The 113,672-nt window shown below is 54.6% G+C and carries 111 protein-coding genes, 1 tRNA gene and 2 pseudogenes (2 of these 114 only partly in view); 63 read left to right on the forward strand and 51 right to left on the reverse strand.

What is annotated here, in order from left to right; all coding sequences use genetic code 11:
- Positions 1–62 carry the end of an ABC transporter substrate-binding protein gene (locus tag WH279_RS07850; RefSeq protein ID WP_339455637.1) on the forward strand. Its footprint begins 1,066 nt before the window's first position, so 62 of the gene's 1,128 nt are visible here — the last part of the coding sequence; the start codon falls outside the window, past its left edge; the stop codon is at positions 60–62.
- Between the two features lie 84 nt (positions 63–146).
- On the opposite strand, the gene ftnA is transcribed toward WH279_RS07850, so the two are convergent.
- Together ftnA and WH279_RS07860 are read right to left on the reverse strand one after the other, a co-directional pair.
- A complete protein-coding gene (ftnA, locus tag WH279_RS07855; RefSeq protein WP_133843710.1) occupies positions 147–656 on the reverse strand; it encodes a non-heme ferritin in 510 nt (169 codons plus the stop codon).
- Between the two features lie 393 nt (positions 657–1,049).
- On the reverse strand, positions 1,050–2,027 hold the full coding sequence (locus WH279_RS07860) for a sugar-binding transcriptional regulator (protein WP_234472201.1): 978 nt from the start codon (positions 2,025–2,027) through the stop codon (positions 1,050–1,052).
- A 198-nt stretch (positions 2,028–2,225) separates the two neighbouring features.
- Here WH279_RS07860 and WH279_RS07865 point away from each other — a divergent pair, with 198 nt between their 5' ends.
- The 6 genes from WH279_RS07865 to WH279_RS07890 all read left to right on the forward strand — a co-directional run bounded on the left by WH279_RS07865 (position 2,226) and on the right by WH279_RS07890 (position 6,525).
- On the forward strand, positions 2,226–3,155 hold the full coding sequence (locus WH279_RS07865) for a tagatose-bisphosphate aldolase (protein ID WP_339455641.1): 930 nt from the start codon (positions 2,226–2,228) through the stop codon (positions 3,153–3,155).
- Positions 3,148–3,729 carry an AAA family ATPase gene (locus WH279_RS07870; RefSeq protein ID WP_339455643.1) on the forward strand — a complete coding sequence of 194 codons (582 nt, stop codon included), beginning with the start codon at positions 3,148–3,150 and terminating at the stop codon, positions 3,727–3,729. The genes WH279_RS07865 and WH279_RS07870 overlap by 8 nt, the downstream gene beginning before the upstream one ends.
- Before the next feature lie 232 nt (positions 3,730–3,961).
- Positions 3,962–4,405 (forward strand): PTS sugar transporter subunit IIA, encoded by a 444-nt coding sequence (locus WH279_RS07875; RefSeq protein WP_339455645.1) that lies wholly within the window; start codon positions 3,962–3,964, stop codon positions 4,403–4,405.
- Positions 4,406–4,488: 83 nt separating this feature from the next.
- Positions 4,489–4,788, forward strand: coding sequence for a PTS sugar transporter subunit IIB (locus WH279_RS07880; RefSeq protein WP_133843702.1), 300 nt, complete (start codon positions 4,489–4,491; stop codon positions 4,786–4,788).
- A gap of 152 nt (positions 4,789–4,940) precedes the next feature.
- Positions 4,941–6,206: a PTS sugar transporter subunit IIC gene (locus tag WH279_RS07885; RefSeq protein WP_339455648.1), complete on the forward strand. Its 1,266-nt coding sequence runs from the start codon at positions 4,941–4,943 to the stop codon at positions 6,204–6,206.
- A gap of 16 nt (positions 6,207–6,222) precedes the next feature.
- The gene (locus tag WH279_RS07890) at positions 6,223–6,525 is read left to right on the forward strand and encodes a hypothetical protein (RefSeq protein ID WP_339455650.1); all 303 of its coding nucleotides are present in this window, start codon (positions 6,223–6,225) and stop codon (positions 6,523–6,525) included.
- A gap of 162 nt (positions 6,526–6,687) precedes the next feature.
- Here WH279_RS07890 and WH279_RS07895 read toward each other — a convergent pair whose 3' ends face one another.
- On the reverse strand, positions 6,688–8,874 hold the full coding sequence (locus WH279_RS07895; RefSeq protein ID WP_339455651.1) for a TonB-dependent siderophore receptor: 2,187 nt from the start codon (positions 8,872–8,874) through the stop codon (positions 6,688–6,690).
- A 454-nt stretch (positions 8,875–9,328) separates the two neighbouring features.
- Between WH279_RS07895 and WH279_RS07900 the strand changes: the two genes are divergently transcribed.
- The 5 genes from WH279_RS07900 to WH279_RS07920 are packed head-to-tail and all read left to right on the forward strand — an operon-like array spanning position 9,329 to position 14,132.
- Positions 9,329–10,174, forward strand: a complete 846-nt coding sequence (locus tag WH279_RS07900; protein ID WP_339455653.1) for an ABC transporter ATP-binding protein — start codon at positions 9,329–9,331, stop codon at positions 10,172–10,174.
- The gene (locus WH279_RS07905) at positions 10,171–11,196 is read left to right on the forward strand and encodes a FecCD family ABC transporter permease (RefSeq protein WP_339455655.1); all 1,026 of its coding nucleotides are present in this window, start codon (positions 10,171–10,173) and stop codon (positions 11,194–11,196) included. Before WH279_RS07900 ends, WH279_RS07905 begins: the two co-directional genes overlap by 4 nt.
- Complete coding sequence (locus WH279_RS07910; RefSeq protein ID WP_339455657.1) at positions 11,193–12,245, forward strand: FecCD family ABC transporter permease; 1,053 nt, start codon at positions 11,193–11,195, stop codon at positions 12,243–12,245. The genes WH279_RS07905 and WH279_RS07910 overlap by 4 nt, the downstream gene beginning before the upstream one ends.
- A gap of 40 nt (positions 12,246–12,285) precedes the next feature.
- Positions 12,286–13,242 (forward strand): ABC transporter substrate-binding protein, encoded by a 957-nt coding sequence (locus tag WH279_RS07915; protein ID WP_339455659.1) that lies wholly within the window; start codon positions 12,286–12,288, stop codon positions 13,240–13,242.
- Positions 13,239–14,132, forward strand: a complete 894-nt coding sequence (locus tag WH279_RS07920) for a MurR/RpiR family transcriptional regulator (RefSeq protein ID WP_133843687.1) — start codon at positions 13,239–13,241, stop codon at positions 14,130–14,132. The genes WH279_RS07915 and WH279_RS07920 overlap by 4 nt, the downstream gene beginning before the upstream one ends.
- Before the next feature lie 326 nt (positions 14,133–14,458).
- Here the strand turns inward: WH279_RS07920 and WH279_RS07925 are convergent, their stop codons facing one another.
- From WH279_RS07925 to WH279_RS07945, 5 genes are all read right to left on the reverse strand, one after another.
- Positions 14,459–15,901, reverse strand: coding sequence for a 6-phospho-beta-glucosidase (locus WH279_RS07925; protein ID WP_133843686.1), 1,443 nt, complete (start codon positions 15,899–15,901; stop codon positions 14,459–14,461).
- Positions 15,902–15,993: 92 nt separating this feature from the next.
- Positions 15,994–17,421 carry a glycoside hydrolase family 1 protein gene (locus WH279_RS07930; protein ID WP_339455663.1) on the reverse strand — a complete coding sequence of 476 codons (1,428 nt, stop codon included), beginning with the start codon at positions 17,419–17,421 and terminating at the stop codon, positions 15,994–15,996.
- A 192-nt stretch (positions 17,422–17,613) separates the two neighbouring features.
- Positions 17,614–17,937, reverse strand: coding sequence for a PTS lactose/cellobiose transporter subunit IIA (locus WH279_RS07935; protein WP_200641137.1), 324 nt, complete (start codon positions 17,935–17,937; stop codon positions 17,614–17,616).
- Positions 17,938–17,939: 2 nt separating this feature from the next.
- A complete protein-coding gene (locus WH279_RS07940; RefSeq protein ID WP_200641139.1) occupies positions 17,940–19,259 on the reverse strand; it encodes a PTS sugar transporter subunit IIC in 1,320 nt (439 codons plus the stop codon).
- Positions 19,256–19,579, reverse strand: a complete 324-nt coding sequence (locus WH279_RS07945) for a PTS sugar transporter subunit IIB (protein ID WP_339455667.1) — start codon at positions 19,577–19,579, stop codon at positions 19,256–19,258. The genes WH279_RS07940 and WH279_RS07945 overlap by 4 nt, the downstream gene beginning before the upstream one ends.
- Positions 19,580–19,915: 336 nt before the next feature.
- On the opposite strand from WH279_RS07945, the gene WH279_RS07950 reads away from it, so the two are divergent.
- Positions 19,916–20,941 (forward strand): LacI family DNA-binding transcriptional regulator, encoded by a 1,026-nt coding sequence (locus WH279_RS07950; protein ID WP_339455668.1) that lies wholly within the window; start codon positions 19,916–19,918, stop codon positions 20,939–20,941.
- 237 nt (positions 20,942–21,178) lie between these two features.
- Positions 21,179–22,300 carry an LPS O-antigen length regulator Wzz(fepE) gene (wzz(fepE), locus tag WH279_RS07955; RefSeq protein ID WP_339455669.1) on the forward strand — a complete coding sequence of 374 codons (1,122 nt, stop codon included), beginning with the start codon at positions 21,179–21,181 and terminating at the stop codon, positions 22,298–22,300.
- Positions 22,301–22,373: 73 nt separating this feature from the next.
- On the opposite strand, the gene WH279_RS07960 is transcribed toward wzz(fepE), so the two are convergent.
- From WH279_RS07960 to WH279_RS07970, 3 genes are read right to left on the reverse strand one after another with little or no spacing between them, the layout of a single operon-like run.
- Positions 22,374–23,669, reverse strand: coding sequence for a cytosine permease (locus WH279_RS07960; protein WP_339455671.1), 1,296 nt, complete (start codon positions 23,667–23,669; stop codon positions 22,374–22,376).
- A 19-nt stretch (positions 23,670–23,688) separates the two neighbouring features.
- A complete protein-coding gene (locus WH279_RS07965; RefSeq protein WP_339455673.1) occupies positions 23,689–24,378 on the reverse strand; it encodes a helix-turn-helix transcriptional regulator in 690 nt (229 codons plus the stop codon).
- Between the two features lie 20 nt (positions 24,379–24,398).
- The gene (locus WH279_RS07970) at positions 24,399–24,809 is read right to left on the reverse strand and encodes a GNAT family N-acetyltransferase (RefSeq protein ID WP_339455675.1); all 411 of its coding nucleotides are present in this window, start codon (positions 24,807–24,809) and stop codon (positions 24,399–24,401) included.
- Positions 24,810–25,326: 517 nt separating this feature from the next.
- Here WH279_RS07970 and WH279_RS07975 point away from each other — a divergent pair.
- Positions 25,327–26,778, forward strand: a complete 1,452-nt coding sequence (locus WH279_RS07975; RefSeq protein ID WP_339455677.1) for a methyl-accepting chemotaxis protein — start codon at positions 25,327–25,329, stop codon at positions 26,776–26,778.
- A 6-nt stretch (positions 26,779–26,784) separates the two neighbouring features.
- On the opposite strand, the gene WH279_RS07980 is transcribed toward WH279_RS07975, so the two are convergent.
- The 4 genes from WH279_RS07980 to WH279_RS07995 form a co-directional block, all read right to left on the reverse strand.
- Positions 26,785–27,123, reverse strand: coding sequence for a hypothetical protein (locus WH279_RS07980; RefSeq protein WP_339455679.1), 339 nt, complete (start codon positions 27,121–27,123; stop codon positions 26,785–26,787).
- A gap of 94 nt (positions 27,124–27,217) precedes the next feature.
- Positions 27,218–29,350, reverse strand: a complete 2,133-nt coding sequence (locus tag WH279_RS07985; RefSeq protein WP_339455681.1) for a putative bifunctional diguanylate cyclase/phosphodiesterase — start codon at positions 29,348–29,350, stop codon at positions 27,218–27,220.
- Between the two features lie 246 nt (positions 29,351–29,596).
- Positions 29,597–30,346, reverse strand: a complete 750-nt coding sequence (locus tag WH279_RS07990; protein ID WP_339455683.1) for an NAD-dependent epimerase/dehydratase family protein — start codon at positions 30,344–30,346, stop codon at positions 29,597–29,599.
- Between the two features lie 137 nt (positions 30,347–30,483).
- Positions 30,484–30,948: an Lrp/AsnC family transcriptional regulator gene (locus WH279_RS07995; protein WP_339455685.1), complete on the reverse strand. Its 465-nt coding sequence runs from the start codon at positions 30,946–30,948 to the stop codon at positions 30,484–30,486.
- Positions 30,949–31,093: 145 nt separating this feature from the next.
- Between WH279_RS07995 and WH279_RS08000 the strand changes: the two genes are divergently transcribed.
- The 4 genes from WH279_RS08000 (at position 31,094) to WH279_RS08015 (ending at position 33,819) form a co-directional block, all read left to right on the forward strand.
- The gene (locus WH279_RS08000) at positions 31,094–31,516 is read left to right on the forward strand and encodes a DUF2000 domain-containing protein (RefSeq protein ID WP_339455687.1); all 423 of its coding nucleotides are present in this window, start codon (positions 31,094–31,096) and stop codon (positions 31,514–31,516) included.
- 8 nt (positions 31,517–31,524) lie between these two features.
- The gene (locus WH279_RS08005; protein ID WP_339455689.1) at positions 31,525–31,977 is read left to right on the forward strand and encodes an acyltransferase; all 453 of its coding nucleotides are present in this window, start codon (positions 31,525–31,527) and stop codon (positions 31,975–31,977) included.
- Between the two features lie 444 nt (positions 31,978–32,421).
- A complete protein-coding gene (locus WH279_RS08010) occupies positions 32,422–32,844 on the forward strand; it encodes a hypothetical protein (protein WP_339455691.1) in 423 nt (140 codons plus the stop codon).
- Positions 32,845–33,246: 402 nt separating this feature from the next.
- Positions 33,247–33,819 (forward strand): MepB family protein, encoded by a 573-nt coding sequence (locus WH279_RS08015; RefSeq protein ID WP_339455693.1) that lies wholly within the window; start codon positions 33,247–33,249, stop codon positions 33,817–33,819.
- A gap of 89 nt (positions 33,820–33,908) precedes the next feature.
- Here the strand turns inward: WH279_RS08015 and WH279_RS08020 are convergent, their stop codons facing one another.
- Positions 33,909–34,235 carry a helix-turn-helix domain-containing protein gene (locus WH279_RS08020; protein ID WP_339455695.1) on the reverse strand — a complete coding sequence of 109 codons (327 nt, stop codon included), beginning with the start codon at positions 34,233–34,235 and terminating at the stop codon, positions 33,909–33,911.
- Positions 34,222–34,314, reverse strand: a pseudogene (locus WH279_RS22725) (type II toxin-antitoxin system RelE/ParE family toxin); the annotation flags it as partial. The gene WH279_RS08020 and the pseudogene WH279_RS22725, both read right to left, overlap by 14 nt.
- A 405-nt stretch (positions 34,315–34,719) precedes the next feature.
- On the opposite strand from WH279_RS22725, the gene WH279_RS08025 reads away from it, so the two are divergent.
- From WH279_RS08025 to WH279_RS08050, 6 genes are all read left to right on the forward strand, one after another.
- Complete coding sequence (locus tag WH279_RS08025; RefSeq protein WP_339455697.1) at positions 34,720–35,958, forward strand: urea ABC transporter substrate-binding protein; 1,239 nt, start codon at positions 34,720–34,722, stop codon at positions 35,956–35,958.
- Between the two features lie 9 nt (positions 35,959–35,967).
- Positions 35,968–36,837, forward strand: a complete 870-nt coding sequence (locus WH279_RS08030) for a branched-chain amino acid ABC transporter permease (protein WP_133843641.1) — start codon at positions 35,968–35,970, stop codon at positions 36,835–36,837.
- On the forward strand, positions 36,837–37,859 hold the full coding sequence (locus tag WH279_RS08035; RefSeq protein ID WP_339455700.1) for a branched-chain amino acid ABC transporter permease: 1,023 nt from the start codon (positions 36,837–36,839) through the stop codon (positions 37,857–37,859). The genes WH279_RS08030 and WH279_RS08035 overlap by 1 nt, the downstream gene beginning before the upstream one ends.
- The gene (locus WH279_RS08040; RefSeq protein ID WP_339455702.1) at positions 37,856–38,587 is read left to right on the forward strand and encodes an ATP-binding cassette domain-containing protein; all 732 of its coding nucleotides are present in this window, start codon (positions 37,856–37,858) and stop codon (positions 38,585–38,587) included. Before WH279_RS08035 ends, WH279_RS08040 begins: the two co-directional genes overlap by 4 nt.
- Positions 38,580–39,287, forward strand: coding sequence for an ABC transporter ATP-binding protein (locus tag WH279_RS08045; RefSeq protein ID WP_339455704.1), 708 nt, complete (start codon positions 38,580–38,582; stop codon positions 39,285–39,287). The genes WH279_RS08040 and WH279_RS08045 overlap by 8 nt, the downstream gene beginning before the upstream one ends.
- A 151-nt stretch (positions 39,288–39,438) precedes the next feature.
- Entirely contained in the window at positions 39,439–40,041 is a 603-nt protein-coding gene (locus WH279_RS08050) for an ANTAR domain-containing response regulator (RefSeq protein WP_159337392.1), read from the forward strand.
- Here WH279_RS08050 and WH279_RS08055 read toward each other — a convergent pair.
- From WH279_RS08055 to WH279_RS08085, 7 genes are all read right to left on the reverse strand, one after another.
- Positions 40,022–40,972, reverse strand: a complete 951-nt coding sequence (locus WH279_RS08055; protein ID WP_133843633.1) for a helix-turn-helix domain-containing protein — start codon at positions 40,970–40,972, stop codon at positions 40,022–40,024. The genes WH279_RS08050 and WH279_RS08055 overlap by 20 nt on opposite strands.
- Positions 40,973–41,181: 209 nt before the next feature.
- Positions 41,182–42,576, reverse strand: a complete 1,395-nt coding sequence (locus tag WH279_RS08060) for an amidase (RefSeq protein ID WP_339455706.1) — start codon at positions 42,574–42,576, stop codon at positions 41,182–41,184.
- Positions 42,577–43,045: 469 nt separating this feature from the next.
- A complete protein-coding gene (lldD, locus tag WH279_RS08065; protein WP_159337394.1) occupies positions 43,046–44,191 on the reverse strand; it encodes an FMN-dependent L-lactate dehydrogenase LldD in 1,146 nt (381 codons plus the stop codon).
- Complete coding sequence (gene lldR, locus WH279_RS08070; protein WP_339455709.1) at positions 44,188–44,958, reverse strand: transcriptional regulator LldR; 771 nt, start codon at positions 44,956–44,958, stop codon at positions 44,188–44,190. The genes lldD and lldR overlap by 4 nt, the downstream gene beginning before the upstream one ends.
- A complete protein-coding gene (gene lldP / locus WH279_RS08075; protein WP_133843623.1) occupies positions 44,955–46,607 on the reverse strand; it encodes an L-lactate permease in 1,653 nt (550 codons plus the stop codon). The genes lldR and lldP overlap by 4 nt, the downstream gene beginning before the upstream one ends.
- A 254-nt stretch (positions 46,608–46,861) precedes the next feature.
- A complete protein-coding gene (locus WH279_RS08080; protein ID WP_339456249.1) occupies positions 46,862–47,296 on the reverse strand; it encodes a DoxX family protein in 435 nt (144 codons plus the stop codon).
- 209 nt (positions 47,297–47,505) lie between these two features.
- Positions 47,506–49,704, reverse strand: coding sequence for a TonB-dependent siderophore receptor (locus tag WH279_RS08085; RefSeq protein ID WP_339455711.1), 2,199 nt, complete (start codon positions 49,702–49,704; stop codon positions 47,506–47,508).
- Between the two features lie 346 nt (positions 49,705–50,050).
- On the opposite strand from WH279_RS08085, the gene WH279_RS08090 reads away from it, so the two are divergent.
- The 4 genes from WH279_RS08090 to WH279_RS08105 are packed head-to-tail and all read left to right on the forward strand — an operon-like array spanning position 50,051 to position 53,659.
- Positions 50,051–50,992: a siderophore ABC transporter substrate-binding protein gene (locus tag WH279_RS08090; protein WP_445235209.1), complete on the forward strand. Its 942-nt coding sequence runs from the start codon at positions 50,051–50,053 to the stop codon at positions 50,990–50,992.
- Entirely contained in the window at positions 50,993–51,952 is a 960-nt protein-coding gene (locus WH279_RS08095) for an ABC transporter permease (RefSeq protein ID WP_339455713.1), read from the forward strand. It begins immediately after the preceding gene.
- Positions 51,942–52,904, forward strand: a complete 963-nt coding sequence (locus WH279_RS08100; RefSeq protein ID WP_234472203.1) for an iron chelate uptake ABC transporter family permease subunit — start codon at positions 51,942–51,944, stop codon at positions 52,902–52,904. Before WH279_RS08095 ends, WH279_RS08100 begins: the two co-directional genes overlap by 11 nt.
- On the forward strand, positions 52,901–53,659 hold the full coding sequence (locus WH279_RS08105; RefSeq protein ID WP_339455717.1) for an iron ABC transporter ATP-binding protein: 759 nt from the start codon (positions 52,901–52,903) through the stop codon (positions 53,657–53,659). The genes WH279_RS08100 and WH279_RS08105 overlap by 4 nt, the downstream gene beginning before the upstream one ends.
- 22 nt (positions 53,660–53,681) lie before the next feature.
- On the opposite strand, the gene yddG is transcribed toward WH279_RS08105, so the two are convergent.
- The 6 genes from yddG to mdtJ form a co-directional block, all read right to left on the reverse strand.
- A complete protein-coding gene (yddG, locus tag WH279_RS08110; protein ID WP_339455719.1) occupies positions 53,682–54,593 on the reverse strand; it encodes an aromatic amino acid DMT transporter YddG in 912 nt (303 codons plus the stop codon).
- A gap of 77 nt (positions 54,594–54,670) precedes the next feature.
- Positions 54,671–55,504: a PRD domain-containing protein gene (locus WH279_RS08115; RefSeq protein WP_339455721.1), complete on the reverse strand. Its 834-nt coding sequence runs from the start codon at positions 55,502–55,504 to the stop codon at positions 54,671–54,673.
- A gap of 19 nt (positions 55,505–55,523) precedes the next feature.
- Positions 55,524–56,990, reverse strand: a complete 1,467-nt coding sequence (locus WH279_RS08120; protein WP_339455723.1) for a glycoside hydrolase family 1 protein — start codon at positions 56,988–56,990, stop codon at positions 55,524–55,526.
- The gene (locus WH279_RS08125; RefSeq protein ID WP_339455725.1) at positions 56,987–58,819 is read right to left on the reverse strand and encodes a beta-glucoside-specific PTS transporter subunit IIABC; all 1,833 of its coding nucleotides are present in this window, start codon (positions 58,817–58,819) and stop codon (positions 56,987–56,989) included. Before WH279_RS08125 ends, WH279_RS08120 begins: the two co-directional genes overlap by 4 nt.
- Positions 58,820–58,999: 180 nt before the next feature.
- The gene (mdtI, locus tag WH279_RS08130; protein WP_339455727.1) at positions 59,000–59,329 is read right to left on the reverse strand and encodes a multidrug/spermidine efflux SMR transporter subunit MdtI; all 330 of its coding nucleotides are present in this window, start codon (positions 59,327–59,329) and stop codon (positions 59,000–59,002) included.
- The gene (gene mdtJ, locus WH279_RS08135; protein ID WP_133843594.1) at positions 59,316–59,660 is read right to left on the reverse strand and encodes a multidrug/spermidine efflux SMR transporter subunit MdtJ; all 345 of its coding nucleotides are present in this window, start codon (positions 59,658–59,660) and stop codon (positions 59,316–59,318) included. The genes mdtI and mdtJ overlap by 14 nt, the downstream gene beginning before the upstream one ends.
- On the opposite strand from mdtJ, the gene WH279_RS08140 reads away from it, so the two are divergent.
- The 6 genes from WH279_RS08140 (at position 59,659) to btsR (ending at position 65,761) form a co-directional block, all read left to right on the forward strand.
- Positions 59,659–59,994, forward strand: a complete 336-nt coding sequence (locus WH279_RS08140) for a hypothetical protein (protein WP_339455729.1) — start codon at positions 59,659–59,661, stop codon at positions 59,992–59,994. The two genes, mdtJ and WH279_RS08140, sit on opposite strands and share 2 nt — an antisense overlap.
- 185 nt (positions 59,995–60,179) lie before the next feature.
- Complete coding sequence (locus WH279_RS08145) at positions 60,180–61,298, forward strand: ABC transporter substrate-binding protein (protein WP_339455731.1); 1,119 nt, start codon at positions 60,180–60,182, stop codon at positions 61,296–61,298.
- A 66-nt stretch (positions 61,299–61,364) separates the two neighbouring features.
- On the forward strand, positions 61,365–62,417 hold the full coding sequence (locus tag WH279_RS08150; RefSeq protein ID WP_200641230.1) for a FecCD family ABC transporter permease: 1,053 nt from the start codon (positions 61,365–61,367) through the stop codon (positions 62,415–62,417).
- Positions 62,414–63,202 carry an ABC transporter ATP-binding protein gene (locus WH279_RS08155; RefSeq protein ID WP_339455735.1) on the forward strand — a complete coding sequence of 263 codons (789 nt, stop codon included), beginning with the start codon at positions 62,414–62,416 and terminating at the stop codon, positions 63,200–63,202. The genes WH279_RS08150 and WH279_RS08155 overlap by 4 nt, the downstream gene beginning before the upstream one ends.
- Positions 63,203–63,359: 157 nt before the next feature.
- On the forward strand, positions 63,360–65,045 hold the full coding sequence (locus tag WH279_RS08160; RefSeq protein ID WP_339455737.1) for a sensor histidine kinase: 1,686 nt from the start codon (positions 63,360–63,362) through the stop codon (positions 65,043–65,045).
- Positions 65,042–65,761: a two-component system response regulator BtsR gene (gene btsR / locus WH279_RS08165; RefSeq protein WP_200641233.1), complete on the forward strand. Its 720-nt coding sequence runs from the start codon at positions 65,042–65,044 to the stop codon at positions 65,759–65,761. Before WH279_RS08160 ends, btsR begins: the two co-directional genes overlap by 4 nt.
- Position 65,762: 1 nt before the next feature.
- Here btsR and yjiA read toward each other — a convergent pair whose 3' ends face one another.
- The 4 genes from yjiA to WH279_RS08185 form a co-directional block, all read right to left on the reverse strand.
- Entirely contained in the window at positions 65,763–66,722 is a 960-nt protein-coding gene (gene yjiA / locus WH279_RS08170) for a GTPase (RefSeq protein ID WP_200641234.1), read from the reverse strand.
- Between the two features lie 29 nt (positions 66,723–66,751).
- The gene (locus WH279_RS08175; protein WP_133843580.1) at positions 66,752–66,955 is read right to left on the reverse strand and encodes a YbdD/YjiX family protein; all 204 of its coding nucleotides are present in this window, start codon (positions 66,953–66,955) and stop codon (positions 66,752–66,754) included.
- Between the two features lie 65 nt (positions 66,956–67,020).
- Positions 67,021–69,174 carry a carbon starvation CstA family protein gene (locus WH279_RS08180; protein ID WP_339455742.1) on the reverse strand — a complete coding sequence of 718 codons (2,154 nt, stop codon included), beginning with the start codon at positions 69,172–69,174 and terminating at the stop codon, positions 67,021–67,023.
- A 324-nt stretch (positions 69,175–69,498) separates the two neighbouring features.
- Positions 69,499–69,801 carry a chorismate mutase gene (locus WH279_RS08185; protein ID WP_339455744.1) on the reverse strand — a complete coding sequence of 101 codons (303 nt, stop codon included), beginning with the start codon at positions 69,799–69,801 and terminating at the stop codon, positions 69,499–69,501.
- A 228-nt stretch (positions 69,802–70,029) separates the two neighbouring features.
- Between WH279_RS08185 and WH279_RS08190 the strand changes: the two genes are divergently transcribed.
- A complete protein-coding gene (locus WH279_RS08190; protein WP_339455746.1) occupies positions 70,030–72,135 on the forward strand; it encodes a DUF4034 domain-containing protein in 2,106 nt (701 codons plus the stop codon).
- A gap of 179 nt (positions 72,136–72,314) precedes the next feature.
- The gene (locus tag WH279_RS08195) at positions 72,315–73,124 is read left to right on the forward strand and encodes a DUF4225 domain-containing protein (RefSeq protein WP_133843572.1); all 810 of its coding nucleotides are present in this window, start codon (positions 72,315–72,317) and stop codon (positions 73,122–73,124) included.
- Between the two features lie 39 nt (positions 73,125–73,163).
- On the opposite strand, the gene WH279_RS08200 is transcribed toward WH279_RS08195, so the two are convergent.
- A complete protein-coding gene (locus tag WH279_RS08200; protein ID WP_133843570.1) occupies positions 73,164–73,526 on the reverse strand; it encodes a hypothetical protein in 363 nt (120 codons plus the stop codon).
- Between the two features lie 295 nt (positions 73,527–73,821).
- On the opposite strand from WH279_RS08200, the gene WH279_RS08205 reads away from it, so the two are divergent.
- A complete protein-coding gene (locus WH279_RS08205; RefSeq protein WP_339455749.1) occupies positions 73,822–74,619 on the forward strand; it encodes a DUF4225 domain-containing protein in 798 nt (265 codons plus the stop codon).
- Between the two features lie 47 nt (positions 74,620–74,666).
- Here the strand turns inward: WH279_RS08205 and WH279_RS08210 are convergent, their stop codons facing one another.
- Positions 74,667–75,044: a hypothetical protein gene (locus WH279_RS08210; RefSeq protein WP_339455751.1), complete on the reverse strand. Its 378-nt coding sequence runs from the start codon at positions 75,042–75,044 to the stop codon at positions 74,667–74,669.
- 284 nt (positions 75,045–75,328) lie between these two features.
- Here WH279_RS08210 and WH279_RS08215 point away from each other — a divergent pair, with 284 nt between their 5' ends.
- Positions 75,329–76,132 carry a DUF4225 domain-containing protein gene (locus WH279_RS08215; protein WP_339455753.1) on the forward strand — a complete coding sequence of 268 codons (804 nt, stop codon included), beginning with the start codon at positions 75,329–75,331 and terminating at the stop codon, positions 76,130–76,132.
- A 53-nt stretch (positions 76,133–76,185) separates the two neighbouring features.
- Here WH279_RS08215 and WH279_RS08220 read toward each other — a convergent pair whose 3' ends face one another.
- The gene (locus tag WH279_RS08220; protein ID WP_339455755.1) at positions 76,186–76,557 is read right to left on the reverse strand and encodes a hypothetical protein; all 372 of its coding nucleotides are present in this window, start codon (positions 76,555–76,557) and stop codon (positions 76,186–76,188) included.
- Between the two features lie 470 nt (positions 76,558–77,027).
- Between WH279_RS08220 and WH279_RS08225 the strand changes: the two genes are divergently transcribed.
- The 3 genes from WH279_RS08225 (at position 77,028) to WH279_RS08235 (ending at position 81,558) form a co-directional block, all read left to right on the forward strand.
- Positions 77,028–78,305: a lysozyme inhibitor LprI family protein gene (locus WH279_RS08225; RefSeq protein WP_339455757.1), complete on the forward strand. Its 1,278-nt coding sequence runs from the start codon at positions 77,028–77,030 to the stop codon at positions 78,303–78,305.
- A 296-nt stretch (positions 78,306–78,601) separates the two neighbouring features.
- A complete protein-coding gene (locus WH279_RS08230; RefSeq protein ID WP_339455759.1) occupies positions 78,602–79,876 on the forward strand; it encodes a putative bifunctional diguanylate cyclase/phosphodiesterase in 1,275 nt (424 codons plus the stop codon).
- 95 nt (positions 79,877–79,971) lie between these two features.
- A complete protein-coding gene (locus WH279_RS08235) occupies positions 79,972–81,558 on the forward strand; it encodes a methyl-accepting chemotaxis protein (protein WP_133843554.1) in 1,587 nt (528 codons plus the stop codon).
- Between the two features lie 56 nt (positions 81,559–81,614).
- On the opposite strand, the gene WH279_RS08240 is transcribed toward WH279_RS08235, so the two are convergent.
- Positions 81,615–82,415: an isocitrate lyase/PEP mutase family protein gene (locus tag WH279_RS08240; protein WP_339455761.1), complete on the reverse strand. Its 801-nt coding sequence runs from the start codon at positions 82,413–82,415 to the stop codon at positions 81,615–81,617.
- Between the two features lie 91 nt (positions 82,416–82,506).
- Here WH279_RS08240 and WH279_RS08245 point away from each other — a divergent pair, with 91 nt between their 5' ends.
- Positions 82,507–83,397, forward strand: coding sequence for a LysR family transcriptional regulator (locus tag WH279_RS08245; protein WP_339455763.1), 891 nt, complete (start codon positions 82,507–82,509; stop codon positions 83,395–83,397).
- Positions 83,398–83,435: 38 nt separating this feature from the next.
- Here WH279_RS08245 and WH279_RS08250 read toward each other — a convergent pair whose 3' ends face one another.
- The 6 genes and pseudogenes from WH279_RS08250 to WH279_RS08275 form a co-directional block, all read right to left on the reverse strand.
- The gene (locus tag WH279_RS08250; protein ID WP_339455765.1) at positions 83,436–83,693 is read right to left on the reverse strand and encodes an immunity protein; all 258 of its coding nucleotides are present in this window, start codon (positions 83,691–83,693) and stop codon (positions 83,436–83,438) included.
- 140 nt (positions 83,694–83,833) lie between these two features.
- Positions 83,834–84,096 (reverse strand): annotated as a pseudogene (locus tag WH279_RS08255) (immunity protein).
- A 131-nt stretch (positions 84,097–84,227) separates the two neighbouring features.
- On the reverse strand, positions 84,228–84,491 hold the full coding sequence (locus WH279_RS08260; RefSeq protein ID WP_339455767.1) for an immunity protein: 264 nt from the start codon (positions 84,489–84,491) through the stop codon (positions 84,228–84,230).
- Entirely contained in the window at positions 84,491–85,183 is a 693-nt protein-coding gene (locus WH279_RS08265; RefSeq protein WP_339456252.1) for an S-type pyocin domain-containing protein, read from the reverse strand. The genes WH279_RS08260 and WH279_RS08265 overlap by 1 nt, the downstream gene beginning before the upstream one ends.
- 205 nt (positions 85,184–85,388) lie before the next feature.
- A complete protein-coding gene (locus WH279_RS08270; RefSeq protein ID WP_339455768.1) occupies positions 85,389–86,276 on the reverse strand; it encodes a hypothetical protein in 888 nt (295 codons plus the stop codon).
- 129 nt (positions 86,277–86,405) lie between these two features.
- Positions 86,406–87,584 (reverse strand): aminotransferase class I/II-fold pyridoxal phosphate-dependent enzyme, encoded by a 1,179-nt coding sequence (locus WH279_RS08275; protein ID WP_339455770.1) that lies wholly within the window; start codon positions 87,582–87,584, stop codon positions 86,406–86,408.
- Between the two features lie 216 nt (positions 87,585–87,800).
- Here WH279_RS08275 and WH279_RS08280 point away from each other — a divergent pair, with 216 nt between their 5' ends.
- From WH279_RS08280 to WH279_RS08315, 8 genes are all read left to right on the forward strand, one after another.
- Positions 87,801–88,607: a MetQ/NlpA family ABC transporter substrate-binding protein gene (locus WH279_RS08280; protein WP_339455772.1), complete on the forward strand. Its 807-nt coding sequence runs from the start codon at positions 87,801–87,803 to the stop codon at positions 88,605–88,607.
- Between the two features lie 8 nt (positions 88,608–88,615).
- Entirely contained in the window at positions 88,616–89,629 is a 1,014-nt protein-coding gene (locus tag WH279_RS08285) for a methionine ABC transporter ATP-binding protein (RefSeq protein WP_171148839.1), read from the forward strand.
- Complete coding sequence (locus tag WH279_RS08290; protein WP_133843536.1) at positions 89,622–90,290, forward strand: methionine ABC transporter permease; 669 nt, start codon at positions 89,622–89,624, stop codon at positions 90,288–90,290. The genes WH279_RS08285 and WH279_RS08290 overlap by 8 nt, the downstream gene beginning before the upstream one ends.
- Positions 90,291–90,324: 34 nt before the next feature.
- Positions 90,325–90,780, forward strand: a complete 456-nt coding sequence (locus WH279_RS08295) for an S-ribosylhomocysteine lyase (RefSeq protein WP_339455776.1) — start codon at positions 90,325–90,327, stop codon at positions 90,778–90,780.
- A 6-nt stretch (positions 90,781–90,786) separates the two neighbouring features.
- On the forward strand, positions 90,787–91,548 hold the full coding sequence (locus WH279_RS08300; RefSeq protein WP_200641245.1) for an SDR family NAD(P)-dependent oxidoreductase: 762 nt from the start codon (positions 90,787–90,789) through the stop codon (positions 91,546–91,548).
- Positions 91,548–93,881, forward strand: a complete 2,334-nt coding sequence (locus tag WH279_RS08305) for a molybdopterin-dependent oxidoreductase (RefSeq protein WP_339455777.1) — start codon at positions 91,548–91,550, stop codon at positions 93,879–93,881. Before WH279_RS08300 ends, WH279_RS08305 begins: the two co-directional genes overlap by 1 nt.
- Before the next feature lie 24 nt (positions 93,882–93,905).
- Positions 93,906–94,976, forward strand: a complete 1,071-nt coding sequence (locus WH279_RS08310) for an iron-containing alcohol dehydrogenase family protein (RefSeq protein WP_339456254.1) — start codon at positions 93,906–93,908, stop codon at positions 94,974–94,976.
- Positions 94,977–95,075: 99 nt separating this feature from the next.
- Positions 95,076–95,417 carry a TonB family protein gene (locus WH279_RS08315; RefSeq protein ID WP_339455778.1) on the forward strand — a complete coding sequence of 114 codons (342 nt, stop codon included), beginning with the start codon at positions 95,076–95,078 and terminating at the stop codon, positions 95,415–95,417.
- Positions 95,418–95,461: 44 nt separating this feature from the next.
- Here the strand turns inward: WH279_RS08315 and WH279_RS08320 are convergent, their stop codons facing one another.
- The 3 genes from WH279_RS08320 to WH279_RS08330 form a co-directional block, all read right to left on the reverse strand.
- Positions 95,462–96,610: a glycosyltransferase family 9 protein gene (locus WH279_RS08320; RefSeq protein WP_339455779.1), complete on the reverse strand. Its 1,149-nt coding sequence runs from the start codon at positions 96,608–96,610 to the stop codon at positions 95,462–95,464.
- A gap of 324 nt (positions 96,611–96,934) precedes the next feature.
- A complete protein-coding gene (locus WH279_RS08325) occupies positions 96,935–99,316 on the reverse strand; it encodes a beta-glucosidase family protein (RefSeq protein ID WP_339455780.1) in 2,382 nt (793 codons plus the stop codon).
- A gap of 417 nt (positions 99,317–99,733) precedes the next feature.
- A tRNA-Phe gene (locus WH279_RS08330) sits at positions 99,734–99,809 on the reverse strand.
- 275 nt (positions 99,810–100,084) lie between these two features.
- Here WH279_RS08330 and WH279_RS08335 point away from each other — a divergent pair.
- The 5 genes from WH279_RS08335 (at position 100,085) to WH279_RS08355 (ending at position 105,620) form a co-directional block, all read left to right on the forward strand.
- Positions 100,085–101,317: a SpoIIE family protein phosphatase gene (locus WH279_RS08335; RefSeq protein WP_133846140.1), complete on the forward strand. Its 1,233-nt coding sequence runs from the start codon at positions 100,085–100,087 to the stop codon at positions 101,315–101,317.
- 29 nt (positions 101,318–101,346) lie between these two features.
- Positions 101,347–101,901 (forward strand): SiaB family protein kinase, encoded by a 555-nt coding sequence (locus WH279_RS08340; protein ID WP_133846141.1) that lies wholly within the window; start codon positions 101,347–101,349, stop codon positions 101,899–101,901.
- Positions 101,902–101,918: 17 nt separating this feature from the next.
- Positions 101,919–102,317, forward strand: a complete 399-nt coding sequence (locus WH279_RS08345; RefSeq protein ID WP_212813747.1) for a DUF1987 domain-containing protein — start codon at positions 101,919–101,921, stop codon at positions 102,315–102,317.
- A complete protein-coding gene (locus WH279_RS08350) occupies positions 102,314–103,045 on the forward strand; it encodes a GGDEF domain-containing protein (protein WP_133846143.1) in 732 nt (243 codons plus the stop codon). Before WH279_RS08345 ends, WH279_RS08350 begins: the two co-directional genes overlap by 4 nt.
- 433 nt (positions 103,046–103,478) lie before the next feature.
- On the forward strand, positions 103,479–105,620 hold the full coding sequence (locus WH279_RS08355; protein ID WP_339455786.1) for an ornithine decarboxylase: 2,142 nt from the start codon (positions 103,479–103,481) through the stop codon (positions 105,618–105,620).
- Between the two features lie 102 nt (positions 105,621–105,722).
- On the opposite strand, the gene WH279_RS08360 is transcribed toward WH279_RS08355, so the two are convergent.
- Positions 105,723–106,355, reverse strand: coding sequence for a TetR/AcrR family transcriptional regulator (locus WH279_RS08360; RefSeq protein WP_200641251.1), 633 nt, complete (start codon positions 106,353–106,355; stop codon positions 105,723–105,725).
- A gap of 284 nt (positions 106,356–106,639) precedes the next feature.
- Between WH279_RS08360 and WH279_RS08365 the strand changes: the two genes are divergently transcribed.
- From WH279_RS08365 to WH279_RS08380, 4 genes are all read left to right on the forward strand, one after another.
- Complete coding sequence (locus tag WH279_RS08365; RefSeq protein WP_339455788.1) at positions 106,640–107,860, forward strand: Tm-1-like ATP-binding domain-containing protein; 1,221 nt, start codon at positions 106,640–106,642, stop codon at positions 107,858–107,860.
- A gap of 2 nt (positions 107,861–107,862) precedes the next feature.
- On the forward strand, positions 107,863–108,693 hold the full coding sequence (locus tag WH279_RS08370; protein ID WP_339455790.1) for a phosphoenolpyruvate hydrolase family protein: 831 nt from the start codon (positions 107,863–107,865) through the stop codon (positions 108,691–108,693).
- A gap of 138 nt (positions 108,694–108,831) precedes the next feature.
- A complete protein-coding gene (locus tag WH279_RS08375) occupies positions 108,832–109,107 on the forward strand; it encodes a type II toxin-antitoxin system HicA family toxin (protein WP_339455792.1) in 276 nt (91 codons plus the stop codon).
- Positions 109,104–109,466 (forward strand): type II toxin-antitoxin system HicB family antitoxin, encoded by a 363-nt coding sequence (locus WH279_RS08380; protein ID WP_339455794.1) that lies wholly within the window; start codon positions 109,104–109,106, stop codon positions 109,464–109,466. Before WH279_RS08375 ends, WH279_RS08380 begins: the two co-directional genes overlap by 4 nt.
- A gap of 47 nt (positions 109,467–109,513) precedes the next feature.
- On the opposite strand, the gene mltC is transcribed toward WH279_RS08380, so the two are convergent.
- The 3 genes from mltC to mutY are packed head-to-tail and all read right to left on the reverse strand — an operon-like array spanning position 109,514 to position 112,005.
- Positions 109,514–110,593, reverse strand: coding sequence for a membrane-bound lytic murein transglycosylase MltC (mltC, locus tag WH279_RS08385; protein ID WP_339455796.1), 1,080 nt, complete (start codon positions 110,591–110,593; stop codon positions 109,514–109,516).
- A 54-nt stretch (positions 110,594–110,647) separates the two neighbouring features.
- Positions 110,648–110,920: an oxidative damage protection protein gene (locus WH279_RS08390; RefSeq protein ID WP_133846151.1), complete on the reverse strand. Its 273-nt coding sequence runs from the start codon at positions 110,918–110,920 to the stop codon at positions 110,648–110,650.
- A complete protein-coding gene (mutY, locus tag WH279_RS08395) occupies positions 110,920–112,005 on the reverse strand; it encodes an A/G-specific adenine glycosylase (RefSeq protein ID WP_339455797.1) in 1,086 nt (361 codons plus the stop codon). Before mutY ends, WH279_RS08390 begins: the two co-directional genes overlap by 1 nt.
- Before the next feature lie 321 nt (positions 112,006–112,326).
- On the opposite strand from mutY, the gene trmB reads away from it, so the two are divergent.
- The 3 genes from trmB to WH279_RS08410 all read left to right on the forward strand — a co-directional run.
- Positions 112,327–113,046: a tRNA (guanosine(46)-N7)-methyltransferase TrmB gene (gene trmB / locus WH279_RS08400; RefSeq protein WP_133846153.1), complete on the forward strand. Its 720-nt coding sequence runs from the start codon at positions 112,327–112,329 to the stop codon at positions 113,044–113,046.
- On the forward strand, positions 113,046–113,372 hold the full coding sequence (locus tag WH279_RS08405; RefSeq protein WP_133846154.1) for a YggL family protein: 327 nt from the start codon (positions 113,046–113,048) through the stop codon (positions 113,370–113,372). Before trmB ends, WH279_RS08405 begins: the two co-directional genes overlap by 1 nt.
- 153 nt (positions 113,373–113,525) lie before the next feature.
- Positions 113,526–113,672, forward strand: partial view of a YggN family protein gene (locus WH279_RS08410; protein WP_200641256.1) — the beginning only. It continues 570 nt past the right edge of the window; the window shows 147 of its 717 coding nt (coding positions 1–147); its start codon is at positions 113,526–113,528; its stop codon lies off the right edge, out of view.

Genomic DNA, 113,672 nt, shown 5'->3' on the forward strand with positions numbered 1-113,672 from the left:
AGCGGTTCCTGCCGATTGATTATCAGCCAGGTTACTGGGTGACGTTGAAACCGACGCCGTAAAGCAAAAAAAAGCGGACCGCAAAACGGTCCGCTTTTTTTAATAGCCAACCGCTGGCGGCCGGCGACTCATCAAGAGCGTCATCATTACGCCTGGTGTGCGCCAGGTTCGCTCAGTTTCTGCAAATCTTTATCCACGAAGAACAGTGCCTGACCGCTGTTACCCACCAGTGCCAGTTTATCCAGTACAGATTTGAACAGCTTCTCTTCTTCGTGCTGCTCAGACACATACCACTGCAGGAAGTTAAAGGTGGAGTAGTCCTGGGTGGTCATGGCTGCGTGCGCCAGTTCGTTGATTTTAGCGGTGATCAGCTGCTCGTGCTGATAAGCCTGCTCCAGCACTTCGTGCAGGGAGTTGAAGGTGACCGGCGGGGCTTCAATGGTGCCCAGTACCGGCATCGCGCCCGTATCGCTCAGGTAGTTGAACAGACGCTGCATGTGCTGCATCTCTTCTGTGGAGTGCTCACGCATAAACGCAGCAGCACCCTCGAAGCCTTTGTCGTTGCACCATGCGCTCATCTGCAGGTACAGGTTGGCAGAATAGAATTCCAGATTCAGTTGATCGTTCAACTGAGCGGTCATTTCATTAGTCAGCATGGTGACTCCTTTAACATTATATTTTGCGATTTATTACTCTGAATAATTCATGTTACAGGGACAGAGTGAATGTTTCTGTAACGTGAAGTATAACGAGTAAAACAGGTGATTTCTGCGCATTATGCACGCAGACTGGTAAAATAAAAACCGTTTTATATAGCATAGGCTAATTTAAATTTATCGCCTAAGAGTATGATTGGTAAGTGATAATCATTCCACGATGAATATAAACAGTTCAGCTTTTTAAATGATTATGATAACTATTCCTATTAGGTTATAAATCAGGTCAATATGGCGGAATGAGAATTAATCCGTAATGGGTTATTTCTTATAAGGTGTTATTTTTACAGAGAATGAATTGCCTTTATCCGCCAGGGATAAAGGCAATATGGTTTACTGCGGGTCGGTGACCAGACGGTCGAGGATGGCCTGAGCGGTTTTAATATCGGTCACCAGCGCGTTGATCATGCCGGAACGCACGGCACCAATAATCCCGGCGGCTTTCTCTGCTGTGGCCGCCACGCCGATGCACAATGGTGTCTGACGAAGCTGGTCTGGTGACGCCGCAATCATCCGCTGTTCACCCTCCCAGTGCAGCACTTCCCCCTGTTCGGTCACGTAGTGACGCAGAACATCGCCCGCTGCATGGCTGAGCGCCTGCTCATCGGGGGTGGCAGTGCTGGTTTCGCTGGGGTGGGGCGCATGATGCGTCAGGCCGACGCCCACGATGGCCACGTCCAGCTTGTCCCACAGCGAGGTAATTTGTTGCACGCCCGGATCGCAGAGAAACGCATCACGCAGCACCGACGATGAGATATAGGGCGCGTGCAGGAAATGCGGCGTTCCTTCCATCTGTTCTGCGGCCTGGCGCACAAATTCGTTAATCTGAAAATGCGCTGCCGCCTGCTGCATCCCGCCATTGAGCGCCACCGTCATCACTCCCGGCAGGCGTGGCAGGCCGGATAGCGTCACTTCACGTACCGCCCGTCCCCAACCGATGCCCACCACCGAACCACTGACCAGATCGGCCTGCTGAAGCAGCGAAGCCAGCGGCGCATTCAGAGCGCTGAGGACATTGCCGGGCGGGGATTCCACCACGGCGGCGGTTTTTAATCCCAATCGGGCAATCAAATCCGCGGTGATCTCCTCAGGAGACGTCAACTCAATCACCTCTATTCGCACAATCCCCGCTGCGCGCGCTTTAGTCAGCAGACGCGAGATCGTGGCGGTGGACACGCCCAGTTTTTTAGCGATATCGACCTGCGACATATCGGACTGATAGTGCAGCTTCGCCACCATATGCATCATGGCCCGTGTGGTGGCGGGATCTTGTAAAAGTGGCTCTTTCAGGGTTGTAATTCCTTTCTGCAATGTATTACACTCCATTCATCGGTTGGAGAATTATTGCTCAACACCAGCAAAATTGCAACGTGCACAGGTGGCTGAAACCCCTGACAGGACTGGAGATTCACCGGCAACAGCCCGGCGTCGTGCACACAGGCTAAAGGTAACTTTCGGGTCGTCTACGACGGCTTTTTTACCCTGTAATCTGTATAGGAGTTCACCCTAATGTCACACATGTCCACTTCTGAACTGCGCGGTTATCAGCAAATTTGCGGCAGCAACGGCGCGATGCTGGTCATTGCCTGCGACCAGCGCGGTGCGATGCGAACGCTGTTAAGCGCCGATCCCGACCAGCAAAAAGCCATTTCCGAGCAGCAGCTCGGCGCTATCAAGGCGGATATCACCCGCTATCTCGCCAGCCAGGCTTCCTGCGTGCTGGTGGATGCCGTCTGTGCCGTACCGGATCTGGTGGATAACGGGATTATCAATCGTGATACCGCTCTGCTGATTGGCCTGGATGCGTCGGGTTTCGATACTACCCCGGAAGGCTACCGCAATTCACGTCTGGTGGAGGGCATCAGCGCTCGCCGCGTGCGTGAACTGGGCGCTAACGGCGGTAAAATTATGGTCTATTTACGCGCCGACCGCCCGGATGCGAATCAACATAACCTCGATATTTTGCGCCACTGCATCGAAGACTTCGCCCGTGAAGATCTGCTGCTGGTGGTGGAGTTTCTTACCTATCCCCTGCCGGAAGAGTCAGAGGACGCGTATAAAAGCCGTGTGCCGTCACTGATCTATGAAGGAACCAAACTGTCACTGGAACTGGGTGCCAAAGTGCTGAAAATTCCGTATCCTGGGTCCGCTAAAGCCTGTGCCGATATCACCGAGCTTGCCGGGGATGTGCCCTGGGCCGTACTCTCGGCAGGGGTGGATCATACAACTTTCCTGACCCAGGTGGCGGATGCGATGAGCAACGGCGCTTCCGGTGTGATTGCCGGGCGTGCATTGTGGAAAGACTGCATCTCGCTGGATCGCCGTATCACCCGTGAAAATCTGGAAACGCTGGCCATCCCACGTCTGCGTGAAATCCAGGCGGTGATCGGCAAGTATTTCCATGCCCGTAGCACAGAGGAAAAAACCCGCCATGCCTGAGCAGCCCGTTTTGCAGCACTCTGCCCCCCGGACTCACGGTAAACGCCTGGTGATGGTGAACGGCGTACCCGCATCGGGAAAAAGCCATATCGCCACCCGTCTGTCGACGGCGACCGGTTGGCCGCTGCTGACGCTGGATCAGATTAAAGAGCCGTTTATGCGTCAGATTGACGGCATTGACCGCCCGATGAACCGTAAGCTGGGCATTGCCGCTTATCAGGTGATCTGGTCGATTATTGCCGCTGCCCCGGCAGGTAACACCTTTATTGTTGATGCGTGGTTTGGCTTCCAGCCAAAAGCGGATCTGTCAGGGTTTATCAACGCGGCGGGCATTGATCGCATCGCTGAGATCTGGTGCCAGATCCCGGGTGAGATGGCAGCGCAGCGTTACAGCAGCAGGCTGGGTGCAAGATTACCGGGACATCCGGGAGCGGAATACGTGGCAGAACTGCAACAACTGGCTGACCGCGCCGAACCGATGCAACTCGGGCCGGTATGGGTTGCCGATCAACGCAACGAGATCGACTTCAATCGGTTAATTCACTGGACGCAGGAGATCGTGAATCAGGCTTAGTTAATTTATTCGCCTCTGCCAAAAATAAACAGGATTAATCCTGAATATTAACGGTGTATTAAATAAAGAGTGTGACCACTGGTGTAATTAACCAGGGCGAAGCTATGGTTATTAATCTAATTAACTGATGTTTAATAATTTATTATTAAATAAGTCATATTGATCACGTTTTTATCATTCTGCGGAAAGTATAGTGAATTAACTTGCTGAATAATGAACAGGGCGACGATGTATGTTAACCGACTGGATTAATGACAGTAACCTGAAACTGTTAACGCATACTGATAACTGGCGTAAAGCCGTTGAGATTGCATTGCAACCGATGATCGATAATGGTGCAGTACAACCCCAATACCTTAATGCTATTTATGATATGCATGAACAGATTGGTCCCTATTATGTTCTGGGTGAAGGTATTGCGATGCCCCATGCCCGGCCAGAAGAAGGGGTGAATCATACGGCACTCTCCTTATTAATTATTTCTGAGGGTGTGAATTTTGGCAGTGAAGATAATGATCCGGTGTATGTAATATTTGCACTGGCCGCTATCGATAGCCACTCGCATATTGAAATGATCGCCAGCCTGTCGCAGCTTTTTTGCCAGGACGGCGTGGTCGAACAGTTTAGGCAGGCACGGGATAAGTCAGCGGTACTGAACATTCTGCAGCAGTTCTGAGCCGCCGTCAGGGCTGGGATGCCCGTCATCATACCCGCAGTCAGAGGTCGCGGACTTACAGACACTTAATTAAGGTATGCCTGATGAAAAAATTATCTATTCTGGCCGTATGCGGTGCCGGGCTGGGCAGTAGTTTTGCCTGTGAAATGAGTATTGAAGCGGCACTGAAAGATCTGGGCGTGGATGCCGACTTATCTCACTGTGATATTTCCAGCGCGACCTCATCGCGTGCAGATATTATCATGACTGGTGAAAATTTCCGTTCGCAGTTCCAGCATTACACCATCAATTCCACCATTATTTATCTTAAACGTCTGGTGGATAAAAACGAAATAAAACTAAAACTAGAGCCGATCCTTAAAGAGAAAGGCTACCTTATTTGATTTGTGTTTTTTAAAATCCGATTAAATCCAAAATGGTTTACGTCGCCTTCGGCATCTTAAATCATAAATAATATCTACCCAAAATAATTCGAGCCAACACATCTGTAGCTTGAAGTATGAAGGGTATATGTGAAAGTAAACAGGGGAGTTCTATGTCTTTCCTTACCTTTATTGTCCATGATGTTCTGGGGCAGGCGTCTATCCTGATCTCATTAATTTCCATGATTGGCCTGATTGCTTTGAGAAAAAGCCCGGGCCAGGTGATCACCGGAACATTAAAAACGTTACTGGGTTTCTTAGTGCTGCTGTCCGGCGCCAGTATTATTGTTGCCACGTTAACCTTCCTCGGCGATATCTTCCAGAAAGGGTTTAATATGCGCGGTGTGGTGACCGATGTGGGTTCCATCGCCGGTATCGCCCAGCAAACCCTCGGGCGTGAAACAGCCCTGATTATGGTGGTCGCCTTTGTGGTGAATATCCTGATCGCCCGTCTGACGCGCTACAAATATATCTTCCTCACCGGGCAGGCATCGCTGTGGATGGCGACCGTCTGCTCGGTGATTGGTTATATGGGTGGACTGCGTGGTGTGGAGCTGATCCTGCTTGGCGGGGGCATTGCCGGGGTGATGGCGGTATTGATGCCCGCGATTGCCCAGCCGATTGTGCGTAAGATCACCGGCGGTGATGATATTGCCCTCGGCCACTTCTGTACTATCGGCTATATGGTGCAGGCGGGTGTGGCAAAAGTGACCGGCGATGTCAGCAAAAGCACTGAAGATGTCGAGCTGCCGCAGGCGCTGTCCTTCCTGCAAGACACCTATCTGTCGATGATGGTGGTGATGATCCCGATCTACCTGATCCCGGCGATCGCGGCAGGTCCGGAAGTGGTGGCCGCCTCCTCTAATGGTGTGAACTATCTGGTCTATGCCTTCCTGCAATCTATCCAGTTTGTCGTCGGTGTGTACGTGCTGCTGGCGGGTGTGCGCCTGCTGCTGGCTGAAATTGTTCCGGCGTTTCGCGGTATTGCGCTGCGCATCGTGCCGGATGCGGTTCCGGCACTCGACTGCCCGGTGCTGTTCCCCTATGCGCCTAACGCGGTGATCATCGGCTTTATTTCGACCACCATTGGTGCAGTGATCGGCATGTTCCTGTTCCCGTGGGTGGGGCTGGCGATGATCCTGCCGGGCATGCTGACCAACTTCTTTGCCGGGGGTACCGCCGGGATCTTTGCTAACGCCGTGGGTGGACGGCGCGGTGCGGTGATTGGTGGCGTATTCCACGGACTGTTTATCACGCTGCTGCCCGCGCTGTTACTGCCGCTGCTCGGCCAGTATGGCTTCCAGAACGTGACCTTTAGCGACTCGGATGTGATCGGTGTCGGGCTGGTGTTCGGCCATATCCTTAACTTCTTCCACTAATTAATCAGGAGGTTTTATGGACGCGATTGAGAAGATCTTACAGCAGGAACTGCCGGCGAAAGCCTGTGCTGACGCGCTGAATGAGCTGGGTAAACAGTTTATGGCGCAGCAGGACACCGACAGTGCCATCCAGTGCTGGGAGCAGAGCATGGCCCGCTACGGGAAACCGGGTTTTGCCCAGGCCCAGCTGATGAAGGCCTGGAATGCGAAGCGCCGCGCCTGTTCACTGGCGGGTGACGGCAAGGGCGTGGAGCTTTACTCAGAGAAAATAGACGGGTTGATGCAGCAGAGTAAGGATGCGATCCGCTACGGTTTTTGAACACGGATTCTGTTGGGCCATCAGGGGCGGGGCATGCCCGGCCCCTACGGTTATGGTGCGGTTTTGCCGCGCGGGGCATGGTGGTCCCGATTTTCGTAGGGGTCAGGCATGCCTGACCCGTATTTCAACTGACCCGTATTTCACCTGACGCAAATTTGACGATCAGAAATCCATCTTGACGGTGAACTGCACTTCACGCGGATCGCCAATCTGGTTGGACAGATTGTTGGTGGCGATCGACGAGGTGTAGTACGTTTTGTCGAACAGGTTCTTCACGTTAACCTGCAAGGTCACCGGGTTCTGCGTTTTGATTTTATAAGACGCAAACGCATCCGCCACCGCGTAGCCCTGTAACGAGTAGTCCTCGCCATTGTCACCGGAACGACGGCTGACCGCATGACCGCCGCCACCAACGGTCAGCGTATTGCCGCCCATCACGTTGTGGAAGTCATAAGTCAGGAACAGTGAACCGGTGTGACGCGGCACGTTAGGCAACATCTTGCCCTGATAATCCGGGTCTTCCATCACTTTGGCATCGGTATAGCCGTAGCTGGCAATCACATTGACGTTCTGCGTCAGCGCACCCGCCACATCCACTTCTACCCCACGCGAACGCACTTTTCCGGCGGTTTTCGCCACGCTCTCGCCGTTCACCGTGTCGGTGTACAGCACGTGGCTCTTATCAATATTGAACATCGTCACGTTGGCGGTCACACCGCTGAACAGGTCAAACTTGGCACCCACTTCATAGGCGGTCGCGGTTTCCGGCGGCAGCTCACCGATGTAGCTGGCAATCGAATACTGCGGCATAAACGAACGCGAAACGTTACCGAAGAACGAGATATTCGGCGTGGCTTTATACACCAGACCAAATTTCGGCACCCACGCGCTGTCGCGGCTGTCGGTGTTGACGTTGAACGGGCGGCCTTTACCGGCATATTCGGTAAAGGTGGTGTAGCGCATGGCGCTGACCGCAATCCACTTATCGGTCAGGTAGAGCGAGTCCTGCACGTAACCGGAGTAACTGACCTGCTGGATGCGCTGATCGCTGTCGGCGGCCGATACCGTGGTGCATTTCCCGGTAGTGCCGTAGGACGGGGTGTAAATATTGAAATCTTTCACGTTCTTACAGCGGATCATATCGGTGCGCAGCAGATCGTAGTTCTCATACGACAGCCCGGTCAGGATCTCGTTATAGAAACCCCCGATCACGACATCACCCTGCAAATCGAAGCGCGCGGAGTGCTGGCGCTGGGTCGATCCCTGGGTGGCATCGACACGACGCGTCAGGTTGCCGGTGGCGGAATCATAGGCCATCACGCGCGCCTGGTTATCGCTGTATTTGTCCTGGCTGAAGCTGTAATCGAACTTCGCCGTCCACTGATTATTGATGCGGTACTCGGTATTCAACTGGGCCAGATCCGACTCACCGTCGGTGATGTTATAGGCTTCATCGAAACGGGTTTCGCGATTCACATCCACCGCATGGCCGGTATCCAAATCGAAAATGGTGCCACGGTCGAACGGGGTGCTGTAGTTACGGTGTGAGTAAGCAACGGTCACCGTGGCATCATCGCCAAACCAGGTCAGAGACGGGGCAATAAAGCTGCTGCGCTCTTTGCCGAAATTACGCCAGTAATCTTCATGCTGATAAGAACCGATCAGGCGGTAAGCAAGGTTGGTGCCTTCAATCGGGCCGGTAACATCCACGCTGCCGGTGCCGCCGCCAAAGCTGGTGGAGGTGGCCTGAATCGAGCCACCGAAGGTTTTCTCCGGGCGTTTAGTTATCACATTGATCAGGCCGCCGGGATCGAGAATACCGTACAGCGTTGAGGCCGGGCCTTTCAGCACTTCAACGCGATCGGTCGCGGCGTTAAAGCTGCGCGGCAGCACGGTTTTCAGGCCGTTGGTCATCACCGAACCATCGCGGTTGCTGCCAAAGCCACGGCGCACGAACGCATCCTGCGTGCCACCGAGCGTGTTGGTCTGAACCACGTTGCTGACGTTGTTCAGCACTTCGTCCAGCGTGGTGGCGTGCTGATCCTCAATCACCCGGTCGCTGACGGTGTTCACCACCTGCGGAATATACAGCAGCGGCGTATTGGTCAGCGTGGCGCTGGAAGAATTCAGCGGCTGATAGCCGGAGGTCATTGGCTGGTCGGCATCGGCTACGTTGGCTTCGACCGTCAGCGTGCCACTATCATTGCTGCTGTCGGCATCGCTTTTGTTCGCGTTGCTGGCTGGCGTGCCTGCTGCCATCGCCACCGGCGTTGTCAGTACCCCGATAAAGAGCATTGAAAACAGTACGCGCCCTTTTTTCCCCAGAAAAGAAGGTGATAATTCAGTCATTTATTGTCATTTCCGCAAGCTTTCTCATTCACTGTTGAATGAGAAGAGGTGTGTTGTTTTCATTGCCCGATGGGTTGCGTCACGCGCAGTTCTATCCGTTAAACCTCGTTTTCGTGGCTCGGATATGTAATTGAGAATCATTCAACCATGCCGTTATGTAGTAGTAAACGCAAAAATCATCAAAAAAACAGACAAGCCTGTTACCGCAAAATGATCACCTTCGCATTGCGGGTATTATTTTTTAATATTTTGATAAGTAGAGTAAATTATTTTATACCCAGCGTCTTTTTATGGCTTTTATAACCGGGTTTAGCTCTGTCGGTAAGCGCTCTTTTAATTCTTGACTACTACAGACATTCTACGCATGATCGGAAAACGAATGAGAGTTATTTTTATTTAAGACGTACACGCGCGCTGGCCTGGCTGCCACGCCGTTGCGGTGCAGGAGCGCCAGATGTCACAGCGGGTGGAAAAGACAGCAGGTGCACACCAGGCGCCCGCAGAACAGGGTATTGTCCTCGACCAGCTCTCTGCCGGTTATGGCAAAAAAATCATTGTTGACGGTATCAGCCTGACCATTGAACACGGAAAAATGACCGTGCTGGTGGGCGCGAACGGCTCCGGTAAATCCACGCTGCTGACGACGATTGCCCGTATGCTGGCCCCCCTCGACGGCTGCGTTCGCCTTGACGGTAAAATCATCCACGATCAGCCCACCAAAGCGGTGGCGCGCCAGCTGGGTATGCTGCCGCAATCGCCGCTGTTGCCGGACGGATTAACCGTGTTTGAACTGGTGTCACGCGGGCGCTATCCCTGGCAGAACTTTATGCGTCAGTGGTCTGGCGAAGATGAAGAGGCGGTGCACGATGCCCTGCGGATGACTGGCACGCTGGAGTTTGCCCATTTACCCGTCGACAGCCTGTCCGGCGGCCAGCGTCAGCGCTGCTGGATTGCGATGGCGCTGGCACAACAAACCGCCACTATCCTGCTGGACGAACCGACCACGTTCCTCGACCTGCGCTATCAGGTCGATATTCTTGAACTGCTGCATGATCTGACGCGGCTGCATGGCCGTACCGTTGTCGTCGTGCTGCACGACCTGAACTTTGCCGTGAACTATGCCGATACCGTGGTATTCCTGCGACAGGGGCGCCTGGAGGGGGTGATCCGCGAAGGAGAGCACTGTACACCTGCGTTGATCAAAGCGGTGTTTGATGTTGACGTTCAGATGTCGGTAAACCCGCTGACCGGCAAACCCTTCTTTATGCCGTTCCGTGCGCCCGGTGACCGCACCGGATGAGTGATTTTGCTGCGGTGGTACGCCGTCGTCGCGCCCGTTCGGGCGTGGCACTGATCATCCTGCTGCTGACCCTGCTCGGCTGCGCGCTGATCCACCTCGGGCTGGGGGCGCGTTATATCGGCCCCGGTACGGTATTGCAGGCGCTGCTGGAATTTAACCCACGTAACTTTGACCACAGGGTGATCGTTGATCTGCGGTTACTGCGACTGGTTGCTGCACTGCTGACCGGTGCGGTGCTGGGCGTGGCCGGAGTGCTGCTCCAGGCGGTGATCCGCAACCCGCTGGGCGAACCCCATATCCTCGGGCTGAATGCCGGGGCGGCACTGGCAGTCGTCATTACGTCGGCGCTGGGCAGCCAGTGGGGCGGACTGCTGTTGGGTCGCCCGCTGATTGCTGCCGGAGGCGCTGCCGCGTTGTTTGCGCTGGTGATGCTGCTGGCATCCGCCGGGCGCAGCGGTCTGACGCCACTGAAGGTGACCCTCTGTGGCGTGGCGGTCTCCTCTTTTGCCTCGTCAGTCACGGCGGCTATCCTGATCCTCGATGAACAAACGCTGATGGAAATACGCACCTGGCTGGCGGGCGATCTCGCCGGGCTAAGCTGGGCGGTGACGCGCGCCGCTGCGCTGCCGGGGGCGGTGGGGATGGTTCTGGCACTGTGGATTGCCCCGCGTCTGAATGTGCTGGCACTGGGCGATGTGATTGCCAGCGGGCTGGGGGTGAATATTGGCCGTACCCGGCTGCTGGGGCTGCTCGCTACCGCGCTGCTGTGCGGTGCGGCGGTGTCGGTGGCAGGCCCGATCGGGTTTATTGGTCTGGTGGTGCCGCATATCGTGCGGCGGCTGATCACCGATGATATTCGCCTGGCAATCCCGCTGTCGGCCTTGTGCGGCGCACTGTTGCTGCTGCTGGCGGATATTGCCGCCCGCACGCTGATTGCCCCTCAGGAGCTGGCAACGGGCGTGATGACGGCGCTGGTCGGTGCGCCGGTGTTTATCTTTATCGCGTCGAGATTTTTTAAATGAAAATGTCGCTTCAACGGGTGGGCTATCGGCGCTGGCAGTGGGGTGCCTTTAGCCTGCTGCTGCGCCCGCGTGCACTGGCCTGCGCTGCGTTACTGGCGGTGCTGGTGCTGGCGCTGGTGATTTTTGGCGTTACCCAGGGGTCGCTGCCCGTCCCGGCATCAGCCATTGGCCGGGCGCTGTTCTACCCGCAACCGCTGCCGTCACAGCAGGACTACATTGTCTGGGATATTCGTCTGCCGCGCCTGCTGATGGCCGCCCTGAGTGGGGCGATGCTGGGGATGGCGGGCGCTGCGATGCAATCCATTACCCGTAACGGGCTGGCCGATCCGGGGCTGATCGGGGTGAAAGAAGGCACCAGCGCGGTGGTGTTGGCGCTGATCCTGTTGTTCCCGTCGCTCGGTCTGCTGTGGCGGCCGCTGGCGGGGATGGCGGGCGGGCTGCTGGTGGCATTGCTGGTGGCGGCACTGGCGCGGGATTTCACGCGTCCCCGTTTTATTCTGATCGGCATCGGCGTTTCCTGGGCATTCTCGGCCGGGATCGGGGTGTTTATGACCACCGCAGACGTGCGCGATGTGCAGACGGCGCTGGTGTGGATGGCGGGCAGCCTGCATGCCGCGACCTGGTCGCTGGTCGCCGTTGCCGCCTGCTGGGCGCTGCCGGGCGCGCTGATCCTGTTTCTTACTGCCCGTGCCTCTGATGTGGCGCTGCTCGGTAATCAGGCGGCCAGTGGGCTGGGCGTGCGGCTACAGCATCTGGCGTTGATCCGCTTTGCCGCGCCAGTCCTGCTGACGGCGGCCAGCGTCTCGTGCGTGGGTAGCCTGGGGTTTGTCGGGCTGATCGCCCCGCATATGGCGCGTTTTCTGCTGCGCGGCGGGCAAGTTGCGCTGCTCAGCGGCAGCGCGCTGATTGGGGCGTTGCTGGTGCTGGTCACGGACACCATCGGGCGGCTGGCCTTTGCCCCGCTGCAAATTCCGGCGGGCATTGTGATTGCCCTGGTGGGCGGGCCGTTTTTCCTGCTGTTGCTCTGGCGCCGTCGTGATGCGCTGTAATCCGGACGAGGCATGCCTCGCCCCTACGAAAGGAACTGCTATGCGTTTTCTCTTTTCTCTGCTGCTGCTAATCGGGGCTACCGCTGCTGCTGCGGTGCCCACGCAGTCGTTTACCGACGATCTGGGTCGCACGGTGGTAGTGCCGCTGCACCCTATTCGTATCGTCTCGCTACACGATCTGGATATCACCATTCCCCTGATTGAACTGGGTGTACCGCCTGTTGCCAGCCACGGACGCACGCGCCCGGACGGCAGCCATTTTCTGCGTTCGAGCGGTCTGCTCACCGGGGTGGATTTCGATAACTCGTCCATTCAGTTTATCGGCACTGCCGATATGGATATTGAAGCAATTGCTGCGGCCAAACCGGACCTGATCATCACTGAGCCAGCCCGCAATGTGGCGGTTGAACAGCTGGAGAAAATTGCCCCGACGGTCAGTATTGACCACCTCAAAGGGGGCGCTCCGCGTATCTACAGCAAGCTGGCGCAACTGACGGGCAGCCAGGCACAGCTCGCGATTCTGGAACGCCGCTACCAGGAACAGATCAAACAGCTTAAGCACGTGGTGGATACGCAGCACATTACCGTCTCGGTGTTGCAGGCCAACAATGGCAAGCTGACCGTGCATCACAGCTACCATTCACTTGGACGGGTGCTGCGCGATGCCGGTTTTCGTTTTCCTCCGTTGGTGGACGCGATCCCAGAGGGAGGAAGAGTCGATGTCAGCGCAGAAAGGCTCCCCGAATTGGATGCCGATTATATTTTTGATACCTGGCGGGCAGATACCGGAGGTCAACCTGCCGATGAGATCGCCGATATGAATCGGGTCATGCCGGGATTCTGTGATTTCTTACGCGCCTGTCGCGAAGGGCATTATATTTTATTGTCACGCGACGAAGTGATCTCGAACTCTTATGCCTCGCTGGGGCTGCTGGTGGCGCAGGTTCAGTCACATCTTTCCGGGCGAACCTTGCCTGAAAAAGCGGGGCAGCCATGAGTTTGTCTACCGGGCGCAGGCGTGTGGATCTGTACGGCGAGCGTTTTCGCGCACGTGCGCATCAACTCTCCCCACGGTTATATGCGGTGGCCAGCTATATCAACGAGCATCGTCATGTGGTGCTGGAGAATACGGCGATGGAGATCGCCGCAGCAACGCAGAGTTCAGATGCGACGGTAATCCGCGCCATGCAGGCGCTGGGTTTCGCCGGGTTACGTGATTTAAAGCTGACTATCGAGCGTTTCCTGGGGCCAGGGATCAACTCAGCGGAGAAGATGAATACCACGGTCAGCGCGCTGTCCTGCGATATTAATGCCAGCATTGATTTTGTGGTGGAAGGGCATCAGCGTGCTTGTGAAGCGCTAAGTGAACCGCAGAATCGTCGGGCGATGGCACAAGCCGTCGCTCTGCTGGCTGAGGCGCGACAGGTGGCGATTTTTGGGATTGGGGCTTCCGGTATTCTGGCTGACTACACGGCGCGATTATTAACGCGTATCGGTACGCCTGCGTATGCGCTGAATCGCACCGGAATTTTGCTGGCGGAACAGTTGTTAGATCTCCAACGCGGCGATGTACTGATCATGATGGGGCAGAAATCGGCGCATCGCGAAGGGCTCACCACGCTGGCCGAAGCGCGACGGCTGGGGATCCCTGCCATCTTACTGACCAATGCGCCGGACTCCCGTTTTAGCCGGGAAGCGCATACGGTGATCACCGTGCCGCGCGGTGGGGAAAACGGCAAAGTCCCTCTGCACGGTTCCGTCCTGCTATGCCTGGAGATGCTGGTCATGTCGCTGGCGTCTACTGCCCCGCAGAAAACCATGAAGTCGATGAAGCGCATTCAGGATCTGCATCGGTCGATTGGTAAATCGGGGGGGAAGAAGGGCTAAAATACCGGGCTGTAGGTTCAGGAGATCGGTGCGCGTTATGGGCAGAACGTCGGGACGCCGTAAACCCCTCCCAGGGGGCTCCAGCTGCCGCATCCATGCGGCAGAGGCCCGACTAACCTGTCCCATAACGCTCACCTGTACCAACATTGGCGTCGCGGTTGACATTCTTAACAGCAACACCGGAACGTCAATGCCACCGGGGGTATCCGGGTTAGCGGACCGTTGAGCGCAGGGATGCGCGAACACGAGCCCCCAGGGAGGGGTTCACGGCGAGTCCGCGTTCCGGATATCCCCGGTAAGGCTGTCATCAGCCTTACCGCAACACGTTACAGATCCGCACCGTTGCTGGCGATCACCTGCTTATACCAGTCGAAGCTTTTCTTCTTCGAACGCGCCATGGTGCCGGTACCGTCATCGTTTTTATCCACATGGATAAAGCCATAACGTTTGTTGTACTGGCCGGTGGTGAATGACACGCAGTCGAGGCAGCCCCATGGGGTGTAACCCATCAGATCAACGCCATCTTCCAGTACCGCAATTTTCATCTGCTCGATATGTGCCTGCAAATAAGCAATACGGTAGTCATCGTTGATCTGACCATCGGCTTCAACGGTATCGTAGGCACCAAAGCCGTTCTCAACGATAAACATCGGCTTCTGATAGCGTTCCCAGAAGGCGTTCAGCGTGTAGCGCAGGCCGACCGGGTCAATCTGCCAGCCCCAGTCGGAGGCTTTTACATGCGGGTTCGGACGGCTGCCCGGGAAACCTTCAATATGACGACCGTCGTCGCTGTCTTTCGCAGAGAACTGCACCGCATTACTCATGTAGTAGCTGAAGCCCAGATAATCAGCGCAGCCATCACGCAGCGCCTGCTCATCGCCCGGCTGCATCTCAATCTGGTAACCCTTACGCTCCCACTCTTTCAGAATGTACGATGGGTAGTAACCGCGCAGGTGCACATCACCGAACAGATAGCGCTCACGCATCGATTCCTGCGCGAACATCACATCATCCGGGTGGCATGACCACGGGTAGAGCGGCACAATCGCCAGCATACAGCCGATCTGCAAGTTCGGGTTGATCTCGTGACCCAGTTTTACCACCTGCGCACTGGCAACAAACTGGTGATGCAGAACCTGATACATCGCCTGCTCTGGTTTTTCGTGGTCGTTAAAAATCACCCCGGAGTTACAGTAACCGAACAGCGGATAACGCCAGTTACGCTGGTTATTGATCTCATTAAAGGTCATCCAGTATTTCACTTTATGCTGATAGCGCTTCAGTACCACTTCGCTATAACGCACAAAGAAATCCACCACTTTACGGTTCAGCCAGCCGCCGTACTCTTTCACCAGATGCTCAGGCATCTCGAAGTGGGAGAGGGTGATCACCGGTTCAATATTGTATTTCAGCAGTTCGTCAAACAGGTCGTCGTAGAACTGTAAGCCCGCTTCGTTTGGCTCCAGCTCGTCGCCTTTCGGGAAAATGCGCGTCCAGGCAATCGAGGTACGGAAGCATTTAAAGCCCATCTCGGCAAACAGCGCGATATCTTCTTTGTAGCGATGGTAGAAATCCACCGCCAGGTGATTCGGGTAGTGATGCGCCGGGTCAATGCCATCGGTGATCACGCGGTCCACACCGTGCGCGCCGCCGGATAAGACATCCACAATACTTGGACCTTTACCGCCCTGGTCCCAACCGCCTTCAACCTGGTGTGCCGCAACCGCGCCGCCCCATAAAAAATCTTTTGGTAATTGCTGCTCTGACATAATCCATCCTTTCTGGTGAGATTAACAACGTCTTAATAATGTGGGCGAGGTGTGCCTCGCCCCTACAAACCCCCAACGATTGATGCCGGGATTTAATACTCGATATCTTTATTTAACTTCGCCCCGTTGGTCTGGATCACGCGCTGATACCAGCTGAAGCTTTTCTTGCGGTAGCGTGCCAGATCCTTCAGATCGTGCTCATCACGGTTGACGTAGATAAAGCCGTAACGCTTGCTGATCCCCTGATGTGTACTGACCAGATCGATAGCCGACCACGGGCAGTAACCGAAGAGGTCGACGCCATCGCTGATCGCTAACTGGAGTTGCTCAAGATGGTCACTGAGATAAGCAATACGGTAGTCGTCATACACTTTATTCCCGGCGGCCAGCTCGTCAAAGGCACCGAGACCATTCTCAGTGACAATCAGCGGCAGGTGGTAACGATCGTAGATCTCGCGGGCAGTGATGCGGAAGCCAACCGGGTCAACATACCAGTTAAACTGATTTTTCTTCAGGTGCGGGTTATTGGTGCCGACGTAAACGCTTTTATCGATACCGGCCATCTGCTGGTCAACTTTCTGGCTACCTTCCCCCTCGTCGCTCAGCTCGGCGGCAACGGTCGCGGAGGCATAATAGTTAAAGGCGATAAAATCAGGTTTCGCCTGCTTCAGCAACGCCATCTCGGCATCGGTAATCGTTGGCAGCCAGCCTTTCTCCTGCATAAAGCGCCAGGCAATGGTGTTGTATCGGCCATAGCAGGCGAGGTCGAGGTACAGCCAGTTGCGAATGGAGGTGAAGTTATTCGCCGCCAGCACGTCTTCGGGTTTGGAACTGGCCGGATAGACGCAGGAGATATTCGGCGCCGGGCCGATTTTTGCCGCAGGCAACATCTCGTGGCAGGCGATCATCGCCCGCGCCTGTGCCAGCATCATATGGTGATTCTGTTGATACAGGGTTTTATGCGGATCCGGTGTGCCGGCGGGCAGCGTACCAATGACATCCCCTTTGAGGATCATCATGTTCTGCTCGTTGATCGTCAGCCAGTATTTCACTCGATCGCCGTACAACTCAAAGCAGGTGCGGGCAAAGTGCTCAAACGCCGCGATGGTGGCGGGATCGGACCAGCCGCCTTTCTCCTGTAACGCCCAGGGCAGATCGAAATGGTACAGCGTGACCAGCGGCTCAATCCCTTTGTCGGTGAGTGCGGTGATCAGCTTCTGATAGAACTCAACGCCTTTGGCATTGATCTCACCGGTTCCCTGCGGGAACAGGCGGCTCCAGGAAATAGAAAGACGGTAGGTTTTCAGGCCCAGTTCAGCGAACAGTGCCACATCCTCGGCAAAGCGGTGGTAGTGATCGCTGGTCACGGTGAAGTCTGTCAGGCGCGGATCGAAATGGGCTTTATCAATGACCGAAGGTCCTTTACCGTCCTGGTTCGACGCCCCCTCTACCTGATAGGCCGAGGTGGAAGCTCCCCATAAAAAACCGTCAGGGAAGGGCGATAGCTTGCGGTATTGCATCCTGTTCTCCTTGCGTTTTTGGCGGGTCAGGCATGCCTGACCCCTACGAAATATGTGCAGGGGCGAGGCATGCCTGACCCTACGAAATACGTGCAGGGCGAGGCATGCCTGACTCCTGCGAAATACGTGCAGGGCGAGGCATGCCTTATCCCCGCGAAATACGTGTAGGGGCGAGGCATGCCTCGCCCGAAACTACCTGGCCTGTTTCAACGCCTGCACTTCACGATGCAGGATGATGATCTCTTCCGCTAGCTCGCGGCAGAGCATGGCGTTCATCAGGTGATCCTGCGCATGGACCAGAATCAGGTTTACCGGCACCTTGCCGACGCCTTCGTCAGCGCCAATCAGTGCCGTCTGAATCTTATGCGCGGCTCTGGCAGCGGCTGTCGCGGCGGTCAGCTGTGCGTCCGCTTCCTGCCAGTCATAAGTCCGTGCTGCACGTAGCGCCTGCATTGAGCAGGAGCGGGCTTCGCCGGCGTGAATGATGAGTTCCATTACGGTGGTTTCCATATCCATGATCAGTTCTCCACGGCTTTCAGTTCAGTATCCGACGGGGTTGGCTTCTCCTGCTTCAACAGCTCGCGCTCATACATTTTGAAGAAGGGATAGTAAATCAGCGTTGAGACCACAATCAGCACGCCCACCAGAATCACGGCACGGAAGTCCCAGCCCGTAGACCAGGCGGCACCAATCGGGCCGGGTGTGGTCCAGGGGGCCAGCGAAACCACGTGATTCACCAGGTCAGTACGCGTGGCCACCCAGGCAATAATGGCATTGACCAGGGGAGCGGTAATAAACGGGATAAACAGCAGCGGGTTCATCACCACCGGGGAACCGAAGATAATCGGCTCATTGATATTGAACATACTCGGCACCAGGCCCAGCTTACCGATGGATCGCAGGTGTGCTGAACGGCTCCGCAGATAGAGGAACACCAGGCCCATGGTGGAACCAGAACCGCCTACCACGATAAAGAACTGCCAGAATGGCTCAATAAAGATCTGTGTGATCGGCTGGCCCGCGTTCAGTTCCTGCTGGTTAATGCCGAGGTTGGTCAGCCAGAAGGCCTGCAAAATCCCACCGACGATCACCGCACCGTGGATACCGGCAAACCACAACAGATGGCACAGCAGCACGGCAATCAGTACCGCTGGCAGTGAGTCAGACGCGGAGATGATGGGCTTGAAGATCGCCATAATCGCCTGCGGCAGTAGCATACCGAACTGATCCTGCACCAGCAGACTGAGGGGGAACAGTGTCAGGAAGATGGCAAGGATCGGGATCAGCAGATCGAACGACTGGCGAATTTTCGGCGGAACCTGCTCCGGCAGCTTAAAACCGATATGGTGTTTTTGCAGGAAGTGCATCAGCTCAGTGGAGTAGAGGCTGACGATAATCGCCGTAAAGATCCCTTCTCCTCCCAGCGATCCCACCGGAAGTGCGCCATTGCTCTGCGGCGCGGCGACCAGCAGAAACGACATCAGCGACAGACAGGCGGCCATAAAACCGTTCATCTTGTAGCTGATGGCAAGGTTATAGGAGATGGCGGCGGCGATATAGACCGCCATAATGCCCATCGTCATGTTGTACGGCATCATGATTTGCGCGGAGTGACGCTCCACCATACCCAGCCACCACTGCGCAAAAGCCCACTGGCTGTCGGCACCGAACGGTGGATGAGCGAACAACAGCATAAACGAACCCACAATCAGGAACGGCATCGAGGAGATAAAGCCATCTTTGATCGCCACCACGTGGCGCTGGCTGGAGAGCCTTGCCGCGATCGGGCTGATGCGATTCTCGATCACGCCGAACAGGGACTCGCTGAAGCGACTCATTTGGCAGTCCCGCCGTTCTGGATCATCAAGAGGGCGTCTGCGAGGATTTTTTCGCCGTTCATCATGCCGTAATCCATGGTGTTGATCACCGCGATCGGCTTATTGAGTTCATCGGCCAGCGGCTTGAAATCCACCAGCTTGTATTTGATTTGCGGGCCGAGCAGGCAGCAGTCGTAATCGGCGATCTGCTCAACAAACTCGTCCAGCCCTACCGCATTAATCTCCACGGCAATATTTTTTTCTTTAGCGGCTTTTTCCATACGCTGCACCACCATGCTGGTGGACATACCTGCGGCACAACAGAGTAAGATTTTATTCATGGTTGTTCTCCGGTCTAGGTTTCTTTAATAAATAGCTGAAACCGACCTGTTTCTGCAACCGGTTTCATATTCAATAATTTGTTCTGTGAGCGGGATCGCATCGGTCAGAGACAACGCAGGTGAAACAGCAAAATTGTGCGGGTAATGGATATATCACCAATAACGTTACAGGCAGGTTTAAACGGATTTTTTCCGTAGTAAAAGGCGAGAGTCAGATGAGGTGAGAAGGTTGCCTAAAGACACTAAAGCTAATAATTTCATTGTGTTATCATATGGGCTGTGGGTGCACGATAAAACAGGTTATTATTACAAGCAGAACTTAGCTTTCAGGAAGCCATGATGATTACCATGCTGGATGTCGCAAAAAAAGCCGGTGTTTCAAAAGCCACGGTTTCACGGGTGCTGGCAGGAAATAGTTACGTCAGTAAAACCACGCAGGATCGGGTATTTAAAGCGATTGAAGAAACGGGCTATCGGCCTAATTTGCTGGCACGTAATCTGGCGACCAATAAATCACAAAATATCGGGCTGGTGGTCACCAATACCTTATATAACGGCCCCTATTTTAGTGAGCTGTTATTCCAGGCGGCAACATTAACCGAGCAACATGGCCGCCAGCTGTTACTGGCCGACGGTAAGCATGATGCTCGCCAGGAGCGCCAGGCGATTGAGTTCCTGCTGGATTTGCGCTGTGATGCGATCATCATCTATCCCCGTTTTCTCAATACCGCCGAACTGGATGAGATTATTGAGCAAACCCGCAAGCCGATTATTGTGGTGAACCGTCAGCTGGAAAAACATCCGCAGCACTGCGTCTTTGCCGCCCATGAACAGAACACCCTGGACGCCGTCAATTATCTGGTTTCTCAGGGGCATCGCGATATTGCCTTTATTTCCGGCTCCGACGGTTCACCTACGGGCATCAGCCGCCTGAACGGTTACCGTGAAGCGCTTCAGTCGCACCATATCGCATATAACCCGCAGCGGGTGGCACAGGGAAGCTGGTCGTTACAGAGCGGCTATGAAGCCGGTCTGGAACTGCTGGCGCGTGGCGCTGAGTTTACCGCGTTGGTTGCGAGTAACGATGATATGGCTATCGGTGCCGCCCGGGCGCTGTATGCTGCCGGAAAACGCATTCCGCAGGACGTGTCTCTGCTGAGTTTCGATGATATTCCGATGGCATCATTTTTTGTTCCACCGCTCACCACGGTTCATGTACCCGTTGGAGAGATGATTCGGCACACGCTGGAAAAGCTGGTACTGATGCTCGATGGGCAGCCCGGTGAGCCGTTACCGGCATTTAACGGCCAGCTTATCGTGCGTGAATCAGTGGTGGCGGGGCCTTATCTGGGGCGAACCTGACGTTTCCGTTGTTGCAGCGTTATTGGCCCGAAAAAAATCAGTAATTTTACTGATTTTTTTTGGCGCCCATTTGCGCTATTATTCAGAGCGATTTTATCTAAGCCAATATTGTTAAGAGAACATTGTGACGTAACGATAATTTAATTATCGTTTTTATAAGTATTATCTTATCGCTAAATACTACACTGGACTTTGTTGAGAATATTCCTACCTTACTGGCTCTACAGGAGTTATGCCATGAACCCCCCCAGAATAATAGACCCAGTGCGTTCTACGCACGTTGGCGGATTGTCTCAACCGGATCATTCCGATGGTGAAATAAATTTAATTGAACTGCTGAGTATTCTGGTAAGAAGAAAATTCACCATTATGTTCTTTTGCGTTATTGCCGTGTCCGGTGGGGGGGCGGTGAGCTACCTGTTGCCGCAGCGTTGGACCAGTTCAGCGGAGCTGATCATACCGCAAGCGACGCAGCTGCAAGGCATGGATAAGATGCTCGCCGCGCTGGAGGTGCTGGATATTCAGTCGGATATCTCGCCGGGTTCCTTGTTATCCGAATTTATGCGTAATTTTGATGCCTATAATCTGCGTGAAAAATATCTGATCAGTACGGATTATTTTAAACAACTCTCTAAAAATAAAGCGAATACGCCGGAAATACGCCATCGCTTAATCAATTCCATTCTGCAAGGGAATATTTCATCGCGCAGCTCTTTGCAGGATAAAGCCGCGAATCAGAAAGAATATCTTTACTACGATGTGACCTTTAGTGCTGAAAATCCGGTTGTCGCGCGTGACCTGCTGCAGGGCTATATTAACTATGTGACAACCGTGGTTGAAAATGATGTATATCATCGTCTTCGCTATCAGGTTGAAATGCGTAAAAGCCAGGCCATTGGGAAATATAATTTCGACAGAGCGCGCGCGGAAACGGCCTATCGCATCAATCTCGAACGCCTGCAATATGCCCTTGAGATTGCGAAGGCCGCGGGGTTGCAGAAACCGTCATGGAGCAATGGTTCTTCGAATCAGGATGACCCGGATTTTCCGGTGACGCTGGGGGCAGATGGCCTTGATCGTAAACTGAAAATCGTCGAGTCTCTTAAAAACCCGATCATGCTGAATGCCGATTTGCAGAATCGTCATCTGTATATTGAAAAAATCAATGAGCTGAAAATCAACAGGCTGCATTTCCAGCCATTTAAATATATGCGCGCTCCCATGGTGCCGCTTCAACGTGATGCACCAAAACGCTCGCTGATTGTCCTGTTATCAGCAGTGGCGGGCTTGATTGCGGGCTGTGGCTATGTGCTGTTAAATGCAGCGATTAAGCAGCATCGTCTGACAACGGACAGGTGATCATAGTGGTTGAATGGTGCGATCAAACCGGGCAGAGGCGAAGCGCGTTCTGCCCGGTTTTTTTAATGGCTTCTTAACGCGACGGAACCACCGCCCGGTTACGCAACGCCAGCGATAACACGTAATAAATCACGCATGACACCAGCAGCGAGTTTATTGTTGGCACACCCCACTCGGTCATCAGGCCAATCACACTGCCGATAAGCGTCGCGATAATCGCTGTCCAGCCAATGGTTGGTGTTTCGCTGTCCCCAGGCAGTTTTCCTTCTGCACGGCTTTTATCCAGCGCGGCACGGTGTGTGCGCAGCAGCAGATAGTCAACCAGCATAATGCCGAGGATCGGAGGGAACACCACGCCCAGCACGGTGAGGAAGTCAACGAAGCGGTCAAGGATACCCAGCACCGAGAGCAGGGTGCCCAGCACGCCAATCACCAGCGTGGTATTCCGGTACTGTAACTTCTTACCGGAAATGCCTTCGACGGCATTAATCACCCCGAGGGAAGAGGAGTAGAGGTTTAAATCGTTCACACGCAGTGTGGACAGGATAACCACCAGTAACCCGACGCCGCCTGCTACCTGCGACATAATCGTCACGACATCAGCCGTTTGCAGCGTGCGGGCAATCATAATGGCCAGCCCGTTCACGATAAACTCTCCGGCGATAATCGTCAGCAGGGTAACGCCCGCCACATGCCTGGATGAGCGTGAATAACGGGTCAGATCCGGCGTCATCAGGCTGGCAACAATCGCCCCGCCAACGACCATGGTGATGGCCGCGCTGATGGTCAGCGGGCTACCGGTGGGCGGCAGGTCAATAATTTGCTGAAGAGTGTGGCCGGACAACGTCTGGAAGGAGATAAACGCCACCAGACAAATAAACAGCGGTACGGCGATACGGGCGGTTACACGCAGCGCTTTAAACCCAAAGGTCACCAGCACGGTCAGCAGCAGACCGGAAAGACTGGCCGCCAGCGGGAACCCCAGGGCGCCACCGAGGGCAAAATTCAACGACTTGGCGAAGATGGCATTTTGAATGCCAAACCAGCCGAGCAGGCTCACGGCGACGACCAGGCCAATCAACACTGAACCGATGCGACCAAAACCGCACCAGCGCGCCAGTAAGCTCCCGGATATGCCTTCTTTCATCCCGGCATAGCCCAGCCCGAAGGTCACAATGCCAAAGATCACGCTGCCGGCCAAAATGGCCAGGAAAGCGGAGGCCAGACTCATCGAATCCCCCAGTACCGCCCCCAGCATAAATTGGTCGAGTGCGGTAAGCATACCCATATGGACCACGGCAACGCTTAAAAATGAGACACGCTTGTTTTCAGGTACGCGACTTAACGGGTAGTCTTCAATACGAATCACGGAGTTTCCTTAGCAAAAATTAAATAAACTGTATGCCCTTTTCAATCAGACGGTCCGGTATAAAATTGTCCAACCCTGCGTGACGGCAATACTCTTCGAACTGGCTCAGGGTATGCACCCCTGCTTTTTGATAGATGTTATAAATGCGGTTCTCTACGGTGCGATGGCTGAGATTATAAATCCGCGCAATTTCTTTCGTAGATAAGCGTTGCAGCATCAAAAAAAGCGTATCCAGTTCGGAACGGGTAAACACATCGTTATCGACTTCGGTTGTCAGCACCCCGGGTTTTTGCTGAGTAATATATTTCAGCGGCGACATGGTGTTGAGCAGTTTAGCGTTCCATGCAATACCGATAAAATCCCCGTTTTCTCCATACAGTGGGATTTTTTCACACACATAGGGCGTTAAGGTTTTCTGCCCATACCAGTAGTGAGTTTCGATCACGGCAACCCGTCCGTTACACGCCTGAGTGCGACGATCGTGCTCAATAAGCTCATCTTCACACTCGGCCCAGGCGGCAGGAAAATCACTGTCGAGTCGGCCTTCAATCGCAAAGTTTTTCGGCGTGTTAGTGTATAAGTACGCCGCTTTATTCATATACAGGTGCTGTGAGTCAGGAGCCTTGATCCCCCAAGGTTCGGATAAATGTTCCATCATAGCAATCAGAGCACTGAGGCTTGATCGTGGTTTATCTTCCGGTGATTCCATTTTTCCCCCTGAGGTGTAATTCAGATCTTCTTAGCCAGATAGTGGCGCGTATGCAAATGTGCATAATCGCCGAGCTCGCCATAAGCGGAGTAGCCTAACTTCTCGTAAAACCCGACGGCCTGGAAATTGAACGTATCAACATAGGCCATATGACAGCCGCGCTGTTTTGCTTCCTGTTCTGCTGCCAGCATCAGGTCACGCCCCACACCTTTACCCCGGCAGGCATCGCTGACCCATAAATACTGCACTTCCAGACCTCCCCACCAGGTTCTTGCGACCAGGCCTGCAAAAATTTGCTGGTTTTCATCGCGTAACGTCAGAAAAAGGGGGTGGATATCAACGGGGGTTGTTTTTGCATTGTGCTGCCACAGGCTGTTGATAACAAACGTTTCATCAGCGTCTGCGGGCGTATCAGTTACAGTGATTTTCATTAGCCTCATGCTCTCATAATTCGAATAACAATTAATAAGATAACTTGTATATTAAGCACGCGTAATTATCATTTATGCCCAGGTATATCAAGAGTGTTTTTCCCCCTTTCCCGGAATGATAAAAATGCCTAAAGTATGAGTCATGGGCGGCGATATGAATCAGACGATACTAATATCCTGCTGTCCTTCCAGTTTGGCAAGGCAAAATTTCGGCCTCACCAGGGAACGTTCTACATGCAGCCCTTTTTCAGCGACCCTTTTTGCGGCGGATGAGAAAGTGAATAAATAAAGAAGTCTGAAGATGGCGCCGGATGTCACTTTAGTAAATCTTTTTAAAATGATGTTGTTTCAGTAAAAGGCTGCTGCTAAAGCGGCCTTTTTTACTTGCTTCCTCACAGATTGATAACGTCCCCGTAACCCCGCCCGCGAGATAACGCGATATAGTTGTAAAGATCCTCCCGAATTCTGCCGTTAATGATCGCTCAGGATGCCCACTTTACTTGCCCGGGAAACAATTATGGTCGATACATCGTTACCGCCGGTTATTGGCCGGAACAGTGAGATGGTTTCAATGGTGAAAATCTGGCAACAGGCTGATTTTTTGATGCTTTTCCTGGCCTGGGGCATGTGGGCCATTGCCTGTCTCATTGGCTGGATGATGGACTCCTTCATGCTGGCGCTCGGCGTTGGCGGGGCGCTGGCGATTGTCGCCACGCTGGTACGTTACGTCTGGCCAGGCCGCCTGATCACTCGACTGTGGTTTGCTTTTACCCTGATCGCGTTTTCCGCGCTGTTGATTCAACTCGGTCAGGGCGAGGTTGAATATCACTTCTCCATCTTTGTGCTTCTTTCCGCCTTACTCGCTTACCGCGACTTTCGTCCGTTGCTGATGGGGGCTGCCACCGCTGCCGTTCACCACGCACTGTTCAACTATTTTCAGGAAAATGACCTCTACGGCATCGTCTGTTTTACGCATCCCGGTTTCCACATGGTGGTGTTCCACGCCATTTTCGTGGTGGCACAAACCGCTATCCTGATCTTTATCGCTCACCGTATGGCCGCGGATGCCCGCGCGGCGTGCGAAGTGGCAGAGCTGGCGGCGTGGATTAACCGCGAACCCGGGCGCCTGACGCTGGGGCAGGAAGACAATCAAAGCACAACGCCGTTTGCCCGCACGTTCAGCAGCACGCTGGGTACCATGCGGGGCACGCTGAATCAGGTAAGCGAAGGGGTCAGCACGTTACTTGAGGAATCAGACAGTATTCTGCAACGTAATGCTGCGCTCTCGCAGCGCACCGATGAGCAGGCGAACGCACTGGCCGTTGCTGCAACGGCGATGGAGCAGATGAGTGAAGCCGCCACGTTGACCAGTGAAAAAGCGCATGCTGCACAGCAGCTGGCGCAGGGCGCGAACAGGGTGGCAAAACGCGGCGGCGAGAATATCGCCTCCGCGGTGAACTCGATGACGCAGATCGAGCAGGAGTCGCAGCGCATTAATGTCATTCTGGAACTGATCGACGGCATCGCCTTCCAGACCAATATCCTGTCACTGAATGCATCTGTTGAGGCGGCTAATGCGGGTCAGCACGGTCAGGGTTTTGCCGTGGTGGCAGCGGAAGTGCGCATTCTGGCGGGGCGTTGCGAAAATGCGGCCAAAGATATTCGCCAGCTGATTTCGACCTCCGTAGAGCGCACGCACAGCGGTACTGAGCAGGTGGCCGAAGCGGGGAAAACGATGCAGGAAATTATTCAAACCATTAATGGATTGAATGACCTGGTGCAGGAGCTGGCTGATATGAACGACCAGCAGCTCGCCAGTATCACGCAGATGAAAGACAGCGTGGAGAGCATTGACAGCAGCGTGCAGCACAACCTGAAACATGTGGCAGAAACGCTGGAGGTTGCTCAACTGCAACAGCGCCAGGCAGAGGCCGTTCAGCAGGCGATTGCTGTCTTCCGCTTTGCCTGAGGTGCGTCAGTGCCCGGCGGCGTTCATCACATCAATGCAGTGGGCTACATCCTTTGCGGCAGCCTTTTTTTGCTCCATGCTGAGCGCCTGATATTTCTCAATCGACGATCGGCCCAGCCGATCGTCATAGCTGACCTGTTTGACCGAGTAAGAGCTGTTTTCGTTAATAATCACCGTACGCATTTTATCGGCGAAGTCCTCCTCGCTGGACGGTGTGCCCATAACATCCACGGCGACACAGGCAGCGGCGTCATAATGCGGATCGTGGGCCGGGCTTCTGAACATAAACCACCACAACGACAGTATGGCGGCAGCGAGCACTAACAGCGGGAACAGCTTTTTCATCACATCAACTCAATTCACCCGGAGCGGGCTATCATCAGGGGGCGCATTATACGGAGATATGCGCCCTGGGCGACCAAAATAAGCCTGACGGCGCTCAGCCATGCATCTCGCGCAGCAGCGCATGCAATTGTTCCGCTGGCTGTGGCTTACTGAGAAGGAATCCCTGTAACCGATCGCAACCTGCTGAGGCCAGCATCAATCGCTGCTCTTCAGTTTCCACCCCTTCAGCGGTAACAGTAATACCCAGACTGTGCCCCAGCTTGATCACTGATTCAACGATAGTGGCTGAGTTTTCGCGTACCCCTAGCGACTGGATAAAGGCGCGATCGATTTTAATGGTATCAACCGGGAACTGGACCAGATAGCTCAGGCTGGAATAACCGGTGCCGAAATCGTCGAGTGCGATGCAGAATCCGGCGGCGCGCAGGGTCTTAATGGTTTTCAGTGCATGCTGTTCATTTTCCAGCAGCACGCCTTCGGTAATTTCCAGTTCAATTTGCTGCGGATTGATCCTATGGCGCGCCATAATCGCCATCAGATTGTCAATAAACCCAGGGGCAAGGAATTGCAGCGGTGAAACATTGACGGCAACGATCAGTTTTGGGCAGGTGATGGCCAGTTTACAGGCCTGTTCCAGCACCCACTCGCCCAGAGTCACAATCAGCCCGGTCTCTTCGGCAATCGGCACAAACTCCGCCGGAGAGATGTTGCCAAGCTGCGGATGGTGCCAGCGCAGTAGCGCTTCGACGGCAATCATTTTTTGGCCGCTGACATCCATAATCGGCTGATACCACTGCATTAAGCCCGTCTCATTTTCCAGTGCCAGATGGAGTTGCTGCGCCAGTCGCTGACGTTTTTGCAGGGCTTCATCCATGGCCGGCACAAACAGGCAGTAGCGGCCACGGCCTTCCGCTTTGGCTGCATACAGGGAAATATCAGCTTTGCGCATCAGCTCCAGCCGTTCCAGCCCATGTCGCGGCGACAGTGCCACCCCAATACTGACGCCTACCCACAGCGTATGACCGCGCAGCGTCATCGGTTCGGCCAGCCGGGCAATAATTTTTTGGCACAGTTCGGCAACCTGCTGATCGTCTTCTACATCACCGATCATTACCACGAACTCATCCCCCCCAAGACGCCCGACGGCATCCTGTAGCGGTAACAGCGACGACAGCCGTTGACCGATCTCGACGATCAAATCATCACCCGTATGGTGGCCATAGGTGTCGTTGATCATTTTAAAGCGATCGAGGTCGAGCAGCAGCAGCGCCAGCTTCCCGCGCTTCAGAGGTAACTGATGCAATCGCTCATTGAGCTGTTCTTCTATCCAGGCGCGGTTGGGCAAGCCGGTGAGCACATCATGGCGAGCCAGATGTTGGGCGTGCGCTTCGCTGGCGGCGAGGCGGCGCATTGAGCTGGAGAGCTTGAGAGACGAGTGCCACAGGCGGCGCGTCATAATGATGCACATCAATGTGATACTCAAAATGGCCACCGCAATCAGCGGGCCCGTCACCATCAGCATCTGGCTGCCGGGGCGCATCGGTATCCAGGAGACACTGCTGACGGGAATACTGCTTGCTGAGGTCAGGAGAAAACCGGCGCTGTTGGGCTGGTCTGGCACGCTGGGGGTAAAGCGAAAATGGCTGACCACACCGCGATGCTCAAGGAAATCGATAAAGCTGTAATGCAGATAGCGGATAAACACCAGTCGTCGCCCGGAATGGTCCGGCAGACTGCCGATCACCACCTCCGCAACCCGACCACGCAGGCGGATAAAATCATGGATCAGCGTCGGCGATGCCGTAGGAAGCAGCCAGTGCGATAGTGACGGGCTGAGCGCATCGTAGCTGGAAACGGGGGCCATCTTGCCCTCCAGCCAACTGACCACGGGACGCTGCTCTGCATCCAGGAGATATATTTCATTATCGCCAGCAAGCTGAAACAGCCAGCTGCCAAATTCTGTGGGCTTGGCCAGTTGTGAAATTAGATCCGGCCCATTCAATAGATTTTTGTGCTGAAGAGTAAAGTCGACCAGGTGCTGGGCGAAAATATTTTCAATAACCTGTTGTTGTTTTTCTTGTGCTTTGGCATTGCTTTGCACGGTGACCCAGTATGCAGTAAATCCGCATCCCATAAGGGAAAAAAGCACCACGGCCACGACGGGGGCGACAACGCTACGTATAAACTCGCGGCGTAGTTCAGCTACCGTGCTGTATTCGATTTTCATTGATATTCCAGGATAAACGAGTCGTTGCCTCAGGAAATAATGGTCCTGTTTAGCGCAAACATTACCTCATTACGTATTATTGGCAAAGTCAAAGACGTTATTAAATATCCGTTTATCCGAAACTCACGTCAGGAGAGGAGGATTTCTTTATCTCTGGCGCAATACACTGAATGATGAAGGGGTTACCTCTCGTGGAGAGACACGCCCGGGAGGGTCATCAGCATGAACAGCCCGGGAGTGTATTCATCAGAACGCGAGTTTCCCAGGTGTAAATTCTCTGAACGCATTGTCTGCGGGATGATAGCCCAGCACTTCACGGGTACGGGTCAGATCAAAACGCTTGAAACGATTATCCGAAATACCGTAACCGATGAAGAACGTGATATTTTCCGCTTCGACAGCGCCCGTCAGTAGCCGGACGGCATCTTCCGGACTGAGCCATGCGCTGTAATCGCGGGCGTTATGAAGGTTGTCGGCGTGCCTTTGTTCAAAAGCACCGATTCTGAGTGCGACGCAGCTCAGGCCACGCTGCGTGGCATAAAATGAGCACAGCGCTTCACCGTAACATTTCGTGACGCCATATAAATTGGCGGGCGACACTTCCATTCCGGGATGGATCTGTACGTCGACAGGATATCCTTCAATGGTCTGCGCACTGCTGGCAAAAACGAAGCGCTGGCAGGGGGTTTCTGCCACGGCTTCCATCAGATAGGTCGTGGTCAAAATATTCGCGGGCAGCAGATCGGTGAAAGACGCATCGGCGTCAGGTATTCCCGCCAGATGAATGACCGCATCAACCGGCTCTTCCGCCAGCAGTTCCGCTGCCGCACCCGGCTTTGACAGATCCAGTGATATAAAACGGTGTGGTGAGGAGACGTCATAATCTGCTGCCACCCGGTCAGTCAGGACAAACCTGTAATGATTTTTCATCGCGCTGAAGAAGGTTCGCCCTATACGTCCACTGGCACCCGTCATCAATATTTTTTTTAACGCCATTCAGTCAAACTCCAGAGGTTGATCAGGCCGCCATTGTGCAGGGTTCAGACCGTGCTGCAAACAGGATCCTGTGCCCATCAATCAGAACAGAGAGCTGCCCGTCATTCTGTGGTGTTTTACAGCCGCCTGCGTTGTGCTTAAGCTTTGATGGGATAGCTGACCAGCGGCTTGATCTCTTTCAGCACAAACATACTCTGCATCTCTTTGATGCCTGGCAGGCGGCGGATCACCTTCATAGCAAAGTCGGCGTAGGCATCGAGATCCTGCGCCACCACCTGTAACAGAAAGTCCGCATCGCCGCCGATGCTGTAACAGGCCACCACATCGTCCAGTGCAGTCACTTCCTGCTCAAATTTGCGTGCTTCAGCCTCGCTGTGGCTGTCGATCGATACGCGGACAAAGACCATCACCCCCAGGCCAATTTTCTTGCGATTCAGCACGGCACGATAGCCTTGAATCACCTCATCCTCTTCCAGCTTGCGCACTTTACGCCAGCATGGCGATGCCGACATACCGATCTGGTCGGCCAATGTCTGATTGGTCACGCGCGCATCATTTTGCAGCAGCGCCAGAATTTTCATATCGATAGCATTTAAGGTCATCTGGTCCGATTCTTCTTAAATTGAGATTGCAGTGGGTTAATCTTGCCCTTTTTAAGCTTTTTTACAACAGATTGAGACAACCTTTTCCGGCCGTGCTGCGCAATAATATTTGCCAGACTAATGTGACTGACACCAGGGAATACCGATGAAATTTGACGCCACGCAGCACCGTTGTACCATTATTATCGACAATCAACTCAGCCCCGGGCTGGCCATGAATGCCGCCAGCGTCATTGGCATCAGCTTTGGCCGCACGGTCGACAATCTGGTGGGGCCAGACCTGCAAAGTGGCGATGCGGTGAACTATCCGGGCGTGATCTATGCCCCGTTGCCGGTGCTGCTGGCAGAGGGCAGTTATGTGCAACAGTTACTGTCTATCGCCACTCAGGATGAGGATATCTACGCCATGCCGTTCAGCGCGCTGGCACAGTCGTGCCGGACGTATGAAGAGTATGGGGAACGTATTTCCACAGTCAGCAGCCCACAGATTGAGCTGGTCGCGATTGGCTTAATCGGGCCAAAGAAGAAGATCACGCAACTGACGGGGAATCTGGCGCTGTATAAGTAGAGGGTGCAATGAAGATTATCGACAGTGACATTCGTAATGTGGTCAGCGGGCAAAATGTTCGGGTGATGACCCCGGCAAACATCTATGAATGTGTGTTACAGGATGATGTGTTTGTCGGCCCGTTTGTCGAGATCCAGAAAGGGTGCGTGATTGGGCGCGGCAGTCGTATTCAGTCGCACACGTTTATCTGCGAGAACGTCACGCTGGGTGATCACTGTTTTATCGGGCATAACGTCACCTTTGCCAACGATCTGTTTCACAGCGGCAAACCGGATGCGGATGCGCAAAACTGGCTGCGCATCACGCTGGGGGACAATGTTACCGTGGGCAGCGGCGCGACCATTCTGACGGAAACGATATGCGGCGGTGCGGTGATTGGGGCGGGCAGTGTGGTGGTGAAACCGGTGACCATCAAGGGAATTTATGCCGGCAATCCTGCCCGGCTAATCAGAACGCTGTGAACCTCTTCGCCTGTATAGGCGACCCTTTTTCCAGACTGGCCCATCCCCGCAAGAGAATGCCCGCTGTGGGATTTTAAAACCTCCATGGCATCTCGATCTAATGTAGGGGGCGATCGTCTTTTCCGATCGCCCCGTGCTGATGGCGGAGAGTCCGGTGTCAGGTCCGGGGCCAGTTTGAGCACGCCGGATCGGCAAAAGACGCATCCCTGCGGGCCTCGGCACGCGCCGTCCGGCTTACCTCAAACTGGCCCCATCCCCGCAAGAGAGTGCTTGCTGTGGATTTTAAAACCTCCACGGCATCTCGATCTGATGAAGGGGGCGATCATCTTTTCCGATCGCCCCGTGTCACAGATGGGCAGTGGTCAGGTGATAAATCGTAAAATAACGAAGAACTGGTTATCGACAAGCGTATTACTCTGAGGGTGGAAGGAGGAACTTTACCCTATGCGTAAGTCACTTAAGGTATTTAGCGGAATCATTATCGTGGTTGCCATTGCGCTCACCTGGGCCTGGCCCTGGATTAAAATGGACTTCGCCGGGAGCGCTCACTATACCGAGCAGGATAAACGGGAATATGATTTTTATACGCCTGACATACTCAAAAACATGCCGCGTATCTCTCCCCGTTATTCGTTTGATTACGCCAACATCACCGGGCCTGCAACGCATGTGTATGCCATGAAATTTTACGATACAGATACCACTCGTGAGGTTGAAAACTATCTGGCGTCTTTGGGATACAGGCAAGTTAAGTGTGATGTTGACGCAGTGTGTTGGCGTAGCACCGACCCTGAGGAAGCCATTTATGTCGATACATTGAAGGGGGAGAGAACCGTTATTGTGCAGGTGGTTTATCACTTCACATAACCGTTTTCGGCGGGTGAACACCACAAGATGGGGCGGAGAGTCCGGTGTCAGGTCCGGGGCCAGCTTGAGCACGCCGGATCGGCAAAAGACGCATCCCTGCGGGCCTCGGCACGCGCCATCCTGGCGCGTGACGCCCGGCTTACCTCAAACTGGCCCCATCCCCGCAAGAGAGTGCTTGCTGTGGATTTTAAAACCTCCACGGCATCTCGATCTGATGAAGGGGGCGATCATTTTTCCGATCGCCCCCTGCCAACGCTGGACAGCGGCCTGATCAACGTGACCCGGAATGGAAAAGGATTATCTTCAGAACGATGCTGCCATCGGTGTTTTACTGACGGCATAATCGACTAAAGTGATTGCCGGCGTGCCTAACTGATACGTGCTTTTAACAGGGAGTGATCTGTGTCTGATACCGTTACCCACCCATTGACCTGGCAGACTGACCCGGCACTCGGCCTGTTGCCAGTGCAACTCTGCGAGTGTATTGAAAACCTGTTGCTGCCTGCCGGGCTGGTCGTGACCCATGCGCCGCAGCGCGAGGCAGAAAGTGCCGACTACGGAGCCTGTCGCCTGTCGGTCAATCATCAAACCGTGGTTTTCCGTGTTGCGCGTACCACCCCGACGAAAGTCGGTCAGTTTGTCACGCTATGGCAGCGGCCCGGCGGGGTCAATGAGATTGCCCCGCTGGACAGCGAGCAGGGAATTGCCGCTGTGATGGTGGCCGTCTTTGATGAGGAGAACCGCGGTATTTTCCTGTTTGATGGCGACATTCTGGTGAAGCAGGGCGTGTTCTCCCGTCAGGGCGTGGGCGGCAAGCGTGCGTTGCGTGTTTACGCGCCCTGGGTCACACCCCTGTCGCGCCAGGCGCTGAAAACACAGCAGTGGCAGAGCCGCTATTTTTATACGCTGCATTCTGAATACTCTGCGGGTGGCGATGTGTGGCAGGGGCTGAATCGTGAGAACCGGGGAAGCTAGCCCCCACGACATGATGATGTTGGCGTAGGGGCCAGCTCTTTTTTCCGGTCGGCCGTGTTGATGGTGTGCACCTTCTTTTCAGCTCGACGTTACTCCGCAAAAACCTCAATCCCTTTACGATCAAGGGTGTTTAACAGGCGAAGGGCGGCGCCATTCGGCTTTTTCTCTCCACGTTCCCATTTTGAGATGCTGGCTACTGTCATATTCATCGTATAGGCAAGTCCGGCCTGGCTGATCCCCAAACGGTCACTCATCGCCCGGATATCTTTGCCTTCCATTGCCATAATTTTTGGCAACTTTTCGCGAATTTCCTGAGCTTTGATGCGGGCATCCAGACGTTTGACTGTCTCATCTGAAACGGCGCCGATTTCATTAAAACTGTGCGCCATTTCCTGTAGTTGTTTAAGACGGCTCATAACAATATACCTCTCTTAATCTGCCTGTCTCTATTGCCTTATTAATAGTCTGAGCTGACATGCTGAGAAAATCGTGAGCAAATAATGCCCTCTCATTGATGATCAAGTGGTCTGATGGGCTTGCCGATGATGATTTTCAAACATCTTTTTTATCATAATACTGTGTTCAAAATGCCAACCTTTGTTACCTGCCTGCCATGACAATAAATAATTAAATCAATATGTTATGCACTATATTTGCACATTGCTGTGTGCCAGGATAGTGCAGATATCGCTCTGATAAACACACCGACAGTGCCCACGCGGCGTACTGCCTGCCCCCGCAATCCTGGCCTGTTAATTGCTTAGTTAATCCTGCTAACCCTTTAGCCTGACAATGGCGTCAGTCAACGTTAACCATCCCAACATCCCCCTTTCTCTTTCATGGCGATCATGAAGGGCTTCCCGTGGGGAAAATAAATTAAAAACAGCATCAGGAGTGTTTATGGCTATCAGTCGGCGTTCATTTATCAGTGGCAGTGTGGCATCCGCAGTCGGCATGGCCACGCTGGGGTTACCGAAGTTCAGCTTTGCCGCGGGCGACAACCCGATCAAAGTGGCGACCATTCTCGACCTGTCAGGCGGCCTGGATATTTATGGTAAACCGATGGCCGATGCCATCAACCTCGCGGCGTCCGAAATTAACGCCAGCGGCGGCCTGCTGGGGCGGCCGTTGCAGATGATTACCTATGACGCGCAGTCGAATATGCAGCTCTATGCGCAGTATGCACAGCAGGCCGCGCTGAAAGATAAAGTGGCCGTGGTGCACGCCGGGATCACCTCCGCGTCACGTGAAGTGATCCGCCCGGTACTCGACCGCTTCCGCACCCTCTATTTCTACCCGGCGCAGTATGAAGGCGGTGTCTGCGACCGTAACTACTTCTCCTCCGGCTCCACCCCGGCGCAAACCGTCGAGAAGATGGTGCCTTACGCGATGAAAAAGTGGGGCAAAAAGGTTTACATCCTGGCGGCCGACTATAACTACGGCCAGATCATCTCCTCCTGGGTGAAGAAGTATGTTGCCGATAACGGTGGGGAAACCGTGGCCGTCGAATTCTTCCCGCTGGACGTCACCGACTTTGGTGCCGCCATCTCGAAAATCCAGACGGCGAAACCGGACTTTATCTGGTCGGCGCTGGTGGGCGGGGCGCACCTGTCGTTCTACCGCCAGTGGCACGCGGCAGGCATGACCGGAAAAATCCCGATGGCCTCCACCAGCTTCGGCAGCGGTAATGAACACATCATTCTCTCGCCGGAAGAGAGCAACGGCATGCTGATCTGCGCCAACTATATGCAGGAGATCAACCAGCCGACCAATATCGACTTCGTTAAGCGTTTCAAAGAGAAGTATGGCCCGAATGCCCCTTATGTCAGCGACCTGGCGATGGGCGCCTATCAGGGCTTCCTGCTGTGGGCGGAAGGGGTGAGAAAAGCGGGGGATACCGACCGGATGAAGGTGATTGAAGCACTGGAAAGCGGATTGTCGATTGATTCACCCAGCGGTAAAGCGACCGTCGATGCGGGCACCCATCATCTGACGCTGGATGTGCATATCGCGGAGGTCAAAGACCACCAGATGCAGATCCTCGAAACCTATGCGCAGCAGCCACCGCTGGATACTGCAATGGTGTGCGATCTGAAAAAGAATCCGCGTGACACCAAGCAGTATCAGATACAGCTGTAAGGAGGGAATATGGACTGGATCATTATCTACAGCGTTGAAGTGCTGAACGCGATTGCCACGCTGATTGTCATGAGCCTTGGGCTGGCGGTGGTGTTCGGCATGATGAAGATCGTCAATATGGCACACGGTGAATTTATGATGCTGGGGGGCTATGTGGCGATCCTCGCGACCAATCAGTGGGGCGTGCCGATCTGGATCTCCATGCTGGTGCTGGCACCGCTGGTGGTGGGGATCTTTGGCATCGTGGTGGAGCGGGTGATCATCCGTAACCTCTACGGGCGCATCATCGACACCATGCTGGCAACATGGGGGTTGAGCCTGGCGATTATCGGCTCGGCAACCATGGTGTTTGGCAATACGACGCTCGGCATCAGCTCCCCGCTTGGGGGCGTGACCATCGGCAGCCTGAATACCAGCGGTTATGCGCTGTTTATGATCGGCTTCTCGCTGTGCCTGATGCTGGCGCTGTGGCTGCTGCTGAAGTTCACCACCATCGGCCTGTGCGCCCGCGCTACCATGCAAAATGCACGGATGGCAGCGGCGCTGGGCACCAACCCCGGAAAAATCTACAGCCTGACCTTTGGTCTGGGGGCGGCGCTCTCCGGCCTCGGCGGGGCACTGCTGGCGCCGATCACCGGGGTGATCCCGACGATCGGCATCAGCTATATCGCCAAAGCCTTTATCACCGTGATCGGCGGCGGTAGCGCGATCATTGCCGGAACGCTCACCTCCTCAACGCTGTTTGGTTCTATTTCGCAGGTGGTCACCTTTATGTCTACGCCCGTGTTTGGTGCGGTGGCGCTGCTGCTGTCGGCCATTGTTCTGCTGCGCCTGTTGCCGCAGGGCATTACTGGTCGCTTCTTTCGGAGATCCCTGTGATGAAAACATGGCCTGAATGGGTAAAAACACTGCTGGTGGTGATCCCGGCGGCGGGGGTGACGCTGTGGTTATCCGGTGCGCTGGAGCTGTACACGCTGCTGTCGCTGACGGTATTTCTGGTGATGGCGATCCTGTCGCTCAGCCTGGCATTTATCTGGGGCTACGGCGGTATTCTCTGCTTCGGTCAGGCGGCGTTTTTCGGTATTGGCGCTTACACCTACGCGATCTGTGCGATTAACGTTGGCGACTCCACCTGGGCGGTGGTGGCAGCGATTGTCGTGCCAACGCTGTTCTCGCTACTGCTGGGGTACGTGATTTTTTACGGCGGCGTCAGCGACGTCTATCTGGGAGCGATCACCCTGGCGGTCAGCCTGGTGCTGTTTAACTGGATGAACTCCACCTCCGGCAGCGAATACCGCCTGGGTGAAGCGCTGCTCGGCGGTTTTAACGGCATGCCATCCGTGCCAACGCTGAACGGCCTGTTCAGCCCCGACGATATTCTGTCGCCGGAAGCGATTTTCACCGTCACTGGTTTCTGCCTGCTCCTCTGTTACGCGCTGCTGAAGCTGACGCTGGCCAGCCGCTTTGGCAAAACCGTGGTGGCGATCCGTGAAAACGAACAGCGCGCCGGGCTGCTGGGCTATAACGTCCCGGCCCATAAGCTCGGCACCTTTGCCATCGGCGGTGCGATTGCCGGGGCGGCGGGCTGCCTGTACGTCAACTGGGGGGCATTCGTCAGCCCCGGCGTCTTCAGCATCAGCCAGTCGGCGCAGATCATTATCTGGGTGATTGTCGGCGGGCGCGGCACCTTAATCGGCCCGGTGATCAGCTGTGTGGCGTTGCAGTGGCTGGTGACCCGGCTTGGGGCGCAGCAGAGCGTCGACACCAATCTGGTACTGGGGGTGATCCTCACCGCCTTTGTGCTGCTGATCCCCGGTGGACTGTTGCCCACCTTACAACGGCTGGTACGGCGTAAAGCCAGACCACAAGCGGATGCTGAGATATCGGAGGTGAAACTGTGAACAGCCGGATTATTCTGCAGACAACGAAAATGGGCGTCAGTTTTGGCGGCGTCCATGCGGTAAAAGAGGTGGATTTCACCCTGCGTGAGGGCGAACTGCGCTGCCTGATCGGGCCGAACGGCGCGGGGAAAAGCACCTTCTTCAAGATGCTGAGTGGCCAGGTGCTGCCTACGCGCGGCGAGTGCCGTTACCGCGACCAGGTGATCTCTGGCCTGAAACCCTGGGCCATCGCCCGGCTCGGCATCGGAATTAAAACCCAGGTGCCCAGCGTATTCGAGGGCTTAAGCGTCTATGAAAATCTGTGGCAGGCGGCAGCGGTCAAACTGCCGAAAGCGCAGGTCCCGCAGCATATTGCCCAGGTGCTGGAGCAGATCGATCTGGTGGCCAGCGCCGACACGGTGCTGTCTGAGATGTCGCACGGTCAGCGGCAATGGGTGGAGCTGGGGATGATCCTGATTTCAAAACCCGATCTGGTGCTGCTGGACGAGCCTGCCGCCGGGATGACCTGGCACGAAGTGCGCAAAACCGCCGAGCTTATCAAAGAGATCAATCTCAACAGTACGGTCGTGGTGGTGGAACATGACATGGAGTTTATCAGCATGATCGCACAAAAGGTGACGGTGTTTAACCAGGGGGAGGTGCTGGCGGAAGGCACCTTCCGCGAGGTCACGCAGAACCCGGCGGTCAAAGAAGCTTACCTCGGAAATACGGAGATCAAACATGCTTGAACTGAAAGGGCTGGTTTCCGGTTATGACAAAGTGCCGGTGCTGCATAACGTTGATCTGTTTGTCGGTGCCAAAGCCTTTACTGGCATTCTGGGCCGTAACGGCATGGGGAAAACCACGCTGCTGCGCGCCATCATGGGCGAACTGCCCGGCTGGCAGGGGCAGGTGTTGCTGAACGGCATTGATATCAGCCGCTATGAGGCGCATCAGCGCGCGGTGGCGGGCATTGGCTTTGTGCCGCAGGGGCGGCAGATTTTTCCCACGCTGACGGTGGAGGAAAACCTGCGCATGGGCTGTGTGAAAAACTTCGCCAAGGCGGTACCGATGGTGGAGCGGATGCTGGAGCTGTTTCCGCGACTGAAGCGGCTGGTGGCTCAACCCGGCGGATCGCTGTCCGGCGGTGAGCAGCAGTTGCTGGCGCTGGCCCGCTGCCTGTGCGGTGAACCGCAGCTGGTATTGCTGGATGAGCCAACGGAAGGGATCCAGCCGAATATCTGTGAGGAGATCATCGAGACGCTACGCGTGCTGCGCCATGAAATGGATATTTCTATTATCCTGGTGGAGCAGGACATCGAATTCCTTTATGCGCTGTCCGACCGTATTCATGTGATTGAGAAGGGCGCGATTGTTGAGGTGATTGACCCGCGCCAGACCAGCGCGCAGGCGATTGCCGAACAGCATATCGGGTTCCATGTGGCGTAGGGATGACCTTCTGTTTCGGTCTGCCCGCAAACCCTGGCGCGTTGAATATAATTACCGTCCTGCGCGGCACAGTGTGGCAAAGCACAACGCGTTACCTTCTCTGATGATGGTACGGCCTGTTGTCGTGCTGCACTGACGGGAAATGCATGCGATGGGTGCTGATATAACGCTGGGTGGGTTAAACGGCCTGAAGGTGTGCATGGTACATCCGGCCAACCGCGAGATTGATGCCGTTGCCGGGCAATTGGTTGCGCTGGGCTGCACAATGTTGCACTGCTGGCCGCTGGCACAGCCGATGCCGCAGGCGGATGTGGTGGTGGTGCGCATCGATTGCCGCTATCGCCCGGCGCTGCTGACCCTGAGCCAGGCGCTGCGCGAGCGCGAGGTGCCGCTGATAGCGCTGGTGAACTATCAGGATCTCGCCGCGCTGGCACTGATGCTGGAACTCTCCCCACAGGCCAGCATCGCCGAACCGCTTAACCCGTTCGCCCTGGCGGCACAGCTGAACGCCTGCGCGCAGGTGGCGCAACAGCTGCGTCATCTGAAGCAGGAACTGACGCAAAGCCAGCGCCGTCTGTTTCTTCACACCAAACTCAGCCGGGCCAAACTGCTGCTGATGAGTGAGCGCCACCTTGATGAAGGGAGCGCCCACCGTTTACTGCGCTCTGAAGCGATGAACCGACGTTGTACGCTGGAGCAGGTGGCCGACCGTATTATTGATGACAGCCTGAACCTCACTCGCCAGGCAGGCTGACGCTGCGTTTTTTTATCAGTGAGGTCGGCGAACAGCCAAAGGCCTTGCGGAAGGCCAGGCTGAAATGTGACATATCGTTAAAGCCGTGATCGAACGCCACTTCGGTAATGCTGCGCGCCCGTCCTTCCAGCAGCACTTTGCGGCAGGCGACCAGGCGCAGCTGCCAGAGTGTGCCGATCGGCGTGCTGTCGTGGGCGGCAAACAGGCGGCTGACGGTGCGGGGGGAAACGTGGTGGGCGCTGGCGAGGCTGGCAATTGAAAGCTGCTGTTGATGCAGGTTTTGCTTCAGCCAGGCGACCATACGGGCATACAGATCCGGTTTGCCTGACGCATCGCTTTTTTGCAGGTTGATGGCGGCGGCAATCAGTTCAAACAACGTGCTGGCAAACTGCCCGGTGTGCCCGGCACTCTCGGTATCACTGTTGTAATCGAAGGCTTCCAGCATCATCTGCCGTAAGGTGGTGACGCCCGGACGATGGGCATCAAGCCTGACACCGGCAAGCGCATCAATCCCCGGTGCGCTGTGATCAAACACGGTGCGCGGCAGGCGGATTATATTGATCGCGGCCTGATCCATGGCGAAGTTAAACGGCCGTGCCGCATCATAAATCACCATATCCCCTGACTGCGCCGTACTGCGGTGACCATTCTGCTCCAGCTGACCGCTACCGCTACGAAACAGCCCGATATAGTAGTCGCTGGCCGGGTGCTGGCGGATGCACTGCGGAGTGCGCTGCCACACCAGCGCGGTGCGCGAGGTATGGCTGGCAATATCAACATCGGCCAGCGTGCTATACGTGAAACTACCCGAGAACTCCGTGGCCTGGGTCTGCTGTGCCCGGGCATTGATCAGCCGCGAACACACGGCATCGCGCCAGGCATCAAAACGGTGGCGGGATTCAAAATCCTCAGTGGAAAAATACTCTTTCATGCTCTTTCCTCGCAGAGTGACCGGGCATCAGCGCAATATTCTTCGCGAACTCATCACTGATACTGCAAAAACAGGGCCATAACGCGCGGACAAAGAGAAAATTAACGGATTTTAACGTAATGATGTTAAAGGGATTTTTTCAGCATGGCAGATGGGCAAAGCCGGGCGCACCATCGCGGGGAGCGGGTGCGCCGCAGCAGGGCGAAAGGTTACAGTTCGGGGTGCATCCGGTGCCACTCGGTCACCTGTTGCCAGGCCCAGCCGCCCTGGATGGCACGGGTTTCATCAAAGTGGGCCGCGACCAGCTGGAAGCCAATCGGTGCACCCGCGGCGGTTTTGCCGCAGGGCAGGGTGATGGTCGGGTGGCCGCTGCTGTCAAACGCGCTGGTAAAGCGCAGCACACCCCGGAACAGCTCGTCGTCGGTGCCGAAGCGGTCCATGGTTTCCCAGGTCAGCCCGGCAAAGCTGTTGGCGGGGGCGAAGATCAGATCGACCTGTTCAAACAGCGCATTAAGGGTGCCGCGCAGGCTGGCACGGCGCAGCCACAGCTTCTGGTACTCCAGCGCACTCAGCGAGTGGCCGAGGTCGAGTAATCCGGCCAGCCCTGGCCCGTACTGGTCGCGCTGCGCCGGGAAGGTTTTTTCATGGGCGACGGCCGTTTCTACCGCGCACAGTGCGCTCCAGTCGCGGGCCGCGTCATCGGTGTCTGGCATGGTGATCGGGACAATTTCTGCCCCCAGCGAGGTCAGGGTGGTGAGCACCTGGGTCAGGGCGCTGCGTGTCTCGGCATCCACGCCGTCCAGCGCCCAGGCGCTGTCGAGGCCGATGCGGCATTTTTTCAGCCCTTTGGTCATCAGCGCCAGGTAGTCGGGAACGGGCTGGGTACTGGAGGTCGGGTCTTTTTCATCGCGCCCGGCAATGGCCTGCAACATGGCGGCGGCATCGGCGACGGAACGCGCCATCGGGCCGATATGGTCAAGCGACGCGGCCAGTTCAAATGCACCGTGGCGGGTGACGCGGCCCCAGGTCGGTTTGATGCCCGTCAGGCCATTGGCGCTGGACGGGAAGCGAATAGAGCCGCCGGTGTCGGTACCTATCGCGCCAAAGCACAGCCCGGCGGCGGTGGCCACACCGGACCCACTGGACGACACGCCGGTCCACAGCGCCTCTCCCCAGGGATTGATGGGATGGGTGACCTCGGGATGGTGATCGGCAAAGGCGCTTTCTGTCTGTACCAGCTTGCCTAAGATGACCGCCCCGGCTGCCCGGAACCGTTCCACTACCGTGGAGTCTTCCGCCGGATAGAAATCTTTATGGATGCTCATACCGTGGGTGGTCGGGGCATCTTTGGTCCAGATCAGATCTTTCAAGGCGATGGGAACGCCGTGCAAGGGGCCACGGAAGTGCCCCCGGGCAATCTCCTCATCGGCCTGCTGCGCCTGTTGCAGTGCGCTTTCGTTCATGACATGCAGGTAGCTGTGCAGCGTCGGGTCGAGGCGGGCGATACGTGCGAGCAGGTGTTGTGTGACCTCGACGGAAGAGAGTTCGCGTGACTGAATACGCTGGCCGACTTCTGACAGGCTGAGATAGTGCACATCGTTCATGATTGAGCTTCCCGTAGGCAAAGTAGAGTTGACCTGTTGAAGCTAAAGCAGTGGGCAACGGCGGGCTTTGTTGAGATGGACAAGAAGTGTGGCGGGGCAGCCACTGAGGTTTCATGGCGCTCCCTATGGTTTCAACGCTGCCATAATATTGCGATAATTTGTTCCGCTCGACCCGTGACGATGGCCTGCAGGATTGTTCAGGTCAACGTTAAGGGCATTTCGCTTTCCCGCTGAGAGCGTCATGTGATGGTGGTTTTAAAACTGACCGCGAGCACAGTTCTTGCGGGGATGGGGCCAGCTTGAGCTAAGCCGGACGTCCCGCGGCAGGGATGCCGCGAGCCGAGGCCCGCAAGGATGCGGGTTTTGCCGATCCGGCGTGCTCAAACTGGCCTCAGACCGGAAGCCAAACTGCCAGCCACAAAAAATGACTGGGGATCTCTCAGTGGTCGGCCCTTGCGCTAAGTTGAGTTTAACCCAACCCGTTCTCCACCAGCGCCGAACGCGAAATATCCGCCACTGATTTCATGCCGGTCAGCGTCATCGCCACGCGCATCTCTTTCTCGATCAACGTCAGCAGATTTTCCACCCCAGCCTGACCTGCTGTTGCCAGCGCATAAAGATACGCACGGCCCAGCAACACGGTATCCGCGCCCAGCGCCATCATCCGCACCACGTCCAGCCCGTTGCGGATGCCGCTGTCGGCCAGAATGGCGATATCGCCTTTCACCGCATCGGCAATGGCGGGCAGCGCACGCGCCGTTGACAGCACGCCGTCCAGCTGACGGCCGCCGTGGTTGGATACCACAATGCCGTCGGCACCGAAGCGCACCGCATCGCGCGCGTCGTCAGGATCGAGGATGCCTTTGATGATCATCGGGCCATCCCAGAACTCGCGGATCCACTCCAGATCGCTCCAGCTTATAGAGGGATCGAAGTTATTCGCCAGCCAGCCAATATAATCTTCCAGCCCGGTGGGTTTCCCGAGATAGGCGGAGATATTACCCAGGTCATGCGGCTTGCCGTGCAGCCCAACGTCCCAGGCCCACTGCGGATGGGTAACGGACTGCAAGTAGCGGCGCAGGGCGGCGTTCGGGCCGCTCATCCCCGAATGCGCATCGCGATAGCGCGCGCCAGGCGTCGGCATATCCACGGTAAACACCAGCGTGGAACAGCCTGCGGCTTTGGCACGCTCGAGCGCATTACGCATAAAACCGCGATCTTTCAGTACATAGAGCTGGAACCACATCGGGCGGGAGATCGCCGGGGCCACCTCTTCAATCGGACACACCGATACGGTGGAGAGGGTAAACGGAATACCCTTCGCCGCGGCGGCTTTCGCTGCCTGCACTTCACCACGGCGGGCGTACATCCCGCACAGCCCGACCGGGGCCAGCGCCACCGGCATCGACAGTGTTTCGTTAAACAGCGTGGTTTGCAGGCTGAGGGTGGACATATCGTTCAGCACGCGCTGTTTTAGCGCGATCTGCGCCAGGTCGTCGACGTTACGTCGCAGCGTATGTTCTGCGTATGCCCCACCGTCAATATAGTGAAACAGGAACGGGGGCAGGATGCGTTTGGCTGCGGCACGGTAGTCGGTTCCGGCTGAAATAATCATCGATTTTCTTCCCTTGTGACATCGGTATCGTCATCCGGCAGGCGGGTGCTGCGCTGCTGCCGGGCTTCATTTTCATGCAGGGTTTTGAGCGTGGTCTGCACAAAACCCAGGTGACTTTTCGCCGCCTGGCTGGCACGTTCCGCATCGCCCGCGAGGATCGCCAGCAGCAGTTCTTCATGCTGCTCCGTCAGGTGAGCAAAAATCGTCGGTACGGTGTACATACGCTGGCGACTGTGTGCCACGGAGGATTGCAGCAGGTCGAAGAAGCCGCGCATGGTCTGTAACAGCACCACGTTATGCGAGGCTTCAGCAATCGCCAGATGAAAGCGCACATCGGCCTGCGTGGCCATCTCCGGTGACAGACTCTCCTGCTGCTGGATGGCGTCAAAACAGCTCTGCAGCTTTTCTTTATCAGCATCGGTCGCCCGCAGCGCCGCATACCAGGCGGTGCTGGCTTCGATGGCATGACGCGCTTCCAGAATATCGTTACGGTAGTCCGGGTCATCTGCCACCAGTGCTTTCAGCGGCTGGACGATGCGTTGTTCCGACCACGGCGGCGGCGCTTCACACAGGTAATATCCCCCGCCGTGACGGCTGAACAGCACCCCTTCACCCACCAGCTTTTTCAGGGCTTCACGCAGTGAGGATCGCGACACCGCCAGTTCATCCGCCAGCTTACGCTCGGCAGGCAGGCGCGCCCCTGCCGGTAGTTGGCGATCGGCGATCAGCGTTCGCAGACGATCGATCAGTGAGCCTGAGGCGGTCATGGGATCATCCAGGTCAGCACGTAGGCCTGTAGCGTGGTGATCACCCCAACCATACAGGTGAAGATCAGGCTGTGTTTCACGGTAAAGCGGAACAGGTCCGACTCTTTCCCGACCAGCCCCACCGCCGCACAGGCAATGGCAATCGACTGCGGAGAGATCATCTTCCCGGTCACGCCGCCCGTGGTATTCGCTGCCACCAGCAGCAGATCGGACACGCCAATCTGCTGCGCCGTGGTGGCCTGCAAGGCGGCAAACAGGGCGTTAGACGAGGTATCCGACCCGGTCAGGAACACGCCCAGCCAGCCGAGGAACGGCGAGAAGAAGGTGAACGCAGGGCCGGTATGGGCCAGCGCCAGTGCCAGCGTGGCTGACAGCCCGGAGTAGTTAGAAATAAAGGCGAAGGCCAGAACCATGCCGATAGAGTAGATGGGCAATGCCAGTTCTTTCAGCGTGCTGCGGAACGTCGACAGGGCATCAGCAGGTTTCATCTTCAGATAGACGATGGAGATCAGCGCCGCCACGATAATCGCGGTACCGGTCGCCGACAGCCAGTCGAATTTAAACACCGCCGCGTAAGGCGTGATGGCGTTGACCACGGGGGGCATCTTCGCCACCAGCTTGTCGAGGAACGGGATGGGGATATTCACCACCAGGTTGTACAGCGCGCCGCCAGGTGCAAACAGCGCCTTGAACGGGGGAATACTCCACAGCGTAACGGTGGCGGTCAGGAACAGGAACGGCATCCAGGCACGGACAATCTGCCCGGTGCGGTATTTCTCCACCACCAGTGGCTGTTCAGGGGCATTATCCGCCGGTTTAAAGCGGAAAATACGCACCGGTTTCCACACGCGCAGGAACAGCGTCAGACATACCAGCGACACCAGCGAAGAGATGATGTCCGGCAGTTCAGGGCCGAGGAAGTTAGAGCTGAGATACTGGGCAAGGGCGAACGATCCCCCGGCCACCATCACCGCAGGCCAGGTCTCTTTGATCCCACGCCAGCCATCCATGATCGCCATGATCCAGAACAGCACGATAATGGTCAGGAACGGCAGCTGGCGGCCAACCATCTGGCCGATCTCAAAGCTGTCCAGCCCTGTGACCTGCCCGGCAACGATAATCGGTATCCCCATTGCCCCGAAGGCCACGGGGGCCGTATTGACGATCAGGCACAGACCCGCCGCATACAGTGGATTAAAACCAAGGCCGACCAGCAGCGCAGCGGTGATCGCCACCGGTGCGCCGAACCCGGCGGCCCCTTCAAGAAAAGCACCGAACGAGAAGCCGACAATCAGCATCTGCAGGCGCTGATCGGGGGTGATCGACAAAATTGAGGCACGAATAATATCGAACTGCCCGGTTTTCACCGAAATTTTATAAACAAAAACAGCAGCGATAATAATCCAGGCAATCGGCCAGAGTCCGTAGAAGAAGCCATACACCACCGATGCCAGCGCGCGATCCACCGGCATGCGGTAAAGAAACAGCGCCACCATCAGCGCCAGCACCACGGTGATGGTGGCGGCGAGGTAGCCTTTCAGCTTGAGCTTAATCAGCGCAAAGAAGAAAAACAGGATAGGGATGGCGGCGATCAGGCTGGATAGCCAGATATTGTTCAGCGGGTCATACACTTGTTGCCAGGGTTGCATGCAGGGTTCTCCAGAGTTTTTCTCCCCCCCTGCTGATTATGGTCCTACCAATTCAGCTGTCTGGGGTTAACAGCTGCTGATAGTTAATATTTTGTTAGTTAAATACAATGATTGTTGCGCAATTTTTGCTTTTCTGTGGCCGGGATGACTGTTTTTTTACGATTGGTAGGACCATGTTGGGCGAAGAAGTGAGGTCAGAGGGGGGAGATAAAAAACGCACCCGCAGCGGATGCGTTGAACAGAAGAGGACCCGATTAACGCCAGGCGCTGTGGCCGACGACCGAATATTTTCCGCCGCCCTGGAACAGGATCGCCAGTGACGCGAACGCAAAGAAAGCCATGCTCTCAATCGCCCAGGCTCCAACCGGGCTCAGGCTGAAGGTATCGCCAAGACCCGCCAGCAGCCACGCCACCACCATGGTGCCAATGACTGTCAGGGCTGACAGGCGGCAGAGAATGCCGAAGATCAACAGCAGCGGGGCCACCACTTCTCCGATCAGTACGCCGTAACCGATGAAGGACGGAAGCCCGTGCGCGGCCAGCATGCCCTGAATGCCGCCAATGCCGGAATGCAGCTTATGCCAGCCGTGGAACAGCATCAGGCCGCCGACCGTCAGGCGCAGCAATAATTTGGCAAAGTCAGGATGAGAAAACAGCTGGTTAAAGCGGGTAAGCGTATTGGCTATCATCATTGTTATTCCCGTGTGAGGTTATCACCAGATAATACTCATTCTCATCTTTGGGAATAAGGGTACTGACGATAGCCTTGTCCAAAGTCAAAAAATGCGGGGAATAGTGGCAAGGTTTCAGGAAAGGCGCTGAGGGGTCAACGGGCTGACCGAAACAAAAGGTCAGCCCCCACAGGAACCGTGTTGCTCCGTGCTGTTGATACCGGCTATCAGAAGCCCATCGTTACGCCTGCATAGTATGCGCGGCCCGGTTCGTTATAAGTCGAAGCACCGTCATTTTCGCGGTAAATCTGCTTATCAAACAGGTTGCTGACGCCGCCTTTCACACTCAGGTTTTTGGTGAACTTATAGTTGAGATTCAGCCCGACAAGGGAATATGCACCAATCTCGGTCGTGGACATAGGGGTTGTTCCTTCCAGACGGCTTTCCACAAATTCACGCGGCTTCTGGCGACCGTACAGTGTCCAGTTCAGCTCGGTGGAGAACTTATCGGTAATCTGATAATCCAGCATCGAGTTGATGGTGTACTTAGGGATGATCGACAGCGGGTTGCCGGTTTTTTTGTCTTTCGACTCCAGCATATAGGTGGCATTAGTCCGCCAGTCGAGCACGTCACGCACCACCGGGATCGTCAGGCTGGCTTCCAGCCCTTCTACCAGGGCTTTGCCACCATTTTCCCATTGCAGGATGTTATAGCCGTTAGAGGCGGTGCCGAGCAGGTCGGTGCCGGAGACGATTTTATTTTTGTAGTCATTGCGGAACCAGGTCACACCCGCGGCATAGCCATCAGCAGCAAACTCCAGCCCCAGCTCTTTATTGACGCTGACTTCGGCATCCAGATTGGTGTTACCCAGCAGATAGCAACTGCCGGTAGCAACCGATGTCGGGCAACCGTTACCCCGGGTGGCCAGCAGGTAGCCTTCGCTTGACTGGTAGAGGTTCGGGGCTTTAAACACCCGCGCAATACCGGCTTTCAGTTTGAACCCTTCACCCAGGTCCTGAGAGAAGTTAAAACTCGGGCTAAAGTTACTGCCGAATTCACTGTGGTGATCAAAACGCAGGCCCGGGATCAGGAAGGTGCCTTCCCATGGCTGGATATTATCTTCGACGTAGAGTGCGGCCGTGGTCGCGCTGTTCTTGCTGCTGCGATTGGCGGGATCGCCCGACATATCGCCGATGATCACGCCGCTGGCATCGGTGGCTGACATGGAGGCGCTGTCGTCCAGCTTTTCGTGATTCCACTCAGCGCCGAGGGTCACGGTTTGCTCAATCCAGCGGTCCATCGGCATATTGGCTTCCGCGCTGGCACGGTAATTTTCCAGTCGGCTGGTGCTGTACTCGTCGCTGTTAATCATCCCTTCCACGCGTCCGGTAGAACCTTCTTTCAGGCGCGTGTTATTGGTTTTTTCATAGTTGAAGGCGAGCTTAGAATCGCCCCATTCCCAGAAGCCGTTATGGGTCAGGCCGTAAGACTGACGGTACAGGCGGTTCGTCTCGGAACCGTATAGCGAGTCGACCAGGCCTCCGGGGCTGATGTTGCCATTGCTGTACTGGGTATCTCCGGCGTAGATATTGCCCTGGCGGCTGTAGCCATAGCTGAAGTCGAGGATCTGCGAGGGGGTCATTTTCCAGGAAACCAGCGCATTAATATCTTTGTTACGCACCCCTTCACGGCCCGCGGCATACGAGCCGTTTTGCGCCTGGTTGATATCGGCGGCATCGGCATCGGTTTTGTTGAGGTTACCGTAGAGGCGCATGGTCAGCGCATCACCCGCCAGCGGGCCGCTCAGGCTGAAGTTGGTGCGTTTTGTGTCACCTTCTTTGCTGTTTTCCGGCTGATTGGTAAACAGCGACAGGGAGCCGTGCCAGTCTTTGGTCGGGCGCTTGGTGTGGATATTGATCACGCCCCCGGCGGCCCCGGAGCCATAGCGGGCGGCGGCCGGGCCACGCAGCACTTCAATACGCTCGACCATTTCAGCAGGTACCCAGTTGCTGTCGCCACGGGTATCACGTTCACCTTTCCAGCTGTAACGCACGGAATTACGCGAGCTGACCGGCACGCCGTCAATCAGGATCAGGGTGTTCTCCGGGCCCATGCCGCGAATATCAATCTGGCGGTTGTTACCCCGGCTGCCGTTGGCACTGTTTCCGGTCAGGTTGACCCCGGGCATTTTGCGGATGATGTCGGACAAATCGTTAACGGGCGGATTCTTCGCAATATCCTCTGCCGTGATGATAGAGACGCCAGGTTGTTGTTTTAACTCCTGTTCCGCTGTTTTTTGTACCAGCAGCACATCCTCCACTTCACTGGCGGCGGCGGTATCATCATCGGCACTGGCTGTTCCGGCCAGCATGGCGGTCAGTAGCAGTGCCAGAGGGTGTAATCGAAAGCGTCCGTTCCTGTTCATCGCATCATCTCAAAGTGTTTGGTGTTGTAAGAGAATGTGCATGATAACGATAATTGTTATCATTTCCATGGTGTGAAATACGAATCCTTAAAATCTCCACAATTGGCCACTTTTGTCAGTAAAAGTCAGCGGTGGAATTTTATTTGCTAATAATCAAGTCATTACAATCTTCATATTTGCTTCGCAATCTTCTTATTTGCTACGGATTGTGAGGTTTGTCTGTTTTATGAACAGCAAATGCCATGTTCTGTCTACCCATCCTGTCAGGCAGTCGTTATTATCCCGCAACAAAATCAAACGCGAATCGTTCTCATTTTTGCTACTTATCTGATTCTCAGGAGAGAAAATGCGCTTCCCTCAGGCCTTCGTTTTATCGCTGTTTTCCGCCATGCTCGCCTGTACGCCTGCGGCCTTTGCAGCAGAGGCCCCCGCACTGACGGTCGTTCATGCGCAGGGCTCCACCGCCGTGCCGAAACATCCGCAGCGCGTGGTGATCCTCAGCCCGGCGACGCTGGATATTGCTGATGCCCTGGGGATTAACCCGATGGGCGTGCCACAAACCAGCGCGCACTATCCGCAGCATCTGGCGAAGTACAACGGCAAGGCGTATCTGAATGCCGGCACGCTGTTTGAACCCAACTTTGAAGCCCTGAGCAATGCCAAACCCGATCTGATTCTGGCCGGTGCCCGTGCGCATGATGCCTATGGCAAGCTGAGTGACATTGCCCCGACGATCTCACTGGATCTGGACCCGAAACACTTCGTGCAAAGCCTGACCGAACGTACCGAACAGCTGGGTGCGATCTTCGGTAAAGAAGAGAAAGCGCAGCAGGTGATTGCAGCGTTTAACGCACAGATTGCTGACGTGCGTAAAGAGTCCGCCACCGCCGGTAGCGCGATGATGCTGATGATTAACGGTGGCAAGATCAGCGCGCACTCACCGGGTTCACGTTTTGGTTTTATCTACGATGTGCTGGGGTTTAAACCGGCCACAGCCTTCCCGGAAACCGGTAAACACGGTAATGCGGTCTCGCCTGAGTTCATCATGGAAGCGAATCCTGACTGGCTGTTTGTGCTGGATCGCGACAGCGCCATTGGCCGCAAAGAGGGCGTATCCGCACAGCAGGTGCTGGATAACCCGCTGGTGCGTAAAACCAATGCCTGGAAAAAACAGCAGGTGGTCTATCTCGATTCCGGTTCGCTGTACATCGCAGGCGGCATTCAGAGCTACAGCAATCTGATGACTCAGGTGAAGCAGGTGCTGGATAAAACGAAAACCCAGCCGTAAATGAAATCCGTAGCCTTTATTGCAGGCCTGGCATTACTGCTGGGCCTGCTTGTTTGCAGCCTGTTTGTCGGCGTCAGCCGTGTCACTCTGCTCAGTCTGTGGTCAGATCCTGAAATGCGGGAAATCCTGCTGATCAGCCGTTTTCCCCGTACCGCCGCGTTACTGCTGGCGGGGAGCGCGATGAGCGTGGCGGGGCTGATGATGCAGATGCTGACGCAAAACCGCTTTGTTGAGCCTTCGGTGGTCGGCACCACGCAGTCTGCCAGCCTGGGACTGCTGCTGGTGATGATCATCAGTCCTGCCGCGCCGATCATGCTGAAAATGGCTGTTGCCACGCTGTTTGCTCTCGCAGGCACCGCGTTGTTTATGCTGATGATCCAGCGTATCCGTATGAAATCCTCCCTGATGGTTCCGCTGGCCGGCATTATGCTGGGCGCGGTTTTCAGTTCGGTCACCACCTTCCTTGCGATGAAGTTTGATCTGCTTCAGTCGCTGGGCGGTTGGGAATCGGGTGACTTTTCCAGCGTGATGCAGGGACGCTATGAACTGCTGTGGGCGGTGGGCGCGATCACACTGCTGGCAGCGGTGATGGCTGACCGCTTTACGGTGGCGGGCATGGGCCGCGATTTCTCGGTCAATGTCGGGCTGCACTATCGCCGCGTGATGCTGATGGGGATGGCGATGATCGCCATGATCAGCGGCGTGGTGGTGGTAGTGGTCGGCGTGCTGCCATTCCTGGGCTTGATTGTGCCTAACATTGTCAGCCTGGCGCTGGGCGACAACCTGCGGCGCACCGTGCCCTGGGTGGCACTGGTGGGCGCGATGCTGGTGATCGGCTGCGATATTCTCGGCCGTCTGATCATTCACCCGTTTGAAATTCCGGTCAGTGCGCTGCTTGGCGTGCTGGGCGCGATAATCTTCCTGGTGCTGATTGTGAGGTCGAAACGCCATGCGCACTGATGCTTTGTCTCCCGGCAAACGCCTGCTGCTGCTGGCAACGCTGCTGCTGGTACTGATGGGCGTTTTCATGACCCTCGGTCTGCACGGCAATATCGCCTATATCCTGCGGCATCGCGGGCAGATCCTCGCCACGATGGTGCTGGTCGGGTTTGCCTCAGGCATCAGTACGCTGCTGTTTCAGACCCTGACCCGTAACCGCATTCTGACGCCGTCAGTGATGGGGCTGGAGTCGCTGTTCGTATTGATGCAGACGCTGCTGATATTCGCGCTGGATGTCGGCGGCCTGAGTATGCTGGGCAGCGTGGGGCGCTTCATCGCCGAAAGCGCGCTGCTGGTGATGTTTGCCACGTTGCTGTATCGCTGGCTGCTGGGGGGGGCCGGGCTGGATCTGCACCGGGTGCTGTTGATTGGTCTGGTGTGTGGCACGCTGTTCCGCAGTATCTCAGGTCTGATGCAGCGCCTGATGGAGCCGGGTGAGTTCGCGGTATTGCAAAGCCGCATCTTCGCCACGTTTACCCGTGCCGACAGCGATGTGCTGCTGATTTCAGCCGGGGTGATTGCACTGGTCGCCACGCTGGTGTGGCGGTTACGTCACCGTCTGGACGTGATGGCGCTGGGGCCGGATAGCGCCATCGCGCTCGGTATTGCCTGGCAGCGTCATGTTACTGGTTTACTGCTGCTGATCTCGCTGCTGGTGGCGGTGTCGACTGCGCTGGTGGGGCCGATGATGTTTCTCGGCCTGCTGATCGTCAATCTGGCCTATCCGCTGATGGGAAGCTGGCGTCACGCGTATCTGCTGCCCGGCTGTGTACTGATTGGCATCATCACGCTGGTGGGCGGGCAGTTGATTCTGGAGCGGCTGCTGGATATGGCCGGTACGTTGTCGGTGGTGATTGAGTTTAGCGGCGGGGCATTGTTCATCTATTTACTGCTGAGAAAGGGCGCGAAGTGATCGACATTAAGCAGGTCAGCAAACAGTACGATAATCAGCCGGTGTTGCAGAACATCTGCGAAACCCTGCCATCGTCAGGCATTACCTCTATTATCGGGCCAAACGGTGCCGGCAAGTCAACGCTGCTGTCGGTGATCAGCCGCCTGCTGAAAGCGGACAGCGGCGTGGTGACGGTGGACGCGCTGGACGTCAGCGATGCCAACAGTGAAAAACTGGCGAAGGTGCTGTCAGTGCTGCGCCAGGAGAACCATTTTACCAGCCGTCTGACGGTGTGGGACCTGGTGAGTTTTGGCCGTTATCCCTACAGCAAAGGGCGGCTTAATGAGCATGATCGCCAGCATATTGAGCAGTCGCTGGTGTTTCTTGATTTGCTGCCGTTGCGTCATCGCTATCTGGATGAGTTATCCGGCGGTCAGCGCCAGCGCGCCTTTGTGGCGATGGTGCTGTGCCAGGACACGCAATATGTCCTGCTGGACGAGCCGCTGAACAATCTGGATATGAAACACAGCGTGGCGATGATGAAGCAGCTCAGACGCGCCGCCGATCAGTTAGAAAAATCCATTGTGCTGGTGATCCACGATATTAACTTTGCCTCGGCGTACTCCGACTTCATCCTGGCGATGAAGGACGGACAGGTGGTATTCCGCGGTACGCCAGAGCAGGTGATGGTGCCTGAGGTGATCGAAGGGATCTTCGATCTGCCCGTGACCATCGAGCAGGTGAACGGCCAGCGTATTGCGATGTATTACCGTTAGCGAGCCGTCACGCGGGGGCGCTTTACGCTGAGGTACCGGACACGTTTACCCCTGCTGTTGTGCGCGTTGACCACCAGCACAGCAGCGAGCCGAGACTGACCATGCCAGCGCCTTGCCAGAAGTTGACCGACAGGCTGGCATCCAGCATCCAGGCGGCCAGCATGGCCGAAAGCACGGGAATAAAATAGGACGCGGTAGCCAGCAACGTCACATTACCGTGCAGGATGCCGATGTTCCATGCCGCATAACCCAGGCCCATTGCCAGCGCAGCCAGCGCCAGACTCACCAGCACCGGAAGCGTGATGATCATCTCTGGCTGAGATGCGGAGAAATATTTTATCCACAACGCCAGTGCGGTCAGCATAAAGAATAGCGTGATGCCGTTACTGCCCCGGGCTATTTTTTGCGTCAGCACGCAGTAAAGCGCCCAGATCACGGCGCCCGCGAGAGCCAGGCCATAACTGAGAGGGTTTGAGGCGATGTTATTGCCGATCTCTGCCAGCGACAACGCATGCTCACCCGCCAGCACTTTGGCGATCCCGACGAGGGAGACCGTCATTCCCGGGACGATCAGCAGGCTGCATTTTTGTCGGGCGATAAACACCGATAACAGGACGGTGAGGCTGGGCCAGAGATAGTTCACCATACCCACTTCAATCGCCTGCATGCCGCTGCGGGCATAGCCCAGCGAGAGAGACAGGCAGATTTCATAGCTGACAAACAGCAGGCTGCCCAACAGCAGATAGGCGCGGGGAAATGTTTTTACCTTCGGGAATCCCACCGTCAGCAGTAACAGCAGCGCGCTAAGCGTGTAGATCATCGCGGCTCCGCCGACAGCGCCGAGCCCTTCACTGACGCCGCGTATCAGCCCGACAATGGCGCTCCACAGAATGATGGCGATAAGCCCGGTCAGCGTGGCTTTTTTGTGAGTCATGGTGCGGTCCCTGCGGTGATGATGTTATCCGTCAGGATTTTACAGGGTAGATCGCCTTTTCACATCGAATTGATGGCTTATGATTCATAATCCGCCAACCGGCTGATATGAATACCCATCCAGGTTAATTCATCATTAGGTAAGCGGTACTGATATTTTTCCTGAATATAGTCGCGTACGGTACAGGCGATTGACATTGCCTGTGGGTGGAACTTCATCATCTCGTGATAAAAGTCATCACTGTGCTGTGTTGCGATTTTTTGTGCCATCACGCGCTCGGCGAAATAACGCAGGTGGGTAATAAAGCGATGGTAATTCACGCTGTTAATATCGATATTTCTATTCAGTTTATATCTGACGATTTCGGCAATACGGTTCACTAACTGAACCTGCTGATGCGCATCCCCGCTGTCCGGATCGCCGGAGGCATTAATCAGATGAAAGGCGATATGTACCGCTTCGTCATCATCCAGCGCCACCCGAAAACGGTCGTTGGCGAGATCGCGTGCCTGCACGCCGATCTGATATTCACGTGGGTAATAACGCTTCACTTCCCAGTTCAGCTTATTTGCCAGCGGATTACCCGCTTTGCAGCGCTCAACCGCATAGAAAAGATGCTCCGCCAGGGTGAAAAACAGTACGTTGTTCAGCTTCTCAACGTACTGTTTTTGCGCCAGCGCAATGATGTCGTGGGTCAGGTCAAAATACGCTGCCGGAACCGTATCGGTGAGTGAGAGAAAGTGCTGAGTTTTAAACCCTTCCAGGGGGATAAACACCTGTTCGATGGCATCCCTATCCACATCGGCACCGGGTTTGGCGCCAAAACCGATCCCCTTGCCGAACAAAATCAGCTCGCTCTGGTCCTGTTGGGCCAGCAGCATGCTGTTATTCAGCGATTTCTTCACTTTCATCGAGAGGGTTCCTTGACGGTCAGCTCAGGTCGCTGCCGTTACTGGCAATAACCTGTTGATACCAGTAAAACGAATCTTTACGCAGACGCGCCAGGCTGCCCTGTCCTTCATCATCCTGATCGACGTAAATAAAGCCGTAACGTTTGGACATCTGCGATGTGCCGGCACTAATAATGTCAATGGTTCCCCAACTGGTAAAGCCCAACAGATCAACACCTTCATCAATCGCGGCCTGCATTTGTTCAAAGTGTGATCTGAAGTAGTCAATGCGGTAGTCATCGTGTATCTGCCCCTCAACCACCACGTCTTTTGCCCCCAGGCCATTCTCAACAATAAACAGCGGTTTCTGGTAGCGGTCGTACAGCTCCAGCAACGAAATTTTCAGGCCGACCGGGTCAATCTGCCAGCCCCATTCCGACGCAGGCAGGTAGGGGTTTTTGACGCCCAGAACGGTATTGCCCGGAATGCGCTCGGCATCGGGCTGGGTGGACTCGGTGATCGACATATAGTAACTGAACGACAGGAAGTCGACGGTATACTGGCGCAGGATCGCCAGGTCGTCAGGCTGCATTTCCAGATGAATACCGCGCCGTTCCAGGTCGCGCAGGATCAGCGGCGGGTATTCGCCTTTGACCTGAACATCAGTGTAGAAGTAGTTTTCCAGGTTCTTTTTCAGCGTGGCTTCCACATCCTGCGGATGGCAGGTTCTGGAATAGGTCGTCAGTTTGGTCAGCATACAGCCCACCTGGCTGCCGGGGATTTTCGCATGACAGTCACGGGTTACCATCGCTGAGGCAACAAACTGGTGATGCAGCCCCTGATAGATGTCCTGTACCGCCTGGCCGGGTGCGCATTTCTCTTCGCGGATCCCGGCGGTGGTGAACGGGTGGCGATGAATACTGTCGATCTCGTTGAAGGTCAGCCAGTAGCGCACCAGATCTTTATAGCGGTCGAAGCAGGCATTGCTGTAGTGCACAAAGGCATCCACCACCTTGCGATCGACCCAGCCGTTATACTTTTCACTCAGTTTCAGCGGCATCTCGTAATGGGACAGCGTAACCAGCGGTTCGATATTGTGCTTACGCATTTCACGGAACAGATCTTCATAGAATTGCAGCCCCGCTTCATTCGGCTCGGCCTCTTCGCCCGCCGGGAAGATGCGTGACCAGGCAATGGAAACGCGCAGCACTTTAATGCCCATCTCCGCAAACAGCGCGAGGTCCTCTTTATAACGGTGATAGAAGTCGATGCCGCGACGTTTCGGATAGCGGGCATCGTTAGTGCCGTTCAGGGCATCCTGAATGTTCTCATCGGTCAGCGCCATATGGCCGCTGTAATCCGTCAGGTCGAGATTGGATTTGTGCGCAATGGCATCGGCAACCGACGGGCCTTTACCCGCCACGTTCCATGCGCCTTCGGCCTGGTTAGCGGCAATGGCCGCGCCCCACAGAAAGTTTGGGGGGAAAACCGGGGTGTTCTGTTTCATACCGACTCCTTTAAAGTCATCACGTTCCAGGGATGGCCGACCGCAGTGGCGGAGGTGTTCGCTGACACCTGAAAACGCTCACTGTTGGTCACCACCATGACAACCACCGGATCAAATCCGGCGGCGATAATCGCCTCAAGATCGAACTCAACTAACAGATCGCCGGATTTAACCGACTGATTTTCTTTAACCTTAGGAGAGAAGCCGCGACCGTCCATTTTGATGGTGTCGATGCCAATATGGAAAATCAGCTCTGCGCCGCTGTCGGTGAGCATGCTGAGCGCGTGACCACTTTCGAACACGCTGCTGATGGTGCCGTCAGCCGGAGCAAACAGCGCGCCGCGGGTGGGGATCACCGCAATGCCGTCGCCCATCATGCCGGAGGAGAACACGTCATCATTCACCTGGGCTAAGGGGATAACGGTACCCTCTGCCGGGCTGCTGAGCGCGAAGTCACTGACGGTCGCGGGCACGGGGATGGCCGCCTGCTGCGGCTCTTCATGCCAGAACAGCAGAGTGGCAACAAAGGTGATGACAAACGCCAGCGCGGCACCCAGCAGGGCATAGAGGATATTGTATGGGTTTTCGGCGGAGACAAACATCGAGATACTCGCCAGCCCCGGCCCCACCAGCGCAAAGGCTTCTACCGCCATCCAGCCAATAAAGCCACCGCCGATCACGCTGCCGACGATCACCGCATACAGCGCCTTTTTGTTCAGTAGCGTGATGCCATACAGCGCCGGTTCCGTAATGCCGCACAGGGCGGAAATGGCCGCCGACAGCGCGGTGGACTTTTTAATTTTGTCCCGGCTTTTGAAGTAGATGGCGAAGCAGGTCGCGGCTTCCGCTATGTTATGCGCCAGCGAAGCGGGCAGGTAGAGCATCTCCCGGCCAAACTGTGACATGGAGGCCACGACGTAAGGGATCATCGGTTTGTGCATCCCGGATGCCACCATAAAGGGCAGCACGCCTGCCAGCAGCGCGGTAGCCACAAAACCCAGTTTGCTGAACAGCCAGAAGATCACTGTGGCCATGCCTGCGCCCAGCTCATAACCCAGCGGGCCGAGGAACAGCAGTGTTACCGGCACGGTCACCATCAGCGACAGCATCGGTGAGAGAAACACCCGCACGGCAGAGGGAGAGTAGCGGTTAAACAGCTTCTCGGTTTGCGCATAGAGCAGGACGCACAGAATGGCGGGAAACACCTGCGAGGCATAAGCGACATTTTGCAGGTCGAGGGAGAGAAACTGCGCGCCCTCTGCCAGCTGTTTGGCCATCGCGGGCAGCACCATCACCGACACCGCGGAGACAGCCACCAGAATATTCACCTTCAGCTTGGTGGCGGTGGTGATCGCCACCAGGATTGGCAGGAAGTAGAGCGGGGCGGAACCAATGTTATCCAGCACTTTCCAGGTGGAGCTGCTGCGGCTGAGCCAGCCCATCAGATCCAGTAAAAGCAGCAGGGATTTCAGTACCCCGCCACCGGCAATCGCCGGGATCAGCGGCTGGAAAATGCTGATCACAAAGTCGATAAACCAGGCTCCGGGGCTGACGCGTGCAGACGCGGTTTTCGTGCCCGGCTCGCGCCCGGCGGCCATCTCCCGCACGGCCTCATAAATGCCGATCACCTCTTTGCCAATGATCACCTGGCACTGCACATTGACGCGCACGCCGAGGATGCCGGGCACTTTTTCCAGCGCGCTCTGCTGGACCAGCCCGTTGTCATTGAGCGTCAGCCGCAGGCGGGTTGAGCAGTGCTCAATGTGATCAATGTTATTGATGCCACCCACGAGGGTAATAATGTGCTTTGCCGTTTCCATGTGGTTCATCTGACGACCCTCTTTTGCGCAAAAAAAAAGACCTGAAGCCCTCCGGTGAGAGAGAGCTTCAGGTCTTGCCTGGTGGATACCAGTGACACGCCTGGGATCACTTCTATATTTTGTCGCGGTTAAAGGCAACCAGATTGCGTTTTGCTGAACAGAATTTGTGAGCCGTATGGCAGATAGAGATCAGGCCAGCTTGATCAGCACCATGCCCATCAGTAGCAGTGCCACCCCAATCCAGCCTTTGTAATTGAGGCGCTGCCCGAACATTATCCAGCCTGCGGCAATGGTCGCGACCAGCCCGAACCCACCCCATAATGCGTAAGCGACAGATAGCTCAATGCCTTTTACTGCCTGCGACAGCGCACTAAAGGCCGCCAGTACGGCCAGCAGTGACAGCACGCCCCAGACTTTATGCTTAAAACCATTCGACAGTTTAAGGAAGATATTGGCGGCGATTTCCAGCAGAGTCGCTGCGCACAGCCAGACGGCGTGTACCCATTCAAACGCTTGCATGCTGCCTCCTGCTGGTGGTGCCTGATTTAATCAGGGCAATACCCGCGACCAGCGTTGCCAGACCGAGCATTTTGGCCGGTGAGATCGACTCATCAAATAACAGCACGCTGAACAGCGTAATAAATAAAATACCGATCCCTTCCCACATGGCATAGGCAACGCCGAGCGCAATTTTTTTAATCGAAACGGAAAGGGCAATATAAGAGAGGGCAATCATGATCAGCATGAGGAAATATCCCAGCTGATTATCGCTGACGCTCGACCACTTCATAAACAGCGTCCCGGTGATCTCAAGTGCGATCGCCAGTGCCAGTAACATCCAGTAAAACATGATTTTTTCCATCAACAAACATAACTACACGCCAGCCCGAAAAGAAGTCAGGCTGCCTGAAACAGCAGGGGATATGTTTTTGGAAAGGGGACTAAAGCGCGTTACGCCAGTGTTGTTCACCGGAAAGGGAATAAGCGGAAGAAAAAAGGGAAGAGCAGTTTTGCCAGGCCTTGCACATATTATCCATAATATTTACAACTTATCCGCGTTGTTGCTTCTCGTCGATGCGGAAAGAAAATTGTCCTCAGTGGTTAATCACGCCTCTCTTTTACCCGATCATTGCGTTTTTTGCTGGCTAATTTTCAATTCTTTACGCTACTTTTTTGTTTATTAATAGCGAATCTGACTGCTTTTATACCGCGTATTCCTGTGTTTTATTTTTCTGCCAGTAAAGCGGGTGAAAATAATGCCGCAGTGAAATCACTTGCAGGAAAAGGTTAATTTGTGTAAAAAATCGTGTCAAATCTAACTGATAATCATTTTTATTTGCCTTTAGTTTCTTACCAGGAACCTGCATCCATGAATACCTCTGTGTTAAACCCGCGCGCGCTGGCTTGCGCGTTATCGTTTGCCGTGCTGGCGGTGGCCACCTCCGTTTCGGCAAAAGTCCAGACCCTGACCGATGTCATTGGCCGTGAAGTGAAAGTTGACCTGCCCGCTAAGCGCGTCGTGCTGGGTTTTTACTTTGAAGACTACATGTCCGTGGGGGGCGAAAAAGCCTATGACTCCGTGGTAGGGATTTCCCGTGAAGCCTGGGAAGGCTGGGTGCCAGCGAACTGGAACATGCACGTCGCGCATCGTCCGTCGCTGAAAAACATCCCGGATGTCGGTGAAGTGGAAGCACAGAGCTTCTCGGTAGAAAAAGTGCTGAGTCTGAACCCGGATCTGGTCATCCTTGCCGACTGGCAGTTCCAGGCCCTGGGCCAGGACGTTCAGCGCATTGAAAAACAGGGTATCCCGATTGTGGTTATCGACTACAACGCGCAGACCGTTGAGCGCCATGTGGCCTCCACCCGCGTGTTGGGCACGCTGACCGGGCAGGATGCGCGCGCCAGTGAAATGGCAGCACTGTATGCCGGTGCATTGAAACAGGTGGTGGATCGTATTGCCGCGGCGGGTAAACCTCAGCCAAAAGTGTATGTTGAGTTCGGCAACAAAGGGCCGGAAGAGTACTCCTTTACCTATGGCAAAAATATGTGGGGCTCAATGGCAACCGCCGCTGGCGGTAATAATATCGCCACACCGTTTGTGGAGTGGTGGGGCCCGTTGAACCCGGAGCAGGTGCTGGCTTCAAAACCAGATGCGATCTTTATCTCTGGTCGTGAGAACAACAAAAACCCGCATGCGCTGCCGATGGGGCAGGGCGTGGATCTTGCCGAAGCACGCACCAAACTGAAAGGCTTTGAACAACGTCGCGGCTGGAACGAATTACCGGCGGTGAAAAACGGCAAAGTCTTTGGCGTTTATCAGGGCGCATCGCGCACGCTGTCTGACTTCGCGATGGTGCAGTATATGGCGAAACAGCTTTATCCTGAGTTGTTTAAAGATATCGACCCGCTGGCGAACTACCTCAACTTCTACAAAAAATACCTGCCGGTCACCCCGGAAGGGACGTTTGTGGTGAGTGTAAAAGAGTAAGTTGACGAAATCTGGCAGGGGCGGCCGCTGTTTGGGCCGCCCCTTGCTGTTATACAGGACTGCGGAATGAACACTCCCACCAACAACCGTGCAGCCATTGCTGCGCATCGCGCGCGTGAAGGCAAACGCTGGCGCTACGTCTTCCTCTTCCTGCTGCTGACCGCTCTCTGTCTGGTGCTGGATATTGCGACCGGCCCGTCGATGCTGGCGCCCTCTGAAGTGATTCGTTCACTGACCGGCATCGGTGAACGTGCGGCCATGACCGATGCCATTGTGCGTGAGTTTCGCTTGCCGATGGCGCTGATGGCGCTGGTGGTGGGGGCCGCGCTGGGGGCGGGCGGGGCACAGATGCAAACCCTGCTGAATAACCCGATGGCCAGCCCTTATACGCTGGGGATGGCGGCGGCGGCCGGTTTTGGCGCGGCGTTGAGCCTGGCCTTTGGCGGCTTTGGGTTGAATCCTATGATTGCTGTGCCGATTGGCGCTTTTATCTTCTCCATGCTGGCGGCACTGTTCCTGTTTATGCTGGCCTCGATGCGCCGGGTGCGAACTGAAACCATTATTCTGGGCGGCATCGCGCTGCTGTTTCTGTTCCAGTCGATGCTGTCGCTTATTCAGTTTCTTTCCTCCCCGGAGCTGTCGCAGCAGATTTTATTCTGGCTGTTTGGCAGCCTGACGAAAGCGACCTGGCCCACGCTGACGCTGACGGCGGCAGTCACACTGGTGTGCTGCCTGTTGTTGATGGCGGACTCGTGGAAGCTGGCTGCGCTGCGGATGGGGGAAATGCGTGCGCTCAGCCTGGGGGTTAACGTGCGGCAACTGCGGATGAAAGTGCTGGTGATTGTCGCGGTCATGACCGCCACGGCCACCAGTTTTGTCGGTGTTATCGGGTTTATCGGGCTGGTGGCACCGCACATTGCACGCATGATGGTGGGGGAGGATCAGCGATTTTCCCTGCCGATGTCGGTGCTCAGTGGCGCACTGATGCTGTCAGCGGCGTCGGTGCTGTCTAAATCCATCGTGCCCGGCGCGCTGTTCCCGGTCGGGATCGTCACCGCCATTGTCGGCGTGCCTTTCCTGCTATGGCTGATTTTTTCTCCCCGGAGGAGCGCCCTGTGATCCAGCTTGATAATGTCTCTGTTCATCGTCAGGGACGGCCGATTATTGATGCGGTGAGCGCCGGGCTGGAAGCCGGTAAAATCCATGTGATTATTGGCCCGAACGGTACCGGAAAAACGACGTTGTTGAGTGCCATCTTTGGTGAGCTGGCGCTGGCATCCGGGCAGATCGGCTGCGGTGGACATCATCTTGCGGCGGGAAAACAGCCTGGCCGGGTGCTGCAGGTCTGGCGCGAAATTTTCGCGTATTTACCGCAGGACAGCAGCGCCGATATTGGCCTGACGGTGCTGGAAGTGGTGGTGCTTGGGCGGCTGGGCAAACTCTCGCTGCATATTGATGATGAAACGCTGGAAGCCGCCATGCAGCGCCTGGCGCAGGCCGGGATTGCCCATCTTGCCGGACGTGATATCGCGTCGTTAAGTGGCGGTCAGCGTCAGATGATGCTGTTTGCCCAGGTGATGATGCGTGAGCCTCTGGTGATGTTGCTGGATGAGCCGGTCAGTGCACTGGATCTCAAGCATCAGCTGGCCCTGCTTGATCTGGTTCGGCGTGAAACCCGGGCACGGGGCTGGGTGACGGTGATTGTGCTGCACGATCTTAACCTGGCCTGCCAGTATGCGGATAACCTGCTGGTCGTGGCGCAGGGGAAAATCCAGGCTTCCGGGAACCCGCGTGATGTCGTGACCGCCGAACTGATTGCCGCCACGTACGGCGTTGAGGTCGAGATCTTACGCGATCGCGCAGGAAATCCGGTGATCCAGCCGCTCAGCGCAGCGGTGTTGTGATAAATCCTCAGGCAAGGGCACGGCGATCCTGTCGTGTCACTGTCTGAGGTATTTTTAAAAAAAATTCAGTACCAGCTCGCATTTCAAGGAATGATGGAGGGAAAGATTGGTCCGTCCGGTGTAGGCTGCTCCCACAGGAGAATGTGGACTACAGGGCATGTACGAATTTACGTTGATTTTATTGTTGCTACAGCAGATGTGTGTGTTTCTGGTCATCGCATGGCTGATGAGTAAAACCCGTCTGTTCATCCCCCTTATGCAGGTTACGGTGCGTCTGCCCCATAAGCTGCTGTGCTACATCACCTTCTCTATTTTCTGCATTATGGGTACCTATTTCGGTCTGCATATTGAAGACTCGATTGCTAACACGCGCGCCATTGGTGCGGTGATGGGCGGCCTGCTTGGCGGCCCGGTGGTGGGCGGTCTGGTAGGCCTGACGGGCGGATTGCATCGCTATTCGCTGGGCGGCATGACGGCGCTCAGTTGTATGATCTCCACGATTGCCGAGGGGCTGCTGGGCGGCCTGATGCACAGTTATTTGATCAAACGTGGACGCAGTAACAACGTCTTCAGCCCGCTGACGGCGGGCGTCATTACGTTTGTCGCTGAACTGGTGCAGATGGCGATTATCCTGCTGATTGCCCGACCCTTCCAGGATGCTTTGCACCTGGTGCAGAGCATTGCGGCACCCATGATGGTGACCAATACCGTGGGGGCAGCGATGTTTATGCGCATCCTGCTGGATAAACGGGCGATGTTTGAGAAGTACACCACGGCATTTTCGGCCACGGCGCTGAAGGTGGCCGCCTCGACCGAGGGGATATTGCGCCAGGGGTTTAATGAAGAGAACAGCATGAAGGTGGCGCAGGTGCTCTACAAAGAGCTGGATATTGGCGCCGTGGCCATCACTGATCGTGAACGCCTGCTGGCCTTTACCGGCACCGGTGACGATCACCATCTGCCCGGCAAGCCGATCGCCTCCTCCTATACCTGGCGTGCCATCGACAGCGGAGAAGTGGTCTATGCCGACGGTAACGAAGTGCCCTACCGCTGCTCGCTGCACCCCAATTGCAAACTTGGCTCGACGCTGGTGATCCCGCTCAGAGGCGAAAACCAGAAGGTGATCGGCACGATAAAGCTGTATGAAACGCGCAACCGCCTGTTCAGCTCCATCAACCGTACGCTGGGCGAAGGCATCGCGCAGCTGCTGTCTGCGCAGATCCTCGCCGGGCAGTATGAGCGTCAGGAAGCGCTGCTGGCCCAGTCCGAGATCAAACTGCTGCACGCCCAGGTGAATCCCCATTTTCTGTTTAATGCGCTGAATACGCTGATGGCGGTGATCCGCCATGACAGCGAAAAAGCCGGGCAACTGGTGCAGTATCTCTCCACGTTCTTCAGGAAAAACCTGAAGCGTCCGTCGGAGGTTGTCACGCTTGCGAATGAAATCGAACATGTGAACGCCTACCTGCAAATTGAGCAGGCGCGTTTTCAGTCGCGACTGAGCATCCGGTTGTGGGTGCCGCAGGAGCTGGCTTATTACCAGCTTCCTGCGTTTACCCTGCAACCGATTGTGGAAAATGCAATAAAACACGGCACCTCACAGCTGCCAGGCATCGGTGAAATTACACTGAAGGCCAGCCGTGACGGGCAGCATCTGGTGCTGGATATTGAAGATAACGCCGGGCTTTATCAGCCCAAAGAGAGCGGTGGTGGGCTGGGGATGAGCCTGGTGGATAAACGTTTGCGCGTGCGATATGGCGACGCTTACGGTATCACCGTCACCTGTGAACCGGATTGTCTCACCCGCATTACACTGCGGTTACCGCTGGAGGAACCCCTATGATCAGCGTATTGATTGTCGATGATGAACCCCTGGCGCGCGAGAACCTGCGCGTCATGTTACAGAAAGAGCCGGATATCGAGATTGTCGGCGAGTGTGGAAATGCTGTTGAGGCGATCGGCATGGTGCATAAACTGCGCCCTGACGTACTGTTCCTCGATATCCAGATGCCGCGCATCAGCGGCCTGGAAATGGTCAGCATGCTTGACCCGGAGGACCGCCCCTGGATTGTCTTCCTCACCGCCTATGATGAGTTTGCGGTGCAGGCATTTGAAGAACATGCTTTTGACTACCTGTTGAAACCGGTGGAAGTTCCGCGACTGGAGAAAACGCTGATGCGCCTGCGTCAGGATCGTCACGGGCAGGATGTCTCCGTGCTGCCGGATAATCAGCAAGATCTGAAGTTTATTCCCTGTAGCGGCCAGAGCCGTATCTATCTGTTACAGATGAAGGACGTGGTGTTTGTCAGTAGCCGCCTGAGTGGGGTGTATGTCACCAGTCAGGAGGGGAAAGAAGGCTTTACCGAGCTGAAGTTACGCACGCTGGAAAACCGCACACCGCTGCTGCGATGCCACCGCCAGTTTCTGGTGAACATGGCGCATCTGAAGGAGATCCGCCTTGAGGATAATGGTCAGGGGGAGCTGTTACTGAGCAGCGGTCACACCGTGCCGGTGAGCCGCCGCTATCTGAAAAGCCTGAAGGAGGCCGTGGGCTTGTAATTTACGGTTTTAACCCGGCAAAGGCTGCACGGATTTCCTCTTCCGGCAGCGCAATGCCGATAAATACCAGCGTGCTGGCAGGCTGTTCATCAGCCTGCCATTCGCGATCCCAGTCAGCGCTGTACAGACGCTGTACGCCCTGGAACAGCAGGCGGCACGGCTGATCGGCGATCCACAACATCCCTTTGTAACGCAGCAGCTTATCGGCAAAACCGGCCAGCAGATCCTCCATCACTTTTGAAACAGCCTCCAGTGCCAGCGGGTAGTCCAGCTCCAGCACCACCGAGGAGATGGCATTCTGCTGCTGCGGGATAAACTGAAAACGCGGTTTTGGCGTGACGATCGCCTCTTCCAGCATAAATCCCCGGGTATCAAACAACAACGCCAGGTCAATATCGCCATGGATCACCGGGTAAATCGGTGCCCGCGCATTGATGCGTTGCAAACGTTCCATCAGCTCCGGCGGCGTGCCATTGATATCCGTTTTGGTCAGCAGAATGCGGTCGGCGTAGCCTATTTGCGACTGCGCCAGAGTAAACTGATCCATCTGCTGCCCGGCATGGACGGCATCGACCAGCGCGATCACGCCGTCCAGCAGATAGCGCTCGCACAGGATCTCATGGGAGAAGAAGGTCTGAATAATTGGGCCAGGATCGGCCATGCCGGTGCATTCAATGATTAAGCGATCGAAGGTGATGTCGCCGTTATCCCGGCTGTCCAGCAGGTCGAGCAAGGCGGTTTCCAGCTCGCCGGAACGCGTACAGCAGATGCAGCCGTTAGTGAGGGTGGTGATTTGCGTGGCGCGATCGCCAAGTAGCTGATTATCGACGGCGACGGCACCAAACTCATTTTCAATCACCGCAATCTTATAGTCCTGCTGTTCATGCAGAATATGACGTAACAGCGTGGTTTTTCCCGCGCCGAGAAAACCGGTCAGTACCGTGACAGCAATGGGGGTCATAGGTTATCTACCTTGATAGTCGTCTTGCATCAGCAGCAGCGCATGCCGCCTTTTCCATCTCCGCCATAGCGCGCCTGCTGGCGCTCTCGGAAGAACTCTTTATAGGTCATCACCGGTTTATCCGGGTGATTGGTCTGCATGTGTTCAACGTAGGTATCGTAATCAGGAATGCCGACCAGCATACGCGCCGCCTGGCCGAGGTATTTCTTCGCCGCGCCTAAGTTATCGAACATGATGTATTCCCTGTTGTACAGATCGGAGTAGGGGCGAGGCATGCCTCGCCCGTCTTTTAACAGGGTTAATGGCCGGATGACACCTTAACCCCTTCTTTCGGCACCGGAACGTAAGCGGTTTCCGTATCGGTTGGTTCACTGGACTGGCGTGCGTTCAGCCAGGCTTTAATGCCGTAGAAGATAATACTGTACACCACTATGAGGAACAGAATACTCAGACCCGCGTTAGTGTAGTTGTTGATCACAATATGATTCATATTGCTCACCTGCTGTGCCGTCAGATCGGCCCCCCCGGCGGCCACTTTGGCTTTGTACTCGCTGGCCATATAGAAGAAGCCCTCCATCTGCGGATTGGTGCTGAACAGCTTGAGCGCCAGCGCCCAGGTGGTACAAATCAGCAGCCAGATAGCCGGTAGCATCGTCACCCAGATGTATTGCGTACGCTTCATCTTAATCAGCACTACGCTCGCCAGCACCAGCGCCACCGCGGCCAGCATCTGATTGGAGATACCGAACAGCGGCCACAGACTTTTCACGCCGCCCAGCGGGTCAACCACGCCCTGATACAGCAGATAGCCCCACAGGCCGACACAGCCTGCGGTGCCAATAATACCCGCCAGCATTGAATCGGTTTTTTTCAGGAATGGCACAAAGTTACCCAGCAGATCCTGCAACATAAAGCGGCCGGAACGGGTACCGGCATCCAGCGCGGTCAGGATAAACAGCGCTTCAAACAGGATGCCAAAGTGATACCAGAAGCCCATATCGGCAATCGGCATAATTTTGTCAAACACATGGGCAATCCCGACGGCCAGCGTTGGCGCACCACCCGCACGGTTCAGCACCGACGGCTCACCAATATCTTTCGCGGTTTGCAGGATTTGCTCGGGAGAAATCACAAAGCCCCAGGAGCTGACGGTGGCTGCCGCCTGAGCGGTCACATCCTGCAACTGCGCCATAATCATTGGCGCGTTGGCACCGCCCAGCTCATGCAGGTTTGGCATGACAATGCCGAGGCCTGCGGGTGGAGTGTTCATCGCGAAGTAGAGACCCGGTTCGATAATCGAGGCCGCGACCAGCGCCATCACTGCAACAAACGACTCCATCAGCATGGCGCCGTAACCGATAAAGCGCGCATCGGTTTCACAGGCCAGCAGTTTCGGCGTGGTACCGGAAGCGATCAGTGCATGGAAGCCTGAGACGGCACCGCAGGCGATCGTAATAAACAGGAACGGGAACAGCGCGCCTTTCCACAGCGGGCCAGTCCCATCAATGTACTGCGTCAGCGCCGGCATTTTCAGTTCAGGATTGAGAATGACAATCCCGATGGCCAGGCCAACAATCACCCCAATTTTCAGGAAGGTGGCCAGATAGTCACGCGGGGCCAGAATCAGCCACACGGGCAGCAATGCAGAAATAAAGGCATAGCCAATCAGTGTAAAGGTGATGGTGGTGTCTTTAAAAGTCAGTGCCGGACCCCAGTACGGGTCGTGGGCAATCACGCCACCAAAGTAGATCGAAGCAATCAGCAGGATGACGCCAATGACGGAGATTTCCCCGACCCGCCCCGGCCGGATAAAGCGCATATAGATGCCCATAAACAGCGCAATCGGCACCGTTGAGCAGACGGTAAACACGCCCCACGGACTTTCAGCCAGCGCTTTCACGACGATCAGGGCCAGCACCGCCAGGATGATAATCATGATCAGGAAGCAGCCGAACAGCGCAATGGTACCGGGAACCGGGCCCATCTCATTTTTGATCATCTCACCGAGCGAGGCGCCGTTACGGCGCTGGGAGATAAACAGCACCATAAAGTCCTGTACTGCACCGGCCAGCACCACGCCCGCCAGCAGCCACAGCACCCCAGGCAGGTAGCCCATCTGCGCCGCCAGCACCGGGCCGACCAGCGGGCCTGCTCCGGCAATCGCCGCGAAGTGATGCCCAAACAGGACGTTACGGTTGGTGGGCACGTAGTTCAGGCCATCGTTATTGATCACCGCAGGCGTCGCGCGGGTCGAGTCGAGTCTCATCACCTTCTGGGCGATGTAGAGGCTGTAATAACGATACGCCACCAGATAGACCGATACGGATGCCACAACGATCCACAGCGCACTGATATGTTCGCCGCGCCTGAGTGCGACCACGGCCAGACAACACGCACCGATGATCCCGAGAATCATCCAGGGTATATGCTTGAATAGCTTATTTTTATTCATAGAGGGACCTGGCTTTATACGAAGTTAGATGGTGTGCAATCGAAAGAAATTTATACCAGCGATATGGTGGCGAATTTATGCAGAAAGCAGGGGGATAATTCGTTGAGTGGCGATATGGGCGGTTAAGCGGTAGCTTACCGACGTAAGCGGTTTCGCCGGTAAACTAAAGGGGGGAAATATGTGACTGGGGTCTCACTGAAGCTGTCTGTTTTTTCCGGGGCCGTGGAAACGTTGCGTCGCTTGCCTACGGTTTTGTACCTGCAGTAGCATGCACCCGTGCATAAACAGGCTCAGCCGTAGCGGGTTGCTTAGAGGGGATGAGGTTTATCGGCTTCGTCTGTTTTCGCTCAGCTGGCGGTGCTGTTCCAGTTCATAATCAATAAATGCGCCAATCATTGCGCGGTACACTTTCTCGATAATCTCTTCCGGCAGATGGTGTTCTGCGGCCTGCTGACGCACTTTATCAATCACCTTCTGCACACGGTCCGGCGCACGCACCGCATCGCTATCTTTCTTAAATGCCGCAGCGGCTTTTACACATTCTCCCCGTTGGGCAATCAGCGCGACCAGGCGGATGTCGATCTGGTCGATGCTCTTTCTCACATCGTCAATAGAAGTAAAGGTCATGGTTGATCTCTCGTACTAGTTTTGTGGATCAAGCTTACCTAAAGTGATGCGCATTGACCAGCAGGAAAAGTCGTCAGCCTCGTTAATGTAAATTTCTCTGGTTTGGATCATTTTTATCCTGAATTTGCCCAATATTGCTGATATAACGAAGGCTAAAAAAAATTGTCTTTTATGAAACTTTTCAATAGCTCAGGGACTTTTCGCTGAATTTGACTTAAAGGAAGGGCGATGAGCGAACACTCAGGAAGAACAGATGATATGACCTCTGATTATGAACCTCTGGCGTCAATTCTTGCACGCCGTGCGCACCTGCGAGCGTTGTTTGTCAGCCAGCAATTTGCGGCACTCGATGCATTACTTGAACAGCAATCCCAGCCCTGGCTGAACGGTGTCAGTGAAGCGTACGACTATGAGTGGAGCATCGACATGCTGTTCGACCCGCTCCAGCCCGTAGCTGAGACTCTTGCGGCGCTGGAGGCGTGGGTCGCCCTTCATCCTGATTCCTACCATGCCCATCTGCTGCTGGGATGTTACTGGGAGCGTGCTGCGGGCCGTATCCGTACTCAAAATGGTGGTGATTACGTGACAGACGACCGCTGGATGGGAGCGGAACTGGCGCGTGATTCAGGGATTGCCGCCTATCTGCGCGCGCTGCCTTTGCACCCGAAACCCGCGTATGCGCTGTTCCGTATTTTCCGTCTGAGCTGTTATCTGGGTGAGCCGCAGTGGTTATTCGCACTGGCGCTGGGTGTACAGCCGGACAGCTATACGCAGCGCCAGTCTGAGGTCGACCCGGAGGTCTGGGCCGCTGGCATGCAGTGGTTGCGCGAGGAAGGGGGCAGTGAGCTGGCCATTATCCCTCAGGCCCTGCCGGCATGTTTATCGCCGCGCAGTGAAGAGGAGCAACAGAACAGTAAGCTTTACTGGCTGCGGCTGACGCTGGACGCGCGCCCGAATCTGTACACCATCCTCAGTTCCTGGGTGCATTTCCTCTATCCGCGTTGGGGCGGGAGCCATCAGGAAATGTCGGCGTTTATCGACAGTGACTGGTGTCGTGGATTGACCGAAAGTGAACGTAACGGTTTACGCATGACGCAGGCCTGGGATTATCTCGGCTATGTGGCGTTAATGCCGGAGGAGGATGATCGGGAGAACATTGCTTTTTGTCTGCGGCAATATGATGCCCTGTTAGCACTTAATCTGACTCCGCGCCAGCATGCTTCTGTGCTGCGTAACTACGCCAACTTCCTTTGCCACTACGCGCGCACGGAAGAGGGCGGTGAGGTGCACTGGAACCAACCCGAGATGCAGCGGGCCTACGATGCGCTGGTCAAGGCATGGCAGGTTGATCATCCGGTTGCCGATCCTGGGCTTCATGATGCGTTCAGCTCTTTACTCTCCTGCCTGGATTTTGCGGGTATTGAGGACAGCTTTGGCCTGCGCCCAATGTGGCTGGATCGCAGTCAGCAGTGGGGCGACTGCCAGTACGAGGTGCTGGTGGCGGGGCTGGCCAGCAAATATGGCTTTTATGGCATCCGTCAGGGGCAGTTTGACCATGAGCGACTGATCCCGCTGGGCCTGGCGCTGGAGTCCGATCTTGATATCGGCCAGGCAGGTGCCAACCTGTTTGAGTCTGTATCTGAAGAGGCGGGGGTTTTCCTGACGCAGGCCGCGGCTGACGCCGGGGATGCCTCGGCAATGGCCGGATTATACGACCTCTATTCGGGCCGGATGTCGCGCCGCTATGGCCGCGATGCCACAGCCTGGGAAAATCGCGAGCAGGCTCTGGCGTGGATGGAACGGGCAGCAGAGGCCGGTAACGTGATTTGCCAGTACAACCTGGGGTACGTCATTTCCCGTGAAAACGAGATTGTTAACGCACAGCAGTATCAGCGTGCACGCGATCTGTTTATCGGGGTGATGAATGCCGCTAATGTCGGGCTGGAAGTCTGGCAGCGCGCCACGCGTGAGCTGTCGGGATTGATCCTGTTTAATCAGTACGCCAGCGATGCGGATCGTCGCTTTGCGGTGGAAGAGGTGCTGGCTGCACTGTGGAACGACGAACGCCCTGACAATCAGGAGTACGCCGCCGCCTATTATGCTCACGCCTTCTTTACCGGTTCCGGCTGCGTTGCAAACCGTTATCTGGCCAAAGTCTGGGTGGATCGCGGCCTGGCCATCAGCCCGCAGGATGAGTATTTGCTGGAACGTGCAGGCGAGATTTATCAGCGTGGTGCCCTGTTCGGCGGATTGCGTTCATCAATGGCTTTTCGTCGCGATAAAGCGCGGATGGATGAGCGCGGCAGATCGATGACTTTTGATGCCGTAGAATAAGATAAAAAGTGGCTGCATACAGGGGCAGCCACGCTCTCGATGAATGATTCACATAAGCACACACGGAGTAAATACTAAAAAATAGTGATAATAGAATCTGCACTGGTTAACCAAAAATAAAAATGATAAATATTATTCCGAATGGAAAGTAAATGTACTTCAAGGAGAAGAAGTAATTTATGGATATTTATCTAAACAGAAGAAGTAACGATAACAAGTATTTCTCTGCCATGGGGCAGTCTGCTGCCTCGGATTTATACCGGGTGGCAGAAATCGTTGCCGGGAAACATATACGCGATCACTTTATCCGCGCCCGGTTTCTTGACGAGGTGAAAGCGTTTGCTAACGCTAATCTTCATGAAATCAATAAGTCTAAAAGTGATGCTCAATGCAAAGCCGCCATTAATAATATCAGGGAGGAGAGCAATAACATCAGCACTCAGGGCGATCGACTGACGATGGGGCAGGCAAAGATCTTTCTTACTGTCAGTATGGAGAAGTATAATAAAGAGCTGGGATATACCATTGATGCTGTGAATCTTGTCGTGGGTACGGTGCAGCTAGCAGGCGGGGTTTCTATAGCAAGGAGTGCAATTAAAACGGCATCTCTGATAGGGAAGATCGCAGGTTCCTACGTTGCCATTAGCGGTGGGAGTTCAGCAACAGAAAGTCTTTATAAATTAAATGGTGATGCTAACCCACCTAGTTTTTTGAAAGATGCCTACGTTGGGGCGGCTAAGTTCATGGGCTTTAATAAGAAGTTAGGTCTGACAGCCTACCACTCGATGGAAATCATCAGTTCCGCCTATGGCGTGTTCAGACTGGGCCTCAAGCCTGGCGCACATAGGTTGTATAGATTTATTCCTGCTGATTTTCGTATTCAGGTTAACCAGATGAGTAGAGCATCGTTAACTCTTGAAATACTGGTTTCTGGTAATAATTTGAGGGTGATTTCTGGCATGAATTTTAATAATAAGTCCACGCCATAGTTAGTTGTAAATTGCCACGTTGTAAAGCGTGGCTTATTATTATTTTTTTCTTTTTTTGTACATCCATGATTTTAACCCTAACAGTACGGGGAATACGACGGATGAGCATATAATGACAATGCAGATGATAAAGGCATTTCCTTCTATTATTTTCCATGTTGGATACTCTTTTGATATGCATGTGGCATTCAAGAGAAAAAGCATGGTTAATGTTATATATATGATTAATGAAAAGCTTGAGCCCAGATCTTTGATCACCTCTCTCAACGTCTCATCATAATCTAACGCATTATCACCCTCGACCTGCTCATCTTGTTTCGCCCGTTCTCTGGCCCTTCTGAGTTTTTTCAAATCGTTTTCGCTAAAACCGTTGGCGAGTAAATCCTTTTCTAATTCGGTCATGGTTCCCTCCTTTTATTCAATCATCCTTGTCATTCCCTTATCAGGTCGCGCTGCGGTGAGAGTAGAGGATAAGTCGGTTGAAAGACAGTCCTGGGATAAGAAAACTCATCTGCATCATGAAAAATGGACTATTAACTATTTATTTTTCATTAAGCTTAATCTCCTTCCATCAAAAAAGTGCAGTTACCATGTGTATCTCGATATTCTGTACCTCTTCCGCGTGACATCGAATAATTAATTTGTTAATAAAATCCTGATGAGATAGTTAATGTACTTCAAGGAGAAGAAGTAATTTATGGATATTTATCTAAACAGAAGAAGTAACGATAACAAGTATTTCGCTGCAATGGGGCAGTCTGCTGCCTCGGATTTATACCGGGTGGCAGAGATCGTTGCCGGGAAACATATACGCGATCACTTTATCCGCGCCCGGTTTCTTGACGAGGTGAAAGCGTTTGCTAACGCTAATCTTCATGAAATCAATAAGTCTAAAAGTGATGCTCAGTGCAAAGCCGCCATTAATAATATCAGGGAAGAAAGTCAGAACATTAGCATTCAGGGCGACCGACTGACGATGGGGCAGGCAAAGATCTTTCTTACTGTCAGTATGGAGAAGTATAATAAAGAACTGGGTTATACCATTGATGCAGTCGGATTGGCTTTAGGGGCTGGACAGTTTTTTGGTGGCACTATGATATTTAAAGGTGCACTTGAAAGTGCCTCTTTGATAGGAAAAGTTGCTGGAGTTTACGTTATGGTTAGTGGTTTTAGTTCAGGGAAAGAGAGCTATTCTAAGTTGGTTGGTGATGATGATCAAAATGATTTTTTGAAAGATACTTATGTTCGCATTGCTAAATTTATGGGTTTTGATAAAAAAATCGGCCTGACGGCTTACCATTCTATGGAAATAATTAGCTCTGCCTATGGAGTATTCAGAATGAGCTTGAAATCAAATGCGTGGCGATTGTACAAATTTATCCCATCTAATTTTCAGATGCAGGTTAATAGAATGAGCAAGGCACTGTTAACTCTTAAGATTATCGGCGCGGGCAATGAAATGAAACTTATTTTTGAAATGCATTCAAATGATTGATTAAAGTGAGTCTGGACGCATCGCCACACTATTTTAGTGTGGCTTTGTTATGGTTTATATTTTTTATTGTTTTTTCTTTCGTAACGCCAAGATTTGAAGCCCAGAAGTAACGGACTAGAAAAATTAGAAGCTAAAGTCACAACGATGATTGTTAATACATTTTCTTTTATTATTCGCCATAAAGTGTACTTTTCTGAAGTAAATGATGCATTCATGAGGATAAGTATTATTAAAATTAAAAATATAATTCCCAAAAAATAAGATCTCAGGTTTTTTATCTCCCGCCTCAACGTATCATCATAATCTAACGCATTATCACCCTCGACCTGCTCATCTTGTTTCGTCCGTTCTCTGGCCCTTCTGAACTTCTTTAAATCTTTTTCGCTAAAACCGTTGGCGAGTAAATCCTTTTCTAATTCGGTCATGGTTCTCTCCTTTTATTCAATCATCCTTGTCAGGCTGTGCTCGGGGAAGGATAGAGGATATAGCTGATGAAAGACAGTCCCGGGATAAGAAAATTCATCTGTATCATAAAAAATGGACTATTAACTATTTATTTTTCATTAAGGTTAATCTCCTTTCATCAGAAAAGTACAGTTTCCATGAGTACCTCGACACTCTGTACCTCTTCCGCGTGACATCGAATAATTAATTTTTTAATAAAATCCTGATGAGATAGTTAATGTACTTCAAGGAGAAGAAGTAATTTATGGATATTTATCTAAACAGAAGAAGTAACGATAACAAGTATTTCTCTGCCATGGGGCAGTCTGCTGCCTCGGATTTATACCGGGTGGCAGAGATCGTTGCCGGAAAACATATACGCGATTACTTTATCCGCGCAAGGTTTCTTGGTGAGGTGAAAGCGTTTGCTAACGCTAATCTTCATGAAATCAGCAACGCTAAAGGTGATGCTCAGTGTAAAGCCGCTATTAATAACATCAGGGAGGAGAGCAATAACATCAGCACTCAGGGCGACCGACTGACGATGGGGCAGGCAAAGATATTTCTCACTGTCAGTATGGAGAAGTATAATAAAGAGCTGGGTTATACCATTGATGCTATTGGACTTGCATTGGGAATGGGTCAGTTTTTTGGTGGTGGAGCAATAGTAAAAAGTGCATTTGATAGTGCTTCTGTGATAGGGAAAATCGCAGGTTTTTACGTTATGCTTAGCGGTGCAAGTTCAGCAGCGGAAAATTTATTTAAATTACTGGGTAGTAACAGTGCTCCTAATTTATTGAGAGACTCCTATGTCAGTATCGCCCATTTCATGGGGTTTGATAAGAAAGCTGGCCTAACGGCATACCACTCGATGGAAATCATGACTTCAGCTTACGGTGTGTTTAGAATGAGCGTTAAGCCCGATGCCTGGCGCTTATATAAATTTATTCCGGCTGATTTTCATATGCAGGTTAATCAGATGAATAAATCGTTTTTAATACTTAAAATTATTGGCGCAGGAAATAATATTCGTATTATATCGAGCATGAATAGTGATGGTGAGTTTTAGTGGGTTTTAAAGCTACCTCTGTTGCCACGCCGTTGGAGCGTGGCTTTTATAAGTTATTTTTTCTTGTTTTTTATTCTTCTGTAACGCCAGGATTTGAATCCAAGAAATAGTGGGCTAACAACAGATTGACATAGAATAAACATGGATAATATGAATATGTTTAATGCTATTATATCCCCCGATGAATGCTTTTCTGTAATGGATGATACATTCAATAACAAGAGTAAAATAAAAATAAACAATGCCATGCTGAAGAAGAACGATCCTATGTTTTTTATCTCTTTTCGTAACGTCTCATCATAATCTAACGCATTATCGCCCTCGACCTGCTCATCTTGTTTCGCCCGTTCTCTGGCCCTTCTGAGTTTTTTCAAATCGTTTTCGCTAAAACCGTTGGCGAGTAAATCCTTTTCTAATTCGGTCATGGTGGCCTCCCTTTATTCAATCATCCTTGTCATTCCTTTATCAGGTCGCGCTGTGGTGAGAGTAGAGGATACGGCGGTTGAAAGACAGGTTTGGGAGAGAGGAAACCATCAAAACCCCTAAAAATGGATAATTAGCGATTTATGGCGAAATAAGCAGAAGGCGGGAAAGCAGGGCTGCAACAGCGTGCAGCCCCGGAATATCGGATCACTGGCGTGGCAGATGGCAGATGGCAGCAGGTCAGCGCGTCTATCTACCCACCCCCCTCAGCAGTCATTCAAGCGCGGCAATCGTCTGAGCAAGTCGTTGTGAGCCAGGGATAAAATAATCTATTGTTCCCATGAGCAAATCCGGTCAGAATTTGCCTGGTAAAAAAGTTCCCTGCATCGTTCATTTCAGGGGGGCTCTAATCACCGGGCGCTATCGCCAGATCGGCGAACAGACAGGATAATTTTTCCAGGGAATTACGATATTGAAAATAAAATACTTCATAGCCGCAAGCCTGATGTTCGCTGCGCAGAACGCGCTGGCCGCAGGTTTTGACTGCACGTTAACCGGGTTGAATGAAACGGAAAAAACTATCTGTGCGGATACGTATCTTTCCGGGCTGGATAACGTGACCAACGGTTACTTTGTGAAAGCGATGGACAACAGCTACGGCGTGGGGACGCTGGCCAGAGATCAGCGCAAGTGGCTGGCAGAAAGAAACCGCTGTGGCACCGACGCGGAATGCATTAAGCAGCGTTACATTGAGCGCAATAAAATTCTGTCGCGCGCCGGGGTTTATCACAAGATCAGTGATGTCTTTACCCGTCCCGGCGATAAGCTGGATAAACCTGTCGCCCCCGGATTAAAGAGTGAAGCCGGTTTCACGCTGTCAGAGGAGCCGTGGCGCGTCCGTCCGTTAATCACCTCCAGTGATGTTGCCAATCTGACCGTGGGCACCAGCGGGCATTATCTCAGCACCCTGACGCACCGCATCGTGAATAATGACCTGATTGTATTTGTGGTGCTGTATGTCGAAAAAGATCAGAAGAAGGGCGCGTTTCTTCTCAGGCTGAAAGACGGAGAGAAACCCCGGGTAGAGGCGGTGTACGAGGGATATAACCTTGAGCTGTCACTGCTGGATAAAAACGGCGCAGCCCAAGGCGATATTCTCTATTCCGTGGCGGAATACCGGGCGCCGGGCGTGGCGGTGAACAGCGAAAGTGACTTTGCGACGCCGCAGGCTTTTGCGCTGAAGGTGTCTGCGAAAGAGATCGGCAATATCATAGAGATGACCCCGCCAGCCAGCGAACCCGCCAACAAGAAGTGGGTGGGCTATTGTGGCAGTAACGAGTGCAACAGCCGGCTGACTTCCCCGGACGGCCAGTGGCGTCTGGCCTCCGCCGATCGCAGCAATAGCGAGATTGACGAAGGGATGTACGTCTTCCCGCATGACCGGCCGGATGCCGGTATGAACGTGTTCCTGCCGCAGGCGGATACCGCCAAAGGGGCGGATTACAGTTATGACCGCAATTATGTCTGGGGACGGGGTTCGTCATTCTATTTTGACAATGAGGGCGGTTATGCCTGCATCTGGAAAACCGATCTTGCAGACAAAACCACCAAGCGCATTCTTCCGGTCGAGGCCTTCTTACAGCCACATTACGTAAACTATAATGGTGAAGATATGATTATCGCGTCTTACACTTATTATAATGAAAATGGCGACTATCGGAGCGAAGAAGTCTATCTCGCTAAAAAATAATGCTTCCTTTTATCACCCTCTGGTTTTTAACATCAGAGGGTGATTTTTCCGCTATTTAAATATTATTTGTCTGATGATGATCCGTGCACGGCCTCCCTCTGCAGGATTTCCATATAATGTATACTGTCAGGTCAGATAACTGGCTATCTGAACAGGTAATAATTAAGTTATAAAAGTAAAATAGAATACAAAATTATAATAAAATACGGGTCCATTTATATGGAGTGATCTTCGTCATGCTAGGAAGAAGAGGGGGGATATCTCCCAATGATGAACACCTTGAATTTATATGCCGGATGGCCTTTCTCAGTGGCCTTGTGGTCATCGTGGGATGGCTGGCGGTGTTCATTTCCCTAAAGGAGTGGGGAATTGTCATCTCGCTGCTGGCATTGGGGGGCGCGGCATTTTGTAGCTGGCGTATTGCGATGCGTGGCAACTTTTCGACCGGACTGATGCTGGCGCAGGGGGTGCATATGGCGTATGCGGTCGGCTATTGCCTGCTGTGTGATGTGCCGGATGACGGTATTCCCAGAACCACGCATCTCTATCTTCTGACCATCGCGCTGGTGGGATACATTAACTATCAACGCAAACCCACGCGCGTGCAGATGGCGCTGATAGCGGCCAGCCTGTTGTCATTTATGGCCCTCAGCAGTGCTGACCTGATTTTCCCTTTCGCCAGCCCACTCCCGCACCCGTTGCGCTTCTTTATTTCGCTGGTCAATGCCATTTTGGCGACCGTTATTCTGTGTGGCGGCATCGTGGCGATGCATGCTGACTTCTCCCGCCGCAACGAAAAAATCAGGGCCATCCAGCATGCGCTGTACAATAACGAGTTTGTGTTGTTCTACCAGCCTTTGCTGAATTCATCCGGGCAGATCAACGGTGCTGAAGCACTGCTGCGCTGGCAATGCCCTGGCAAGGGGATGGTCCCGCCGTCGGAATTTATTCCTGATGCACAACAGGCCGGGCTGATGCCCGCCGTGGGCGATTGGGTGATTGTCAGCGCCTTCCGGGAGCTGGCGCAGTGGCAGAATAACCCGGCGACCGCGCATCTGACCCTTTCCGTGAATATCACCGTTGACCATCTGATGAAGCCAGACTTCGTCCCCAATCTGATACGCCAGGCCGAAGTGACACAGGTGTCCCCTTCGCGCGTTAAGCTTGAGCTGACAGAAAGCGTTTTCGCCACGGATATTGAAACCGTGGTGGCGAAAATGCATGTGCTGGCTGCTGCCGGATTCCGCTTCTCCCTCGACGATTTCGGTACCGGATTTTCATCGCTCAGTTATCTGCGTCGCCTGCCGCTGGAGCATATAAAAATCGACCGCAGCTTTATTTCCGGAGCAACGGAAGGGCCAAAAGGAGCGGTGATCGCCATGAACATTGCGCGGATGGGGCTTGAGCTAAAGCTGGAAGTGCTGGCCGAAGGGATTGAAACGGCTGAACAATGGTCGGTGATGCAGGCGTTCGGTTGCACGGCGTTTCAGGGCTTTTACTTTTCCCGTCCGCTCAGCATGAGTGATTTTCGTGCATTTACTGCGAAACACGGTAGCGGAGTTACCGGCTGAATATTCTGCCGTCTTTGCCGATAACAAGATTGAGAGTGGCTCCTCACACAGTTGCCAGAGAGCCTGAAATTCCAATCTTTGCCTAAGGTGAAAACATGTTCAGAATAAATAATATAAAACTCAGTGTGATGCTGAACCTGGCCTTTCTGGCGGTGATTGCTGGCGGAGTGATGGTGTCGGTCTTTGCGGGCATTAAACTTTCCGATGCCAACGATCAGCAGAAGTTAACCAGTGCGCGTCTGGATGACCTGCAGATACTGCGAACGGTTAAGGATAATACCAGCCTGCAATCCAAGCTGATGCTGCGGGCACTTGCCACGGAAAATGGCCCGATTGCGTCTGATACCCTGGTGAAAATTGAACAGGCTCAGGCCGATAATCAGGCGATCATTACCCATTTTCGCCAGTTGGTCGAGGGCGCGAAATCGCTGCCAGGCATTAACCTGAAAGAAGTGGAGGAAGCCTCCGGACTGCTGGCTGCTATTGAGAAAACACAGCCGGAGTTTGTCGCGGTTATGACCCGGCTTCTACAGCTGAAAAGTGCCAATGACATGCAGGGTGAACGCGCGCTAATTACCGGCCCTCTTCAGGCCACCCAGGATGCCTATCTGGCGGCTATTGATGACATGGTCAATTATCAGAGCCGGGTGACGAAAGGCACCGCCGTTCAGTCGCAGCAAAGCCTCTCCGGCGTATTTTTCACGCTGATCGTTCTGACGGTGGCTTCTGTCATGCTGGGGCTGTTGATGAGCTGGCTGATCACCCGCCACATCAAACGTCAACTGGGAGGAGAGCCTGCCCAGGCCCAGCGTCTGGCTTCGGCCATTGCCGATGGTGACCTGCATACCACGGTTGAACTGCGTGCCAGAGATACCACCAGTCTGCTGGCCTCGCTGGATGTGATGCAGACCCGTCTGCGTGGGCTGGTGACGCAGATTAAGGAAACCGCAGCATCGGTCTCACTGGCTTCGGATGAGATTGCCCAGGGCAATACCGAGCTGTCTTCGCGCACGGAACAACAGGCAGCGGCGTTGCAGCAGACGGCTGCCAGCATGGAGCAGCTCACGGCCACCATTAGAAATAACTCCCAGAACGCAACACAGACGGCAACGTCTGCACGTGGTGCAGCAGTACTGGCACGGGAAGGTGAGGAACATGTCCAGGCAATGGGCAGCACCATGAAAGACATTGCGCACAGTTCTGGAAAAATTCGTGATATCACGGGCGTCATCGAGGGCATCGCCTTCCAGACTAACATTCTGGCGCTGAATGCGGCCGTTGAGGCTGCACGTGCGGGTGAGCAGGGGCGCGGGTTCGCCGTGGTTGCTGGTGAAGTTCGCATCCTTGCACAGCGAAGCGCAACGGCCGCGCGTGAAATCAAGTCTCTTATCGCTGAAGCCGTGGCAGAAGTCGAAAATGGTGTGACGGTGGCTGACAATACCGGACGTAGTATTGTGGCGGTAGTGAGCATGGTAAGCGAACTGGCGGCCTCGATGGATGAAATCGCCCTGGCCTCCAGTGAACAAATGCAGGGTATTTCGCAAATCAGTACAGCGGTCAGCCAGATGGATAATGTCACGCAGAGCAATGCGGCGCTGGTGGAAGAGTCTTCAACCGCATCACACTCTCTGGCGGAACAGGTCCACAGTCTTCAGGCGATGACGGATACATTCCGCGTATGACCGTCCAGGGGGGAATGCCCCCTGGGTGTAACTGACTCTCTGGCGCTGTTTTTTCGTTAAAACAGCGCGTTGATCGCGGAATAGGGCGTCGCCGTTGCCATCAGCGGCGCGGTCTCATTATCCGATAAGAAGCCACGCACTAACTGTTCGTTGTGCGCCCAAAGCGTTTGCGGCAACCAGGATCCCACGCTGATGCGGCGCACACCGTATTCACTCAAATCATCTAACGGTGGCAGGCCGGGCCAGATACTCACGTTGAGCAGCAGGTCGCTGCTTTTGGCGATCGCCTGAATCTCCTGCGCTTCCACTAATCCCAGCACAAACAGCCCATCAGCCCCGGCGTGCCGGTAGTTCTGTGCTCTGAGGATCACTTCGCCCGCCCTATCCCCGGCCGGGACCAGATTGCGTGCGTAGACGTCCGTACGAACATTGATATACAGCTCAACGCCTGTGCTCATGCTGGCGGCTCTGATGGCCTCAACCTTACGGCAGAGCCACTGTGGATCGGCGCTGCCGTCTTCGATATTGATGCCCACCACGCCCACATCGATCATCCGTCTTACCGTGTCGGCCACGGTGGCAGGATGTTCGTGATAACCCCCTTCGATATCGGCGCTGAGGGGGATGTTGATCACGCGGGCGATGGATGCGGCGCGGGCAACATACTCTGCGACCGGGAGCTGGTTGCCATCGCGATAGCCCAGCGACCAGGCAACGCCCGCGCTGGTGGTGGCAATCGCCTGTGCGCCGAGCATTTCGATCTGGCGTGCGCTCCCGGCATCCCAGGCATTGGGCAGACGCAGAGGGAGGGGCTGGTGGTGCAGGGCGTGGAACCGGGCGGCGGAAGAGGTGTTCATCAGATGTTCTCCAAAAAAGAACGATTCTAATCATGCTTAATTTTCTTGATAATAGCTGCCAATAAGATTCATTCGTTTATTGAGAGCAATAATGCCTGTGCCGCCTCTGCACTTAGTGCAAACCTTTATCGCTGTGGTTGAACACAACAGTTTTGCCCGTGCGGCGGAAGCGCTGGCGATCACCCCTTCCTCCGTCAGTCGTTTTATCAAGATGCTGGAACACCATCTGGGCACCCCGTTGCTGAACCGTACCACGCGGGCGATGTCGCTGACCGACACCGGGCAGCGCTATTTTTCTGAATGCCAGCAGGCGTTAGGCCAGTTGCGCGATGCCGCCGATCGGGTGCGCGACGAACAGGTCAGGCCGCAAGGCAGGCTGGTGGTCAGCGCACCTGTTGCGTTTGGTCATACCCATGTGGTGCCACATCTGGCGGCGTTTCTTCAGGCCTGGCCTGAGGTGCAGCTGGATCTGCGTCTGTCTGATGGTTACGTCGATCTGGTGGCTGACGGGATAATGCTGGCGCTGCGTATTGGCCAGATGAAGGATTCTTCACTGGTTGCCCATAAAATGCTGGAGAACCGACGCATTCTGGTGGCATCGAAGGCCTACCTGGCGTTAAGAGGCACGCCCACAACGATTGATCAGCTTGGGCAGCACGCGTGTATTGTCTCTGCGGCCAGCCAGGATGGTCTGTCCTGGCGTCTGTTTTCTCAGGGGGAACAGCGCACGCTGGAACCCCGTGGGCGCGTTAACGTGGACAACGCAGATGCAGCCCGACGGCTGTGCATCGACGGCCTCGGCATTGCCTTTCACTCTGCGTTAACGATGGCGGCGGCGATCAATGCCGGGGATCTGGTGCAGGTGCTACCGCAGTGGACCGGGCGCGAAACCGGGTTGTACTGCGTGCGACCCAACCGGCGCATTGGCCCGGCGGCACGGGCGTTTATTGAATTTTATTCAGCGCGCTGGTCGATCGAATAAAAACGCCATCCAGACGGATGGCGCTAAATTAAGGGAGCTCACTCAATGCCGTACTTCTTGTCAGTGACAAATTTCGGCTCTTTCCAGTTCGGGCCTTTGACCGCCTGTCCGTTCAGGTCCTGAAGCACGCCTTTCCTGAATAATTCGTTATACGTTGCAGAAAGCTCTCCGCTGGATATGACGTCATACCGGTTATAAGTGAACAACTTATCTAGCTTTTTATAATCAGATGTAGGCCCCAGGAAGGTTAATACATCCTCTACACTTTCATTTTTTACTATTTCGGTTAAAGACATAATTGTTACCTTATGAAAATATCATCGATATAGATTATCCCTTCAGATGTTGAGTTTTTTATTTTATTTCTCGGTATATCTATACGTAAAGGATATGAATAAGAACGCCATCCAGACGGATGGCGCTAAATTAAGGGAGCTTACTCAATGCCGTACTTCTTGTCAGTGACAAATTTCGGTTCTTTCCAGTTTGGGCCTTTTTCCATAAAGAGTTTTTTGTTTCCATCAGCTTTCCTTCTTTGACCAGGCGCTGGCAGGTAAACAGAAGTTCCCTTTCTGCCGCTACTTCGAATTTGTACCGGACATACATTCGGTCAATCCATGGATAAGAAGTTCGCAGTGCAAAATACAGCAGCACATCTTCCACGCTTTCATTTTGATAAATCCCTTCAAGATCAAGCATTCGTCGCTCTCCTTTGCTTTGTAATATACTTTCCGCCCCGGTGCAGTACTGGACGTGTTTTCTTCCTGGTGTTGCCCCGTCTATTTGCGACAACACCTGAAAAATTCCCCCTGAGGGGCATTATAATACAGTCACGCAATACCGTATTTTTTGTCAGTGACAAATTTCGGCTCTTTCCAGTTCGGGCCCTTTTCCATAAGAGGCTTCCCTGTTTCGATCAGTTTTCCTTCTTTTACCAGTCGCTGGCAGGTGAACAGAAGTTCCCTTTCTGCCGCTACTTCAAATTTGTACTGAACATACATTAGATCAATGGTTGGGTAAGGGGTTCGCAGTGCGAAATACAGCAGAACATCTTCCACGCTTTCATTTTGATAAATCCCTTCAAGATCAAGCATTACTTGTTCTCCTCTTCTTTTCTGGATGCCTCTAACGCCTCTGGTGTATAGAGGGGATCGCTTTTTTCGTTGATTTTATAGTCTTCAAGTGTGGCCGTATGAGTGTTATTCCACACTTCTTTAGCATTATCAGGCACAGTATTATCTTTAACTCCAAGATTTCTGTACCGTTCCAGCTCCCGGATTTCATGCGTATAATAACGCTTATCGGTATCTGTCACCTGTAGCTCGCCTGTCAGAATTTTTTCCAGGCGTTCGATCATCACTTTATTGCTAGCTGATTCCCCAAAGCGCCCTGCGTGCAGTTTTACCTTGTCGATACCGGCACGGTCAATGGTTGCCTCTTTCCAGTCCAGGTTCTGAATGGGGCCACCCGCCTTGTCCTTATTGTAATCACGCCCGCTGTATTTACCTTTGGCATTGGTTTCGCCGTACGGGCTGTTGTACATGATGTACTGCGGCTTCAGGCCTGATTCAGGGGGGAACACCAGAATGATATCGTGAATGCCTGGTGGTTCTTCCACCGGGGTGATCAGCACCGTCGGACCCTGTGGGACCGTCACCGGGCCACCGAAATGCGCGATCTGTTCAGGAACCGGGACCGGGTCGGCCAGCGTGGATGAACCCGCACCCGGCTGATTGACAGGGCTGACCAGAATGGTTGGGCCCTGTACATCAGCGACTTTGGGCAGGGTAACTCCCCAGTAGCCGGTGACGCTATCCTGAACCGCCGTACCACCTGCACCTTTCCCGGTACTTTGCTGCGCACCAGCTGGGTTTCCAGCGTGCCGTCGTCGCGCACCACCAGACGTCCGCGCACGGCCATATCGATCGGGGTACCCGCGTCAGCCGCGCGGAGAAGTGCGCTTGCGTCGGGCAGGGACAGAATATCGGCACTCAGCAGGGCACTGATGTCCCGGCCAGACTGGCGGCGGCAATACCACGCAATTCTGTCAGTACCGCAGAAATGCGCGATAACAGGCTACCCGCTACGTCTTCACCAAGCGTAATGGCTCCCGCTGAGGCGATGGCCCAACTGGCAGGTGCTGTGGATGCGGGCGTACCGATCTCAACGCCGCGTACGGCCTGTACACTGGCAGATCGAAGGCGGTTGGTTGCGGCTTCTCTCTGTGCTTTCGCCGCTGCTTCTGCTTTTGCACGGGCTTCAGCAGCCTGCTTTGCTGCCTTCTGTTTGCGAGCCGCATTAATCACCGCAAGCTCCGCCTTAGCCTGTTTTGTGGCTTTTATCGCATTACGTATCCGTTGCCCTGCCTGACCGCTATTAGCCATCCGTGCATTGTTGGCAATGATTTTATTCAGCGCGGCAATGCGCGTATCGGAGGTGTCACCTTTAAAGGTGATAATCACCGAATTGAACGGATCCAGTGTGTTAGTGCTACTGCCGTTACCACTAATGCCGTTACCACTAATGCCGTTACCACTATTGCCGCTACCGGCATCCGGATTTGCTGGCGCCGGGCCAAGGTTAACGCCGAAGACATAGCCACCGACAAGGGGGCTTATTCCTATGGCCTGACCATATTCATTAATAAAATAGCCGGTAAAAATCGCCGGATTCAGGCCCGCTTTCAAGGCCAGTGTGTCACCGACCGATCGCGATATACCCGGTGTTGTGCCCGAACCCTTACCGGAAGCGCTACCTTTGCCTTTATCGTGATTACCAGCATTTCCCGTGCTGCCACCGCCCGGACTCGGCTCACTTCCGCGCTCCCGACTCCATCCCGTGCCATCACCTTTGCCACCACCGTAATTAAATCCCGGCATGATGCTCTCCTTTGCTCTTTCTGTGGTTAATGCTGTGCGTATACACAGTAAAGCCGAGGCTATGCCGAAATCTTTCTTACGACCAGACTACCTTGTTGTGTCAGAGAACAGCGTTACGATGCGAGCCTTTCAGCTAAACAGCTTTAATGCCTCAATACGTGTCAGCGCCGTATTCAGCGCGGCATCATCGGCGGTCAGGCTGATGCGGATATAGCCTTCACCGCCATGGCCAAATCCGGTGCCGGGGGCCACGATAATATGCGCCTCCTTCAGCAGTCGTTCGGCAAACGGCTGGGCACGCTCTCCGTCAGGCACGGGAAGCCAGAGGAAGAAGGTGCCCTGATTAGGCGGTACAGGCCAGTTCATGGCGGCCAGCTTTTGCAGCACCCACTCGCGGCGCTGGTGATAGACGTTGGCCAACTGCTGAATCTGCGATGCAGGCAGCGACAGCGCTGTGATGGCGGCATCCTGAATCGCGCCGAACACGGTGCTGTAACTGTGGGTGTGCAGTTTTTTAAACGCACGGATAATCGAGGCATTTCCCACCGCAAAGCCAAAACGCCATCCTGCCATGCAGAACGTTTTCGACATCGTATAGGTTTCCACGCCCCATTCTTTCGCTCCCGGCTGTGCCAGCAGGCTGGCCGGGATGTCGCCGGCATGGCTGCCAATCGCCGCGTAGGCAAAGTCATGCAGCACCGGGGTGTGGTACTCGCGGGCAAAGGCGAGCGCCGCGTCGAACAGTGCCGGCGTGGCCATCGCGCCGGTCGGGTTGTGCGGATAGTTCAGGATCAGCAGCCCGCTCTGCCGTGCCACCTCTTCAGGGACGCGTGAGAAGTCGGGCAGGAAATTATCCTTCTCCTCCAGCAGGATGCCGTAAAACTGCGCCTGTGACTGCACTGCCGCTGAGCGGTACATCGGGTAGCAGGGATCGGTGGAAATGATCGTTTGCCCCGGGCTGACCACCGCACGCGGGATGCCGTTCACACCGATGTGCGCCCCCTGAAACACGGCGATTTCGCTCTCCGGGTCAAGCTCAACGCCATAGTGGTTCAGGTAAAAATCAGCGATCGCCTGCCGCACCTGCGGCTTGCCCCAGAAGGAAGGATATTCATGGTTGGCGGGTGATGCCGCCGTGGCTTGCAGCGTAGCGATAATCGCAGGCGGTGTTGGCTGTCGCGGGCTGCCGCTCGACAGGTCAATCAGTGACAGTTCCGAGGTATCCACCTCTCGTGCCAGTTTTTCCAGCACGCTAAATAAGTTCTCTTCCAGGGCATTAACCAGAGGGGAGGCAGCGAAATCAGGCATGGTATTCTCGAATTAAACAGTGATGGTTCAATATGACATTAATGTTGATGTCGGCCTAAAAGATAAAAATCACTATCGATGTGCAATAAACAGATATGTGATGGTTGATTATCCTTATCACAAAAAAGCAAAATTAAACGCCGCTGTTTTACTTACAACCGGAAGAGGGCTGTGATTTAATCAATTTTATTCGCACTCTTTTCAGGGAAAATATTGATGAAAAAGCCCGTTCTTCTCGGCATTGTTGTTGCTTTGTTATCGACCTCTTCATTTCTTGCTAATGCTCAGGGTAAATTAATTCGCGTCGGATTTAATCCCGGCCCTTATAAAGAGCAGTTCGAAAAAGGGGTTGCTCCTTATTTGATCAAGAAAGGGTATAAAGTCGAGTATAAAGATTTTAGCGATGGCATTCAGGTTAACGATGCCGTAGCACGCGGTAATATTGAAGCCAATATTATGCAGCATCCTGTTTACCTGCAATCGGTCAATGAACGTCTGGGCATTGATAACACCGGTATTGTGCAGGTACCAACGCCGCCGATGGGGCTTTATGCCGGTAAGATCAAACAGCTGGCAACCCCAAAACCGGGCACCACTATTTCCGTGCCCAATCAGGCGGCAAACGAGTATCGCGCAGCCCTGGTCCTGCAAAGTCTGGGCTGGATTAAGATCGCCGACAACAGCGATGCGGCCACTTTCTCTCAGCGTAACATTACGGAAAACCCGTATAAAATCGTGCTGAAAGAGATGGATAACGCACAGCAGGTGCGCGCACTTCCCGACGTCGATTACGGCCTGATTCAGGGGAACTTTGCGGTCTCCAACGGCATTAAACTCGACTCCGCGCTGAAACTCGAATCGGCCAGCAGTAAATTTATTAATGTGGTGACCGTCGCCGGTAAAAATAAACAGGCTGAGTTCGCTAAAGACATTATTGCCGGTTATCACTCTGCAGAATTCAAACAGTATATTCTCGGGCATGAGCAGTACAAAGGCTATCTGTTCCCTGACTATCTGAAGTGAATAATGCCATGATTGAGTTTCGCCAGGTCAGTAAAACTTTTTCCAGAAACGGTAATGATATTCTGGCGCTGGATAATATCAGCCTGAATATCGATAAAGGTGATGTGTTCGGGATTATTGGTTACAGCGGTGCCGGGAAAAGTACCCTGCTGCGTTTAATCAATCGTCTTGAATCACCCGGCAGCGGTGAGGTGGTGATTAACGGTGAATCGTTACAGCACGTCAGTGGAAAACGCCTGAATACCGTAAAAAAAGATATCGGCATGATCTTTCAGAATTTCAATCTGCTGAATTCGAAAACGGTATTTCACAATATCGCCATCCCGTTAATTTTACAGGGACGCGACCGGGCGTTTATTCAGGCCCGGGTGACGGAGTTGCTGGCGTTCGTCAATCTCAGTGACAAAATCCACAGCTACCCTAACGAGCTGTCCGGTGGGCAAAAGCAGCGCGTGGGGATCGCTCGTGCGCTGGCCACTAACCCGTCGGTGCTGCTGTGTGATGAGGCCACCTCGGCGCTGGACCCGCATACCACGGTGCAGATCTTGCTGTTGTTGCAGGAGATCAACCGCCGCTACGGCATCACCATTGTGCTGATTACCCATGAAATGTCGGTGATCCAAAAAATCTGCAACAAGGTGGCGGTGATGGAAAACGGTCGGGTGGTCGAGCAGGGGGAGGTTTTCACCCTGTTTGCCGACCCCCAACATGCGGTGACCGCCAGCTTTGTCCAGTCGGTGATCCACGATCGCCTGCCGCAAAGCGTGGTCGATCTGTTGCAGCGTACCGGTAACGGACAAACGCTGCGGCTGGAGTTTGTTGGCGCTACCGCGCAACAGCCGATCATTAACCGCATTATCAAAGACTACGCCATCGAAGTGAATATCCTGTTCGCCAGTATGTCCGAGGTTCAGAGCACGATCCTCGGCTTTATGATCGTGCAGATCCTGGGCGAGGCAGAGCAGACCGACAGCGCCGTGCGCTACCTCCGCGAAGCAGGAGTGAAAATCACCCATGTTTGACTTTATCGATACCGCCGTGACCGGCGATCAGTTCCTGCTGGCGCTGCATGACACCCTGGTGATGATCGCCGTGTCGCTGGGTTTTGGTTCATTGCTGGGGGTCCCGCTGGGGATTGTGCTGGTGGTGTGCCGTCCTGGCGGCATCCTGCCGAACCGTTTTGTCCATCAGGTGCTGAACCCGGTGATCAACGTCCTGCGTTCGCTGCCGTTTATCATTTTGCTGATCACCATTCTGCCCTTCACCCGGCTGTTGGTGGGCACCACCATTGGGACGGCGGGCGCGATTGTGCCGCTGATTGTGTTTATCGCCCCGTATATTTCGCGGCTGGTGGAAAGCTCCCTGCTGGAAGTGGATGAAGGCATTCTTGAAGCGGCCGATGCGATGGGCGCCACGGTCGGCCAGACCATCTGGCACTTTATGCTGCCGGAGGCCGCATCTTCACTGATCCTCGCCCTGACCACGGCAACCATCGGGCTGCTGGGGGCGACCGCCATGGCGGGCACCGTCGGGGGCGGCGGGATTGGTGACCTGGCGATCACCTACGGCTACCAGCGGTTTGACGCGTTTGCCACGCTGGTGACAGCGCTGGTGCTGATTGTCATCGTCCAGCTTATTCAGACACTCGGCACCCGTCTGTCGCGCCGCATCCGACGCGAATAACGGCCCTCTTTTTAACGTTTTAAGGAGTTATAACATGCCAGTTGTAGAGAGCTTCACCCTCGACCACACCCTTGTCAAAGCGCCGTATGTGCGCCCGGCGGGTTATGAACGCCATGCGCTGGGCAGCGTGGTGCAAAAATTTGACCTGCGCTTCCTGCAACCGAATGCTGACGCCATTCCTACGGCGGCCCTGCATACGCTGGAGCACCTGCTGGCCTTTGGCCTGCGCGAAGAGCTGGAAGGCGTTATCGATATCTCGCCGATGGGCTGCCGCACCGGGTTCTATCTGATCCTGTGGGATGAGCATCAGCCTGCGGAGATCGCCGCGGCATTAACACGTGTGCTGGAACGTGTGGTGACGGCAACGGATGTGCCTGCCGTGACGGCGCTGGCCTGTGGCAACTACCGTGACCATTCGCTGTTCTCCGCTCAGGAGTATGCGAAGCAGGTCCTTGCAGCAGGCATCAGCGACGACGCCTTCAGGAGGTAATCTGCGATGCTGATGCTCGATTTCAGTGGGCAGACCGCCGTGGTCACCGGCGGTTTGCAGGGGATCGGCAAAGCGATTGCCGATCTGTTATTCGAGGGAGGGGCGAATGTGGTGATTGGCGACATCGCTGCCCCCTCGCGCCAGCAGCAAGAGCGTCAGCTGATCGTGCCGGTGGACGTGGCATCACGCCCGGCGGCACAGGCGCTGATTGATGATGCCGTCGCCACCTTTGGCGGCGTCGATATTCTGGTGAACAGCTGCGGCGTCTCGGCAATGAGCCCGGTGGATGCCATGAACGATGATGACTGGCAGCGTATTCTCGATGTGAATGTCAAAGGCCTCAGTTATTTGTCCGAAGCTGCCATTCGCGTGATGAAAGTGCGACAGGCCGGGCGCATTATCAATATCGCTTCCCAGGCGGGAAAAAACGGCTACCGGCTGATGGGGCAATATGTTGCTTCCAAACATGCGGTGCTGGGCCTGACGAAGGTGATGGCGATTGAGCTGGCGCGTGACAATATCCTGGTGAATGCGGTGTGCCCCGGTATTGTGGAAACCGAAATGAAGTGGCGTGAACGGCGCGAAGGGGCAGAACTGCGCGGCCTGACGCCGGAAGCGATCTACGCGGAAGACTGCTCCCAGGTACTGTTGGGGCGCACGGCACAGCCTCGCGATGTCGCCAACGTGGTGGCCTTTCTCGCCAGCCCTCTCTCCTCTTATATGACCGGCCAGGCGATTAACGTCACGGGCGGCATGACGATGCACTGATGAGCACACAACCCGATAAACCCGACAACCACGACCTGGCGGTAATGCACTGGGGAACCTATCGCGTTGCCGTCACCGACGGTCAGCTCACCGGGATCAGCCCGGTGGAGTGGGATCGCAATCCGTCGAAAATCGGCCAATCCCTTCCGGGCGCCGTGCAGGGATCGTCACGCGTCCAGCGTCCGGCAGTACGGCTGGGTTATTTAAACAATCGCGCGGCCTCCCGTGACGGGCGCGGGCGCGAACCCTTTGTGGAGGTGAGCTGGGACGTAGCGCTGGCGCTGGTGGCAGATGAGCTGCAACGGGTGAAAGCGGAGCACGGTAATGAGGCGATCTATGCCGGATCTTATGGCTGGTCGAGCGCCGGGCGCTTTCACCATGCGCAGAGCCAGTTGCACCGTTTCCTCAATGGCTTCGGTGGCTACGCGGGCAGCACCAATACCTACAGTATTGCCGCCGGGGAGCGCATTTTGCCGCATATCCTCGGCGATCTGGATGATCTCCAGCGCCAGCATACCCACTGGCCGGTGCTGGCAGAGCACTGTGAGCTGTTTGTGGCGATCGGTGGCCTGCCGCTTCGCAATGCGCAGGTTAACGGCGGTGGCGCGAACGATCACGCCCTGCAACACTGGCTGGACACCTTGCGCAGTAACGGCACGCGCTTTATCAATATCAGCCCGGTGAAAAACGATCTGTCGGCGGTTGAGGATGCCCGCTGGCTGGCGATCAAACCCGGCAGCGACACGGCGCTGCTGCTGGCGGTGTGCCAGGTACTGGTGGACGAAGCCTTATATGACAGCGACTTTGTTGCCAGCCACACGGTGGGATTTGAACCGTACCGTGCTTATCTGCTGGGAGAGCATGACGGCGTGGTGAAAACCCCGGCGTGGGCCGCGCCGCTCACCGGCTTAAGCGCTGACAGCATTCGCGAACTGGCGCGCGAGATGGCGCACCATAAAACCATGATCAATGTTGCCTGGTCGGTGCAGCGTGCACGCCAGGGCGAGCAGGCATTCTGGGCGGTGGTGGCGACCACGGCGCTGCTGGGGCAGATCGGCACGCCCGGCGGCGGGCTGGGATTTGGCTATGCCTCAACGAACCTTGCCGGATCGGACCGCCATCGCTTTTCCGGGCCGCGCCTGCCTGCGGGCGTGAATGCGGTGACCACCCGCATCCCGGTCGCACGCATCGCCGATATGCTGCTGCATCCCGGTGAAACTTATGAATTTGATGGTAAAACGCAGACCTGGCCTGATATCCGCCTGGTCTACTGGGCGGGCGGCAACGTGTTTCATCATCACCAGGATCTGAATAAGCTTACCCGCGCCTGGCGTCGCCCGGAAACGATTATCGTCCATGAGCAGTACTGGACGGCGCAGGCCAAATTTGCCGATATCGTGCTGCCTGCCACCACCTCGCTGGAGCGGGAAGATATTGGTAGCGCCAGCAATGACGGCTTTATGATTGCCATGCGCCAGCACCTGGCAGCAGTCGGGCAGGCTCGCGATGACTACGCGATTTTCAGCGATCTGGCTAACCGGCTCGGTTTTGGCGACGACTTTACCCAGCAGCTTGATACGCGCGGCTGGCTGGAAGCGATGTACAACGAGGCCCGGCCGCGTGCGCAGGAAGAGGGCATTGAGCTGCCGCTGTTCGACGCGTTCTGGCAGCGCGGCAAGCTGGAGTATCCGCGCCCGGACACGCCGCAGATCCTGCTGGCAGCGTTTCGTGCCGATCCGCAGCGTGCACCGCTCAGCACGCCTTCCGGCAAAATTGAACTGTTCTCGTCTACTGTCGCCGGGTTCGGCTATGCGGAGTGCCCGGGGCATCCGTTCTGGCTGGTGCCGGAAGCTGACGACCCGCGCTGGCCGCTGCATCTGCTTTCCAGCCAGCCACGCACGCGGCTGCACAGCCAGTACGATCACGGCAAAATCAGCCAGCAGACAAAGATTGCCGGGCGCGAACCGCTGTGGCTGCACCCGCAGGATGCCGCGCAGCGCGGCCTGTCGGAGGGCGATATCGTCAACGTCTTTAACGCACGCGGCTCACTGCTGGCCGGGGTGCATCTCAGTGACGGCATACGGCCAGGTGTGGTGCAGATGTCGACGGGTGCCTGGTATGACCCGATCAATACCCGCGATGTGCAGCCGCTGGATAAACACGGTAATCCGAACGTATTAACCGACGATCGGGGCAGTTCCCGGCTGGGCCAGGGGTGTACGGCGCAGAGCTGCCGTGTGGAGATTGTCCGCTTCGATGCGCCGCTGCCGCCGATCACCGCCTGGGACCCGCCGGAGTTTGTCCCCGACCCCGAAGCCTTACCTGCGCGATAAATCTTATTTGATCCGGAGTTTATGATGCTAACGATTACCGCGCCCACGGCGTATCTGCAACAGCCCGGCCTGCGCAAACAGGCGGGCGAACACATCAAACCTTATGCCCGCGAGCTACGTATTCTGACATCGCCACGCGCCTGGCAGGCGGTGAACCCCGGGTTGTCTCACAGCCTGGAGAGCGCGGGTATCCGCTGGCAGCTGGAGTACCTTGACGGTGAATGTACTGACGAGGCCATCGAGCGGTTGCGGGAAAACGTGGTTACCCAGGGCGCGCAGGGCATTTTAGCCGTGGGCGGCGGCAGGGTACTGGACTGCGCCAAAGCGGCGGCAGACACACTGGATGACGTGGTGCTGATTAACTTTGCCACCCTCGCGGCGACCTGTGCGGCCTGGTCGCCGTTCGCCATCGTCTACAACGCCAGCGGGGGCCATGATCATGGCCTGCTGGTCACGAAGAAACCTGCACTGGTGATGGTCGACAGTGAAGTGATTGCTCACACTGATGTGCGCTATCTAAAGGCGGGCATTGTCGATGCGCTGGCAAAATGGTTTGAACTTGAACCGTATCAGCGCCAGAACCCGGGGCGTCTGGGGCTGGATTTGAAGGTGTCGGTGGCCCGCCAGGCGCTGGAGGTGTATGCGCAGTGGGGCAGTGAGGCGGTGCTCGCCAATCAAAACCAGCAGGTGACCCCGGCACTGGAGAAGGTGATTGAGGCCAATATCGTACTTGCCGGGCTGGCCAACAGTGTGCATGACGACCTGCCCACACCCGGAGTGGCGCATGAGATCCACAACCGCCTGACCCACGAACCGGAGCTGCACGATCTGCTGCACGGTGAGAAAGTGGGGTACTGCCTGCTGATCCAGTCACTGCTTGAGCGCGGGCAACAGCCTGATGAGCACCTGGTGAGCTTATTGCGCCAGTACGACAGCCCGCTGACGCTGAGCGCGCTGACGGGCGATGTCGCGGCGCGTTTCCGCCAGATTGCCCGTGAGATTCATTTCCCCGCCGTCAGCCTCACCCTCCTGCCGTTTACAATTACGGTGGAGAAACTGGAGCAGGCATTGGTGGCGACGATAGCGGCGACGTGAATGAATTAAAAACAGTCGGCCAGGATTGAGTATAGAAATCAAACGTATTATTCTGCCCCTGCCAATGGAATCTTTCATACTTTCTAAAACAGGGACGAAATGAAATATCTAATCGCGTTAATCATCTGTTGCCTGAGCGTGTTAACGGCATCAGCGCAGCAGGAAACTGCCGAAAAACCTGAACCGGTATCGACCGTAAAACCCGCCTACCCGGCAAGGGCATTTGCTCACCGTGTTAATGGTCATGTCGTTGTTTCCTATGATGTGAATAACGACGGTGATGTGATCAATGCGCGAGTGGCATCCTCAGAACCTGCGGGAATATTTGATGAGGAAGCGTTAGGAGCCATCAGGAAGTGGAAATTTACCCCGCATAAACCCTGGCAGGGATTAACGAAGGACTTTGTCTTTAGCATTAATACGAAATCATCGGTTGAATAGCGTGTTATCTTTCATCCCGGCCTGAGGGCCGGGATGATCATTTCTTAGTCAAGAAGATGTCGGCGTTTTATCTCCTGAGCGATCAATTCAGGCACCTCTTTCACTTGTGAAATTGCCCGGTTGTTAACGATGATCTGGCTGGCATTGTCGTAACCAGGTGCCCATAAATCATTGTTGTCGACAACATTTTTATATACGGCAATAAGATTTTTTTTCCATGCTGCTGAGATATGCACGATAGCCGTGTCCGGGGAGATAATAAGATCGCACTCATGAATTAATGCCATGACGTGATGCAGCGTGTTGAAGGGATTAATGACGACATTCTCGGGAAGAGGAATATCGATCTCTTTCCTGTGGTCGAGAAGGATAATGTTGAGATTATCATATGTCTCATTAAGTTTTGCTATTATCTCTGCCAGCTGTTCTTGTGAAAAGTTCCGCTCTTTACTTCCGGTAAAAACATTAATGATGATTTTTTTATCATTAAATGCACTGAGGAAGCTTCTGACATCATCGAAAAAAGCATCAGGAATATGCAGACTATAAGCGTCATTAGTGATTGGTTTTTTTATCAGGAACTCAGAAATAAGTGAAGCTGCCTGAGTGACATGCTCTTTGTCTCGTTCAAAGAAATTAAGCGATTTACTGTAATGATTGAAACGCTTTTTCTTGTTGAAGGCCAGCACTGACTTAGGGTTTATTTCACGCAATAGCCGCATTCTGTGAACGGGAGTATCAAACAATGATGGATCGATGACCAGGTCATACTGATTATTTCTCAATTCTTCCATGGTTATTTCTGAAACAGTATGATTGAAGCTTTTCAGATAAACCTCTGTGCTGGCATCTTCTGCTTCATAAATATTTCTGATAAATGGACTATGTTTCACCACAATGCTGCTGGACTTCGTCAGTAATATATCAACCTTATAACCTGCTGTATGCAAGTTTTTAATAAGAGAAGAGTAAACAACGGTGTCACCGATGGTTCCTTCATTACGTATAAGTAAGATCGTTTTTATGGAATCTACGTTTAATGTGCTTTTTTTATACTTATCCCATATAATCTTTGCAACAAGTAATTTGGCATCTAGTCTTACTCTTTTCATAAAGTAGTTTTTGCGTCGATTAAGCTCTCTTAATTTTTTAAAGCGTCCACTAGATACTGAAATAGCAAGTTGTTCGGTCATGGCGAATATCCTTATAAAGTCGATATGAAAAGTGTAATGTTTTTCTTATTTTATCTTTTGAATCAATGAGTTTCAGAGGAAATGGTTTGTTAGGTTGATCACCTGTTGTGTGGCATAGCTTATCACTGCCGTGCAGGAAAATCACCGGGCAATTGGCTGTCAGTCTGTTTCATCCCCAATGATTCGAATGGTGGCATTTAAAATTCATCTCAGCTTGTTTAGTGATTTGACTGCATGAGAATGACGTGGCCTGAAGGCTGATGATTATCGATAGAAGAATAACGGCCGGTGTAACCGGCCGTCCATTTTTATCGCCCTGGAAACTTACAGCGCATTAATTTGCCGTAAGATCTCCTGCTTGATTGTCTTCCTTTTTGCCTCATCCTTCACCGGTTCGGCTTGCTGCTGCAAAGCGGCATCCAGCTTCTCACCCAGCGTGGGGGCTCCCTGGATCCATGCGTTTGTCTCCTCATCACCAATGACGTTTGCCACAATCGCGGCGGCTTTTTCATAGGTTTGCACGTCGATCCACGGTGTCTCCAGAGAGAATGCCGGGGTCGAGGAGGTGACGATCAGCGGAACCTCGGTACGGATATCGCGTGACGAGCTGCCAATGCGTAACGTGAAGCGGCCTGGCTCCAGCACCCAGTCATTCTTGTCCTCATCAAAATAGGAGAAGGAGCGTTTATCAAGCTTCAGCGTCACCTGCTGCTCTGCGCCCGCTGCCAGGCTGACTTTTTCAAACGCTTTCAGCTCCTGAACCGGCCTGTCGAGGCGCGAAGCTTCATCGTGCACGTAAAGCTGAACCACCTCTTTGGTGTCTCTCTGCGACAGGTTGCGCAGCGGGAGGCTGATCGCAATGCTGTCCTGTTGATCAATATTGAATACCGGCTTATCCGGGCTGGCCTTGCCATACTGTACGCCGGAGTAGGAGAGGCCATAGCCAAACGGATACATCGGCGCGACTTGCCGGATGTCAAAAGCACGGTAGCCAACATAAATCCCTTCACCGTAGATCACCGTTTTTGCGCTGCCCGGATAATTGCCAAAACCCGGTGAGTCTTCCAGACGTTTAGGGAAGGTGAGCGGCAGCTTACCGGAAGGGTTCACTTTTCCGCTCAGGATATCCGCTACCGCATTACCCGCCTGTTCACCGGGTTGCCAGGTAAGCAGAATCGCGTCTGCGTGATGCTCCCACGAGGCCATCTCGACAGGGGCACCAATATTCAGCAGCACTACCACCTTTTTATTCTGCTGATGGAATGCCGCAGACACCCTGGCAATCATCGCTATTTCATCCGCATGCATCGCCATGGAATAGCGATCCGCCCCCTCGGTAGAACTGCGCCCGATTGAAATCAGGGCAATATCACTCTGCTGCGCCGCGCTGGTGATAGCGGCATCGCTGGCCTGCTCATCCAGCGTTTGTCCCCCGGCGGCATCGATTAGCGTTAACCCGGCGTTTTTCAGCCCCTGCGGTAACGTCACCAGCCGTTTAGGATCGATATTGACCTCCGCGCTTCCCCCGCCAACCACGAAGAAATTACTGATGTTATGGCCGAACGTTGCCACACGCAGCGAAGTAGTGAGCGGCAGCGTTTCTGCATCGTTTTTCAGCAACACCATGGCATCGGCCGCCGACTGGCGCGCCAGTAACGCATGATCGGCAGGCATAGGATCGCGGGTGGGTTCGCCATCTTTAAAGCGGTGGGTTTTGATCACCACACTCAGGATATTGCGGACGTTTTCGTTGATCTGATCCTGCGTGATCTCGCCGGATTTGATGGCCGCGAGGATCACGTCTTTCGGGTCGGTATTGCGGCGCAGGAACGGCGTGTCCTTTTTCGACAGCCCGCCAGGCATATTAAGGTCGTTACCGTTCTGCAATGCCCGAACCGGATCGCTGACGCCGTACCAGTCAGACATCACCAGACCGTTAAACTTCCACTGGTCGCGCAGGACATCTTTCAGCAGCCAGGCGTTTTGTGAGGCGGGGGTGCCGTTAATCGACGGATAAGAACTCATCACCGCCCAGGGTTGGGCTTTTTCCATGGCATATTCGAAACCGGGGAAATAGATTTCCCGCAGCGCACGCGGAGAAATTATTTCGTTCACCGTCTGTCGGCGCGTTTCCTGATTATTCGCGGCAAAGTGTTTCACCACTGCGCCCACGCCCTGCGCCTGCATCCCGTTGATATAGCTCACCGTGATCATGGCATTCAGCCACGGATCTTCGGAGAAGTATTCAAAGTTGCGGCCGTTCAGCGGGTTGCGCTGAATATTAATCGCCGGGCCGAGCATTAAGTCGACGCCATATTGTTTCGCTTCATTGCCTATCGCGCCGCCGACCTGCTGGATCAGCGCCGGGTCCCACGTGGCTGCCATCGCGATGGACACCGGGAACGCGCTGGCGAAACGCTTCTCACCGCCGGTGGGGCCTGCCCCGAGCCTGACGCCAACCGGGCCATCGGCAAAGACAATTTGCGGGATGCCCAGCCGGGGGATGGCGAAGGTTGAACCCGCCGCGCCCGCCACTTTTTCGGCATTGTTCATGCCGGTGCCCGTCACCAGAGCGGCTTTCTCTTCCGGCGTCATGGCGGCAATGACCTCAGATATCGACTCAGCATCTTTTAACTGTGGAGCGGCCCAGGCGGGTGTAGACAGAAGGATAACGGCAGCCGACAGTCCGGCCTTATGTGATTTCATACTCATCCCTTAGCATTTTTACGGGGGGCTAAAAAATGAGATTACCAAAAATGTTGATATATTTTAGTGACGTAGGTTGCAGGTTGTGGGATGGGGTGGGGGGATATAAAAGTGGTATGGGGGATTTCGGGATGTGGTATATCTGTTTCGCGGCTTACCCGGCTTACCCGGCTTACCCGACTTACCCGACTTACCCGACTTAATCACGGTGATTATTTGGTGTTTGGTGAATCGGATTTTACGCATAGCGATCTCCTCGGGGACAAAATCAGTATGTCGGAAGATCTCTAAAAGTGAATGGCGCGGATTGCAGGGAAGCTTACAATCATGGATGAGACGAGTTATCGAACGGAGTTCGATGGAGAGTCCGTAATCCAGAAAGCAAAAAACCCGCCATAGGCGGGTTCTTCTAAATAGTGGTGCCCGGACTCGGAATCGAACCAAGGACACGGGGATTTTCAATCCCCTGCTCTACCGACTGAGCTATCCGGGCAACGGGGCGCATTAAACCTTATGCCACTGCCAGCGTCAACGGCTTTATGGTGAAAAGCCGACTGATTGCACTCTTTTCCACCAGTCTGTCGTGAAAGCCCCTCTTTTAGCCTGTTTTATCACCCATCCTGATTGCATTTTGTGCCCTGATTTATGCTGGCTGTTGCCCTTTATACGCGATAAAACCGGGTTATTAGGATTATTCTCAATGCTGGCATGAAACTGTCACAATCGCCTGTCAGGCTGGGGCTAACTGAGGATTACTGGCCGCGTATCATGCACTTAGACTTACCGCCTTTAACACCCCAACGTCTGCCATCGCCGCATCTTACCGCGCGCGATCTCTGTATTGAGGTGCCTTTTGTCACACCGGATGCCGATAATCTGGCCGTGATGGAGCTGTTTACCAAACAACCGTCACTGACCAGCCTGCCGGTGGTGGAGCAACGCCATCCGCTGGGGCTGATTAACCGTCATCTGTTTTTATCGCAGATGTCGCGGCCGTTCTTCCGTGAACTGTATGACCGCAAAAGCTGCATCGCCTTTATGGATAAAATGCCGCTGGTGATCGATGCGGCCAGCACGCTGGATAGCGTGGCGCAGCAGATGGTAGCATCGGGCGATAAGTCACTGACAGATGGCTTTATTCTCACCAGTGCGGGTGAGTATATCGGCATCGGGCTGGGTATTGATCTGATCAAAACCGTCTCGGATCAGCAGGCGCGTCAGCATCAGCAAATTATGCAGAGCATTGAATATGCGCGGGTGATCCAGGAAGCGATGCTCGACCAGTCACAGCGCTTACTGGTGCAGCAGCTACGTGATAGTTGCCTGTGCTGGCAGCCGCGTGACTGCGTTGGCGGTGACTTTTACGCCTTTCACACCTTTCCTCACGGCTGGCTGCTGTTAATGGCAGATTGCACCGGGCACGGCGTGCCGGGCGCGTTTATGACGGTCATCCTCTCTTCGGCGCTGGAAAAGGCGCTGACGCAGTGTGAACCGGAGCAGCCGGAGCAGTTACTCCAGCATATCAATCGCTACATTAAACAGACGCTGGGGCAGTTGCAGCAGTCGGAGCAGACCTCGTTGTCGAACGACGGCTGTGATGCGCTGGCGCTGTTTGTTGATACCCGCGAAGACCGCATGATCTGGGCCGGTGCGCGTATTTCCGGTTTTCTGCTCTCGACGGTGAGCGAGCAGGCCATTCTGCTGAGCTGCGATCGCATGGGCGTGGGTTACACCGATACCCCGGTGGACTACGAGTGGGCGCGCCATGAACTGCCGCTGAAACCCCAGGATCTGTTCTTAACCTTTACCGATGGTCTGACCGATCAGATCGGGGGCGAACGCCAGATTATGTTTGGCCGCAAGCGTATTCAGGCAGAGCTGGAACGCAACCGGACGCGCCCGATGAGCGAGCTGGCGGAAGGGCTTCAGCAGACCTTGCTCGCCTGGCAGGGGCAGCAGCTGCGGCGCGATGATATGACATTTTTAGGGTTTCGTTACTGATGAACCGGGGCAACGGGCACAAGAGCACTATGAATACTGATCCGATAATCAGCGGGCTGCTGGCGGACACGCCGCACGATGTGGTGGCGCTGCGTTACACCGGTTTTTTCTCCCAGCACAATATTACGGCGATGGGGGAGGTGATCCGCCTCTATCTGGAGCAGAACGAGGCATCGTTTGTCACCCGGCGTAAGCTGTTCTCCACTTTTGTGGAGATGGTGCAAAATATTCTGCGCTACTCCTCAGACAGCCGGGCGCTCTGCAAAGATAATGACGAAATGCGCTTTGGCGCGATCTGTTTTGGTCTGCATGACGGTAAATATGTGCTGGAAAGCGCTAACCTGGTGCGACCGGATGAATCCGCGCGCCTGAGTGAATGCCTGCTGGCGCTGCGCAATATGAGCGCGGAAGAAATTAAAGTGACCTACAAGCAGTCACTGCGTACAGAAAGCCCGGCCTGGAGCAAAGGGGCGAATATCGGCCTGCTGACTCTGGCGCGGGACGCCAGCCAACCGCTGGAATTTACTTTTCACCAGGTTGCATCGACGGATCTCTCGGCGTTCTACCTGAAAGCGACTATCTGACAGGGCACACCTTAGCTATGAACAACATCTCCATGCCTGCAACCAGCAGCACTCCCGCCGTGGACTTTGATTTCGCCAGCGGCAGGCTGTCGCTCAGCGGGGAATCCTGGCCAGAAAATGCCGCCGCTTTTTACCGTCCGCTGATGGCCGCGGTGGAAGAGTGGCAGGGCAGCGCCTTTTTTCGCAGTATCGACCTGGTCAGCATCCATGTGGCACTCAGCTACTTCAACAGCTCCAGCACCAAAATGTTATTCGGCCTGTTTGGCGTGTTGAACGAAGCGGCAGTCAACGGGGTTCGCACCGAGCTGCACTGGTATTACGACAGCGAAGACGATATTTCCGAAGAGTTCGGTCAGGAGCTGAGTATCGATTTTTCAGCAATTACCTTCCATATGCATCCGGGGGGCGCGGAATGATGAGCATCGATGAGCTGTTCACGCATGAAAATGCCATTCTTGAACAGGCGCGGGATATTGCCGCACGCGAGCACCTTGATGCGGAAACCTGTCGTGCGGCGTTACTGACCCTCAGCGGCCACTATCAGCGCATGATGCGTGAGTCGTGGCGCCTGATTTCCCGCAGTGACCGTGCTGAGCGCGAACTGACGCTTCTCAACGAGCAACTGCGCCAGCTGGCGTTACGGCTGGAGTACGAAGCTACGCACGATCCGCTGACCGGCGTGTATAACCGCAGCGCCATCATCAACCAGATCGGCAGCGCACTGCATCAGGATGACGCCTCCCTGATCCTGCTGGATATTGACCATTTCAAAGCCATTAATGACCAGTACGGCCATCCCACCGGCGATGCGGTGATCAGTGAACTGATCAAACGGATTGAGAACTCGGTGCCGGAGAGCGGCAGTGTGGGGCGCGTGGGGGGCGAGGAGTTTACCATCCTGCTGCCAGGGACCAGCATGGGTCAGGCGGCGGTGGTGGCCGGTTATATTCATGCCTCGCTCAATGCGTCCGTGCTGAACTCCCTGCCGGATCGGCTGGTGACCGTCAGTCTGGGCGTCAGCTGGGGGGCTTCACGCAGTAGTTTTGACACCCTGTATGCCGAGGCTGATGCCGCCTTGTATGAGGCGAAGCGTGCCGGACGTAACCGGATTCACTATGCCAGCCAGCGTGCCGCCCTGGGATAAAGCCGACATTTTTTCTGCGGGTATCCGCTATTCTGCCGGACCACTGGCATTGAACCCGGTACTAAAAAATGCCATTATTGCGCAAATTTTGACAACCCCGTCATCCCTGCACACTGAGGTCACCGCCATGAGAGGTTCACTGCTGTTGTTCAGCATCTGTAACCCGCATCTGCCGATGCAGCCTGGTCGATCTTATTGCTGTCATACCTTGTCGATAAATTCTCTCACCATGCGGTGAGGTCTTTCTACGCTTAACTGTTGGCCATGCGTAAAAACAGACGAGATCTGATTTTACTGATGTCTATCGGTTGAAGCTGAAGTCATTCTGCTGAAAACCCAACATGACTGTTCGCCGGGAACGCGTGCGCTTTGCTGCCGTTCCTATTGCTGTGCCTCTGGCACCCACTCATCCTTGACCGTTAGGGATTTGTGCATGACTCCTCTTAAAATTGCAGCCAGCACCACTGTGGCAATCCATCTCCAGACCGGGCGCGAAGTCGTTACGCTGGATAATACTGATTTCACCGATGTCGCCGCGGTGGTTCTGTCCGTTTCTGACTCACGCTCAGGCGTGCTGGCGCTGCTGCGTCATACCGGTTTTAACCTGCCGGTGTTTATTGCCCTCGACGATGCCGCGCAGGCGGTTGACCTGCCTGAAGTTGATGGCGTGCTGACGGGGGAAGAGGGCGATGCTTCGCTGCTGGAAACCGCCGCAGCCGGGTATCAGGCCAGGTTGTTACCGCCGTTTTTCCAGACGCTGACCAAATACGTAGCGATGGATAACACCACCTTTGCCTGCCCGGGGCATCAGGGCGGTGAGTTCTTTAAAAAGCATCCGGCCGGACGTCAGTTCTTTGACTTCTTTGGTGAGAACGTGTTTCGTGCCGATATGTGCAACGCCGACGTGAAACTCGGTGATTTGCTGATCCACGAAGGTTCAGCCAAACATGCGCAGAAGTTTGCAGCGAAAGTCTTCAACGCGGATAAAACCTACTTTGTGCTGAATGGCACCTCCAGCGCCAATAAAGTGGTGACCAATGCGCTGCTGACCCGTGGCGATCTGGTGCTGTTCGACCGCAATAACCATAAATCTAACCATCATGGTGCGCTGATCCAGGCCGGCGCGACGCCGGTATATCTGGAAACTGCCCGCAACCCGTTTGGGTTTATTGGTGGCATTGATGCGCACTGCTTTGATGAAGCCTATGTGCGTGACCTGATTAAACAGGTGGCACCGGAACGTGCCGGGGATGAACGTCCGTTCCGTCTGGCGGTGATCCAGCTCGGCACCTACGATGGCACGGTGTATAACGCGCGCAAGGTGCTCGACAGCATCGGCCACCTGTGCGACTACATCCTGTTTGACTCCGCCTGGGTGGGCTATGAGCAGTTTATTCCCGTGATGGAAGCCTGTTCGCCGCTGTTGCTGGATCTGAAGCCGTCCGACCCCGGCATTTTTGTGACGCAGTCCGTGCATAAACAGCAGGCCGGGTTCTCGCAGACTTCGCAGATCCACAAGAAAGATAACCATATCCGTGGCCAGCAGCGTTTTTGCAGCCACAAACGCCTGAACAATGCGTTTATGCTGCATGCCTCCACCAGCCCGTTCTACCCGCTGTTTGCTGCGCTGGATATCAACGCCAAAATGCATCAGGGCGAAGCGGGACGACGTCTGTGGCATGAGTGCGTGGTGCTGGGCATTGATGCACGTAAGGCGATTCTGGCGCGCTGCGAGATGATTAAGCCGTTTATTCCCGATGAGGTTGACGGCAAACCCTGGCAGGATGCGCCGACGGCGACGATCGCTTCCGATGCGCGCTACTTCAGCTTTGCACCGGGCGCGTCGTGGCATGGATTTGGCGGGTATGAGAAAGATCAGTATCTGGTCGATCCGTGCAAGCTGCTGCTGACCACGCCGGGCATTGATGCTGCCAGCGGGAAATATGCCTCTTTCGGTATTCCGGCAACGATTCTGGCGAACTATCTGCGTGAAAATGGCGTGGTGCCGGAGAAGTGCGATCTGAACTCCATTCTGTTCCTGCTGACACCGGCAGAGAGCATGGAGAAGATGGCGAAGCTGGTGGCGAAACTGGCCCAGTTCGAACAGCACATCAAAGAAGATGCGTTACTGCGCGATGTGCTGCCGACGATCTACCGGAAAAATGCGGCGCGCTACGAAGGTTACACCTTGAAGCGACTGTGCCAGGAGATGCACGACCTGTATGTCAGCCATGATGTGAAGGATCTGCAAAAGGCGATGTTCCGCCAGCAGAGCCTGCCAAAAATGGTGATGAACCCGCAGGATGCCAATATCGAATTTATTCGTGGCAATGTGGAGCTGGTGCCCATTTCACAGGCAGCCGGGCGTATTGCGGCTGAAGGCGCGTTACCGTATCCACCAGGCGTGCTGTGTGTGGTGCCGGGTGAAGAGTGGGGCGGGGCCGTGCAGCAGTATTTCCTCGCGCTGGAGGAGGGCATTAACCTGCTGCCGGGCTTCTCGCCGGAGTTGCAGGGGGTGTATGCCGAAGCCGACGAGCACGGCGTTAAGCGTTTGCAGGGATACGTTTTGGTGTAAAAAAACCGGGTCGGGCGTGCCCGACCCCTACGAAACGCGGTGTTATCTGGCAGCGTCGTAGGGGCGAGGCATGCCTCGCCCAGGTGTGTACCCGACCTCAGGTCAGGTATTGAGCGCTTCTTCCCGCGCCTGGCGCACAATCGCTTTCGCGATCCATTTGCCAATATCCTGCAGTTCGTCGTTATCACAGCCCCAGATATCTTTCATCACCAGAAAAATCTCCGAACCGTAAACCAGCGACAGTGAACGCACCACGCGATCCATCAAATCAGGCGTCAGCTCTTTATTGAGCGGTTCCACCACCTGCATCAGCATTGCTTTGCGATTTCCCCGCACCAGCTTCTCTTTCAATGGCACGGCATCCACCGACTGCGACTGCGCCCACTGCGTCAGCGACAGATGCAGCGCCGCTCGCAACGTTCCCTCGTGTTTCAGCATGCGCGGGAAGGCAAAACTCAGCAGCTCATCAATGCGTGCGTTGGCATCTTGCTGAGTGGGCTGCCAGTTTTTGATGGGGCTGAGAGTTTCAGACACAATGGCCGAGACCAGTGCACTCTGCGTCGGGAAGTAGCGATAAGCAGTGGCGCGGGACAGCTGTGCCTCCTGCGCAACTTCGGTAATCGATGGAAATGCCCCGTTATCAAACATCTTCATCGCGGTATCAATTAGTAAGCGGCGCGTTCTGGCTCGTGTTGATGTCAGCCCCAAAACGCTAGCGGAATCCCTTTGCTCCACAATAACCTCATTTTCCGGTTTAACCTGTTTCTTGATTGGGCCAGTGAGCGAGACAGTACGTTCACCAGCGTTGACAACGGGGTTCGGCCTGCGCCATTCCCCGCTGTTATAAGCGTAGTCAAAACTCGACGGGACTCATATTTCATTCAATTGATTTATCAATCTTGATGGTGCTACTGTGAGTTTTCCATACTTAACCTCTTCAAAGATTCAAAGCTATTTACGTTTTTACATCAAGAATATCAACTCTTTATTGATATAAATAACAGGTTATCGTAACGCTCATGAAAAATGATACTGGATCTATCTACGTTGTTGCTACAGCGGATACTAAAGGAAGGGAACTGTTTTATGTGCACGATTTGATTGCTCAGGTCGGCGTGCCAGTGGTGACAGTTGACCTGTCTACTCAACCACTTACCCGCGCTTTCGAAGGGGATATCCCGGCCGCCATGGTGGCAGATTATCACCCCCAGGGACGCGATGTTGTCTTCTGTGGCGACCGCGGTAAGGCGATTAACGCCATGGCACAAGCTTTTGAGATTTTCCTTAGCCAGCGCGATGATGTTGCGGGGATCATTGGGCTGGGTGGCTCAGGCGGTACGGCACTGATCACGCCAGCGATGCAGGCGCTGCCCGTGGGCATACCCAAACTGATGGTTTCCACGATGGCCTCTGGCGATGTGTCGGGCTATGTCGGCGCCAGCGATATTGCCATGCTCTATTCGGTGACCGATGTCGCCGGGCTGAACCGGATTTCGCGCCGCGTGCTGGGGAATGCCGCCCACCAGATTGCCGGCGCAGTCCGCTTCCCACTTCCTCCGGATGAAAATGATAAACCTGCCATCGGCCTGACGATGTTTGGCGTCACCACGCCGTGCATAGAGGCCGCCTGTGCCGCGCTGGAAGCCGATTATGACTGCCTGGTGTTCCATGCCACCGGCAGCGGGGGTAAAGCGATGGAGAAGCTGGCAGACAGCAATATGCTGGCCGGGATGCTTGACCTGACAACCACTGAAGTCTGTGATTTGCTGTTTGACGGTGTGCTGGCCTGCGGTGAAGATCGCTTCGATGCGCTGGCCCACACTCAACTGCCTTGCGTGCTCTCCTGCGGGGCGCTGGATATGGTGAACTTTGGTCATCCTGCCAGCGTGCCGCAGAAATACGCCTCACGCCTGTTCTACCATCACAATGCCCAGGTGACGCTGATGCGTACCACCGTGGAGGAGAATGTTGAGATGGCACGCTGGATAGCTGAAAAACTGAACCGCTGCGAAGGGGAAGTGCGTTTTCTGATCCCTGAAGGGGGCTTTTCTGCGCTGGATGCGCCAGGCCAGCCATTCTGGTCGCCCGAGGCCAACCAGGCGTTTATCTCCACGCTGGAGGCAAGCTGCATACAGACCGCACAGCGCCAGATTATTCGTCTGCCCTGGAACATTAACGATCGGCAGTTCGCCGCTGAAGCCGTTGCTCAATTTCGCCAACTGGCGTCGAAAGGAAGATAACCATGCCTGCTTTTACCCGTCGGCAGTTGCTGACCAAATTCAGAGAGATGATTGCCCGCCGTGAACCGATTATCGGCGGCGGTGCGGGCACCGGGCTGTCAGCAAAATGCGAAGAAGCCGGGGGGATCGATCTGATCGTGATCTATAACTCCGGGCGCTACCGGATGGCCGGACGCGGCTCACTCGCCGGGTTGCTGGCCTACGGCAATGCCAATGAGATCGTGGTTGATATGGCCAAAGAGGTGCTGCCAGTGGTGAAACATACCCCGGTGCTGGCGGGCGTAAATGGCACCGATCCTTTCTGTAATTTCGATAAATTCCTCGATGATCTGAAAGCCCTCGGCTTTTCCGGTGTACAGAACTTCCCGACCGTCGGGCTGATTGACGGTAACTTCCGTGCCAACCTGGAAGAGACCGGCATGGGCTATGGCCTGGAAGTAGAGATGATCGCCCTGGCCCATCAGAAAGAGATGCTGACCACCCCTTACGTGTTTAGCGCAGCCGATGCGGTGGCGATGACCGCCGCGGGTGCGGATATTATTGTGCCGCATATGGGGCTGACCACCGGGGGAAATATCGGTGCCTCGACGGCGTTGCAGTTGAAGGACTGCGTGCCGCTGGTGAATGCCTGGGCCGAAGCCGCGAAAGCGGTACGCGAGGACGTGATCGTGCTGTGTCATGGCGGGCCGATCTCCAGCCCGGAAGATGCGCAGTACATTATGGATAATTGCCCGCAGTGTGATGGTTTCTATGGCGCCAGCTCAATGGAGCGCCTGCCAACCGAAGTGGCACTCACCGAAACCACACGTAAGTTCAAGAATATCAGTCGGTAATACCACACCCGAGGTCCCCAAGGCGCAGCTTACTGCGCCTTTTTTATGCGTAGCGCTGCGCAAATCCAGGCATCTGACATTGCGCCAACGTCATTGAAGTGTATTTTGACTTCAAAAAATGACTTCAAGGATGATGCAATGAGGAATAGAATAGCGGCATTAAGAAAACGACATCGGGATACGTTGCGGCAAATTTTCACCCGTCCGGTACCCACGGATTTGAAGTGGCAACGGATAGAAACCTTGATCATTGCTCTTGGAGGTGAAGTCCTTGAAGCACAAGGATCCCGTGTCAGGTTTCTGCTTAATGGCTCACTGGCACGTTTTCACCGCCCACATCCGTCACCGGAGACAGATAAAGGGGCGGTAGTGGCAGTGAAGGAGTGGCTGGAAGAGACAGGAGTTGAACCATGAATAAAGTGATGGCTATACCTAACGTGATGGTGATTGGCGGCCAGCCTGCCGCAGTTAATTTTGTTGCTGAACTGGACGCGTTTCGCGGTAAGTTTCTTGGGTTATCGGGTTACTGTGATTTTGTCGCTGACAGTATTACAGGCTTAAAGTGCGAAGGTGAAATCTCCCTGCGAGATTATCTGGCGGACTGCCATGAGAGTGGCATCGATCCCTATGAGCATGAGGAGAAAGTGAAAACCTTCACATTGCGCTATCCAGAGTCTTTTGGGGAACAACTGGCACAGGCCGCCGCTGAACATCAGCTCTCGCTGAACAGCTATATTGTCGCGGCATTAAGCGCGCAAATGAAGAAATGTTGAGATGAGTCAGGGGCGGCCTTTATTGCTGGTCGCCCCTGGCCCATTCATTAGTAGCGGTGGTAGCCCTTCTGCGCGTTGTTAACCTTAGACAGGTAACGACGTGATTCTGCCGACGGGTGGCTGGTGGTCAGCTTCTGGTAGACCTCAGCAGGCGACAGGTTGTTAATCGCGCTGAAGGCACGGTCTTTATCGCTGGAGAACACCCGCAGTACGCTTCCTGCACCGCCGTTATAGGCGGTGATCACCGCATAGCGGCGCGAGGTGGTGTTATTGATACCGGCCAGGTAGTTGCCCTGTAACAGAGACAGATAGGCGGTGCCCGCGTCGATATTGTTTTCCGGGTCGAGCAGGTAGCTGCGGCTTGGTTTACCCCATTTCCCTTTCATCCGGAACACATCCACCCCGGCGGTATGCTGCACCACCTGCATCAGGCCCAGTGCATCCGCATGGCTGACCGCATAAGGGTTGAAGCTGGATTCAATCTGCATGATCGCCAGGATCAGCGACTGATCGACGCCATAGCGTTCGGCGGCTTTGCGTACCATCGGCAGATATTTATGTGCACGTTTGTCGAGGTGGTTTGGCACCATCGGAATGGTGACCGACCAGATCACATGCAGACCGGAATTACGCCGTTGCAACTTATTCTGGATCAGATAGTCAGCAAAGCTGGCGGCGCGCCCCTGCCAGCGGATCGGCTGGCCGGTATTATCCAGCACCTGGCCATACAGCAGCGGCTCTTTACTGATCTGAATATCTTTGGCGTCGGAATAGAGATCGACATTACCCGGATCTTCCCCGATCAGCAGGGTGGTGATAATCGCCTGACGCAGACTGGCCGTCGGATCGGTTCCTGCGATGGTCTCGATAGTGATGCTACCGGCATCAAAGTTAATGTGGCTACGGGTGTAGTATTGATCGCTGTACTTCACATAGTCTTTTGGACCGGCGATCAGGACTTCATTCATTCCCCAGATATTTTCGATGTTGTGGGCAAACTGTCCCATCAAAATATCAAAACCGTTGGTGTCTTTAATCCACTCTTCATGAGAGGCGTTTTGCTTCTTGCCTGAGCAGGAAACCAGCAACGGCGCAATAATCAGCAAACTTATCAGTTTTTTCTTCATTTTCTCGTGCATCGCCCACAATTTGAGAGGGCCTCATCAGTGAGGCCCAACGACTTATTCTTCCGGCGGGGTATAACCTTCGATATGAACCTCGTGGCCCTCGAACAGGAATTTAATCATCTCTTGTTCCAGTAGCTTACGGTCATCAGGGTTCATCATACTGAGTTTCTTTTCGTTGATCAGCATGGTCTGTTTCGCCATCCATTTTGACCAGGCTTCTTTTGAAATCTCGTTATAAATGCGTTTGCCTGTATCCCCAGGGTATAGCTGGAAATCCTGCCCTTCGGCATCACGTTGCAGGAACGTACAAAAAATGGTTCGGCTCATTACTCTTCCTCTTCTGTTACGCGAGCATTCAACGCCATCTGTTGTGGCTGGCGTAACTGCTGTAGCAGGCGCTCTACCGGCGCGGCCAGCCCCACGGCGGGCGGCTGCGCTAAGTTATACCAGAGACCCGGCACATCATCCATTGCCGCACGGGCAGAAGGCAGCTCAAGCCACATTGGCACAATATCCAGGTGGAAATGGCTGAAGGTGTGGCGGAAGGCGATCATCTGCTGCAGTTTGCTGTCGTCCACCCCACGCAGCCGCAGTGCCTGGCGCAGTTCTGTCTCAGTGCCGTACTGGGGAAAACAGAACAGCCCGCCCCACAATCCCACCGATGGACGCTGTTCCAGCCAGACATCCTGCCCTTGCTGCATCAGTAATAAGAAGCCGGTGCGTTCCGGAATGGTCTGCTTCGGTTTTTTCCCCGGGTACTGCGCCCAGCTATTATTTGCGTAAGCAATACAGCCGAGATTAAGCGGGCAAATTTCGCATTTAGGTTTCGAGCGGGTACACACCATCGCGCCGAGGTCCATCATCGCCTGGTTAAACTGGCTGACGCCCTCCGCAGGGGTGACATCTTCACTGATTTGCCACAGGCGCTTTTCCACCTCTTTCTTACCCGGCCACCCACCTACCGCATAGCAGCGGGCCAGCACGCGTTTGACGTTGCCATCCAGAATCGGGAAGTGCTTGCCCAGCGCCAGGGAGAGAACCGCGCCAGCAGTGGAACGCCCGATGCCGGGCAGGGCTTCAACCTCTTCTATGGTATGCGGAAAAACACCGTCATGCTTTTCCACCACGGTTTTCGCTGCTTTATGCAGATTACGCGCGCGCGCGTAATAACCGAGGCCGGTCCACAGGTGCAGCACTTCATCAAGCGGGGCGGCTGCGAGGTCGCTGACGGTAGGGAAACGTGCCATAAATCGTTCGAAATAGGGGATAACGGTCGCGACCTGCGTCTGTTGCAGCATCACTTCAGAGAGCCAGACCTTATACGGTGTTTTTTCCAGCTGCCACGGCAGGGTTTTACGCCCATAGCGCTGATACCACTCCAGTACCTGATGTGAAAACTGCGCTGCCTGCATGTTGTGAATCCCCGTTCTGCCAATCTGAAAACCAGGCAGGGATTCCAGCACAGAGATTAAGGGCTGTAAACCGGATAATCACTGCATTTGATGAACTGCTGCAAGACGCTATGCTGTCAGCGTATTTTTTGGCAGCGATACCCTTCATACTTCATTGCCGCCTTCCTGCACCAAAAGTAGGCCCCCTGAGGGGACTCGAATTATTTTGGGTCTATACTGCAAACCAGTTAAGCAGGCGTCCCTGCAACAGGCGGCCTTTATGTTTTCACTTCCTGAAGGCATAATGCCCGCTTTCTACAGTGCACAGCCGCAGGCAGAATCATGAAAAACGATGTTATCTCACCGGAATTTGACGAAAATGGCCGCGCTATGCGCCGGATCCGCAGCTTTGTACGTCGCCAGGGCCGTCTGACCAAAGGTCAGCAGCAGGCGCTGGAGACACTGTGGCCGGTAATGGGCGTTGAGTATCAGCCAGAACCGGTCGATTTAACCGCTCTGTTTGGCCGTGACGCGCCGCTGGTGCTGGAGATTGGCTTCGGTATGGGCGCTTCGCTGGTGGCGATGGCTGCCAGCAATCCGCATCAGAACTTCCTGGGTATTGAAGTGCATTCACCGGGCGTGGGTGCCTGCCTGGCGACGGCGGAAGAGGCGGGCGTCAGCAATCTGCGGGTAATGTGTCATGATGCGGTTGAAGTGCTGAATCTGATGATCCCGGATAACTCTCTGGGTATGGTGCAGCTGTTCTTCCCGGACCCGTGGCACAAGGCGCGCCACAACAAACGCCGCATCGTTCAGGTGCCGTTTGCCGAACTGGTGTTGCGTAAGCTGAAGCTGGGTGGCGTGTTTCATATGGCGACCGACTGGGAAGCCTATGCAGAGCATATGCTGGAAGTGATGAGCAGTATTGACGGTTATAAAAACCAGTCGCAAGAAGGTAACTGGGTGCCGCGCCCGGAATCGCGGCCGTTAACGAAATTTGAGCAGCGTGGTCAGCGTCTTGGCCACGGTGTATGGGATCTGATGTTTGAGAGGGTTAAATAATGGCTACACAACGCAGTCGTCGTCTTCGTAAGAAAATGCACATTGATGAGTTTCAGGAGTTAGGCTTCTCCGTGGGCTTTACCTTCCCGGAAGGCACCAGCGAAGAGACTATCGACAGCACTGTTGATGCGCTGATCAACGAAGTGATCGACGCTAACGGCCTTGCCTTCGATGGCAGCGGTTATCTGCAATGGGAAGGTCTCATCTGCCTGCAGAAAATCGGTAAATGCACCGATGAGCATCGTGAGCTGGTTAAAAACTGGCTGGAAGCGCGTAAGCTGAACGATGTGAAAGTGACCGAACTTTTCGACGTTTGGTGGGATTGACGGTCTGACCGCAACAGAAGGTCAGACCCTACGAAAGTGGGGTAATCTCGCTGTAGAGGCCGATCATTTTTTTCGATCGGCCCTCCGGGATGACCACATAAGGGGGGCGGCCATGTTTGTGGTTGCCCCTTTTTCATATCAAGGAGACGATTTATGCGTAAAGCGCTTTTGAGTGGTGCATTGCTGCTACTGGCCGCCGGCCAGGCACAGGCGGATTACCAATGCAGCGTTAATCCTCAGGACGATATCATTATCAGCCCGAATCAGGTCGAGGTCGTTGGCGCAAGCGGGAATCTGAGC

This window comes from Erwinia sp. MYb375 (genome assembly GCF_037479175.1).
Lineage (GTDB): Bacteria > Pseudomonadota > Gammaproteobacteria > Enterobacterales > Enterobacteriaceae > Erwinia > Erwinia rhapontici.

Bases quoted from the DNA above. Each gene is read 5' to 3' on its own strand.
- WH279_RS08045 (WP_339455704.1), top strand. From the start codon at position 38,580: ATGCTTGAACTGAAAGGGCTGGTTTCCGGTTATGACAAAGTGCCGGTG.
- WH279_RS08270 (WP_339455768.1), bottom strand. From the start codon at position 86,276: ATGCCGGGATTTAATTACGGTGGTGGCAAAGGTGATGGCACGGGATGG.
- WH279_RS07980 (WP_339455679.1), bottom strand. From the start codon at position 27,123: ATGAAAAAGCTGTTCCCGCTGTTAGTGCTCGCTGCCGCCATACTGTCG.
- WH279_RS07930 (WP_339455663.1), bottom strand. From the start codon at position 17,421: ATGCAATACCGCAAGCTATCGCCCTTCCCTGACGGTTTTTTATGGGGA.
- WH279_RS07925 (WP_133843686.1), bottom strand. From the start codon at position 15,901: ATGTCAGAGCAGCAATTACCAAAAGATTTTTTATGGGGCGGCGCGGTT.
- WH279_RS07890 (WP_339455650.1), top strand. From the start codon at position 6,223: ATGGACGCGATTGAGAAGATCTTACAGCAGGAACTGCCGGCGAAAGCC.
- WH279_RS08350 (WP_133846143.1), top strand. From the start codon at position 102,314: ATGATGAGCATCGATGAGCTGTTCACGCATGAAAATGCCATTCTTGAA.
- WH279_RS08160 (WP_339455737.1), top strand. From the start codon at position 63,360: ATGTACGAATTTACGTTGATTTTATTGTTGCTACAGCAGATGTGTGTG.
- mdtI (WP_339455727.1), bottom strand. From the start codon at position 59,329: ATGCAAGCGTTTGAATGGGTACACGCCGTCTGGCTGTGCGCAGCGACT.
- WH279_RS08390 (WP_133846151.1), bottom strand. From the start codon at position 110,920: ATGAGCCGAACCATTTTTTGTACGTTCCTGCAACGTGATGCCGAAGGG.
- WH279_RS08020 (WP_339455695.1), bottom strand. From the start codon at position 34,235: ATGAGCCGTCTTAAACAACTACAGGAAATGGCGCACAGTTTTAATGAA.
- WH279_RS08025 (WP_339455697.1), top strand. From the start codon at position 34,720: ATGGCTATCAGTCGGCGTTCATTTATCAGTGGCAGTGTGGCATCCGCA.
- mltC (WP_339455796.1), bottom strand. From the start codon at position 110,593: ATGAAGAAAAAACTGATAAGTTTGCTGATTATTGCGCCGTTGCTGGTT.
- lldD (WP_159337394.1), bottom strand. From the start codon at position 44,191: ATGATTATTTCAGCCGGAACCGACTACCGTGCCGCAGCCAAACGCATC.
- WH279_RS08050 (WP_159337392.1), top strand. From the start codon at position 39,439: ATGGGTGCTGATATAACGCTGGGTGGGTTAAACGGCCTGAAGGTGTGC.
- WH279_RS08380 (WP_339455794.1), top strand. From the start codon at position 109,104: ATGAATAAAGTGATGGCTATACCTAACGTGATGGTGATTGGCGGCCAG.
- WH279_RS08275 (WP_339455770.1), bottom strand. From the start codon at position 87,584: ATGCCTGATTTCGCTGCCTCCCCTCTGGTTAATGCCCTGGAAGAGAAC.
- mdtJ (WP_133843594.1), bottom strand. From the start codon at position 59,660: ATGTTTTACTGGATGTTACTGGCACTGGCGATCGCACTTGAGATCACC.
- WH279_RS07870 (WP_339455643.1), top strand. From the start codon at position 3,148: ATGCCTGAGCAGCCCGTTTTGCAGCACTCTGCCCCCCGGACTCACGGT.
- WH279_RS08280 (WP_339455772.1), top strand. From the start codon at position 87,801: ATGAAAAAGCCCGTTCTTCTCGGCATTGTTGTTGCTTTGTTATCGACC.
- WH279_RS08235 (WP_133843554.1), top strand. From the start codon at position 79,972: ATGTTCAGAATAAATAATATAAAACTCAGTGTGATGCTGAACCTGGCC.
- WH279_RS08335 (WP_133846140.1), top strand. From the start codon at position 100,085: ATGCACTTAGACTTACCGCCTTTAACACCCCAACGTCTGCCATCGCCG.
- WH279_RS08095 (WP_339455713.1), top strand. From the start codon at position 50,993: ATGAAATCCGTAGCCTTTATTGCAGGCCTGGCATTACTGCTGGGCCTG.
- WH279_RS08230 (WP_339455759.1), top strand. From the start codon at position 78,602: ATGGCCTTTCTCAGTGGCCTTGTGGTCATCGTGGGATGGCTGGCGGTG.
- WH279_RS07985 (WP_339455681.1), bottom strand. From the start codon at position 29,350: ATGAAAATCGAATACAGCACGGTAGCTGAACTACGCCGCGAGTTTATA.
- WH279_RS07945 (WP_339455667.1), bottom strand. From the start codon at position 19,579: ATGAATAAAATCTTACTCTGTTGTGCCGCAGGTATGTCCACCAGCATG.
- WH279_RS08100 (WP_234472203.1), top strand. From the start codon at position 51,942: ATGCGCACTGATGCTTTGTCTCCCGGCAAACGCCTGCTGCTGCTGGCA.
- WH279_RS08345 (WP_212813747.1), top strand. From the start codon at position 101,919: ATGAACAACATCTCCATGCCTGCAACCAGCAGCACTCCCGCCGTGGAC.
- WH279_RS08000 (WP_339455687.1), top strand. From the start codon at position 31,094: ATGAAATTTGACGCCACGCAGCACCGTTGTACCATTATTATCGACAAT.
- WH279_RS07990 (WP_339455683.1), bottom strand. From the start codon at position 30,346: ATGGCGTTAAAAAAAATATTGATGACGGGTGCCAGTGGACGTATAGGG.
- WH279_RS08215 (WP_339455753.1), top strand. From the start codon at position 75,329: ATGGATATTTATCTAAACAGAAGAAGTAACGATAACAAGTATTTCTCT.
- WH279_RS07910 (WP_339455657.1), top strand. From the start codon at position 11,193: ATGAAAATGTCGCTTCAACGGGTGGGCTATCGGCGCTGGCAGTGGGGT.
- WH279_RS08145 (WP_339455731.1), top strand. From the start codon at position 60,180: ATGAATACCTCTGTGTTAAACCCGCGCGCGCTGGCTTGCGCGTTATCG.
- trmB (WP_133846153.1), top strand. From the start codon at position 112,327: ATGAAAAACGATGTTATCTCACCGGAATTTGACGAAAATGGCCGCGCT.
- WH279_RS08190 (WP_339455746.1), top strand. From the start codon at position 70,030: ATGAGCGAACACTCAGGAAGAACAGATGATATGACCTCTGATTATGAA.
- WH279_RS08085 (WP_339455711.1), bottom strand. From the start codon at position 49,704: ATGAACAGGAACGGACGCTTTCGATTACACCCTCTGGCACTGCTACTG.
- WH279_RS07935 (WP_200641137.1), bottom strand. From the start codon at position 17,937: ATGGATATGGAAACCACCGTAATGGAACTCATCATTCACGCCGGCGAA.
- WH279_RS07995 (WP_339455685.1), bottom strand. From the start codon at position 30,948: ATGACCTTAAATGCTATCGATATGAAAATTCTGGCGCTGCTGCAAAAT.
- WH279_RS08370 (WP_339455790.1), top strand. From the start codon at position 107,863: ATGCCTGCTTTTACCCGTCGGCAGTTGCTGACCAAATTCAGAGAGATG.
- WH279_RS08250 (WP_339455765.1), bottom strand. From the start codon at position 83,693: ATGTCTTTAACCGAAATAGTAAAAAATGAAAGTGTAGAGGATGTATTA.
- WH279_RS08195 (WP_133843572.1), top strand. From the start codon at position 72,315: ATGGATATTTATCTAAACAGAAGAAGTAACGATAACAAGTATTTCTCT.
- lldP (WP_133843623.1), bottom strand. From the start codon at position 46,607: ATGCAACCCTGGCAACAAGTGTATGACCCGCTGAACAATATCTGGCTA.
- WH279_RS08340 (WP_133846141.1), top strand. From the start codon at position 101,347: ATGAATACTGATCCGATAATCAGCGGGCTGCTGGCGGACACGCCGCAC.
- WH279_RS08325 (WP_339455780.1), bottom strand. From the start codon at position 99,316: ATGAAATCACATAAGGCCGGACTGTCGGCTGCCGTTATCCTTCTGTCT.
- WH279_RS08205 (WP_339455749.1), top strand. From the start codon at position 73,822: ATGGATATTTATCTAAACAGAAGAAGTAACGATAACAAGTATTTCGCT.
- WH279_RS08220 (WP_339455755.1), bottom strand. From the start codon at position 76,557: ATGACCGAATTAGAAAAGGATTTACTCGCCAACGGTTTTAGCGAAAAC.
- WH279_RS08240 (WP_339455761.1), bottom strand. From the start codon at position 82,415: ATGAACACCTCTTCCGCCGCCCGGTTCCACGCCCTGCACCACCAGCCC.
- mutY (WP_339455797.1), bottom strand. From the start codon at position 112,005: ATGCAGGCAGCGCAGTTTTCACATCAGGTACTGGAGTGGTATCAGCGC.
- WH279_RS08365 (WP_339455788.1), top strand. From the start codon at position 106,640: ATGAAAAATGATACTGGATCTATCTACGTTGTTGCTACAGCGGATACT.
- WH279_RS08120 (WP_339455723.1), bottom strand. From the start codon at position 56,990: ATGAAACAGAACACCCCGGTTTTCCCCCCAAACTTTCTGTGGGGCGCG.
- WH279_RS07975 (WP_339455677.1), top strand. From the start codon at position 25,327: ATGGTCGATACATCGTTACCGCCGGTTATTGGCCGGAACAGTGAGATG.
- WH279_RS08055 (WP_133843633.1), bottom strand. From the start codon at position 40,972: ATGAAAGAGTATTTTTCCACTGAGGATTTTGAATCCCGCCACCGTTTT.
- lldR (WP_339455709.1), bottom strand. From the start codon at position 44,958: ATGACCGCCTCAGGCTCACTGATCGATCGTCTGCGAACGCTGATCGCC.
- WH279_RS08315 (WP_339455778.1), top strand. From the start codon at position 95,076: ATGAAATATCTAATCGCGTTAATCATCTGTTGCCTGAGCGTGTTAACG.
- yddG (WP_339455719.1), bottom strand. From the start codon at position 54,593: ATGACTCACAAAAAAGCCACGCTGACCGGGCTTATCGCCATCATTCTG.
- WH279_RS08310 (WP_339456254.1), top strand. From the start codon at position 93,906: ATGCTAACGATTACCGCGCCCACGGCGTATCTGCAACAGCCCGGCCTG.
- WH279_RS08175 (WP_133843580.1), bottom strand. From the start codon at position 66,955: ATGTTCGATAACTTAGGCGCGGCGAAGAAATACCTCGGCCAGGCGGCG.
- WH279_RS07875 (WP_339455645.1), top strand. From the start codon at position 3,962: ATGTTAACCGACTGGATTAATGACAGTAACCTGAAACTGTTAACGCAT.
- WH279_RS07965 (WP_339455673.1), bottom strand. From the start codon at position 24,378: ATGGAATCACCGGAAGATAAACCACGATCAAGCCTCAGTGCTCTGATT.
- WH279_RS08125 (WP_339455725.1), bottom strand. From the start codon at position 58,819: ATGAACCACATGGAAACGGCAAAGCACATTATTACCCTCGTGGGTGGC.
- WH279_RS08115 (WP_339455721.1), bottom strand. From the start codon at position 55,504: ATGAAAGTGAAGAAATCGCTGAATAACAGCATGCTGCTGGCCCAACAG.
- WH279_RS08260 (WP_339455767.1), bottom strand. From the start codon at position 84,491: ATGCTTGATCTTGAAGGGATTTATCAAAATGAAAGCGTGGAAGATGTT.
- WH279_RS08290 (WP_133843536.1), top strand. From the start codon at position 89,622: ATGTTTGACTTTATCGATACCGCCGTGACCGGCGATCAGTTCCTGCTG.
- WH279_RS08185 (WP_339455744.1), bottom strand. From the start codon at position 69,801: ATGACCTTTACTTCTATTGACGATGTGAGAAAGAGCATCGACCAGATC.
- WH279_RS08035 (WP_339455700.1), top strand. From the start codon at position 36,837: ATGAAAACATGGCCTGAATGGGTAAAAACACTGCTGGTGGTGATCCCG.
- WH279_RS08200 (WP_133843570.1), bottom strand. From the start codon at position 73,526: ATGACCGAATTAGAAAAGGATTTACTCGCCAACGGTTTTAGCGAAAAC.
- WH279_RS08140 (WP_339455729.1), top strand. From the start codon at position 59,659: ATGATTTTTTCCATCAACAAACATAACTACACGCCAGCCCGAAAAGAA.
- WH279_RS08305 (WP_339455777.1), top strand. From the start codon at position 91,548: ATGAGCACACAACCCGATAAACCCGACAACCACGACCTGGCGGTAATG.
- WH279_RS07885 (WP_339455648.1), top strand. From the start codon at position 4,941: ATGTCTTTCCTTACCTTTATTGTCCATGATGTTCTGGGGCAGGCGTCT.
- WH279_RS07900 (WP_339455653.1), top strand. From the start codon at position 9,329: ATGTCACAGCGGGTGGAAAAGACAGCAGGTGCACACCAGGCGCCCGCA.
- WH279_RS08080 (WP_339456249.1), bottom strand. From the start codon at position 47,296: ATGATAGCCAATACGCTTACCCGCTTTAACCAGCTGTTTTCTCATCCT.
- WH279_RS08300 (WP_200641245.1), top strand. From the start codon at position 90,787: ATGCTGATGCTCGATTTCAGTGGGCAGACCGCCGTGGTCACCGGCGGT.
- WH279_RS07905 (WP_339455655.1), top strand. From the start codon at position 10,171: ATGAGTGATTTTGCTGCGGTGGTACGCCGTCGTCGCGCCCGTTCGGGC.
- WH279_RS07970 (WP_339455675.1), bottom strand. From the start codon at position 24,809: ATGAAAATCACTGTAACTGATACGCCCGCAGACGCTGATGAAACGTTT.
- btsR (WP_200641233.1), top strand. From the start codon at position 65,042: ATGATCAGCGTATTGATTGTCGATGATGAACCCCTGGCGCGCGAGAAC.
- WH279_RS08090 (WP_445235209.1), top strand. From the start codon at position 50,051: ATGCGCTTCCCTCAGGCCTTCGTTTTATCGCTGTTTTCCGCCATGCTC.
- WH279_RS08405 (WP_133846154.1), top strand. From the start codon at position 113,046: ATGGCTACACAACGCAGTCGTCGTCTTCGTAAGAAAATGCACATTGAT.
- WH279_RS07915 (WP_339455659.1), top strand. From the start codon at position 12,286: ATGCGTTTTCTCTTTTCTCTGCTGCTGCTAATCGGGGCTACCGCTGCT.
- WH279_RS08320 (WP_339455779.1), bottom strand. From the start codon at position 96,610: ATGACCGAACAACTTGCTATTTCAGTATCTAGTGGACGCTTTAAAAAA.
- WH279_RS08180 (WP_339455742.1), bottom strand. From the start codon at position 69,174: ATGAATAAAAATAAGCTATTCAAGCATATACCCTGGATGATTCTCGGG.
- WH279_RS08375 (WP_339455792.1), top strand. From the start codon at position 108,832: ATGAGGAATAGAATAGCGGCATTAAGAAAACGACATCGGGATACGTTG.
- WH279_RS07920 (WP_133843687.1), top strand. From the start codon at position 13,239: ATGAGTTTGTCTACCGGGCGCAGGCGTGTGGATCTGTACGGCGAGCGT.
- WH279_RS08210 (WP_339455751.1), bottom strand. From the start codon at position 75,044: ATGACCGAATTAGAAAAGGATTTACTCGCCAACGGTTTTAGCGAAAAA.
- WH279_RS07880 (WP_133843702.1), top strand. From the start codon at position 4,489: ATGAAAAAATTATCTATTCTGGCCGTATGCGGTGCCGGGCTGGGCAGT.
- WH279_RS08245 (WP_339455763.1), top strand. From the start codon at position 82,507: ATGCCTGTGCCGCCTCTGCACTTAGTGCAAACCTTTATCGCTGTGGTT.
- yjiA (WP_200641234.1), bottom strand. From the start codon at position 66,722: ATGACCCCCATTGCTGTCACGGTACTGACCGGTTTTCTCGGCGCGGGA.
- WH279_RS07950 (WP_339455668.1), top strand. From the start codon at position 19,916: ATGATGATTACCATGCTGGATGTCGCAAAAAAAGCCGGTGTTTCAAAA.
- WH279_RS08005 (WP_339455689.1), top strand. From the start codon at position 31,525: ATGAAGATTATCGACAGTGACATTCGTAATGTGGTCAGCGGGCAAAAT.
- WH279_RS08060 (WP_339455706.1), bottom strand. From the start codon at position 42,576: ATGAACGATGTGCACTATCTCAGCCTGTCAGAAGTCGGCCAGCGTATT.
- WH279_RS08285 (WP_171148839.1), top strand. From the start codon at position 88,616: ATGATTGAGTTTCGCCAGGTCAGTAAAACTTTTTCCAGAAACGGTAAT.
- WH279_RS07865 (WP_339455641.1), top strand. From the start codon at position 2,226: ATGTCACACATGTCCACTTCTGAACTGCGCGGTTATCAGCAAATTTGC.
- WH279_RS08010 (WP_339455691.1), top strand. From the start codon at position 32,422: ATGCGTAAGTCACTTAAGGTATTTAGCGGAATCATTATCGTGGTTGCC.
- WH279_RS08295 (WP_339455776.1), top strand. From the start codon at position 90,325: ATGCCAGTTGTAGAGAGCTTCACCCTCGACCACACCCTTGTCAAAGCG.
- WH279_RS07895 (WP_339455651.1), bottom strand. From the start codon at position 8,874: ATGACTGAATTATCACCTTCTTTTCTGGGGAAAAAAGGGCGCGTACTG.
- WH279_RS07940 (WP_200641139.1), bottom strand. From the start codon at position 19,259: ATGAGTCGCTTCAGCGAGTCCCTGTTCGGCGTGATCGAGAATCGCATC.
- WH279_RS08030 (WP_133843641.1), top strand. From the start codon at position 35,968: ATGGACTGGATCATTATCTACAGCGTTGAAGTGCTGAACGCGATTGCC.
- WH279_RS08355 (WP_339455786.1), top strand. From the start codon at position 103,479: ATGACTCCTCTTAAAATTGCAGCCAGCACCACTGTGGCAATCCATCTC.
- ftnA (WP_133843710.1), bottom strand. From the start codon at position 656: ATGCTGACTAATGAAATGACCGCTCAGTTGAACGATCAACTGAATCTG.
- WH279_RS08150 (WP_200641230.1), top strand. From the start codon at position 61,365: ATGAACACTCCCACCAACAACCGTGCAGCCATTGCTGCGCATCGCGCG.